The sequence below is a fragment of the Methyloparacoccus murrellii genome (assembly GCF_054657115.1).
The window spans coordinates 1-108104 of the sequence record NZ_BAAHXD010000003.1; the positions used below are offsets into that span (position 1 = coordinate 1).

Sequence of the window (108104 nt, forward strand, 5' to 3'; positions counted from 1 at the left end):
TGCTTATCGGACCGGAAAACTGGTCTTCTCCCAACCGCCAACATACTATTGAGAGCAACCTATGCTGGTCGACTCACATTGCCATCTGGACCGCCTGGATCTCGGCCCCTATGACCAGGACTTCGGTCGCTGTGTCGCAGAGACCGTCGCCGGGGGCGTGCAGCAGATGCTCTGCGTTTCCATCACGCTGGAGAAATATTCGGCCATGCGCGCACTGGTCGAACCCCACCGGGAAATTGCTGTATCGGTCGGGGTGCACCCCAACGAGGAAAACTGTCACGAACCGACCGTCGAGGAACTGGTGGAACTGGCACGCGACTCCCGCGTGGTTGCCATCGGCGAAACCGGTCTCGACTATTTTCGCGGCGAAGCGGACAGGCGAGCCCAGCAATCGCGTTTCAGAACCCATATTCGGGCGGCGATCAAGGCCAACAAACCTCTGATCATCCACACGCGCGAGGCCCGGCTCGATACCCTGACGATCCTGCGGGGGGAGGGTGCCGATGCCGTTGGCGGTGTGCTGCACTGCTTTACCGAGGATTGGGATACCGCACGAGCCGCCCTGGAGTTGAATTTCTACATCTCGCTGTCGGGAATACTTACCTTCCGGAATGCGGAGTCACTACGCGAGATTGCCAGGAAACTGCCGGAAGACCGCGTGCTGATCGAGACGGACTCCCCTTATCTGGCGCCCATTCCCAAGCGGGGAAAGCCAAACTATCCGGCCTATGTGCGTTATGTTGCCGCTTGCCTCGCGGAATTGCGCGGCCTGAGCCTCGAGCGCATGGCCGAGCTTACGACCCGCAACTACCACGATTTATTCGGTTCCGGGCACGCCTGAAGCGGCCCGAACCAGGCTCAGGGTTGCGTCCAGTCGACCAGTCCCCACTGCCAGGTGGCGATGACGACGAGCCCGAAGGCAATGCGATACCAGGCAAACAGCGTGAAATCGTGGCTGGCGATATAGCGCAGCAGCCAGCGCACGCAAACGAAAGCCGAGACGAAGGCCGAGATGAAGCCCATCCCCCACATGCCGAGATCGTCCAGGTTCAGCAGCGCCCGCTCCTTGTACAGCTCATAGAGCGTGGCAACGATCAGCGTGGGGATGGCCAGGAAGAATGAGAATTCGGTCGCGGCCTTGCGGGAAAGTCCGAACAGCAAACCGCCGATGATGGTCGAGCCCGAGCGCGAGGTCCCCGGGATGAGGGCAAATGCCTGGGCCAGGCCCATTTTGAGGGCATCCATGGCCCTCATCTCGTCGACCGACTGGATGCGGATCCGGTGCGTGCGCTTCTCCGCCCAGATGATGACCAGCGCGCCGAGGATGAACGCCAGCGCGACCGGTATCGGCTGGAACAGGTGGGCCTTGATGGCCTTGCCGAAGGCGAGGCCGAGCACTGCCAGCGGCAGGAAGGCAATCACCAGGTTGATGACGAATTGCCGGGCGGATTTTTCTCCCGGCAGGCCCTTGGCCACCCCCCAGAGACGGCTGCGGTATTCCCAGCAGACCGCCAGGATCGCTCCCGACTGGATGACGATCTCGAACAGTTTCCCCCGCTCGTTGTTGAACCCCAACAGGTCGCCCGCCAGGATCAGGTGGCCGGTGCTGGAAATCGGGAGGAATTCGGTAAAGCCTTCGACCAGCCCGAGTATCAGGGCCTTGAGCAGCAGGAGGATGTCCATTCGGAGAATCGGCGGTTGGCTGTGATGGGGGTGAAAAGGCTGACCGTGGCAGGCACGCGGCTCCCTCTCGGTCGCGAGCAAACCGTCCGGCTGCCGACGGCAAAGGCGCGCATTTTGCCAGACTCGGGTATCCACCGGGGAAATCCCGCATCACATCGATGGCAACACTCTGTCGATGGCTGCCCCGATAGTGGATGCCACCGGACAATGATAGGCTCCACCCCTGTCAATATTTCCCCGGCGATGCCATGACCTCCAACGTGCTGGTGCTCAATTCCGGCAGCTCCTCCGTCAAGTACCGCCTGTTCCGGAGCGATCGGATCGAGGATGGTCATCCGCTGGCATCCGATGTGATCCAGCGCATCGGCGAGCCCGATTCTCCGATACAGGATCATCGTCAGGCCATCCGGCAAATAGTGCAGAGGCTGGAGGACGAGGGCTGCCTGGGTGCCGGCGAACTGCGAGCGGTAGGCCATCGTGTCGTGCATGGCGGCGAAGCGTTCGACCGGGCGGTGGTGGTGGATGAGCCCGTGCTTGACGCGATCCGCCGGTCGGTGGTCCTGGCGCCCCTGCACAATCCCGCCAATCTGCTCGGGATCGAGGCTTGCCGCCAGCAGTGGCCGGCTGTGCCGCAGGTGGCCGTCTTCGATACCGCGTTTCACCAGACGCTGCCGGAAGCGGCCTTCCGCTATGCGATTCCCTCCGCGGCGTACCGGGAGCACGGCATCCGCCGATATGGCTTTCATGGGACTTCCTTCGCCTACATTACCCGGTATCTGGCAGAGCACTGGGGCCGGCCGCGTGCCGAACTGAACCTCATCGTCCTGCACCTCGGCAATGGCGCCAGTGCCTGCGCCATCCGCAACGGTCGCAGCATCGACACTTCCATGGGCATGACGCCGCTCGCCGGGCTGATGATGGGAACCCGCTGTGGCGATATCGATCCCGGCGTGCTGCTTTACTGGCAGGAGCAGCTGGGCGCGGGCGCCGCCGAGGTTTCCTGCTGGCTGAACCGCGACAGTGGTCTCAAGGGAATCGCCGGCACCAACGACATGCGTGACGTTCTGGCCGCGTCCGGGGCAGATCCGGCCGCGGATCTCGCCCTGGCGATGTATGCCCATCGGCTGCGGCACTATATCGGCGCCTATCGGGCGCAGCTGCCACAGCTCGACGCCCTGGTCTTCACCGGTGGCATCGGCGAGCATGCGGCACCGGTGCGCGAGCATGCCTGCCGAGGGCTGGAACACCTGGGCTTCTGCCTCGATGCGGACGCCAATCGCCATCCACCGGCGGGCGTGGCCGAAATCCAGGCGATGGAATCGCCCGTCAGGATACTGATCGTGCCCACGGATGAAGAGGCGGAAATCGCCCGCCAGTCGCTGGAGGCGCTGGAATCGCATCGGCGCAAGACCTAGGCGCGGTTGACGCGCCCCGCTTCACAGGAAACCTCCTTTATGACCCGTTCCGTCTACATCAGCACGGCCGAACCCGGTAGCGGCAAGGTTGTCATCGCTCTCGGCCTGGTCGAACTGGCCCTGCGCCAGACCACCCGCGTCTGCTTCTACCGCCCGGTTATCCAGCAGCCCGTCCATGGTCCCCGCGACGAGGACATCGACCTGATTCTGCGTCACTTCAACCTGCCGCAGATCTACGAGGAGTCGTTTGCCTGGTATTTGCCGGCACTTCAGGAGCGGCTCGGCAATCACCGCGAGGATGAGGTACTCGAGCGCATCATCGAGGGCTACAAACGCCTCGAACGGCAATACGAGTTCATCCTGATCGAAGGCACCGACTTTCTCGGCCATATCCCGGCGCTGGAGTTCGACCTCAACGCACTGATCGCCCGCAACCTGGCCGCGCCGGTGCTGGTGGTCGGCAATGCTTCCGGCCGCACCGTGCGCGAATCCATCGATGCCATCCACCTTGCCGTCGACGCCTACGAGGAAAAGAGCTGCCAGGTGGCGGGCGTGGTCCTCAACAAGGCCCAGCCCGAGGCCATCGAGCCGTTGCGGCAGGGTCTGACCGATGAGCTCGGCGTGGCCGGCAAGCTGGTGGCGGTTTTTCCCTTCGATCGCGTCCTGGAGGCGCCGACGGTTCGCGAGGTGGCCGAGCAGCTCGGCGCGCGGGTGCTGTTCGGGCGCGAGCGGCTGGACAACCTGGTCAGCGATTATCTGGTTGCCGCCATGCATCTGCAGAACCTCCTGGCCTGGCTTGAAAGCGACCAGCTGATCCTGACCCCCGGCGATCGTGCCGATGTCCTGCTGGGCATCATCGAGGCCGATCGCTCGGTCAACTATCCGCGTCTGGCGGGCTTGGTGCTGACCTCCGGAATCCAGCCCGATCCGGAGGTTTTCCAGCTGGTCGAGGGGTTGCGGGAGTCGCTGCCCATTCTCAGCGTCGGCGAGGATACCTACACGGTCGCCTCACGGCTGGAGCGCATCCATGCCGGCATCAAGCCGGAGGATCAGGACAAGATTCAGCGTTCGCTGGCCCTGTTCGAGCGACATACCGATCTCGACTGCATCGTGCGGCAGTTCGACGCCTTGCCTGCCGGCGGCATGACGCCGCGCATGTTCACCTACAACCTGGTCCAGCAGGCCCGCAGCCATCCCCAGCGCATTGTCTTGCCGGAAGGCAGCGAGCCACGCATTCTCAAGGCCACCGCCGACCTGCTGGCGCGCGGCATCGCCGACATCATCCTGCTCGGCAGCCGGGAAGCGATCGAGCAGGCCGTCCGGACGCATGGGATCGATCTGGACCTGGCGCACGTCCGCATCATCGAACCGGCGCGCAGTCCCCTGCTGGAAACCTACGCCCAGACCTATTACAGCCTGCGCCGCCACAAGGGCATGACGCTGGATACCGCCCGCGACTGCCTGCAGGATGTCGCCTATTTCGGCACCCTGATGGTCTACCATGGCGATGCCGACGGCATGGTTTCCGGCGCCGTCCACACGACCCAGCACACGATCCGTCCGGCTCTGCAGATCATCAAGACCCGTCCCGGGTTTTCCATCGTTTCCTCGGTATTCTTCATGTGCCTAGAGGATGGCGTCGTCGTCTATGGCGACTGCGCGGTGAATCCGGATCCGACCGCCCGGCAGCTGGCCGAGATTGCCGTCAGTTCGGCCGATACGGCGCAAGTCTTCGGTATCGAGCCCCGTGTCGCCCTGCTGTCCTATTCGACCGGCGAATCCGGTGTGGGCGCCGAGGTGGAGAAGGTGCGCGAGGCGGCGCGCATCGCCCATGCCCTGCGCCCGGAACTGGCGCTGGAGGGACCCATCCAGTACGATGCCGCCGTCGACGAGGGTGTGGCCGCCCTGAAGATGCCCGACTCGGCAGTGGCCGGTCATGCGACCGTATTTGTTTTCCCCGATCTCAATACCGGCAACAATACCTACAAGGCGGTGCAACGCGAGACCGGCGCCATCGCCATCGGCCCCATCCTGCAGGGTCTGCGCAAGCCGGTCAACGATCTGAGCCGGGGGTGTACCGTTGACGACATCATCAATACCGTGGTGATCACCGCCATTCAGGCGCAGCAGAGCCATGCCATGCCTGCCGCCATGTCCGGGGAGACCCAATTTCTGGAACGGCGCCCGGACAACGAACCGGCCTCGTGCCGACCTTCGCAACCAGCTGGATGACTGCCATGAAACAGATAGTCGCCTATGGGTTGGTCCTGGTGGTCGCGGGCTGCTCGCAGCAGCCCGCCGAATCACCGGTGGCCAGGGTTGCTGCCCCGTCCCCCGGGCAGGCCAGGACCGGGAAGGTGACCCGGGAGATGATCCTGCTCGATGGCGGAAGCTGCGATGCAGCCGATGTCTGCCACGATCGCAAGAGCCAGCGGAATTACGACTGCGATGTGCCGTTCTATTGCGTGCCCATGCAGTGACGATCGTCGCCCGCCCGCACCGGGCACAGGCGACAGCTGGGGGCTTCCGCTTGATCCGGAGAATCCACCACCACCCGGCACCCGGGTACTCAGGATTCCGGAATGGTTCAGACGGAGAGATGCCGTCGGCGCTGCCAGTAGCGGCGGCTCCAGGTCAGGACATACAGTAGGCCGCTGAGCGTGGTGGTCAGGGTGACGGCGCCGACCAGCGTCGGAATGCCGGCAGTCGACAGGTGCGGCCAGTGGGGCTGGACCAGAATCACGAAGACCAGCAGCAGCTGGCAGAAGGTGTTGAGCTTGCTTAGCAGGGAAGGCTGGCCGTCGAACGGCTCCAGCAGGAAGTAATAGGCGAGGGCCCCCAGAAAGATGATGCCGTCGCGGGCGATGACCAGCGCCGCGAGCCAGCCGGGAATCAGGCCCAGCCAGGCCAGGCCGAGATAGCTCGAGACCAGCAGCAGCTTGTCGGCGATGGGATCGAGATACGAGCCCAGCCGCGACTGCCAGCCGAAATAGCGGGCCAGGAAGCCGTCCACCCCATCGGACAGGCCGGCCACGGTGAACCACACCAGCGCGCGGTCGAACTGGCGCGTCAGCAATGCCTCGACGACCGGCAGCACCAGGAAAATGCGAGCGATCGAGATCAGGTTGGGGATGTGGCGCGCTGGCAATCTCAGCATTCCGGCTCCGGTAGGCGTCGAAGCGTGCGAGGCATGTAAAATAGCACAATCATTCCGGCGCCCTGCCCGATGAGCTTCCTATGCAACCCCACGGTTCATTCGCCCCGCTGCGGCGGCCGGCGATAACCTCTACTGGTCGGAGACCCTGAGCTTGAATTCCACCGAGACCGACGTATCCCTGGACTACCGCAGCGCCGGTGTCGACATCGAGGCGGGCAACGCCCTGGTTGAACGCATCAAGCCCGTGGCGGCCGGAACCCGCGTGCCCGGTGTGCTGGGCGGCCTCGGCGGATTCGGTTCGTTGTTCGAACTGCCGCTGGACCGGTACCGGCAGCCCGTGCTGGTGGCCGGCACCGACGGGGTCGGCACCAAGCTCAAGCTGGCCATCGAGTCCGGGCGACATGCGGGCGTCGGCATCGACCTGGTCGCCATGTGTGCCAACGACATCGTCGTCCAGGGTGCCGAACCCCTGTTCTTCCTCGACTACTATGCCACCGGCAAGCTGGATGTCGAGGTTGCCGCCGCGGTCATCGGCGGCATCGGCCGCGGCTGCGAACTGGCAGGTTGCGCCCTGGTCGGCGGCGAAACGGCCGAGATGCCGGGCATGTACGCCGCGGGCGATTACGACCTCGCCGGCTTCTGCGTCGGGGTGGTGGAAAAGTCCGCCATTCTCGATGGCTCCCGCGTCCGGGCCGGCGACCGGTTGATCGGACTCGCTTCCTCCGGCCCGCATGCCAATGGCTACTCCCTGATCCGCAGGATCCTGGAACTGTCCGCGGGTCGACCGCTGCCGGATATCGATGGCCGGCCCCTGCTGGATTGCCTGATGGCGCCGACCCGGATCTACGTCAAGAGTCTGCTCCGGCTGATGCAGGCGCTGCCGGTGCATGCGCTGGCGCACATCACCGGCGGCGGCATTACCGAGAATCTGCCCCGCGTGCTGCCGAAAGGCACCGAGGCGCAGGTCGATCTTGCCGCCTGGAGGCGCCCGCCCGTGTTCGACTGGCTGAAGACGCAGGGCCGTGTCGCCGAAGCGGAGATGCTGAAGACCTTCAACTGCGGCATCGGCATGATCGTGATCGTGGCGCCCGGCGATGTGCCCGAGGCGCTCCGCATGTTCGAGGGGGCCGGCGAGACCGCTGCCGTCATCGGCGAAGTCGCGGCTGCCGAGGCGGATGCCGCACCGGTTGTCCGCTACCGCAACGCCTGGTAGGGGGTAGCGGCATGCAGGAAAGACTCAGCATCGTGGTGCCGGTCCACAACGAGGCCGACAATGTCCGCCCCCTGATCGAGGAGATCGATGCCGCCGTGGCAGGGCTCGGCCCTTGTGAAATCCTGTTTGTGGATGACGGCAGCAGCGACGACACCCTGGCGCGCCTGATCGCCCTGAAGCCCGAATTTCCGCATCTGCGCGTCATCCAGCATCGGCAATGCTGCGGCCAGAGCACGGCGCTCAGGACCGGCATCGTTGCCGCGAACGGATCGGTCATCGCGACCCTGGACGGTGATGGCCAGAACGATCCCGCCAACATTCCAGCCCTTTTCGATGCCTGGCAGGCGCTCAGGCAGACGGCCGGCTGGGCGTTGATCGCCGGTTACCGCCGGCACCGCAAGGACACGGGCTGGCGCCGGTTTTCCTCGCGGTTTGCTAATGGCATCCGCGCGGCACTGCTGAAGGACGCGACCCCGGATACCGGCTGTGGCCTGAAGCTGTTCGATCGCGACCTGTTTCTGGCCATGCCTTATTTCGATCACATGCACCGTTTCCTGCCCGCCCTGGCGCAGCGCGCGGGCGCCCGGGTACAGTCGGTCGAAGTCAATCATCGTCCGCGCCTGCGCGGGCAGTCCAAGTACGGCACCTGGCATCGGCTGTGGGTCGGCATCTGGGATTTGCTGGGGGTCATGTGGCTGCAGCGGCGCGCCCACATCCCCGACATCCGGGAGATTTCCGCCGCTTCTCTGGAATCTTCCGCCCGTTCAACGCTGCCAACGTGAGGTGAACGCCATGCGTCATTCATCGATCCTGCTGAGCTCTTGGCTGGCTCTGGGGTTGTCCGGTCCCGTGTGCGCCGAGGAAGTGCCCATGCCGCCCCGGCAAACCCTGCTGGAGCAGTCGGTCGAGTTGCCGAGCAACAAGGTCAGGGCGAGCGTGTTCCGCTTGACCCTGCCCAAGGGCTACAAGACGCCCCAGCATGTCCATGAGGGACCGGGGCCCCGCTATGTGGTCAAGGGCCGCGTCAAGATCGAGGAGGGCGGACTGGCGCGGGAGTACGGTCCCGGCCAGGTTTTCTGGGAGAGCGGCGCCGTCATGACGGCGGAGAACGTCAGCGAGGCCGAGGTCGAGCTGGTCGTCTTCGAAATTGCCCCCCAACCCTGACCATGACGACATTTCCCGACATGACATCCCTACGCATCCCGAACCCGGGGCTGCTGCTGGCAGCCCTTCTCATGCTCGCCGGGCCGTCCGGCGTCCGGGCAGCCTCCGAGCCCGAGCTCCAGCAGGAATGGCAGCCCACCACGCTGAGCGAGGCAACCCTGGCCAAGGTCAACCAGGGCGTCGAGGCCTACCAGAAATGCCTGAACGACGAGACGCGAGCGCACTACCAGGACAAGGATGATTCGCGTCGGGTCACGGACCTTATCCTGCGCAACTGTGAATCCAGGCTGACGGCCATCACGTCCGCCTTCGACGCCGAAAAGGTGCCCGGCGCCATTTCCGACCGCTATGTCCGCAGCAAGCGCTCGCGGGCGGCCCAGCAGGTGGTGCGGGTCGTCATGCAGGCGCAGGCGGCGCGCTATTCGGAAACCCATCCCTGACCGCCCGGGCCGGCGCTGCCCGGCCACGTCTGCCGAAGAGAGAACCACAACCCCGCCTTGCCTGCAGGCAAGGCGGTTTCATGCTGCGAGGTAACGAATGGAAATTGACATCAACCTGATACCGGCGACACTGGACGTCGTCCATGTTGGCCTGGCCGGCCTGGCCGCCGTGTCGCTGTTGCTGAGCCTTTTGCTCGCCATCATCGCGATCGTGGCCCTGAGGCGGAAGCCGGCGCCACTGCCCGTACCCGCCCCTGCGCCCGTCCCGCCGGTCGCCCCGAAGTCCCAGCCCGTCCCGTCTCCCCAGCCGGCCCGCAGCGAGCCCGTCAAGCCGGTGGTGATTCGCGAGTCCACGCCGGATGCCGCGTTGCAGCTGCTTGGCCTGTTGCAGCAGGAGGCGCGCTTCATCGACTTCGTGCAGGAGGACATTGCCCGGCATGCCGATGCTGACATCGGTGCCGCCGTGCGCGTCGTGCACGAGGGGTGCCGCCGGGTGCTGAAGCAGCATTTCGAGCTGGAGCCGGTGCGCACCGAGTCCGAAGGCAGCCGTGTCACCCTGCCCAAGGGCTTCGATGCCTCGTCGGTGCGGGTCTCCGGTCATATCGTCGGCGAGCCGCCGTTTACCGGCGCGCTCATCCATCGCGGCTGGCGTGCCAGCCGGGTCAATCTGCCCAAACTGGCCGACGGCCATGATGCGCACGTCCTGGCGCCGGCGGAGGTGGAACTGTGAGCGAAGACATCCGCTATGCCGTGGGCATCGACCTGGGCACCACCCACAGCGTGGTGTCCTACGCCGCCCTCGACGAGGTCGATGGCGAACAGGTGGCCCTGACGGTCCTGGACCTCCCGCAGCTCACCGCGCCCGGCGTCATCGATGAAAGGAAGCAGCTGCCGTCCTTCCTCTATCTGCCGCACGAGGCCGAACTGGCAGCGTCCGACAGGGTTCTGCCCTGGGACAGTCAGCCCGAGCATGTCATCGGCGAACTGGCGCGCCAGCTCGGCAGCAAGACGCCGATCCGGCTGGTGGCCAGCGCCAAGAGCTGGCTGTCGCACGCCGGGGTCGATTGCCGCTCGGCCCTGCTGCCGTTGCAGTCGCCGGAAGAGGTCCCGCGCGTGTCGCCCCTGGACGCTTCCATCGCCTACCTCCGGCACATGCGCGATGCCTGGGATCAGGCCTTCCCCGACGCGCCGCTGGCGGAACAGGATCTGGTGATCACCGTGCCGGCCTCGTTCGACCCGGCTGCCCGCGAACTGACGGCCGAGGCGGCCCGCACCATCGGTCTCAACCAGGCGGTGTTGCTGGAGGAGCCGCAGTCGGCGCTGTACAGCTGGATTCAGGCCAGCGCCGGCGGCTGGCGCGAGCAGGTCAAGCCCGGCGAGGTCATCTTGGTCGTTGACGTCGGCGGCGGCACCACCGACCTGTCGCTGATCGCCGTGACGGAGGATGACGGCAACCTCAGCCTGAACCGCATCGCCATCGGCGACCATATCCTGCTGGGCGGGGACAACATGGATCTGGCGCTTGCCTATGTGCTCCGCGGCAAGTTGCAGGCCGAAGGCAAGCGCCTGGAGCCCTGGCAGTTGCAGGCGCTGACCCATGCCTGCCGGGACGCCAAGGAGACCCTGCTGTCGGACGAGGCACCGGACGAGGTCGCCATCGTCGTGCCCAGCCGGGGATCCTCGCTCATCGGCGGCGCCCTGCGCACCAGCCTGACCCGCGAGGAAGTCAACCAGGCCCTGGTCGAGGGATTCTTCCCGTCGGTGGAACTGGGCGATCATCCCGTCGCGCAGGCGCGCACTGGCCTTACCGCGCTGGGTTTGCCCTATGCCCAGGACGCCCGTGTCACCGCGCATCTGGCCGCCTTCCTCAGCCGCCAGCTGGGCGCGACCCGGGAGCTGGCCGGCTTCGAGCCGGACGGCAATGCCAGCTTCCTGCATCCCACCGCCGTGCTGCTGAATGGCGGCGTGTTCAAGTCGGCCGTGCTGTCCGGTCGCCTGCTGGAGGTGCTGAACGGCTGGCTGGCCGAGGATGCCGCTCCGGCTGTCCGGCTGCTGCAAGGCGGTGATCTGGATCTTGCCGTGTCGCGCGGCGCCGCCTTCTATGGTTGTGTCCGCCGGGGTCGTGGCGTCCGCATTCGCGGCGGCACGGCGGCGGCCTACTATGTCGGCGTCGAGAGCGCCATGCCGGCCGTGCCCGGCTTCCCGCCGCCGCTGGAGGCGCTGTGCATCGCACCGTTCGGCATGGAGGAGGGCACCGAGGCCGACCTGCCGCCCTACGAGTTCGGCGTCGTCGTCGGCGAGCCGGTGCATTTCCGCTTCTATGCATCCACCGTCCGCCGCGACGATGTCGTCGGCACCCGCCTGGACTGGTGGCCCGAGGGCGAGCTGGAGGAACTGCCGGAAATCGAGGTGGTACTGTCGGCCGAGCAGCACCGTCCTGGCGACATCGTGCCGGTGCAGCTGGCCGCGCGCGTGACGGAAGTCGGCACCCTGCAGCTGGAGGCGGTGGCCAAGACCGGCGGGCAGCGCTGGAAGGTCGAGTTCGACGTCCGCGCCGAGGGCGAATCCGCCACCGAGGCGGTGGCCTGAGTCCCGCCCCCGGAGCGAGCGGCGTCATGGCGCCTCAGGACGACCCCGCCTGGCTGGTCGGCATCGATCTTGGCACGACCCACACCGTGGTCGCCGCCTGTCCGCTGACGGACGGGGAGGCGGATCCGGCGATCGGCGCCTTCGCCATCGAGCAGCTCGTCCGGCCCGGCGAGATCGCGGCCCTGCCCCTGCTGCCTTCCGTCCGCTATCACGCTGCGCCGGATGAGCTGCCGGCCAGCGATCTGGCCTTGCCCTGGCCCACCGGGGCGGCGGCGGATCATCGGCCCGTCGTCGGCGAGCTGGCCCGGCGGCTCGGCGCCCGCACGCCCGGCCGGCTGATCGCCAGCGCCAAGAGCTGGCTGTCGCATCCCGCCGCCGATCGTGCGGCGCCGATTCTGCCCTGGGGAGCGGCGGATGGCGTGCCCCGGATATCGCCGGTCGACGCCAGTGCCAGCTACCTGGCCCATGTCCGCGCGGCCTGGGACGCCAGCCATCCCGACGCGCCGCTCGCGCGGCAGGCACTGGTGATCACGGTGCCGGCGTCCTTCGACGAGTCGGCCCGGACCCTGACGCTGGAAGCCGCGCGTCTGGCCGGCCTGCCGCGCGTGAGGCTGCTGGAGGAACCCCAGGCGGTTTGCTACGACTGGCTCTGGGAGCATCGGCACCGGTTGCAGGCGCAGCTGGCGGTGGCCAGCCTGCTGCTGGTCGTCGATATCGGCGGCGGCACCCTGGACCTGACCCTGATCAGCGTCAGTCCCGGCCCATCCGTCCCGCAGCTGAACCGCATCGCGGTCGGCAACCATCTCATGCTCGGTGGCGACAACATCGATCTGGCACTGGCGCACCAGGTCGAGCGGCAGCTGCTGGGCGAGGAGGGCAGGTTCTCCGCCGGCGAGCTGTCGCAGCTGGTCGAACAGTGCCGCCTGGCCAAGGAGCGCCTGCTGGCCGGCGACGCCCCGGAGGCTGTCACTGTCACCCTGCTGGGCAGTGGCAGCCGCCTGATCGGCTCGGCTCGATCCGCCGAACTCCGCCGCGAGGCGGTACAGGCGCTGGTCCTGGACGGTTTCTTCCCGCTCGTCGGCCTGGGCGAGCAGCCCGAGCGCAAGCGCAGCGGCGTCGTCGAATTCGGCCTGCCCTATGTGGCCGATCCCGCCGTCACCCGGCATCTGGCCGCCTTCCTCGGCGAACACCGTCATGCGGCCCGCGAGGCGCTGGGCAGCGCGGCCGACATACCGGTTCCCGATGCCCTGCTGCTGAATGGCGGCGTCTTCCGCAGCCCGCTGGTGGTCAGGCGGCTCATCGAGCAGCTGCGCACCTGGGGCCGGCGGGAGCCGCTTTGCCTGGCCAACGACCGGCCCGAGCAGGCGGTGGCGTTCGGCGCCGTGGCCTACGGGCTGGCGCGTCGCGGCCATGCCGTGCAGCGCATCGGCGGCGGCGCCGCGCGCAGCTATTTCCTCGCCGTCGATGCGGCTGCCGACGGTCGGCCGCAGGCGGTCTGCATCCTGCCACGCGGCACCGAGGAGGGTCACGAGATCGTGCTGACCGATCGCGGCTTTCTGCTGACGCTAGGGGCGCCGGTCCGCTTCACCCTGCTGGCGGCCCGCGACGACGCGCGCCCCGAGGCCGGCGCCGTGGTGCTGGCCGACGACGAGCACCTGCAGACACTTCCGCCGCTGGCGGTTGCCCTGGCCGCCGACGATCCGGCGGGGCCGCGGGAGCGTGCCGTCCGGGTGGCGGCGTCCCTCAGCGAGCTGGGCACGCTGGATCTCCAGTGCGTCGCGCTCGATGACCCGGCCCAACGCTGGCGCATCGAGTTCCAGCTGCGCGGCCGCTCGCCGGTCGTGTCGGCCGATCTCACCTCGCAGCACCCGCGGCTGGAGCCGGCGGTGGCGGCGATTCGCGAGGTATACGGCAGGAAGAGCAAGGCGACCGACCCCAAGGCCGTCAAGGGCTTGCGGGCGCGGCTGGAGAAGATACTGGGGCCGCGCGACGGCTGGGGGACGCCACTACTGCGCGATCTGTTCGCCGTCCTGCTGGATGGCCTGCCGCACCGTCGCCGCAGTCCCGATCACGAGCGGGTCTGGTTCAGCTTGGCCGGCTATGGCCTGCGGCCGGGGTTTGGCTATCCGCTGGATGACTGGCGCAGCGACCAGCTGTTCGCCACTTACGGGCAGGGCCTGCAATTCGTCAACGAAACCCGCAACTGGTCGGCATGGTGGACACTCTGGCGGCGTGTGGCCGGCGGACTCGACGAGGCCCGGCAGCTGATCCTGCTGGACGACATCGCGCCCTACCTCAACCCGGAAACCGCAAAGCGCGGCAATACCGCCACCCTGGGCAAGAAACGCTCCTATGAGGACATGGTTCGCCTGGTGGCGATCCTGGAACGCCTGCCGGCGGAGACCAAGTCGACGGTGGGCGGCTGGCTTCTGGAGCGTCTCGCTAGGCCGGGCGAACCGGATGCCTGCTGGTGGGCGCTGGGCCGGATCGGCGGGCGGGTGCCGTGGTACGGCAGTCCGCATGCCGTGGTGCCCAGGGCCACCATCGAGGCCTGGCTGGAGCGGGTGCTGCAACGCGATTTCCGCCGGGAGCCGCCGGCCGCCTTCGCCGCCACCTTGCTGGCGCGCAGGAGCGGCGACCGCGAGCGCGACATCGATGCCGCGCTCAGGGCGCGCGTGATCGAGACGTTGCGTGCCGGTCGGGCGCCCGAGTCCTGGGTGTCCCTGGTGGCCGAGGTGCAGGCGCTCAGCGAGGCCGACGAGCAGCGCATGGTGGGCGAGTCGCTGCCGTCCGGTTTGCGGCTGATCGGCTGAGTCGTTCCGCCGGGGATGGCCATCGTCCGACCGCGCGTCCACCGATCGGTGCTTGCCGGCCTGCTGCTGGCCGGCACGCCGGCTGCGCCGGCCTTCGAACCCGCTCAGGGGCAATTCCTGGCCCGGCAGGCCTGTGCCGCCACACGCGGCATCCGCGGTCCGGCGGATGAGGTTGCCATCCGTCCCGGTGAACATTACGCGATGCTCGGCTTCAATCGTCCGGGTGGCGAATTCGTGCAGGTTCGCATCCCCGGCGCCCGGCCGGAAACCCGCTGGGTGGCCATGGGTTGCGGCGACTGGCAGCCGGGCGTTGCCGCCAGCCCGGAGGCGCCACCCGGGCAGACCTCCGAGCAGAGCTGGTTGCTGCTGGCGCTGAGCTGGCAGCCGGCCTTCTGCGAGATTCGGCCCGAGAAAACCGAATGCCGCGCCCAGACGCCCGAACGTCATGACGCCGCGCATTTCAGCCTGCACGGCCTCTGGCCGCAGCCCCTTGGCCGCGAGTACTGCCAGATACCGGCGACGCTCCGGATGCTGGACGAGCACCGCCGCTGGCAGGCCCTGCCCCCGGTGGCGCTGCAACCCGAGACCCGCCAGCGGCTGGAGGAACGGATGCCCGGCGTGGCCTCGGGGCTGGATCGGCACGAGTGGGTCAGGCATGGCAGCTGCTACGGCGGCGATGCCGAAACCTACTTCCGGACCGCATTGGCGCTGGTCGATCAGGTCAATCGTTCCCCCGTGCGGGATCTGGTGGCGGCACGCCGCGGGCAGCGTGTGACCCTTGCGGAATTGCGCGCCGCCTTCGAGCAGGGCTTCGGTGCCGGGACCGGCGCGGCGCTGGGGCTGCACTGCGAAGCCGACGGGGATCGCCGGCTGGTCAGCGAAATCCGCATCGCCTTGCGCCAGCCATCGACGACGGCGCCGCACCTGTGGGAGACCCTGGACCGCGCGGCGCCCCGGCAAGGCAATTGCGAGGCAGGCCTGGTCGATCGCGTCGGGCCCGACTGAGTCCGGACCTCGTTGCCTGTACGCGATGCCATCCTGCATCGCTTACAATCCCGAACTGTCCCGACATTGCCCACCCGATCCATCGACATGCAAATCCTCAAGCGCACCCTGCTGCTCCCGCTGATGGCCTGTTCCGCCTGTGCCGGACTGCCTTCCGATCCCCTGGGCCTCAACACCCCCCCGGCAGCGGCGCCGGCGAACGCCGGCAGCGAAGCCAGCCAGTGCTCGGACAGCCTGCGGGCAATCGGCAGGCTGAAGATGCAGACTCCCGCCAAACCCGGCGGCCCCGCGGTGGACACGCTCTATTGGTGCACCAAGGCCGCGGAGAAGGGCGATGTCAGGTCGCAGTACATCCTGGCCGGTCTCTACGAACGCGGGGTGGGCGTGCCGGTCAGCCTGACCGATGCCTTGCGCTGGTACCGGGCGGCGGCGGACAGCGGCTATGCCGAGGCGCAGTTCAAGGTGGGCCAGTTCTACGGCCGCGGCCAGGGCGTTGCCCAGGACCGGAACGAGGCGACCCGCTGGTACATGAAAGCCGCCGGGCAGGGCCTGCCCGATGCCCAGTACTACATGGGCTACCGCTACGAGCATGGCAAGGGCATCGCCCAGAGCTACACCGAGGCGGCCCGCTGGTACCTGAAGGCTGCCGAGCAAGGTAATGTCTCGGCCATGGACGGACTCGGCGGGCTCAGCCTGGCCGGGCATGGCATGCCGCAGAATCAGCTGGAGGCCTACAAATGGTTCAATCTCGCCGCGGTGTCGGGCGCGCCGGAGTTCGTTGCCAACCGTGACCGGGTCGCGGCCGGACTGACGCCCGCGCAACTGGCTGAAGGCCAGCGGCTGGCCAGCGAGTGGGCCAAGCACCATCCCATCGGCAAGGCGCCCACACCATGATGGGCGGCGCCGGGCGGCCGGAGCGGGACTGGCCCGATCCCGCCGCGGCTTGATTCAAGCCGCCTCCGGCACGTAAAATCGCCACCTCCCAGGGCGGGTGTAGTTCAATGGTAGAACTTCGGCTTCCCAAGCCGATAGCGTGGGTTCGATTCCCATCACCCGCTCCACTTCGACTTTCCAGGGTCTTCCGCCGAACGCCAGGGAACGTCGTAAGTCATTGTCAGGATTGAGGATTTTCACCCAATATCGATCCACTGACATCCAGCGAAATCCACTCACAGCCGGTTCCAACTGGTACGTTGAGTGGTACATTGGCAATGCGGAGGTTCCCAAAACCGTATTGTTGCTGGAGGAGCCGGGGTTCCGTCGGGAACATGGCATCCAACTCGTTTCGCAGGAGTTGGGCTCATGCTTTCAGACCTCCAGGTTCGACAGGCCAAGGTGACCGGCAAGGCGTATTCGCTTGTCGATTTCGACGGTCTCTACTTCCATATCTCAGCCACCGGCTTCAAGGCCTGGCACTTCCGCTTCACTTGGGGCGGCAAGCGCGAGCGCATGTCCTTCGGCGGCTATCCCGCGCTTTCCCTGAAAGATGCCCGTCATCTGCGCGACGAGGCCCGGGCCATGCTGGCCAAGGACATCAACCCGCATTCGGAACGCAAGCGCAAACGCCACGTGATTGTCCTGGCGGGCGAGCACACCTTCCAGGCCATCTACGACAAATGGCTGGCCCACCGCAGCCTCTCTCTGGAAAATGAGGGCCGCCAGAGCACGCCCAAACAGATCGGGCGCGTCTTCGCCAAGGATGTGTTTCCCGTATTGCGCCACCTGACCGTCTACGACGTCACTCGCGCCCACCTGCTGGACATCATCGGCAGAGTGGAAAAACGTGGCTCGCTGTCGGTCGCCGAGAAGCTGCGCACCTGGTTCAGCCAGCTATTCACCTACGCCTCGGTGGTGGTGCCCAACATGGGCGACAACCCGGCCAAGGATTTGGATGTGGTGGCGATGCCGCTGCCGCCGGTGGAGAACAACCCCTTTTTGCGCATGCCCGAACTGCCGGCCATGCTGCAGACGTTGCGCAAGTACAGCGGCCGCCTGAATACGCAACTGGGTCTACGTCTGCTGCTGCTCACGGGCGTGCGCACCGGTGAATTGCGCTACGCCACGCCCGATCAGTTCGATCTGGAGCGCGGTCTGTGGATCATCCCGGTTGTCAGGCTCAAGCAACGCAAGCAGCTCACCAAGAAGAAGCGCCAGCGTTTCGCCGACATCCCGCCGTACATCGTGCCACTGTCGTTGCAGGCACAAGAAGTCGTTCGTCATCTGCTGGGAAATCTGAAGCCAGCGCAGGTCTATCTCATCCCCGGTGATTGGTGCCTGAAAAAACCTCTCAGCGAGAACACGCTCAATGGCGCGCTCAAGCGCATGGGCTATGAAGATCAGCTCACTGGGCACGGCGTTCGCGCCACCGTATCGACCGCGCTCAATGAATTGGGCTATCCGCCCAAGTGGGTAGACGCCCAACTCTCGCATGCCGATCCGGATCGGATCAGCGCGACCTACAACCACGCCGAGTACGTCGAGCAGCGCCGCGTCATGATGCAAGACTGGGCCGACCGCCTGGACTTGTTCGAGCAGAATCAGCTCGAAGTTGCCAGCACGCACCTGACCATCACGCTGCAGGGTCTGCCCACGATTGCCGGACAGGCGGCAGCGCAGCCGCCCGCCCTGAATCCAAACGCCCCTCAGTTGATCGTTGCGCCTGCACCGGATGCGCCAGCGGTTCCAGCTTCCGTCTATCGACTTTCGGCGGTGCATCTGCCCGAGTACGCGCGACCCACGCTGTCAGAGGTGCAGCGCGAGCGCTTGCAATTGCTGGAGATGTTCGAGGCATCCCACAACCTGTCGGTGGCCGACTACGCCAAGCTGGTTGGCAAGTCCCGCCGCTGGATCACTTACGAGATTCAGGCTGGCAATCTCCTGTCGATCCATCTGGGTCACCGTGGACAGCGCGTCCCGGACTGGCAACTCGACCCCATCAAACGCAAGCTGATTCAGGCTGTCCTGAAGCTGGTGCCGCGCGGCATCGACACCTGGCACATCTATCACGCACTGCTGCGGCCATACGATGCCCTGGGCAAGTGTCCAGTCATCGAGGCAGTCGATCCGACCAACCTGCATCTTGCAGCTCGACTGGTCGCCGCACATGCCATAGAAACCGATGAGCTTGCAGAGCAATCGGAAGTATCTCCGGTGCTGGCCAGGCAGACTGTAGAGCGCCTGGTAAAAACGGCAATGTTGGTTGATACGCCCGAAGATCTGGTCGCCCGTTGAGCTGAGGCCGGACGGCAGCCCGTCCGGTCAAGGTCCAAGCAGGGAACCAATAGGTCGATCGTTGCATGACCACCCGCCAACTCGCGATTTCCAAGTATTGGCAGGCAGTGTTTAGCGTCGAATCTGCGCTTGGCAGTCACCATAGGCGACTTCTCTGTGATGCTATCTCGCTATATCAGTATCCTGATCGGATATGACGCCAGCGGATTTCCGCAGCCAATCCCAAGCCCCGATCAATAGATTCCGACCGCTCGCAGCTTTTTCAAACCGCTGCCGTATCAGACCATACCGATACGGTTTTGCGTGAACCGCCACTTCTCACGATCCTGATAGCGCAAGCGTCACTGTCGAGCCGCGACGGACGCTCGCTTTTCTTGTGCTCAATGGATTTTTGTACATCGAGCACACAACGCCTACTCGTTGCGCGAACTGATCAGAAGTAATCAAAAGCGGGCGTCATCACTCGCGTCTTGCGCGGACAACAGGCCGACCATGGGGACGGCTGCAAAAGCAGTCGGCCCTGTAGTTCTTCTCCTGGAAGGAGACGGAGCATGCACGAGAACAAAAATGATGCACCAACATCAAAGGTGTTCTACCGCCCGCTCGAAGCGTCCATCCGCTGGGCCGGACTGCTGCGATACGAGCAGGTGATTCTGGCTTCGGTCTCGTCGCCGATGAATCTGCCGCAGTCGCTGGACTGCCCACGTTTGGGCGAACTGCGGCTGTACACCGACCGCATCTATGACGGCATCCTCAACGGGGAACTGCCCTTCGGGCAGCACGGCATCACGACGCGCGACACCACGTTGATCGAATCGCCTGATCTGACGGTGCGCCATGTCGATCTGAAGTGCTGGATGCGCCAGCACTACCCCGAGCAGCGGCCCGGCTTTCTCTTCTCCCGCAGCGAGCGCATCACCCATCCCTTCATCTCTCTGGAAACAGGGCAAGCCATGCTGGTCGAACGCCAGGCTTTGAAATCCGTCCTGGAACAGACCAAACGTCAGCTTCGCGAGTTGCAGGACAAGCATGACGCGCTGCTCAAGCAGCCCACGGTGATTCCGGCATGCGCGCAGTGTCCGATCAGTGATCGAGCCGAGGCCACCTACCTGAACATCGTTGGCGGCCTGTTGGAGCTGATGCTCGGCCAGTCGCCATCGGGCACGCCGTACTCCAGCTTCAAGACGCAGGAGGCCGTGGTCAGCGCGCTGGTCGCCCATCACAGCGGCGCCATGGGCATCGCGGAGCGGACATTGAACGGTAAGTTTGCCACCGCCAGGCGCCGGCTGCGTAGCGCCTCCCGCTGAGATTTGCCAGCTTGTATGTGCAGTCGCGGAGATTGCATTTGCAATGTCTTTTCGCAGCCGTGTCTATTGAATAGAGGTCACGCCAACAAACGCCGCTGAGCGTTCAGGAGTGACTGCCATGTCGCAAACATCTGTACTGCAGCCAAACGAGCGCCGCATCCTGCGCTTGGAAGAAGTCGAAGCGAAATCAGGTTTCAAGCGCGCCCACATCTACAACCTGATGAAGAAACGCCAGTTCCCGCAGGCCCTGCGTCTGGGCGTGCGCGCCGTGGGCTGGGACTCCATCGAAATCGATCAGTGGATCGACGAGCGCGTCAACAACCGGGCCTGACCCGTTCTCCCGCGGACTTTTCATCTTGACACGGAGAACGCCATGCAGGTCGTATCCATCATTTCAACCAAAGGTGGGGTCGGCAAGACTACCACCGCTGCGAACCTCGGCGGTCTCGCTGCGGACGCCGGACTGCGCGTGCTGCTGCTCGACCTCGATGTGCAGCCCACCTTGTCCTCATACTATGAGCTGGCTCACCGCGCGCCGGGCGGTATCTATGAATTGCTGGCCTTCAACGAGCGCGACCTCGACCAGCTTGTGTCCCGCACGATCATCGCGGGCCTGGACTTGGTGCTCTCCAACGACCACCGAGGCGAACTGAACACTTTGCTGCTGCACGCGCCGGACGGGCGCTTGCGGCTGCGGCATCTGCTTCCGGCGCTCAATCCCCTCTACGACCTGGTGCTGATCGACACCCAGGGCGCGCGCTCGGTGCTGCTGGAGATGGCGGTGCTGGCCTCCGACCTCGCACTGTCACCCGTGACCCCGGAAATTCTCGCCGCCCGCGAGCTGCGGCGCGGCACCATGCAGTTGCTGGAGGACATTGCACCGTACCGGCAGCTGGGCATCGCGCCGCCGCCGCTGCATCTGCTCATCAACCGCGTCCATCCGGTGTCCGCCAACGCCCGCCTGATCCAGCAGGCGCTGCGCGATCTGTTCCAGGACCATGCTGACATCCGTGTGTTGGCTACCGACGTGCCGGCCATTGAGGCTTATCCGCGTGCTGCTACGCGCGGCCTGCCGGTGCATCGGGTCGAGTACCGCCAGCCAGTGGGCAGAGTCGCTCCCGCCGCGCTCGCCACCATGCGCGATCTTGCCGGCGAATTGCTCCCGCAGTGGCAGGATCGATTTGCCGCAGTGTCCGGCCGTCCGCCACAGCCTCTTGATACCAGGAGGCCCCATGGCCAACGCACATGAACTGGCCCGAGGTCACAGCCGGCTGCGCGCCCTGATCGAGTTCGCCGTGGGCGAAGGCTGGCACGTCAAGCGCACGGCGGGCGGTCACCTCAAGTTCACCAAGTCAGGCTGCGCCGCGATCTACACCAGTTCGACGGCCAGCGATCACCGGGCAGCCCTCAACGCCCGTGCGCAGATCCGTCGCGCCGAGCGCGAGACCCGATCCCAAGCGCAGGGGGGCGGCCATGACTGAGATCACTTCCCAGCAGATGGCCGGCAAACTGCTTGCGTCCGGGTTCGAGCGCAGCGGCCCGTCAGCAACGACCTTGAGCGACCCGATCGCCGACACGCCCATGGTCGTGACGCTCGACCAATTGCGCCCCTACGACCACGACCCGCGCAAGAAGCGCAATCCGGTGTACGAGGAAATCAAGGCATCCATCCGCGAGCGTGGTCTGGACGCGGCTCCGGCCATCACCCGGCGGCCCGGCGACGATCACTACATCATCCGTAATGGCGGCAACACGCGACTGGCAATCCTGCGCGAACTCTGGTCGGAGACCAAGGACGAACGATTTTTTCGGGTCTCATGCCTGTTCCGCCCGTGGCCCGAGCGTGGCGAGATCGTCGCGCTCACCGGGCATCTTGCGGAAAACGAACTGCGCGGTGGCCTCACCTTCATCGAGCGGGCTTTGGGCGTCGAGAAAGCGCGCGAATTCTACGAACTGGAAAGCGGCTCCACCCTGAGCCAGTCCGAGCTGGCCCGCCGCCTGGCCGCCGACGGATACCCCGTGCAGCAGTCGCACATCAGCCGGATGGCCGACGCAGTACGCTACCTGCTGCCCGCAATCCCGACCGTGCTCTACGCCGGCCTGGGGCGTCACCAGGTCGAGCGGTTGTCGGTCATGCGCAAGGCCTGCGAGCGCACCTGGGCGCATTACGCCAAAGGCCGCTCACTGGTTCAGGACTTCGACGAGTTCTTTCAGGAAGTGCTGTCGCAATTCGATGTCCAGGCCGACGAGTTCTCTGCGCAGCGCATACAGGACGAGCTGATCGGCCAGATGACCGAATTGCTGGGTGTTGATTACGACGTGCTCGCTCTGGACATGACCGAATCCGAGAGCCGCCAGCGCGCCTTGGTCAGCGAGCCGACGCCGCCCTCGACGCCGCCTGCCCTGCCAGAGCCAGAGGCCATTGCGCGCCCACCTGCCGATACTGCGCCACCTGCTGCGAGGCCGACGGCAACTCCCTCGACGGGCGAGAGCGACGCGGAAGCCAGTCATTCGGACGCGGTCAGCCCGGCGACAGATGGCGACCGGCTTCAGGAGCACATCGTCTCGCCGGCGCCGACAACGGAACGGCTTGAGTCCATCCAGCGCATGGTCGCCGACCAGTTGGGCGATGCACTGCCGCACGACTTCTCGGCGAATGTCTTGCAGTCCATCCCGGTGCAGGCTGGTGGGCTCTATCCGATCTCGGATGTCTGGTACATCGCCCCCGGCCTGGACACACCCGAGCACCTGCGCATCCACGTCGCGCAGTTTGCCCGCGAGATTGCGGGCGAGGCACACCTGGGCGAGTGCATCGATGACCGTCCAGAAGGCATCGGCTTCGCCTGCCGTGCCCATACCTCAAGCCTGGCGCCAAAGGGCCGTGCCGTCCATGCGCTGTTGGCTTGCCTGGCCGGTCAGCAGCCCGCCGACGTCGGTCTGGACAACGGGCAACTCGTCATCGACCTGCCGGCGCTGCTGCACGGCCAGGGCGACGTAACCCGACGATTGAGCGACACCGCGCTGGTCAAGCTGTTCCGCCTGCTGCGACTGGCCCGCCGCCTGCTCGATCTCGAAGCCGGCGCTGCGGACTCTGGAACCTAAGCGAGGGAGGCCAGCATGTCCACAGCACACCCGCTCAACCAGGCTGTCATCGCCCAGGCCCTCTATGACCTGCGCAATGGGCAACTGCGCCGCTGCAAACTGATGGGGTTTGGCGAGGCAGAGCTGGACGCCCTCAAGCATCCTGCGCTGATCAGCGTGCTGGCCAACGCCAACGTCTCCTGGTGCTCAGTGACGGTCAACCGCGAAGTGCTGCGGCGGCTGCTCCAGCAGGCGCAGGACGTGGAGAAGGAAATCGCCACGGTCGATCGCATGCTCAGGCTGGGCGCGAGCACGGAGATGGTCAGCAAGTTCTATGGCTTGACGCATCAGGAAGTAGCGCTTCGCCGTGAAATCCTCGGTCTGCCCAAGCGCAAGGGCCGGCACCCCGTGCTGGACGAGGAGCAGGACACGGAGCTGTGGCGGCAATGGAAGGCCGTGACCAACAGCAGAACCGTCGATCTCGAAGATGACACTTCCATCCTCGATGCCGCCATGGACTTGGCCGAAGGAATGTCGCTGCCTCTGTCGGTGGTCTGGGCCTCGATCAAGAGCTGGGTCGATCAGGGATTGGCGTGAGTCATGGCCGTGGACGACACCGCACCACGAGCCCTACGCCAAGGCCCCATCGCACTGGCAGAACTGTTCGATGCTGCGCTGAAAGACCTTGCGCCCAAGCCCGCCCCCAGCGCACCTGCGTCTACACCTGCACAGTCGCCCACGCCCACCTCCGGCGATGCTTTCCTGTTCAGTGGCAACCGGCACGAGACGGTGCCACGCAAGTTGTTCCTCGACCGCCGCCTGACGCCGCTGGAACGAAACGCCTGGCAAGTGTTCCGACTGATGCTCAACGACGATGGCGTGACCGCATTTCCCACCTACGAGCAGTTGCGCCCCTGGCTAGCGTCCATGCCCTGCGCAGGCCAGGCCTCGCATGAAACCGTGGCACGGGCGCTGACACTGATGCGCCTGACCCGCTGGCTGAGCCTGGTTCGGCGACGGCGCGACCCCAAGACCGGCCGCATCCTCGGCAATCTGTACGTGCTGCACGACGAACCCCTGACACCGTTCGAGGCCATGCAGCTCGACCCGGACTACCTGCAACTCGTCAGCCAGGCGCTCGGCCATTCTGCCAAGGCCGTGCAGATCGTGGGCCTGCACACGCTCAAGGAAATCGGCGAAGACCCATTACTGGCCGGACGCACCCTCCCGTCACGGTTGCAGGTGATGGCCGAACGTCTCGCCAACCAGAACCCCACGGCCTGCGAAAGTTATCCACAGGAAGACGCCATTCACGATTCCGAAGAAGGGGCTCCGAGCCTTCTTCGGAATCGTGAACGACCCGCTACGGATTCCGAAGCAGGGCTGAAACCCGCGCCAGACGTCTCTCTTCGGAATCCGAAGCAGGCCCGTACAGTACGTAGTAGTTGTATTAATGAAATACGTACTACTGCGCAGGCGCGCGCGCTGGGCGATCTGCAATGGCCCAAGCGCTTTGCACAACTGAAGGCGGAACAGCAGGCGGGTGCCAAGGTGGCATTGCAGCAAGTTGATCCCTCGCTGAGGCAGGACGTGCTGGACGAATGGGCCGCGCGTTGTAGCAACCCCGGCATCCGCAATCCCGCAGGGTATCTGTTCGGCATCATCCAGCGGGCCATCCACGGTGAGTTCAATGCCTGGGCAAAGAAAGACCCGCCACCGGCACCCACTCAACCAAACGAACGGCCACCACCCGCACCGCCGACCCAAACGCAGGGTAAGCCGGTGCCACCAGAAGTCGCCAGGCAGCACATCGAGCGGCTGCGAAATCTGCTCGCCAGCAAGTGAGCAGGCCGGCAAGGCGGTGAAGTGGACGCCCATGGATGCCAGTAGAGCTATCCCCTGGGGATAGTTCCACCGTTGGGGCGGATGCCGTGCAGTCGCAGGCCTCGCCTCGAACATCTGCCGCAGCATCGGCCTTGTCCGTCCTGATCCTGACGTGCAGCGTTCGCTGGCGCTCCTTGGAGCTATCCCCTGGGGATAGCTCGCGCCGCAGGCGGCCACCACGCGCTGAACCGGGGTCTGGCAGGTTTCGGTTTGTTGACTGACGGCCTTCCGCTTCCTGCCGAAGCTGACCGCTCCTTTCCCCACAACGAGCGGACACCATGGCAACCAATGAATCTCTGCAACTGAATCTCGGCTCCCTGCGCAGCGCGATGTCGCTGACGCTTCACACCCACCACGCTTCGCGCATCTGGCATGGCCGTGCCGCCGCCGAGGGGCGACCGGGCATCGTCGGCCTGAACGGCTACATCGCCCAAATGAACAAGATGCGGCGCGGTTCGGAGCAGGACGACCCGTACTCGGATTGGTGGATGCTGCGCATCGAGGTCAAGCTCGACCAGACCAAGACCACGCTGCAAGCGCTGCGCGAGCAGGTGGATCAGGCGCTGGCAAGCGTACCGCCGGCACTCAGCCTGGGCGAGAACCTCAACGTGCAACCCGTCAAGTTGCCGCTGTTCGTCAATGCGCAGCTCGGCTTTGCCGCCGTCTATCTGCTGGCCGACTACGACGACATCGCCCGCAAACTGATCCTCGCCCATCACACGGCGCTCATCGACCGCAGCACCTTGGAGCGCTGGCTCAACGAGGGCGCCCATGCACTGCGCAGCCTGTTCTCGCTGGCCCAGCAATACCGCTATTCGGGCTGTACGCGCGACGACTTCGTGTCAAAGAACGCCGCAGCACGGGCGGCGCTGGAGAAATTCGGCGAACTGCCGCAGGACGTGCTGGAAGGCACGCACCGCTCGAAGTTCGCGCCGCCCATCGTGCGCCGTGGCCTGCAACAGCGTGTCGAGAGTCCTGCTGCAGCGCCTGCCCCCAACGACGAGGCCGCCACCGGCGCGGTGCCCGAGGTCGGCGTCGGCGAGATCAAGGGCGAGCAGGCATGAGCGATCCGAACCGCGAACCCCGCTACTTCCAGGGCCTGCAACAGGCTGCCTTCGTGAAGCTGGAACACGCGGCCTCTCTAAAAGGCCTTTTAAAGCCTTTTAAGGGTAAGGGGGATCTTGAGGCCTGGGCCAGCCAGTGCTTCGCCATGCGCGACGAGTTGATTGGCTTGGCTCAGCGGCAGGTGCTGCAACAGGCAGTCGGGCATCCCTTCCACCTGCTGCCCGTGGAGTTGGCCCAACAAACCACTGGCGCAGGAACGGCGTTTTTGCGCTGGCGCAAGCACGACCGCTCAGCCATGGGCGTAGCCCTGTGGCAGGAATTGATGGCGAGCACCGGCACGCCGGTCAACTTACTGGCCGAGCTGCACGCGATCGAGCTTCAGCGCATCACGCTGAACATGCAGATCAGCCTGTTGCACACCCTGGGCAGGCAGGCCCAGGAATGCGCCAGCAAGGCGGCTGTGGCGGAAGACGCCTACCTGCGCCGGCTCAAGTCCATCCCACCTGGAATGCGTGATCGGTGATGGCACCGGACACCCCAGCACACACCCGACGCCGACGCGGCACGGGTATTTCAACCACCATGGAGATTGCAACATGAGCACGCACTTTTGGGGCGAAGGCAACATTGGCTCCCCGCCCGAATACCGGGAGTTCCCCAACGGCAACGACGAGCCGCGGCGCTTGCTGCGGCTGAACGTGTATTTCGACAACCCCGTTCCCACCAAAGGCGGCGACTTCGAGGATCGCGGCGGCTTCTGGGCGCCCGTGGAAATCTGGCACCGCGACGCCGCGCACTGGAAAAGCCTCTACCAGAAAGGCATGCGCATCCTGGTCGTCGGCCGCATGGAGCGCGAGCCCTGGACGGACAACGAAGATCAGCCGCGCGAAACCTGGCAGATCAACGCGCGCAGCGTCGGCATCCTGCCGTTTCGCATCGAGTCCGTGACCCTCAGCCCGAAGCCGCAGGATGCGGAGGCAAAGCCCCAGGCCGCCCAGGAACCGGCTGCGCCAAAAGAGCCGCGGCGTAGGAAGTGACCCGGCATGGGTCGGCCACTGTTCGCCGCTCCATGCACCCGCGAGCTATCCCCAGGGGATAGCTCCATCTACGTCCACCGGATTCCACGTGCTCCCGAAAATCGCGGCTCCCGGCCCGCACACCCCGGCTGCATACCATCTCCGCCCCAGCCATTCCATCCCGTGAAAGTGGTCGCCACCGCTTGCGACTTGTTTGCTGTTGCCCCTGGTGGGGACCGGCATCCTCGATTCCAGCAACTCAATGAACCACGGAAATCGGATGGACGGATATGCGGCTGTTCTTGTGCGAGAAGCCCTCCCAGGGCAAGGATATTGGTCGGATTCTCGGCGCGACACAGCGCGGTGAAGGCTGCCTCAACGGCTCCGGCGTCACGATTACCTGGTGCATCGGCCATCTCGTAGAAGCGGCAGCACCCGAGGTCTATGACGCGGCGCTCAAGCGCTGGTCGCTGGAGCAGTTGCCCATCATTCCCCAGCAGTGGCGGGTCGAGGTCAAACCCAAGACCGCCACGCAATTCAAGGTCGTCAAGGCGCTTCTGGCGAAGGCGACCCATCTCGTCATCGCCACCGATGCCGACCGCGAGGGCGAGCTGATCGCCCGCGAGATCATCGACCTGTGCGGCTACCGTGGCCCCATCGAGCGCTTGTGGCTGTCGGCGCTCAACGATGCGTCGATCCGCACTGCGCTCGGCAAGCTGCGACCATCATCCGATACGCTGCCGATGTACTACTCGGCGCTGGCGCGTTCGCGGGCAGACTGGCTCGTCGGCATGAACCTCAGCCGTCTGTTCACGCTGCTCGGGCGGCAGGCGGGCTACGACGGCGTGCTGTCGGTCGGACGTGTCCAGACCCCGACCCTGAAGCTGGTCGTTGATCGCGACCGCGAAATCGCGGCTTTCAAGTCGGCGCCGTTCTGGGCCATCGACGTGTCTTTGTCCACAGAGGGTCAGGCTTTCTCCGCGCAGTGGGTTGCGCCCGACGGCTGCACCGACGACGCCGGTCGTTGCCTGCAACAGCCGGTCGCCCAGCAGGCGGCGCAGCAGATTCGCGCTGCGGGCAGCGCCCAGGTGGTGTCGGTCGAGACCGAGCGCGTGCGCGAAGGCCCGCCCCTGCTGTTCGACCTGGGGACGCTTCAGGAGGTCTGTTCCAGGCAGCTCGGGCTGGACGTACAGGAGACATTGCAGATAGCCCAGGCCCTGTACGAGACGCACAAGGCCACAACCTACCCGCGCTCGGACTCCGGCTACCTGCCCGAAAGCATGTTCGCCGAGGTGCCCACCGTCCTGGACAGCCTGCTCAAGACCGACCCGTCGCTGCGCCCGATCATGGGTCAGCTCGACCGCACCCAGCGTTCGCGTGCATGGAACGACGGCAAGGTCACAGCGCACCACGGCATCATCCCGACGCTCGAACCGGCGAATCTTTCCGTCATGAGCGAGAAGGAACGGGCCGTGTACCGGCTAATCCGGGCGCATTACCTGGCCCAGTTCCTCCCTCACCACGAGTTCGACCGCACCGTGGCCGAGCTTTCCTGCGGCCAGCAGAAGCTGGTGGCTACGGGCAAGCAGGTCGTCGTCAAGGGCTGGCGCCTGGTGCTGGACGAGCCCGAACGTGAAGGCAGCGCTGATGAGGACGCCGACGCCTCTGCACGCAGCCAGGTGCTACCCGCGTTGCGCGAAGCGATGGCATGTCAGATCGCTGGGGCCGACATCAAGGCACTCAAAACGATGCCACCCAAGCCCTATACGCAGGGCGAACTGGTCAAGGCGATGAAGGGTGTTGCGCGTTTCGTGACCGACCCGCGCCTGAAGCAGAAGCTGAAGGACACGACGGGCATCGGCACCGAGGCGACGCGGGCCAACATCATCAGCGGGTTGATCACTCGCGGCTACATCGTGAAAAAGGGACGCTCCATCCGTGCATCGGATGCGGCGTTCACGCTGATCGATGCCGTGCCTGCGGCGATTGCTGACCCCGGCACCACCGCCGTGTGGGAACAGGCACTCGACATGATCGAGGCTGGTCAGCTCACGCTGGACGTGTTCATTGGCAAGCAGGCCGCCTGGATTTCGCAGTTGATCGCGCAGTACGGCAGCATGTCCCTGTCCATCAAGCTTGCCCATGGACCAGCATGCCCGCAGTGCGGCGCATCGACGCGCCAACGCACCGGCAAGAGCGGTCCATTCTGGTCGTGCAGTCGCTACCCCGACTGCAAAGGCACGCTGCCGGTCGAATCTGGTCCGCCCAAGCGTGGCGCTTCGCGCTCGCGTAGCAGCGGCCGCAAAGGCGCCTAACCGACTCCGTTTCCCGTGGGCCGCACCCTGTTTCAAAGGCGTGGCCCGTGTCCCGCACGCCCCTGCGGGTCGCCCAGCGCGCAACGCCTTCTTGTCCGTGTGCGCGTCCCGTCGAGCCGTCCCCGGCTGCGGGACCTGAAGGTAGTTTTTCCGCGAACCGCCTCCCGCGTGTTCTGCTGGTCTGTGTTTCTCCCGCCCACTGCGAAGTGGTCCCCCGATGGCTTGCCTGGCAGCGCGAGCCACCCGGAGACCCTTTGTGGTCAGCGGTATTCAGTGCCGGTGCCCACCGGCGCAAAAACGGGCTCCCTTTGTGCGCGGATGTGCGCCAGACGATGCCGGCCCCAGCCACGACATGGGCCGGGTGTGATTGCTGATGAGCAGACGGTTCGAGCGACGACCGGGCCTGCAACAGCCCACGGGTGGTTATTTCCTCCCGAGCCGAAGGTCAGCGAGCCTTCGGCTCCTTTGTCTCGTCGATCAACGTTCCGACCCAAGGGCCGGCCACAGCAACAGGAAACCGACGCATGCAACAACCGGAGAAAGTACGAGCCGCGTTCGAGCGCGACCTTGGCAACAAGGTGCTGTTCATCAAGGACGGCAAGCTGCTGTTTATCGATGGCATCAACCTCAAGGCCATCGCCGACCGTAAGGCGTATTTCGCTTCGCTGCGTGCGCGGCAAACGCAACCCATTGTGGTCCTGGCCGAACTGGGACAGGACGAGGCATTCGCCCTGTGGAAGCAGTATGTCCTGGGCGACAAGACCGAGTGAGCCAACGCACCCACGCCCCCCCTGACAGCCCGCACTCGATGCGGGTTTTCTGTCTCCGCGCCATCAATCCGGGCTGGGCCGATTGCCGTTTTCCAACTGACGCAGCGAGGCTCCCGGACGAAGCTGCCCGCATGTTCGCTGATTCGTCAGCACATGCCAGCAGCCATGGGTTCCAGGCTGCCGTGGGTTCTTCCCGCGTAACCCGCCAGTCCGTATCGCATCAAGTCTGCGGACGCGCGTCCCCGTGACGCCGATGCTTTTTATCCACCACGTGCGGGAGCTGCCATCCCGTGAGGGACAAGGCCTCGCTTTTCCAAGGAGCCTACCCATGTCCCACAAAGCCTCTTTCGGCCAGTTGGCCTTGACCTATTGCGGCAAGTTCCTGCCGCTCGAAGTCCTGCAAAGCGCCGCCGGCCACTACATCGGCACGCGCGATACCGAAGGTCCCGTTTCGCGGGAATCGCACGAGTACTTCCGCAGCCATGCGGCGGCTCAACGTGCCCTCGAAAGAGGCGGCTGGTCCCAGCTCGCCATTCCCTGATCCAACTGGAGGAATCACGCCATGAATCAACTGCTGCCGCAGGAAGTCGTCGATCAGATCATGCGGGAAGAGCAGCATTTCGCTGCCGCGCCCCAAGCCTTCTTCGAGGCATGGAAGCGTGGTGCCGAGATCGCTGGCCCCGAATGGTTCGGCGACGGCACCCGTGAAGGTCTGAACCAGGCCAAGAGCAAGTGGGATCTGCGTCCCAACATGCTGCTGCTCAATGATGCCCTCGGCGTCCTGAGCAGCGGCGAACGCATGTTCCTGTCCGCCATGGTCAGCTTCTACAACGCGCGCGAGGGCGGTGCCATGCTCAAGCGCTGCCACTTCGACGGGCTGTCGGACTTCGACGGCCTCGATCTGCAACGCCGCAAGGTCATCGCCGACTTGATGGTGAACTACAGCGGCTGGTGAGCCCGTTTCGGGCACACCCCCGTCTTTTCGTTCCCCACGAGGGACATGCGTCCACACGGCCATGTCCCTCGATTTCCTTTCCGTAGCCCAGCGTAAAGCGGCTGAATCAAAGCCAACGATCAGCGCCGACTGACGCATTTTCCCTTTTCAACCCACTGGGTCCAATTCCCGGTGGCGGGAATTGGCTCCATTATTCAATCTGGAGCGTTCCCATGTCTCAGAATCCCAATCCCTTTGTTCGCGGCTACTGGAACTTGAAAATCGTCCGCACGCTGTCCATCAGCTACGAGGACGGAAGCCCGCATGTCTGGCGAAATATCCACCCGAGCCAGCAACATCTTTCCGACCAGGAACTGATTTCATCTTCCTGCATCGTCACCAGCGATTTCGCGGTGGTCACGAACGGCTCTGAACCTATAAGCGCCGAGGTGCTGGCCGAATGCGATGCCGATGAGGGCGTTAACGGCGAAGGCGTGATCGGTGCCGTGGTCTATGCCATTCATGGCGAGGACTTCGACGATCGCCTGATCCACGTCGGTGACAGCTATTCGGTCGAGGCCGCGCGGGAAATCGTGCAGCGCCTGAGTTTCGAGACCGGCTACTACAGCCGCTGCTGGGAAATCAGCAGCGCGCACATCAGCCAGGAAACCGGCCAGTACCTCGCCAATCTGGCGGACCTCGCCACGCCGGAGGCCTTTTTGTTCATCGCCTTTCGGGTTCCGTACAGCCCGGCGATCGGCGTCAAGCTGATCTCAACGCCCTGGACGGACCAGAACCTGGAGCACGCCGATGGCATCACCGCCGAGCAGCTTCGGCAGGAGCACCGCAGCAAGGGCATGCCAGACGACCTGGCGAACATCCTGGAACTGGCTGGCCAGGCCGATGTGCGCATCCTCATCCTCGACGCCGACGCGCCCGTGTTGCCGGGCTTGCCGCTGGCCGAGTCCTAGCAAACACACCACGAGCCCACCTTCCTCTTTGCCCTCCATGCCAGCCCGTCTCCTTTCTAGGAGCCGGGCTGGTCCAATTTCATAGGAGCACTTTATGTTCCCCGACCTCATCTCGCCCGCACGCGACTTCGAGCATCAGCTTGGAGCCTGCGTCAACGCCATGGGCCAGGACGACGCCATCGGCCAGATCCTGGTATTCGAGCGCTTGAGTGGCACGCTGCACATGCGCCATATCGCCAGCGCCGATCTGGCCGACACCGACATTGACGACTACGAAATGGTCGTTTTCGACGGTGGCAACACCGGCGGCGACACGTGGAAGCACGTGTTCTTTCCACGTCAGCGCGAACACTACTTCGTGTACCAAGCCTGACCACCCAGCCCCTTTCGAGGGGCCTTTTCTTGTCCCGGCGCAGGAAAGCGGGTGCGGCGCGGTGCGGTTTGCTGAGCGCAGGCCGCTCACTCAAGGGCCATCCTTACCCCATGTTCGTCGGCGTTGCCGACACATGCCCAGGCAGCCAAGACCTTCAAGGCTGCAAGCGCGGGAAACCGTGCTGGTTGTTTCTTCCTACGGACGCATCGCGCCCATTCACCCACAAGGGACCTCTCCCTTGCGGGCGGGAATCCCTTGTTCTTCCTCAAGGAGATTCACATGGATCGCTCTCTCATCAAGACCCTGATGCCTTCGCTGGTCGCAGGCCATGTGCCGCGCAACGTGCGATCGTTCAAGTACCGCGTGTTCGATGATCAACCACAGTCCTCGACACTGGGCTTCGTCATTGATCCCCAGCCCTTCGACGGCAAGGTGGTAGCAGCCAGCAAAGACGCCATCGTCGTCAAGCTCAAGCCCAGCGAGTTCGCGGTACTCGATCCCAACCTGGTGACCACCGTTCCCAGCGAGGGCACCAAGGTGCATGTCCAACCCTATGCCCGTCGCCGTTTCGACGGCCTGCGTGCGGACACGCCAGAAGAGCGCACCGAGATGATGTCCGACGGCACTCCCTACACCGTCAAGACACACATCCTCGGCTCCGCGCCGGCCAAGCTGCCCATTCCCGAGCCGCAGTGCATGGAACTGGGTCAGCTCATCGAGCAGTTGGAGGAAATGCCGGCGCCCGACAGGTTCCGGCGCATCACCCACATGCTGGTCGATGCGGGCGCCCACGACTTCACCTGGGTCGATCCGAAGCCGTCCAGGATCATCGAAACGCCCCCGGCGATCAGTTTCACGGTTTCGACCGCGAAGTTCGCCGGCCAGGTGACGATCCTCTACCAGCGCGGCAGCGATACCTATGCGGTGGAGCTGCGCCGCGACGGCGAGTTGGTCGATCGGCACGACGAGGTGTACTTCGACATGCTCGGCGAAGTGCTGGAGCGGCTCATCGACGACGGACGCTGGCGTCTGATCGATGTGAGCGTGATCGGCGCGGAGACGTCCCGACGGCGCCGCGCTGTACCTGCGTGACACCACGAAAAAAACCAGGCGACATGCCCCCACAGGCTCTCCCTCCATTCGGAAGGAGGGCCTTTTTTCTGCCTGGGAGATTCATCAAAGGGAATCGCCCGGATGCCGATTGATGGCTGCCTCGCGCGCGAGGCGAGGCCATGCTGAGCCCATGCCTGCTGACGTTGTCAGCGACATGCCAGGCAACCATCGGTCTTCGAGGTTGCGGCGCAGCTCCCACTGCGTGACCGAGCCAGCTCGCACCGCATCCATCCGCGAGCGGCCACCAGTCTCTGGTGGTGGATGCTTTCGCCTTATCAACCCATCGCGGGGTTACGCACCTTTCCCCGCAGCGTGGGACTGGCGTGTCTCCGCTTCATCCCTATGGAGATTCACCATGAGCACCACGTCCAACGAGAAATCGTATTTCGACCTCCACACCTCGGGCATCGGTTACATCCAGCGTGTCCGTGAAGTGCCTGTTCGGGGCGGCCGCCGTGCGCAGCCTTTTCTGGCATGCACCATCGCCGCGCTGGTCGGTTCCGCAAAGGACCCCAGCTATCGCTATTTCGATGTCAAGGTCTCGGGTGCCGAGGCCAAGAAGCTGGTCGAGCGCTGCATCGGCGTTGACGATCCCAAGCAGCGCCCGCTGGTGCGCTTTCGCCTCGGCGACCTGTGGGGCGATGCGTACATCCGCGACAAGGGCGAGCAGAAAGGCCAAGCCGCCGCGTCCCTCAAGGCGCGACTGCTCAAGGCCGAGCCACTTGACCGAGCCGAACTGGCTTCGATCAGGCATCACGAGCTGATCACCCGCGGCATCGGCTACCTCAGCCGTCCGAAGGACGTCACGCCCAAAGATGGCGACCCGTTCCTCTCTTGCACCGTCGCCGCGCTGGCCGGGCCTGTCGATGAACCGGAGTATCGGTACTTCGACACCATCGTTACCACCCCTGAAGCCGAGCATCTGGTTCGCCGGTGCGTGCAGGCCATCGAAGGGGACTGCAAGGTGCTGATCGCCTTCCGTCTCAACGACATGAAGATCGATCCGTACATCCGCACCAAGGGTGAACGCGCTGGGGAACCGGCCGCAAGCCTGGAATCGACGCTGATCCACATCGGCCTGATCAAGATCGACGGCACCAAGGTCTATCCGACGAGCCCCGCGCAAGCCGAGACGCCGCCAGCCCAGGACGCATCCGCGTCCGAAGCCGAGGACGCCGGCCCCGCTGCCGATCAGCCTGCCGAGCCCGCCGAGCGCGAGCCCGAAGGTGAAGTCGAGAAGCAGGAGCCGGCATTGGCTGATTCGTTCTGATCGGCAAGGCCCTCGCGGGCCTTGTCGTTTTCCCAATCGCTAAGGAGAACCATCATGGCAGCCACATCGGCATCCGATAAATCGGTTTCGCCCATTGTCGTCCCCGGCCAACTCACGCTGCGCACCATTCGCGGCAAGAACGGCCCCTTCACCGTCGGTCGCCTCGCCACGCACCTCGGTACGTTCGAGGTCAAGGACCCGGAGCTGGAGCAATACCCCGAAGGCAAGTACGACGGGGAGTTCATCATCAGGTACATCTTCCCGAAGTCCTACCCGGTCGGTGGTGGCATGCGTTTCGAAATCCGCGCCAGTCTGGACGGAATGACGCTCTACGACATCGACAAACTGAGCCGTGACGAGGCACGCAGCTTCGCCACTCAGGACCTCGATCCACTTGATGAAGAGCTGGGCGAACAGCCTGCGGTAACGCCGGCCAAACCAGCCAAACCAGCCAAAACGTCCAGGCCCGCCAAGCCCGCACCTGTGCAGGCATCCGCAGACCCGCTGGTCGATACCACCCCCTTTGGTGTGGATGCGCCGACGCCCGCTACGGCGACTGCCTCCGGCAGTACCGAAGAGGGCGATGCCGCGCTGTTCGGCCTGCTGTGGCCGCTGGATGAGTCCGTGAAACTGGATTCGACCATCGACCGCCGCACCCTGCGCGCGCAGATCGCTCGCTTGAGCGAACTGGGTTATGCGCTGGACTTCAAGACGCAAGAGTGGAGCCGCCAGGCCGAACTGCAACCCGCGTAGTACGGAACGCTGCATCTGCGGTGTTCCTCACCCACCCGCCGGGGGCCTTCCCCTCGGGGGAAGCCTCCGGCTTCATTTCTCCCGGAGGCCTCTCATGGGCTGGTATTTCTCCCCCCAATCGCGGTCTGAACTGATCGCGGAACTGATCACACCGCAAGAGACCGAGCGCACCAGCGTGAAGGTCATCGCCCACGCACTGCGTGGCAACGTCCTCTGGTCTGTTACGCAAGTGACGGCCAAAGCCGACGGCGTACATCGTGATCTCGCGCCAGGTCAGTCCCTGCGCTATATCCGCTGCGATCTGCTGCAACGCAGCGGCGGCCAGTGGGGCTACAAGCCGCTGGACGAATCCATGCACCCGTACTACTACTCGTGCCCGCTGTCCTATCTGGATCTCGCACCGGAGCAATCCGCCGACTGGCGTGCAGGCGTTCGCGCCTACCACGCGCAGAGGCGCATACCCAAAGCAGCCCCGGCTACGACGCTGACGGCCTGAGCCAGGGCGTTTGCCCTACCACCCCAAGGGGCAGCACTTGCCCCAGCGGCGCTGCTGTTCCCGCTTATCCGAGGACACCACTATGCCCGCAAACCCTTCTTCCACCACGCTGTATCGCATCGACGAATGCCCGGACGTGATGGCCGACGCTTGCGTCGGCGATGACCAGGGCAATCTGATCTTCCTGTCGATCTGGGCGCGGGACACCGCCGTCCAGCAGTTCCTTGCTCGCCTGACCCTCGGGCGTGACGAGCAAGGCCTGGAGCAGTTCCACGTCATCACCGACCAGGGCGGCAGCGTCCCGGTGTTCGTCGGCAACGTCGATCGCCTGGAAAAGCGCATGACCCGCGCCTACCGGCGAACGCTGTTCGGTTCGCTGTCCAACGTGTGGCTGTTCGATCGGCGCTGCGTCAAGCCCGACAAGGCCAACGCCAGCGCACTGGCATTGCTGCCCCGCGATAGCGACCACCGGCTTGACCGCCTGTGGACGTTGGTGCAGGACACCTGCCCACTGCCATTGCTCGACCACTGGCGCGAAACCGTGCTGGAACTGCTGCAAAGCCGCGAGATGCTGACCCGCCTGCCGTTCGCCCTCGGGCCTTTGGTGGGCCATCGGCTCGCCATCGACGTGCCGGCGCTGACCCAGGCGCTCGGCTCGCTGATCCGCAGTGACGTGCTCACCGCCTATCCCTATCCGGCCAAGATTTGGACGCCGGAAACGGTAGCGGCTTGACCCACCTGCGCAGGCACGCCAAGGCGTGCCTGCGCCAATCATCCCCGCCAACCAGGAGACTTCCATGGCTCTCATGTTCCCGCGGCTCGCCCGCAATTTCGTGAAAAACGGGTACTTCCCGACCGACGAACCCACGCTCGAAAGAGCGCTCAACGCATTGATGCCCAGTAACTCTGAATCCAATGGGCCGATGTGCATCCTCGATCCCTGCGCCGGCGAAGGCGTGGCAATCGCTGAAGCGGCTCATGCCCTGGGGCGCGAGCATGCCAAGGCGTTCGCCGTCGAGTTCGACGCAGAGCGGGCGCGCCATGCCCGTGGTCTGGTCGATCACTGTCTGCACGCGGACCTGATGGACACGATGATCTCCAAGCAGTCCTTCGGTCTGCTCTGGCTCAATCCGCCGTATGGCGACCTGTCCAAGGACGTCAACGGCAACATTGGCTATCAAGGTCAGGGCCGAGCCCGCCTCGAAAAGCTGTTCTACCAGCGCACGCTGCCCCTGTTGCAGTACGGCGGCGTGCTGGTCTTCATCGTCCCCGGCTACGTGCTCGATGCCGAGCTGGTCGGCTGGCTGACACGCCACTACACCGACCTGCGGATCTATCGAGCGGTGGAAACGCAGTTTAAGCAGGTGGTGATCTTCGGGCGACGGGTGCGTCAGCGTGAGCAGACACCCGATGCCGTCAAGGCCGTGCGCAGTCTGTTGCTGCAGATTGGGCTTGGCGAAATCGAAGCCGAGGAGCTGCCGAGCGAATGGCCGTTCCTGCCGTACATCGTCCCCGCCAGCCCGGCGGAGCCGGGGCATTTCTTCCGCGTGACGATGGAGCCGGAGCAGTTCGCCGATGAGGTTGGCAGACTGCAAGGCCTCTGGCCGTCGCGGGATACGCAGTTGGGGGCCGCGCAGCAGACGCTACGTCCACCGGCGCGGGCCTTGTCCCACTGGCATCTCGCCCTGGCTCTGGCCGCAGGCGCGATCTCGGGAGTCGTGCAATCCAAGACGGGGCGCGTGCTCGTCGTCAAAGGTGACACCCACAAGGACAAGACGCTCCAGCGGGAATTCACCGAGCGCGAAGACGGCTCGATCGCCGAGACGCGCATCCTCACCGACAAGTTTGTTCCCGTCATCCGCGCGTGGGACATGACGCCTGATTCCCCGACACGGGGCGAGGTGTTGACCATTCGCTGATTGTTTTTCACCGCCGACGGTTCGCCGTCGATTTTTCCACCTACCGGGGTCCAGTCGCCCCGATGGGGTGCCGTGGCCCCTCCATATCCAGGAGCCTTCCATGGCAGCCCAAGCACTTTCCATCAGCCAAACACCGAGCCTGCGCTTCTCGCCAGGCCAGGTGGTCATGACCTGCGGCGTCGATGACCTGGTCCGACAGGGCCGGCTCAACCCGACTCCCTACCTGCGTCGCCACCTCGGCGGCGATTGGGGCGACCTCGACGACAGCGACAGGCGGCAGAACGATGCCGCGCTGAAGTCCGGCGAGGATCGTCTGTTTTCTTCTTACGAGGTCACACCCGGCCTGAAGATTTGGATCATCACCGAATGGGATCGCAGCGTCACCACGCTGTTGCTGCCCAACGAGTACTGACCGCGAGTTGTCACCGCAGGCCAAGGAGTGCCTGTACTGTCCAACCACCGACGGTTCGCCGTCTCTCTTCCCACCACGGGGCATGTCATCGCCCCGCTGGGGTGGTGCATGCCCCATTCTTTTTATGGAGCATCACCATGCCCGTTGATCTCGACACCACCGCCAGCAATGCAGCGCCCGTACCGGGCGAACTGCTCGAAGCGGAATCATCCCCTCTGACCCTGAGCCTTCAGGATTTTGTCGGCGAGTTCGGCGACGAACTGCTTGATTCTCTCAACCGCGCCAACCCGCCGGTCTATACCGGCCAAGCGCAAGCACAGCGGCAACTCGTCGTTGCCAGCCTCAAGCGCAAGCTGTTCCAGGCCCAGGCCGACGTTGTCCATGCTGCCGCCGAGCTGCTGGTCGATCAAGGCGAACGCGCTGCGATCGTCAATGGCGAAATGGGCTGCGGCAAAACGACCGTCGGCATCGCCACGGCCGCGGTGCTCAACGCCGAAGGCTACCGCCGCACGCTGGTACTTTCGCCTCCCCACCTGGTCTACAAGTGGCGGCGCGAGATCCAGGAGACGGTGGCCGGCGCCAAGGTCTGGGTGCTCAATGGCCCGGATACGCTGGTCAAGCTCATCAAGCTGCGCGAGCAGTTGGGTGTGCAGCCCACGGGCCAGGAGTTTTTCGTCCTGGGGCGCGTGCGGATGCGGATGGGGTTCCACTGGAAGCCGGTCTTCACCCAGCGGCGCACCCGCCACGGCGACGTGGCAGCATGCCCGAACTGCGGCACGGTCATTACGGACCTCGACGGCGAACCGGTCAACCCGATCTCGCTCGAAGCCGAGGAGTCCCGCAGGAAGTGCAGCCACTGCGCCGCGCCCCTGTGGACGCTGATCCGCCCGCGTAGTCTGTCCGGCAGTGACCAGTCCTCTGTCGTCCTCAAAGCCTTGAAGCGCATCCCGACCATCGGGGAAGTCACCGCGCAGAAGTTGATGCAGAAGTTTGGTGACGGCTTCCTGGCCTCGATGCTGGGTGACAACATCCACGAGTTCATCAACCTGATGGACGGCAATGGCGAGCTGGTGTTTTCCGACCGTCAGGCCACGCGCATGGAACGTGCGATGGCCAACATGGAGTTTGGCTTTGGCGAGGGCGGCTACCAACCGTCCGAGTTCATCAAACGCTACCTGCCGCAAGGCACGTTCGACCTGCTCATCGCCGACGAGGCGCACGAGTACAAGAACGGTGGCAGTGCCCAGGGCCAGGCCATGGGCGTGCTGGCGGCGAAGGCTCGCAAGACCTTGCTGCTGACCGGCACGCTGATGGGCGGCTACGGCGATGATCTGTTCTACCTGCTGTTCCGGGCACTGCCAGGGCGGATGATCGAAGACGGCTACCGCCCGACCACGAGCGGCAGCATGACCTCGGCTGCGATGGCGTTCATGCGCGATCACGGCGTCCTCAAGGACATCTACTCCGAGAGCGCCGGCACGGCGCACAAGACGGCCAAGGGCACCAAGGTATCGGTGCGCACGGTCAAGGCTCCCGGCTTCGGCCCGAAAGGGGTCTTGCGTTGCATCCTGCCGTTCACCATATTTCTCAAGCTCAAGGACATCGGTGGCAACGTCCTGCCACCGTATGACGAGGAGTTTCGTGAAGTCCAGATGGACGTGGCGCAAGCTGCGGCCTACCGCGATTTGGCGGGTCGGCTGACCGCAGAGCTGAAACAGGCTCTGGCGCGACGCGATACGACCTTGCTGGGGGTGGTGCTCAACGTGCTGCTGGCCTGGCCGGATTGCTGCTTCCGGTCGGAGACCGTGGTGCATCCACGCACGCGCAACACCTTGGCGTTTGTCCCGGCTCAGTTCAATGAGTTCGAGATCAGCCCCAAGGAGCGTGAGCTGATCGAGATCTGCAGGCAGGAGAAGACACAGGGCCGCAAGGTTCTGGCCTACACGGTCTATACCGGCACGCGCGATACCACGTCGCGCCTGAAGGGGCTGCTGGAGCAGGAAGGCTTCAAGGTGGCGGTGCTGCGCGCAAGCGTGGATGCCAGCCGCAGAGAAGACTGGATCGCCGAGCAACTGGACCGTGGCATCGACGTGCTCGTCACCAATCCCGAGCTGGTCAAGACGGGGCTGGACCTGCTGGAGTTCCCGACGATTGTGTTCATGCAAAGTGGCTACAACGTGTACTCGCTCCAACAGGCAGCACGCCGCTCCTGGCGCATCGGGCAGAAGCAACCCGTGCGCGTGATCTACCTCGGCTATGCCGGTTCCTCGCAGATGACCTGCCTGGAACTGATGGCCAAGAAGATCATGGTCTCGCAGTCCACCTCGGGCGATGTGCCCGAATCGGGGCTGGATGTCCTGAACCAGGACGGTGATTCCGTCGAAGTGGCGCTGGCCCGGCAATTGGTCACCGCCTGATTTCCACGCCACAAGCCGGCCTAGCGCCGCCGGCTTTCTGTTCTTCCCACCTTGCAGCCCCGTCCGCGTTCTTCGTGGGCGGGGCTGCGTTTTTCTCTCATTCCAAAGTGTTCCCGTGAAGGCCGAGCGCTTGCCCAAGGCAGCAAACCGGGCACCACCCAGTTCGCATTCCTGGCTGACCGCACGGCATCGCGCCGCCAATGTATCGGCATCGCAACAGAAGAGCCGATGCCATGCCCGCCATCCATGTATCCCGGCGTCTGGTCGGCGCTGGTCTCCTGGCCGCTGCCCTGGCCAGCGGCTGCGCCACCACGACCGCGCCACTGGCACCAGACGCCATAGAGGAAATCGCCTCCGTTCCCCAACCCGAGGCACCCGAGTTCATTCCCGTCGTGCGCTATGGCCGCTACACGCTGGTTGAGCTGGCACCCTCGGCAGCGCAGCGTGACTTGCTGTTGCAGACCATCGATGTGTCCATGCCGGAGGATGCCCGTGCCACGGTGGGCGATGGCCTGCGGCATGTGCTCAAACGCAGTGGTTACCAGCTTTGCGAGATGGCCCACGCCGTGACCGAGTTGTATGCGCTGCCGCTGCCGGCGGCGCACCTGCATCTTGGCCCCATGACCTTGCGCGATGCGCTGCTTACCCTGGCTGGCCCGGCCTGGGAACTGCACGCGAATGACCGGGCACGGCAGATTTGCTTTGAGCAGGCTGGAGGCAGTGCGACCGCCGAGCACGAACACGAACCGCCTGCTGCCGAGGCGGTGCAGACGTTTCCGCTGATGCCTTCGGTTTCGGGAGGCCAGCCATGAATGCCGCGCAGTCTCCCCGTCGCCCGATCACCGCCATGATGTTGCAGAGCCTGATGTGGCTCTGGCTGATCGGCCTCAGCGTTTTCGTCGCTCTCGGCTACCAGGCGGTGAACGAGCAGGTCGACCAGGAGCTGCTTAATTCCCGCCTGCAACGTCTCGAAGCGCAGGCGGTAGGTCTGGCCGAGGCCATTGAGGCCATCCAGCAGCGTCCAACCGTCGCAACGGCGGCAGACCTTAAAGACACCCGCGAACTCCTGGAAGCACGCGCTGCCCAGGTCGAGACAACGCTGAGCGGCTATGCCGCTGCTGACGACCTTCAGGCGCTGCGCACGGAGGTCGAGCAAATCAAGACGCGCCAGACCGTTGCGCGCACCGCAGCACCCGCTCAGCCGCGCACACCGCGCAGGCCTAACGCCAAGCCGGAACCGCTGCCACTGCCGTTCCGCATCGTCGGCGCCGAACTTCGCGCCGGCCAGCGCAGCCTGTCCGTCGCGCCGAGCAGCGGGGACTTCACGCCCGACCAGCTTGAGGTACTGCTGCCCGGCGATTCGCTCGGCCCATGGCGCTTTCAGGCGGTCGAGGGCAACTCCGCCGTGTTTCAGGCCGGCGACCAGACCCGTCGCGTGGCGATCCCTTGAGCTGAGGACATGACATGAAGCCTGCCATTATCCTTTCCGCGCTTCTGCTGGTGTCTGCCCAGTTGTCCGCTTGGGCGCAGCAACCGACCACGGCCCCCGCCGGCAATGCCCAGAGCCAGGAGCGTCCGCTGGTCACTCGCGCCTTGGACGACCGGGTGGCAAGCGACTGGGGCTTGCAACCGCAGGAGTGGGCGCGCTATCGCGAACTGATGGATGGGCCGCTGGGTATCTACTCACCCAACCTGGACCCGCTGTCCGCCCTGGGCATCGAGGCGCGCACCGACGAGGAACGGCTCCGCTACGCAGAGCTGCAGGTACAGATCGAGGCACGCCGTGTCGAGAAGCTGCTCGCCTACCAGCGTGCCTACGACGAGGCCTGGCAGCGCCTGAATCCCGGCATGCAGCGGGTGAACCTGCCTGACGACAAGCCCGACACCGGCACAAGCGCCAATCCCTTGCGCGGTTCAGGCCGCACGGCAGTGTTCATCAAGGACGGCTGCGCGGCCTGCGGGCAGCTCGTGCAGCGCCTGCAATCCTCTGGTACCGAGTTCGACCTGTACATGGTCGGCAGCCGCCAGGACGACACACGTATCCGCGACTGGGCCAAGCGGGCGAACGTCGATCCGGCGCGCGTGCGCAGCGGTGGCATCACGCTCAACCATGATGGCGGGCGGTGGCTGTCGCTGAGCTTGCCCGGAGACCTTCCTGCGGTCGTGCGCGAGGTGAACGGTCAATGGCAGCGCCAGCCATAGTGGCCACCTCCGTTTCGCAGTGCTTGCGCGCACTGGTGATCGCGGCGGGCCTGTGCGCCTGCGCCGCCCATGCCCAGGAGCTTCCGCCACCGGCTTACCAGCTTGCCGCACAGCGCGCAGGCATCCCCTCGACGGTGCTCTACGCCGTAGCCTTGCAAGAGAGCGGCATCCGACGCAATGGACGCATCGTCCCGTGGCCGTGGTCGCTCAACGTCGCTGGCCAGTCGCGTCGTTACGCAACACGCGCCGACGCCTGCGCCGGTTTGCAGCAGGCGATGCGCGCCACGCCGCACACGCGCATCGACGCGGGCCTTGGCCAGATCAACCTCGGCTACCACCAACAGCGCTACGCCAGCGCGTGCGACCTGCTCGACCCGTACCGCAATCTTTCCATCGCCGCTGAAATCCTGAAAGAGCAGCACACCACTGGCGAGGACTGGTTGCTGGCAATCGGTCGCTACCACCGTCCTGCGGGCGGAGAACCTGCCGCCCGTTACAGGCGGAGCGTGTCGCGCCACCTTGCCCGTGTGCAGGGCACGCACCCAACCACCGCGGCCCTCGCTGCGCGCCAGGAGACATCCCCATGACGAACCTCCCTCTGAGCAACTTCACGCTGAAGGGTCTGCTCGTGCTGCTGGCGGCTCTGCCGCTGGCCTCGCGTGCCGGCGAGCCGCTGATCGTGGTCGAAGACCGTGGCGGCGCGTCGGCGCTGCCGTACTACGAGGCTCTGAACCTTCAGCCGCGCGCCGATGCGCCGGCCCGACCGCCCATCCCAATGCTCCCGGTGCCCGCCACGCCCATGGACGAGGCCGCGATGTTGCCGGTGCGCAGTGCCAAGCTCACACCTGGCACCGTCGCGCGGCGGGTGATAGAGGCGCCGGGCCTGCGGCCCTTTGTGGTCATCGGCGACGACGAGGCGTCCCGCGCCTGGCTTCGTCGTCAGGCGGCCTCGCTGCGCCAGCGCGGCGCGGTGGGCCTGGTGGTTAACGTCGAGACCGTGCAGGGCCTGGCACGGCTGCGCGCCCTGGTGCCGGGCGTAGCCCTCGCGCCTGTGGCCGGTGACGACCTGGCCGAGCGCCTGGCTCTGCGACATTACCCGGTGCTGATCACAGCCACCGGCATCGAGCAATGAAGCCATGTCGGGGAAACAGCCGGTCGAGGTTTTGCTGCGCCCAGCGGTGGAGTTCTATACCGTCGCGGCGTGTGCAGGCGCCGCGTTTCTGTCCCTGGTGGCCCCGTGGTCGCTCGCGCTGAGTCCGGCCATGGGCGTCGGCAGTGCGCTGGCGTTCTGCGCCTACGGTGCCATCCGCTACCGCGATGCCCGCGTCATCCTGCGCTACCGGCGCAACATTCGCCGCTTGCCGCGCTACGTGATGACCAGCAAGGACGTACCGGTCAGCCAGCAGCGTCTGTTCGTGGGGCGCGGGTTTCTGTGGGAGCAGAAACACACCCATCGGCTCATGCAGACGTACCGACCGGAATTTCGCCGCTACGTCGAGTTGACGCCGGCCTACCGGCTGGCGCGCAGGCTGGAGGAACGGCTGGAGTTCGCGCCGTTCCCGCTGTCTCGGCTGCCCGCGCTCACGGGCTGGGATGTGTCTTTCAACCCGGTGCGCCCGCTGCCGCCTGTGGGCGGCCTGCCGCGCCTGCACGGCATCGAACCCGATGAGGTGGACGTCAGCCTGCCGCTGGGTGAGCGCGTCGGGCATTCGCTGGTGCTGGGCACCACGCGCGTGGGCAAGACGCGGTTGGCCGAGTTGTTTGTGACCCAGGACATTCGGCGCAAGAACGCCGACGGCGAGCACGAGGTCGTCATCGTCATAGACCCCAAGGGCGATGCCGATCTTTTGAAGCGGGTGTACGTCGAGGCCAAACGCGCGGGTCGTGAGGGTGAGTTCTATGTCTTCCATTTGGGCTGGCCCGACATTTCCGCGCGCTACAACGCTGTGGGCCGCTTTGGGCGCATCAGCGAGGTGGCCACCCGTGTTGCAGGGCAGCTCTCCGGGGAAGGCAACAGCGCGGCATTTCGCGAGTTTGCGTGGCGCTTCGTCAATATCATCGCCCGCGCCCTGGTGGAACTGGGCCAGCGCCCGGACTACATGCTGATCCAGCGCCACGTCATCAACATCGACGCGCTGTTCATCGAGTACGCCCAGCACTACTTCGCCAAGACCGAGCCCAAGGCCTGGGAGGTGATCGTCCAGATCGAGGCCAAGCTCAACGAGAAGAACATCCCGCGCAACATGATTGGGCGCGAGAAGCGCGTGGTGGCGCTGGAGCAGTACCTCTCCCAGGCCCGTAACTATGACCCGGTGCTCGACGGCCTGCGCTCGGCGGTTCGCTACGACAAGACGTATTTCGACAAGATCGTCGCATCGCTGCTGCCGCTGCTGGAGAAACTCACCAGCGGGAAGATTTCCCAGCTTCTGGCGCCGAACTATTCCGACCTGGCCGACCCCCGCCCGATCTTCGATTGGATGCAGGTCATCCGAAAGCGCGCCGTCGTCTATGTGGGCCTGGACGCGCTATCCGATGCCGAGGTCGCCGCAGCGGTCGGCAACTCGATGTTCAGCGATCTCGTTTCGGTGGCAGGCCATATCTACAAGCACGGGATCGATGACGGCCTGCCGGGCGCATCGGCTGGCACGCGCGTGCCGATCAACGTCCACGCGGATGAATTCAATGAACTCATGGGTGACGAGTTCGTGCCGCTGATCAACAAAGGCAGCGGCGCCGGTCTGCAAGTCACCGCGTACACCCAGACCCTTTCGGACATCGAGGCTCGCATCGGCAACCGCGCGAAGGCCGGTCAGGTGATCGGCAACTTCAACAACCTGTTCATGCTGCGCGTGCGCGAGACGGCCACCGCTGAACTGCTGACCCGGCAATTGCCGAAGGTCGAGGTCTATACGACCACCATCGTCTCCGGCGCGACCGACAGCTCCGACATCCGCGGGGCGACGGATTTCACCAGCAACACGCAGGACCGCATCAGCATGTCCAGCGTGCCGATGATCGAGCCGTCGCACGTCGTCGCCTTACCCAAGGGTCAGTGTTTCGCGTTGTTGCAGGGCGGCCAGCTTTGGAAGGTTCGCATGCCGCTGCCGGCACCGGACCCCGATGAGGTCATGCCGCAGGATCTGCAACAACTCGCGGGCTACATGCGCCAGAGCTACAGTGAGGCCACGCAGTGGTGGGAGTTCACCAGTTCCCCGGTCTTGCAGGACACGGCCTTGCCCGATGACCTGCTCGATGAGGTGGCCACCGCCGACGCTCCTGCCTCCGGCACGGGCGATATGGCCAGAGACGAGGCCGCACCATGAGCGATGCCGCCGGCACCACACGAAGGGAGCAAGGCCGCCGCCAGGGTCTGGTCATCGGCACGATCACGCTGCCTTTTCGGCTGCTTGGGGTACTGATCGGCTCGCTGCTGTTCTCCATCGTCATGGAGTGCGTGGGCATGCACTTGTTCTGGAAGGATCAAAGCTGGCGGCACTCCCAGCAGATGCTGCAGTACGAGCTGGGGCACCTGTCTAGCCATTTCACGCGCAGCGTGATCGTGCAGGAGCCGGGGCGCACAGCGCACGAGTTGGTAGATACCGGCTACGAATGGGTGTTCGTGCGTTCGGGGCTGCTGGAGCGCATGAGCCAGACCGCCGAGCGCGCCCGTGCGTCGAGCCAGGGCCAGACGCGCAACTTCCGCTATTTCATCAGCCAAGTCTATGTTTGGACCGAGAGCTACCTGATTGCGGCAGCGTTCACGACGCTGACCTTTCTCGTGCGTCTGTTGGTCCTGGTGCTCACCCTGCCACTGATCTTCACGGCGGCATTCGTAGGTCTGATCGATGGCCTGGTGCGCCGTGACGTGCGGCGCTTCGGCGCGGGCCGGGAATCCGGCTTCATCTACCACCGCGCAAAGGCGAGCCTGATGCCGCTGGCCGTGCTGCCTTGGGTGACGTACCTGGCGCTGCCGGTATCGGTGCATCCGCTGCTGATCCTGCTGCCGAGCACCGCCTTGCTTGGACTGGGTATATCCCTGACTGCGGGGAGCTTCAAAAAGTACCTCTAGCTATATTGTGCTGAACGCCCCGTCATCATCTGGACCACCATAACGCTGTAGTCGCACTGCGCACTCAATCAATACGATCCGTGCGAGGTAGGCTGCATACTGCCGCTCTGCCGCGAATGATTCCAGTCTGTCGTAGTGCGTGCCATGCAGTATCTGCGATCGACCATGGTCATAGATGTCCTTGACCAATTGCTTCAGCGTGCGAGGACGGTTGCCTCGTATTACCTGCGTGTCGTCACTCGTTCCGGTCAGATGCACGACCATTTTACAGATACCGCCGTTCCTGCCGCCGCAGCTCAGTACATCCAGGCAGGTTCCGAGCTTCGCCAACGCTATAGCATCGCTTAACTCACGGTTTCCTTCGCCGAACCAATCCAGCGCAGTAGCCCATCGATTGGCAAGCTTGGGATGCGGGTGACTCGATGGATCAAGCAGCCCATCAAGGATCGCCGCGAATGCCGGAAGAATAGATGTCATGTCATCCAACGCTTGCCTTACTCGTTCAGGAGGTTGCGAAGGAATCCGCTTCCCGAGCGAGCTTCCAGGCAACCACAGAAACCCTTTGGTTTCGACCAGGCGATCGCTACCCGCAGGCGGTAGGCGCTCGTCTTGAAGCGCCTGTTGCAGGAAGCACTCGGGGGCTCCAAAGCCCAGAGAGATAGCGTCAAGCGCTGTCTTGCCAACCAATCTCGCCAGCTTGCGTGAGAATTCACGCTCATAGCCACGGACTGTTACCTTGACCAAGGCTGGACATCCGACTATCGCACTGTAGACGGCGTTGGCCAGCCCTTCGATGGAGGAGCCATCATTGGCCTTCTGCAAGGCATCCTTGAGAATTTCCTTCCAGCGGTGGTTCGCCTCTGGTTGGTTCAGATAGTGATCCTTTCCCTGCTGAGGGAAATCTACAGAATCTATCCAGTCCGACCTATTCAAGAATGTCACCGGGCCGAGGGAGAACGGAGACTTCCTCTCCATGCCCAGGGTCCAGGCAGGGAAATAGTGCGTGTGTTCGTTGGTGATGCTTGCGAGTCGTTCCTCGATAAGCAATTTCAGTTTGGGAAGCAGCCCGCCCTGATCGCATTCATCAAACCCCGAAAGCTCACCCGAGGCGTGCATATCGGCAACGGCTTGGCGGGCAATTTTCTGAAAGGCCTCGGGTTCGATCTTCACTGAGTTCAGAGTCCGATTCTGATGGAGGGTGCTGGAGAACTGCCCAAGCGCCTCTCTTGCCTTCTTGGTGAAGTACCGCTGCATACCGTTCTCAGCGGTGATGAAATCAGGAATGCCGGCCTCTTCGGACCATGGAGTGGCCCCCTTGTGCACGCGATCTAACTCATCCACCAGAGCTTTCAGCTCGGTCTTTAGCCCCATAAATTCCTCCTCGATCTACTTCTGACCGCAGGATAGCCCAGGCTGACACCAACAGCCTCGGCATCCATCAATCCGGTCATCCGCGGGTTCCTATTGTTTGCGGCCTAAAGCAGCCCTGATCTCCACGATCGAGCCATTGCTGATCACACAGGAATGGCGCGATGGTGGCTTCAACCTGGCTGCGTGCCGCGCATCGCGGCGTGCCCACTTTTCTCGTGACGGCCCTCCTGCTGGGCCAGTCCCCGATGGCGTTGGCCGAGCCCCCCGCGCAGCGTCAGGAATTGGTCGCGGCGCTGCGCCAGCTCGACGCGCTGGAGCGCACCGTCGCCGACAGCGCCGCGCATGCTCCCGTCCAGCCGGGCGAGCGCTACCACTTCGATTACCCGCGGCTGCTGGCTGACCTAGCGCGCGTGCGCGCCGGCATCCAGGCGCACCTCTCTCCTTCGCGTGCTCAGCCGCGCGACCCCGCCGAGCTGGCCGGCGACTACCGCACCGAGCGGGCCGTCGAGCCATCGCCGACGACCGCGGAGGCCAAGCCATGAACGGCGCCCAAGTCTCGGCATTTCAAGCCAACAGCGGCATCGCGCCTTCCGCGATGGCGACCGTCCTGGTCGGCGTCGTGTTCGCGGTCCTGCTCGTCTGGGGCGTCTGGGCCATCCGAACGGCTTACGTAGGGTGGTCCGAGAGCCGCCTCAACCAGCGCCAGTTCCTCGGCGTCTGCATCCGCTTCGTCGCGATGTACCTCGTCCTGAGTTTCTTCCTCCTCTCCTGACCTGAAAGGCCTGACCATGCAAAACCGCATCCTCACTTCCCGTTTTGTCCAGCGCACCACCGTGGCTCTGGGCGCCGCCGCGCTGCCGGCGCTGTCGTTCGCGCAAGGCCTGCCGCAGTTGGAGAACCCGACCCGGGGCGCCGGCAGCGGCATCATGGAGACGATCAGGAACTACGGCTACGACATCATCATGCTCGTGGCCCTGCTGGTTGTGGCGTCGATGTTCATTGGCGTGTGCTACCACGCCTACGGCACCTACGCGGAAATCCACACTGGTCGCAAAACCTGGGGCCAATTCGGCCTCACGGTCGCCATCGGCGCGGTGCTGCTCGTGATCGGCATTTGGCTGCTCACCGAAGCCACCGGCATCCTGTAAGGCGAGGCCGGTATGTCCGAGCAGCAGCACGTCCGTGCTGACGGGACGGTCACGTTCCTTCCGCACCGGCTCAACCGCCATCCCGTTGTCGTGCGCGGCCTCACCGCCGACGAGCTGTGGATCTGCTGCGGCCTGTCCGGTGCCGCCGGCCTGCTGGTCGGTGCGCCGCTGTCCTGGGTGTTCCGCACGATCGCGCTCGCGCCCACGTTCGTCGTGCTGGGCGTGGCCTTCGGCGTGTTCATCGGGGGCGGCATCCTGCGTCGCCTCAAGCGTGGGCGTCCCGACACCTGGCTGTATCGGCAACTCCAGTGGCGCATCGCCACGCGCTATCCGCTGGTGGCGGGCTGGGTGGGCGGCCATGTGCTGATCTCACGCTCCGGCTTCTGGACCACCCGAAGGTCTGCTGCAAGGGGGGCACGATGAGCCGCTTCAAGAACGAGATCACCCATCTGCAGGCGCACATCAAGACGCTTCGCCTGGGTGCTGGCGCGCTGGTCATCGTCGCCCTGGTGATGGGCGGCGGCTGGTGGAGCGCTCCGCGCGACCTGACCATCCACGTCCCGCCTGATCTGCGCTCCGGCAGTACCCGCAAGTGGTGGGAAGTGCCGCCCGAATCGGTCTATGCGTTCACGTTCTACGTGTTTCAGACCCTCCACCGTTGGCCCACGAATGGCGAAGAGGACTACGCACGCAACCTTCACACACTCTCGCCGTATCTCACGCCGTCCTGCCAGGCTTTCCTGCGAGCCGACTACGACTACCGCCGCAGCACGGGTGAGTTGCGCCAGCGCGTGCGCGGCATCTACGAAATCCCGGGCCGTGGCTACGGCGACGACCCTACGACGCGCGTGCGCGTGGTCTCCGACCGCGACTGGGTGGTGACACTGGACATCAGCGCCGACGAGTACTACGGCGCGGAACAGGTCAAGCGCGCCCTGGTGCGCTACCCCATCAAGGTCACGCGCGTGGACATCGATCCCGCCCGCAACCCGTTCGGCCTGGTACTCGACTGCTACGAAGGGGCGCCGCAGCGCATCGGCGCCCCGGAGCCGACGCGCCCGGCGCCCGGTGGTTTGGCTCCGCAAGCGCCCCAAGGAGAAACCCCATGAAGCATCCTGTACTCGCACTGCTGGGGCTGCTGGTCGTAGTCGCAGCACCTGTCGCCCATGCGGTGGAGATCCTGCGCTGGGAACGTCTGCCGCTGGCCGTGCCGTTGCGTGTCGGCCAGGAGCGCATCGTGTTCATCGACAGGAACGTCCGCGTGGGCGTGCCTGCCGGCGTGGGCGAACGTCTGCGCGTGCAGAGCGCGGGCGGTGCGGTGTACCTGCGCGCCAGTGCGCCGATCGAACCAACACGGCTGCAACTGCAGGACGCCGACACGGGCGCATTGATCCTGCTGGACATCGCCGCCGAGCCGGCCAAGGACGGCGAAGCCGAGCTGGAGCCGGTGCGCATCGTCGAGGGCAACAGCACCCCGGCGCGCTATGGCGATCAGCCGGAGGGTGCCGACGCGCCCCCGGCGCACACCCAGAATCAGGCAGGCGCGCGGACGGCGCGGCGCGAAACCCCGGTCTCGGTCGCGCTGACGCGCTTCGCCGCGCAGAACCTCTATGCGCCGCTGCGTACGGTCGAGGCGCTGCCGGGTGTCATGCGGGTCAATCTGCGCCGCGACATGGACCTGACCACGCTGATGCCGACGCTGCCGGTGCGCGCGGTCGCGCTCGCGTCGTGGCGGCTGGAAGACCAGTGGGTCACCGCCGTGCGTCTCACCAACGGCAGCAGCGGCTGGATCACCCTCGACCCGCGTGTGCTGCAAGGCGATTTCCTCACGGCCAGCTTCCAGCACGAGGCGCTGGGTCCACGCGGAACGCCCGAGGACACCACCGTTCTGTACCTGGTGACGCGCGGGCGTGGCCTCGCGCAGTCGCTGCTGCCCGCTATCCACCGCTTCGACCCGGCTGCGCATCTGCCGCAGCCGCAAATCGAGACACGGGACAACGAGGCCGCGGATGGCAAGGAGACTCGCCATGCGCAGTAACGGACTCCTGAAGTGGCTGATGATCCCCGTGGCCCTGTTGGTGCTGTTCGTCGCCATCCGGCTGTTCTCCGGTGGGAGCACGTCGACACAGCCCGCAGCCGATGCCGGCGCCCAGCTCACGCCCGAGGAGATGAAGGCGCTGGGCATCGAGGGCGATACCCCCCGCGATACCGTGGCGACCCTGGTGGCGCAGGTGAAGCAATTGCGCACCGAGCTTCAGACCACGCTCTTGGACAACAAGTCTCAGCGCGAAGAGAACCAGCGCCTGCGCCAGCGCGAGAACGCCATCGACCAGCGCATCAATTCGGCGCTGGAGACCGAGCGCTCCAACCTGCGCCGCGACCAGCAGCAGGCAGCCAGCGAGCGCCAGCAGACCGAGGGACTGCTCGCCGACCTGCAGCGGCGCCTGGAAGGCATCGGCGGGCGCGGCGGCGGCCACGCCGATCTACCCGTGGGCCTGGGGCTGCGTAACGGCGACGAGGCAGGCATGGAAGGCGGCGTGCGCTGGGTCGAGCCGGACGACGCGAAGCCCACTGATGGGCGTAACGGCAGTCGTGGCACGGGTGGCGGCATGAGCTTTCCGACGAGCTTCGGCCCCGCGCAGAGCACGCTGGAAACCACGGCACAAACCGTGGCGAACGCGGGCGCCCGCGCCGCAGGCGTCAAGAGCGCCAAGCCGGTCTATACGGTGCCGACCAACTCGACGCTGATGGGATCGGTGGCAATGACGGCGCTGATCGGCCGCGTGCCGATCGACGGTACGGTCAACGATCCGTATCCGTTCAAAGTCCTGGTCGGTCCCGACAACCTCACGGCAAACGGAATTGACATTCCCGACGTGGCGGGCGCCGTGTTTTCCGGCACGGCCTCGGGTGACTGGACGCTCTCTTGCGTGCGCGGCCAGGTGCGCAGCATCACCTTTGTGTTCCATGACGGGACCATTCGGACGATTCCCGAAGACCGCGAGGGCAACCAGCAGAACAACCAGCAGCGCGACGGCCTGGGCTGGATCAGCGACCCCTATGGCATTCCCTGCGTCAGCGGAGAGCGGCGCAGCAACGCCCAGCAGTACCTCGGCTCACAGGCGCTGATCACCGCGGCGGGTGCCGGCGTCGCCTCGCTCATCGACAGCGACAGCGGTCAGATGTCCTACGTGGGCGCCGATGGCTCCATCGGAAGCGTCGGCATCTCGGGCAACGAAGCCGTGGGCCGCATCCTGGCCGGCGGCGTTCGGGACATGGCCGATTGGGTGAACAAGTTGTACGGCCAGGCCTTCGCCGCCGTCTATGTCCAACCCGGCGCAAAGGTCGCCGTCCACCTCGAAAAGCCGCTCGCCATCGATTTCGATCCCGAAGGTCGCAAGGTCGATCACCGTGCAGGAGAAAGCCATGCTCTCGAACTTGAATAAGGGCCTGGCGCTGGCCCTTGCCGTCGCGGTGCTCGGCGGCTGCGCCACCAGCAAGGAAAAGCTGCTGCCCCACGGCGACAGCACGATGATGGACATCTGGCAGCAGAACGCCGGTGACGGCGGCGGTGGCGCCGGCCAGGTGGCACGCAGGCAATTGCTCGACGCGCGCCAGAGCCTGCGCCGGCCGCTGACCGAGATGGATGTACAGGCCGCGCCCGCCGAGCAGATGCGCTACACGCGCACAGCGCGCAACGAGGTCTATCGCCAGTTCCAGCGCCTGCCGAATCCCGACCTGGTGATGTACGTGTACCCGCACCTGGCAGGCACGGACCCGGTGCCCGTGCCGGGCTATACGACGGTTTTTCCCTTGTACCAGCGCGTGCAGTACGCCATGCCCGGCGAGCGCGTGGAGGACTACTGATGCGCTGGAAACTCCCCTGGCCGAAGCTGACTGCATCCGACGCAGACGATGACGAGCAGCCGGACGGCTGGCAGCGCCACGTCGAGGCCCTGCGTCAGGCCGGCATCCCCGAACCCGGCACGGCGGTCCATGGCCACAGGCCGGCGACCGTGGCCGACGAGCAGGCGCTGTACGACGTTGCGCCGTCGTTCGCGGAATTCCTGCCCTGGGTGGAGTTCCTGCCCCAGTCGAAGTCGATGCTGCTGGAAGACGGGCAATCGGTCGCGGCGTTCTACGAGCTGGTGCCGCTGGGCACCGAGGGCCGGGAACCCGGCTGGCTCGCGCATGCCCGCGACGCCTTGGAGAACGCGCTCCAGGACTCGTTCGATGAACTGGACGAGAACCCCTGGGTACTCCAGCTCTACGCCCAGGACGAACCCAGCTTCGACCAGTACATGCAGACCCTGCGCGACTACGTGCAGCCGCGCGCCCGCAATACGGCTTTCACCGAGTTCTACCTTCGCTTCTTCGGACACCACCTGCGCGCGGTAGCGAAGCCCGGCGGGCTGTTCGAGGACACGGTGGTCACACGGCTGCGCTGGCGCGGCCAGACGCGGCGCGTGCGCATGGTCGTCTATCGCCGGGCCACCGGGCAGGCGAACCGCCGCGGCCAGACGCCCGAGCAGATGCTGAACATCGTCTGCGATCGCTTGTGTGGCGGGCTGGCGAACGCCGGCATCCAGGCCCGGCGCATGGCCGCGGCCGACGTCCATGACTGGCTGCTGCGGTGGTTCAACCCGCGTCCCACGCTGCTCGGCCCTGGGATCGAGGACCGCGAACGCTTCTATGCGCTGGCACGCTACCCCGACGAGACAGAAGACGGCGAGATCGAGCTGGCGAGCGGGCGGGATTTCAGCCAGCGGCTTTTCTTCAGCCAGCCACGCTCGGACGCGGATCACGGCACCTGGCACTTCGACGGCATGCCGCATCGTGTGCTGGTCACTGACCGGCTGCGCATGCCGCCCGGCACGGGGCATTTGACTGGCGAAACCCGCAAAGGCGATGCGATCAATACGCTGTTCGATCAGATGCCCGAGGACACGACGATGTGTCTGACCATGGTGGCGACACCCCAGGACATCCTCGAATCGCACCTGAACCACCTGGCGAAGAAGGCAGTCGGCGAAACACTGGCATCGGAGCAGACGCTCAAGGATGTGCAGGAGGCCCGCTCGCTGATCGGCAGCGCGCACAAGCTGTACCGGGGAACACTGGCGTTCTATTTGCGCGGCCGGGATGAAGCCGAACTGGACCGGCGCGGCCTTGATCTGGCGAACGTGATGCTTAACGCCGGTTTGCAGCCCGTGCGCGAGGACGATGAAGTCGCGCCTTTGAACAGTTATCTGCGCTGGCTGCCGTGCTGCTACAACCCGAGCCAGGATCGACGGAACTGGTTCACCCAACTGATGTTCGCCCAGCACGTGGCGAACCTCTCACCGGCCTGGGGCCGCAGCCAGGGCACGGGCCATCCGGGCAATACGTTCTTCAATCGAGGCGGCGGGCCGATCACCTTTGACCCGCTCAACCGCCTGGATCGGCAGATGAACGCGCACCTGTTCCTGTTCGGCCCCACCGGCTCCGGCAAAAGCGCAACGCTCAACAACCTCTTGAACCAGGTCACGGCCATCTACCGGCCGCGCCTCTTCATCGTGGAAGCCGGCAACAGCTTCGGCTTGTTCAGCGATTTCGCCAAGCGCCTGGGCCTGACTGTGAACCGGGTCAAGCTGGCCCCCGGCTCGGGCATCAGCCTGGCGCCGTTCGCCGACGCGCGTCGGCTGATCGAAACGCCGAGCGACGTGCAGACGCTGGATGCCGATGTGCTGGACGAGGACATGCCACCCGATGCATCGGCCATGGAAGCGGACGAGCAGCGCGACGTACTCGGCGAGTTGGAAATCACCGCACGGCTGATGATCACCGGCGGCGAGGATAAAGAAGAGGCCCGGATGACGCGGGCCGATCGCTCGCTCATCCGCCAGTGCATCCTCGACGCCGCCGAGCATTGCGTGGCCGAGAAGCGCACGGTGCTCACGCGCGACGTGCGCAACGCGCTGCGCGAGCGCGGCCAGGACCCAACGCTGCCAGAGATGCGGCGCGTGCGGCTGCTGGAGATGGCAGATGCCATGGACATGTTCTGTCAAGGCACGGACGGCGAAATGTTCGACCGCGACGGTTCGCCGTGGCCCGAAGCCGACATCACCCTGGTCGATCTGGCGACCTATGCCCGCGAGGGCTACAACGCGCAGCTCTCCATTGCCTACATCAGCCTGATCAGCACGGTGAACAACATTGCCGAGCGCGATCAGTACCTGGGCCGCCCGATCATCAACGTCACCGACGAAGGACACATCATCACCAAGAACCCGCTGCTCGCCCCCTACGTGGTGAAGATCACCAAGATGTGGCGCAAGCTGGGGGCCTGGTTCTGGCTCGCCACACAAAACATCGACGACTTGCCGCGCGCTGCAGAGCCCATGCTCAACATGATCGAGTGGTGGATCTGCCTGTCGATGCCGCCCGATGAGGTGGAGAAGATCGCGCGGTTCCGCGAACTCTCGCCTGCGCAGAAGGCGCTGATGCTTTCCGCGCGCAAGGAAGCAGGGAAGTTCACCGAGGGCGTCATCCTCTCCAAGAGCCTTGAAGTGCTGTTTCGGGCCGTGCCACCGAGCCTCTATCTCGCGCTCGCGCAGACCGAACCCGAGGAAAAAGCCGAGCGTTACCAGCTCATGCAGCAACACGGCATCAGTGAACTCGACGCGGCCTTCAAGGTGGCCGAGAAGATCGACCAGGCGCGTGGCATCGAGTCGCCAGCCTTGGGCCTGCCGCAATAGCAGCCGGAGAATGCCGTGAAACCGAAACGTCCTTCCATTCCTATGCCGGTACAGGCGCTCCGCCATCGGCGCTGGCCCTGGTTCGTGGCGATTGGACTGATCACACTGCTGTTGATCTGGCTCGTGTCCCGCGCACCCAGTGAACCCGCGTTGCAGGCTCCCGCGCAGGTCAGCACCGCGCAGGTGGCCGGGCCTCCCTGGCAGATGGGCAACGCGCAGGGCCGTTTCACGCTGACGCTCTATGCCGACCTCGAATGTCCGTTCTGCCGAGCGTACTTCCCGCAGCTCAAGCGCTGGGTGGGTGCCAACGCGGACGTAGCTCTGCAATGGCACCACCAGCCGCTGGCCGCGCACGAACCGGCCGCCTCCGCCGAGGCACGCCTGGCCGAGTGCGCCGCCGAAAGTGGCGGGCATGCTGCGTTCTGGCAGGCCATTGAATGGATCTATGCGCACACACGTAGCGACGGCTTGGGCTTGCCCGAGGGTCTGCGCTATCCCGGCCTCAACCCAGCCGTCGAGCAGTGTTTGGCCAGCGAGCGACCGGATAGGGTGATTCGCGCTCAGGCCGAGGAAGCCACCAAGGGCGGCGTGACCGCGACGCCTTCGATTCGTCTGCAGGATCGCCAAACCGATCAGGCAGTCGTGTTGCAGGGGCCGATCGAAGGCGATGCACTGCTGTCGGCCATGGACATGCTGGTGGCTGAGGATGCCGCCGCTCCACCGACCACCGAAATGCCTGCCGACGTTGTCGGCGACATGCCCAGGTAGCCTGCGGTCTTTGAGGCTACGGCGCAGCACGCTGCGCTGACCGTCACCCGTTCGCCTCGCATCCTGGGCGCGAACGATCACCGCAGCAGCGGTGATGGATGCACCTTGTTCCGTTGTTCCATTCCCTGGAGGGCCTGCCCTCCAGGGGCATGTGCGCTCTCCGATTTCCCTGCCTGGAGGTTCGCCATGTCTGTCGTCATCAATGACTCCTGCCTGGAGTCGCTTTCCGATATTTCTATTCAGAACGAGGACTGGATCGTTCAGCAAGCCATCGTGTTGCTGGAGCGGCGGGTTTTCAAAGCAGGGCCACGTCTTGAGCGGCCCGCAGCGGTCAGGGACTACCTTCGTTTGAAGCTGGTCGCCGAGCCCAACGAAATATTCGTCGTCGTGTTCATGAACAGCATGCACGCCGTGCTGGCCGTGGAGCCGATGTTCCATGGAACGATCAATGCGACCTCGGTTTATCCACGTGTCGTGCTGCAGCGAGCGTTGCAACTGAACGCCGCTGCGGTCATCTTCGCGCATCAGCACCCCTCGGGCACCACCGAGCCATCCAATGCGGATCGGTTGCTGACCGAGCAGTTGAAGACGGCCTTGGCGCTTATCGACGTGCGGGTACTCGACCATTTCGTGATTGGTCAAGGCGCACCGTACTCGTTCGCCGAGTCTGGTCTTTTGTAATCACAGCGGAGGCTTCGGCCTCCGCTTTTTCCATGCGACAGCACCGAAAAGGTATGCGGGGTGCCCGCGATGCGCATTGTTTGTTGGGGCGGCAGCGGGTTCGCGTTCGACTATGGCTCTGATCAACTTCCAGGGCACGCGACATGCCAGCATCTTTATTCCGCTTCGCATCCGGCTGGCGAACCCTTGGCCTGGCCGTTGCACTGCCGGCATCCTTGGCCGTTTTCAGCCCAGCCACCTTCGCCGCCGATGTGGTGGTCGTCACCGACAGCCGCCACCCGGTCAAGACTATGGGTGGAGAGCGGCTGATCGAGCTGGATGAAGGCCAGCGCATCGAAGCCGAGCTTTCCGCACAGCTGCCCGCCGATCCCGAGCAGGCCACGGCCATCGTCAAGCGCCGCCTGAACAACGGCGGTGCCGGCCTCCAGCGCCGCATCGCTTCCGCATACCAGGGCGTCGCCGACGCCTGGAGCCTGGGCGTCACCAGCATTCCGGCAGTCGTGGTGGATCAGCGTTACGTGGTCTATGGCGAGCCGGACGTGGCCCGTGCCGTCGCGCGCGTTGCGCAACACCGGAGGCCGCAGCCATGACCCGCCCCTTCGAGCGGATGCGCCTCCTGCGTGCTGGCGTGGCCTCAGTGCTGCTGCTCAGCGCCACGGGCAGCTACGCCCTCAACACCGCAACCATCGTTGGCTCAGTGGCATCGCCAGACTGCCTCGAATACCGCGTCGTCGGCATCTGCTACTGGCTCTACTGCACCTGGACGGGCTGCACGGTGCGCACGTCCATCAAAGTTCGCCACTACATCCCGGATGCGGTCGTCTCCAGCTACAGCAACACCGGCGAGAACCCCTGGGTCGAAGTTCGTCCGATGAGCACGCCCAACCCTTCGGCCCAGGCCGGCGGAGACGGCACCACCAACGAAGACCACGAGAACAATCTCGCCAAGTTCAAGAACGCGGACGTCATCGGCCACCCCGGCGTCGAGGTGTTCAACCAGTTCGTCTCATCGTCGGGCTACTTCTGCGAGGGTGCGGGTACGGCGTTCATGCCATACCTGCTCAGCACCCTGGACACGCTGGCCTGGCGCTACAACGTGCCCGAGATGGCCTACCCGGAGGCGCTGATTCCGGGCAGGCGCGAGGTCGGCGCGCGCACCACGCTGAACCTGTGGGGCAACGTGTATCCGCGCGGCGGCTTCCTGCACCAGGCCGACGACCACAAGGCTGGCGCCGTGGTGGCCCAGCGCGCCGGCGATGTCGTCACGCGCCGCGGGCAGATCCACGTCTACCAGCCGCTGCTCGCGAACTCGCGGCCCGGCTACTGGCCTGCCGGCGCGCTGATGGAAGGCGATGCCTCGACCGGCAAGTGGCAGGAACTCACGCCCGTCCTGTCCTCGTCCTGCACGGTCTTCCCGCGCAGCGGCTTCCTGACCCAGGCCCAGCAAGGCGACTACGCCTGGGCGCTGTGGCGGCCTTATTCGTGCTGCGAACGCCGGGGCCAGGTGTTCCTCGGCAGCGTCGATTTCCAATGAGGGTACGGCGATGAAGCGTCCTGAACTGATGAACCTCTCCACCAAGGCATGCCGCCTGCTGCGCCCCACAGTGCTGGCCGGCGCGCTCGCCCTGGGCTGCGGCCTCGCGTGGGCGCAGGCTGGCTTCCAGACCAGCGGCCCCGTCATCGGCGATGAAGTCATGTACTCGATCGGCGGCGGCAGCGCGGTATCCATGGGCCGCGCCGCCGGCATGCGCTCGATCGGGGTCGGCGTGGGCTGGAACAGCAATCTCATCTGCGGCGACATGAGCATCCAGACCACGCTGCGCAACCAGCTCAACGGCATCACGAACGGCTTCCAGCAGATCATGAGCAACGTGATCCAGAGCGCCACGAGCGCCGTGGCATCCCTGCCTGCGCTGATCATCCAGCGCGCCGATCCCGGTCTGTACAACCTGCTGACCAACGGCGTGCTGCAGGCGCGGCTGGATTTCGACCGCTCGAAGCTGACGTGCCGCGCCATGGCCGAGAGGATGGCCGACACGGCGGGCGGCCAGTTGGGCTGGAGTCAGATGGCCGAAGGCATGGCGTTGCGCGATGCGGTGTCGAGCACGGATGCCGTGTCGGCGATCGAGCAGGCCGAAACGCGCCGTGGCAACGATGGCGTGCCCTGGGTCGGCGGCAGCAATGCCGGTGGCGCGGGCCAGCCCGCCGTCCGGGTGGTCGGCGACGTGACCCGCGCGGGTTACAACCTCGTCAACGGCCGCGGCGTGACTGACACGTCCTCCATCGCGCCCACCAGTTGCGCAAGCCTGTCCTGCCAGACCTGGACGTCGCCGCAGCAGGCCACCGAATGGGCGACACGGGTGCTTGGGGAACAGGTGCAGCGCACCTGCGATGCCTGCACCAAGACCGAGACGGTGCCCGGCGTCGGACTGACGCCGCTGATCCAGGAGGAGTACGAGGAGAAACTGGAAGCCCTGCAGGAACTGGTCTCGGGGACGCGCAACACGACGTTCGAGCACTTGCGTGCGGCCGGCAGCACCTCGCTGCCCATTACGCGGGGCGTGATCGAGGCGCTGCGTGACGAGCCGGACAAGGAGCTGCTGGCGCGGCGCCTGGCATCGGAGGTCGCGCTGTCGTCGGTGTTGGAGAAAGCGTTGCTGCTCCAGCGCACGCTGCTGACCGGCAAGAAGGAACCCAACGTGGCGGCGAACCAGCTGGCGGTCGCGGCGGTGAACCACGAAAGCGACACGCTCGACCAGGAGATCCGCAACCTTAAGACCGAACTGGAACTGCGCCGCGAGCTGGCCAACAACTCGCCGATGGCCATCATCCAGCGCCACGGCACGCGCGCGGCCGGCTCGCGCGGCATCTACGAAGGCGACCCGGTGCCCGACCGCCTCGACCAGTTGCAGAAGGGCAACCCAGGGAGCCGGCCATGAGCACGACCTCGTGGCGCCCGCGCTGGCTGTTCAGCCGGCGCGTGGGGCAGGCACTGCTGTGGGCGGTGATGCTCGTCGCCGCGGCCGTGGGCGCCAACATCGTCGGTATCTACCTCGTCGGCAGCGTTGCTGGATGGGAGCAGTGGCTGGTGGCTGCCGCGGGCTACTTCCTGGTGTGGCGGTTGTGCCTGTATGGGGCGACGGCCTATGGCTGGGTCTGGATGCGCCGCCGGCTGCTGGCACGCGAGGAACAAAACGGGACAGATGGGCAGGCACGGCGCCGCCTGGTGCGCAGCGAGATCGCCGGCGTCTTCGCCATCGTGGTGCTGGAAGCCAGCCTGCTGATGCAGGGCTGAAGGGAGATTCGGGCCATGACGCTTTTCACGACCGACTACCTGGAGTACTACCTGACCCTCGTGTCCTGGATCGTCCATAACGGCATCTGGGCGGTGCTGGTCTCCAGCGGTGTCTTCGCGCTGCCGTTCGTTGCGATCATCGTGCAGGAATGGTTGAAGGCCCGCTCGGAGGGAGCCGACGAAGGCAACAAGGGTGTGCTCTCGGCTGCGCGCATCGAGAACCGGGTGTTCGTCGCCATCGTGGTGGTGATGTTTGCGGGCATCCCGTTCATCGACGTGGATCTCAACACCATCCAGTACGACAGCTCGCGCTCGGCCCAGTGCCAGGTCAGCGTGCCGCAGCCCACGGATACCGGCTGGTCGCAGTCCTTCAGCACCATCAACAACCAGAGTGCCAAGGTGCCGGTCTGGTGGGGTTTCATGCACGCGCTCTCGCGCGCCGTCACGGGGGCCTCGGTGGCCGCAATCCCGTGCGGCACCGATCTGCGGCAGATGCGCATGGAGATCGACGCCACGCGCATCGACGATCCGGTGCTGGCTCAGGAGGTGGCGGATTTCTCGCGCGACTGCTACGGGCCGGCGCGCGCCAAGCTGTTCATGCAGCGCCCGAACCTCGATGAGACGCAGATGCACGACGTGACCTGGATCGGTTCGCACTTCTTCACGGACACGAGCGGCTACTACGACACCTACCGCTCCAGCACGCCGCGCGACGACTGGCCCTACGACAGCACCCGCGATGCGGGGCTTGCGCAAGTGGCCAGCGGTGGCGGCTACCCGAACTGCAGGCAGTGGTGGGCCGACGGCAGCAACGGCCTGCGTGCGCGGCTGCTGGGGCAGGTGGACCCGAGCCTGTTGAATCGCCTGGCGGGCTGGGCCGGATTCCTGAGCCGTGCCGAGGTGGACGATTCCGTGATCCGCGCGATTGCCTCGCCACGGCAGCAGAAGCTCAACCAGGGTTCGGTCTATACCGACTACGGCGGCCAGATCGACAAGACCTTGCCGAACATCGTGACGCGCGCGGCTGGCGACGTCGGGATGGCCGTGGGGGCGGTCGCCGCGTTCCCGGCGATGGACGTGGTGCGCCAGGCGCTGCCCATGGTGCTCGCGCTGCTCAAGATGGCGCTCGTGATCTGCATCCCGCTGGTGCTGGTCGTGGGCACCTATGACCTGAAGACGGTCGTCACCGTGAGCGTCGTGCAGTTCGCGCTGTTCTTCGTGGATTTCTGGTTCCAGCTCGCACGCTGGGTCGATTCAACGATCTTGGATGCGCTCTATGGCTGGGGGTTCGGCTGGAACCGGCCGCACACCAACTTCGACCCGTTGGTGGGGCTGAACAATGCCTTCGGCGACATGCTTCTGATGTTCGTCATGGGCACGATGTTCATCGTGCTGCCCACGTTCTGGATCATGGCCTTGGCTTGGGCGGGTGTTCGCGCCGGGAATGTCCTGCAAGGCCTCGCCGGGGCAACGGGGGACGCCAAGGCTGCCGGAGGCAAGGGCGGAGGCATTGCGATCAATGCCATCTCAAAAAAGTGAGCAGCGCTACTCGTCGTCCTCGATGTGCGGATCGATTCGGAAACCATCGTAGGTGTACAGACCGAATCCAGCAGGCCCGTTGCGCCATTCCGGCTCGGTCGGGTCGTCGTCCAGGCCCGCATTGCGCGCCACCCATGCAGCCACCACCGCGGCCACCAGCAGCAGCGCCAGCCAAGACGCGGTGTACAGCAGCACACCAAGTGCGACCAGCTTGACCACCCACAATCCCATAGCGGCACCAACGACCGGCACCCCCTTGGAGGCGAGCCAGTTCGACAACCGTCGCTCGCCACGCACATAAGTGCGCCATCCACGACCGACGGTGCGGCCGAGGCGCTCCGAGGTGCTGATTCGGGTCGTCGTGTTCATGGTCGTCTCCTGCTACGTGAGGAATGCCTACTCCAGTTTGCTCCAATCCTGCCTGCTTACCTGTACCAATGCGTTCCAGTCGTCTGGCGGATTTCCCCGCCCGAGCATCTTCTCGAACACTGCGTATGGATCTGACTTGCTGCCCGATGACCGCAAGGTCTGCTCGTCGTTGACCCAGGCATATACGATGACCTTCGCCTTCGAGTCGTACCGGAAGAACAGCCGGTACCGTCTTCCAAGTTTGGCCCGCCGCCAATGGCGATAAGCCGGCCCCATGGTGTTGCCCTGACGATATTCGTCGCGGGCTGGATCGCCCGGCACCACATCTTGCATCAACTGGACCAAGGCCCGGAAGAACTTGACGTTGGCGTTGGACCCGAAGCGCTCCGGGTCGCTCTCTTGCGCACGCAGCACAGCTGCGCGCAGTTTCATCATCTGCTCGATCAAGTTGTCGTGGAACAGCAGCGTCCAGCCATGCTGTTGCATCAAATTTCCACGTCCTCATCGAAATCGTCGGCCAGGCTCACCTTGTGGCCCGCATGCTCTAGCATCGTGCGAGCCAGATCCTTCGGCAACCCGCGAATGTTCCGGCCAGCCTCAATATCGCGGGCCAGAAGGGTCAGGAACGCGGCAATGGCGGGGTCTTCGTGCTCGGCATCAGCACGGGTCACGACGACTTCACTGCCACGCAGCTCGAACGCGAGCTTGCTGCCGGTATCGGCGCCAAGCGCCTGCCGGATTGACTTGGGTAGCGTGATCTGGCCTTTGGAGGTCAGCGTGGCAACTTCATGAATGGCAGGCATGGCGGTTCTCCTGGAGGCAATGCCTGCATTGTAAGGAAACTTCCTTACATCGTCAATGCGGTGGGGCCTCATGGCGTCCTCCCGAGTCCAAGAATCGGCCCATCGTAGGCTGGGAACAGCCCGCCTTCCCGCATCAATCCGGCCCCGCTGCAACCCGCATTGGTGGTGGACGATCAACGCCTGGCGCCCTATACCCAAAGGCTGTTAAGGGCCAAAAGGCCGAAAGGGGAAGGGAATGGAGTGCAAGGGGAAAGGCCCTACCTCGAAAAAGCAAAAAGGCCTCCCGGTCGGCCCGCCATCAGGACACCCTCATGCTCTCCCTGTTCCAGCGAAAACGGGCCTCGGTCGCTGCCGCTCCGTCGCCAACGCCAGCCACTGATCTTCCGAAAGGGCTGCTGCGGCCCGAGTCGGCCGCATCCCTACTGGCGATACCGCGCCGGCAAAAGCTGCTGGAACACATCTGGCAGCGCACATCGCTGTCGCGCAAGCAGTTCGCCATCCTCTATCGCGCTCCGCTGGAGTGCTACGCCGAGTTGGTCCAGCAGTTCCCTGCATCGGAGGCCCATCACCATGCGTACCCCGGCGGCATGCTCGACCATGGCCTGGAGATCGTCGCCTACAGCCTGAAGCTACGGCAGTCCCATCTGCTACCTATCGGCGCCAACCCCGAAGACCAAGCGGCGCAGTCCGAGGCCTGGACCGCCGCCGTCGCCTACGCTGCGCTGCTGCATGACATCGGCAAGATCGCCGTCGATCTGCATGTCGAACTGGCCGACGGCAGCACTTGGCACCCTTGGCACGGCCCGTTGCAGCAGCCGTACCGCTTCCGCTACCGCGATGATCGCGAGTACCGCCTGCACAGCGCCGCGACGGGATTGCTCCACCACCAACTGCTCGATCGCCAAATCCTGGACTGGCTCAGCGGCTACCCCGCGCTCTGGGGACCGCTGCTTTATGTTCTTGCCGGCCAATACGAACACGCTGGGGTGCTTGGCGAACTCGTCGTGCAGGCCGATCGCGCTTCGGTCGCCCTGGAACTGGGCGGCGATCCTGCCCGCGCCATGGTCGCGCCCAAGCACGCACTGCAACGCAAGCTGCTGGACGGGTTGCGTTACCTGCTCAAGGAGGAGCTGAAGCTGAACCAACCCGAGGCCTCCGATGGCTGGCTCACCGAAGACGGCTTGTGGCTGGTGAGCAAGACGGTCTCGGACAAGCTGCGCGCACACCTGCTGTCCCAGGGCATCGACGGCATCCCTGCGAACAACACCGCCGTGTTCAACGTGCTGCAGGATCACGGCATGTTGAAGCCCACGCCGGACGGGAAGGCAGTCTGGCGCGCGACCGTGATCAGCACGACGGGCTGGTCCCATTCATTCACCTTGTTGCGACTGGCGCCGGCGCTGATCTGGGAATCCGGCGAGCGGCCAGCACCTTTTGCCGGTACGGTGGCGATCGACGCGACGCTCGCAGAAAACGACGCCAGTGCGCCAGCTACCCCGCCTGCGGTCGTGATGAAGCCCGCCCAGGAAGACCAGGGGCCCCGACCTTGGGAAGGCGGCAGCGCCGCTGCCTTGGCTCCGCCGCCCACGGCCCACCAGGCCTTGCCCGACGCGCTGGAGGACATGCTCACGATGGTTGGCATGGGTGATTCGAGCGGCACCCAGCAAGATGCGGAAGTCGTTTCGAGCATGACGCCTGCCACGCGCCCCGAGGCGTCCATGCCAGCGATGGTCACGGTTTCACCGACGTCTATGCCCACGGCTGCGACATCGCCCTCAACGGCGCGGCCCTCCGGCGAGCACTTCATGACATGGCTGCAACAGGGCATCGCATCACGCCGGCTTATCATCAACGATGCGAAGGCGCTCGTGCATACGGTGAGCGATACCGCTTACCTGGTCAGCCCAGGCGTCTTCCAGCGCTATGCGCAGGAGCACCCACAGGTAGGCGCATTCGCCAAGCAGGAGAACCAGCAAGATTGGCGGTGGGTGCAAAAACGCTTCGAGCGGCTGCAACTGCATCGCAAACAAGCTAGCGGACTGAATATTTGGACTTGCGAAGTCACCGGGCCGCGAAAATCGCGCAAGCTACACGGCTACCTGCTTCTTCAGCCGCAATCGGTATTCGGTGACGTGCCACCAAACAATCCCTACTTGGCCGTGCTTCCGACGTGAATGACCAGACTCATTCAGCATCAGAAGATCCGCCGTCCTTGAGTTCGGCGAACTTCGCAGCCATTGTTGGGTTACCCCGAGTCAACTTCTTGATCGTCACGTCCTGCGCCTTGTCGTTCGCAAGTCGAAGATTCCTGTCGGTGCCAAGCAGGGCCTCCTTCGTCTTCTGTAGGTGGTCGATCGACTTGTCAATTTCATCGATTGCTGTCTGAAATCGCCTGGAGGCGAGGTCGTAGTTTTTCGCGAATGCGGTCTTGAACGTATCCAGCTGGGTCTCGAAGTTCGTGATATCGATGTTTTGCGCCTTCACGAGCGCCAGTTCCAATTTGTACTTGAGCGAATTCATCGCCGCATTTCGCAGCAGCGTGATGATGGGAATGAAAAATTGCGGCCGAACAATGTACATCTTCGGGTGGCGGTGGGACATATCAATGATCCCAGTGTTATATAACTCACTGTCCGGTTCGAGTAGAGAAACTAGCACCGCATACTCACAGCCCTTCTCGGTGCGATCCTTGTCGAGCTCCTTCAGGAAGTCTTCGTTCTTCTTCTTGGTGGCAGTTTCGTCATTCTCGTTCTTCATCTCGAACATGATCGAGACGATCTCGGTGCCAGCTTCATCGGAGTCGCGAAAGATGTAGTCTCCCTTGCTGCCGCTGCGCGCATCGTTGTCCTTCTCGAAATACGCCCTCGGAAATGCGGTGGCGCGAATTCGATTGAACTCGGTCTCGCAATGTTGCTCAAGGGGTCGCCTCAGAAAACGGAAAATAAAGCACGCTAAGCCGGTTGCAGCGGTCGTAGCGGCCTGAACTTGCCCGCGCCGATCTTGGCGCTGCTGCGCCAGAGGTAATCGCCGGTGAGGTTGATGTGCTCCCAACCGAGCGGCGACAGGTACTGCAACAGCGCGTCATCAACGGCATGGCCGTTGCCACGCAGCGCGTGCGCAGCCCGTTCCAGATAGACCGTGTTCCACAACACGACGGCAGCCGTTACCAGATTGAGGCCGCTAGCCCGGTAGGGGTCTCCTCGTTTTCAGTGCAATAAGTGACGGTACGAAAAGCTAGCACTGGCGCGGAGGTGGTGTTGGTAGATCGTTGATTTCATTGACTTTCCTGTTCACTTTCAAATCTGCGATTCGTGGCGTCAAACCGTGGTCGGTTTCATCCATTGGTGCCAGTTATCGATGCATTTGGCCGCGAAGGCAGGATTTGGTCAGCATAGCGGTCAACCGGGAAGCGAAACACACCCCGCAAGTTGATGCTCTCCAGCCTGGTGGGCGCAATCTTCCCGATCAGTTCCGGTGGAATGACCTGGCGGCGGTTCGACCAGCGATCCAGGACCGCCTGCATCTGTGAGGTATTCCACGCCATCACGATGTTGGCCATCAGGCTCAACGCATCGGCCACAGCCTGCATTTCATCGACACGTTTGGCCTGCGCCGGGCTGATCCGGCCGGTATAAATGGCGCGCTTGAGGGCGTTAACAGCCTCGCCCCGATTGAGCACCCGGCGCAACTCGTTCCTGAAAGCGTCCTTGACAAAGTAGTCAGCCAAAAACGCCGTACGCAGCAACCGCCCCAATTGCACGCCAGCCTCATAGATTGGATCGCCCTGGGCGGCAGAACCGAACCGCGCAAGAGCTGCCACCGCACTGGCATGTCCGCTCATGACCGAGGCTGCCAGGTGCACCAGACTATCCCAATGCTTTTCGATCAAAGCGACGTCGACATTGGCTTCGCACACCGCAGCGATTTCTGCGGGCACTTTGGTGCCGCGTGGCACAAAGAGGTGGCGCTGTTTGAGTTCCTTCAACCGCGGGCAAAGATCAAAACCAAGCAAACGGGCATGTGACATGGCAAAGTCGGTGTAGCCATGGGTATCCACAGCAAGCTGGCTGGTCTCCAGCTTTTCTTGGCGGATGACACCTTCAATGGCCACGCCCGCCTGGCGCTCATTGAGCACAAAGGGCTGCGCATGGAAGATGCCCCACCGGTCTTTTACATGGGAGTAGATTCCAATGGAAGGTGTGTTGCGCCGAGGATCAAGCCGGGCTTGCCACACCCGTTTGGTGGTCTCCATGGTCATCATGTCAGAAGATGCCAAATCGGACCGCCCCCAGGTGGCGGCAATCGGGTGTCGCTGCATGAATTCCAGCACAGCCTGGCAGGCCTGGCTCAGACGCCGTTCGTCCCGCGCCCAGCGCATGGCCTGGCGAATGCTGGTGGCAGACAATTGCGGAATCATGCGCGCGCATTCGACCGCAGTCAGACTGGTGCCGTGGGCCATGATGCCGGCATAGACCATCAGCAGCTCGTCGGTAGAGCGCGGCTCACGTCCGAGCATGATCCAGCTAAAGCGCACCTGGGCGTCAACGGCCAGAATCACTTCCGGCAATTGAACCTCACCGATGCGGTGATCCAAAGCCGCGCGCAGCTTGGTCACTTCTGGGTCTTCGTCCTCTGCGGGCAATGGCGACAAATGGAGTTCATCATCCACGCGCAGTACGCCACTGCGGGCTGCAGCGGCCACCGCATCGACACCGGCAGTTACTCTGGCCAGCAAAGGCTTCAAGAAAGTGGCAGCCTTGCTGGGTAACGATAGACGGGCATAGTGTTTCTTGGACTCTGCCTGCCAACGCTCGTCCGTGAAGAACAAGCGCGCACGACCCCGAAAGCTCAGGCTGTGCTCAATCCAGACCGAGCCATTGCGCACCGCGCGGCGCAGGGCAAACAGGGTGGCCACCTCCAACGCCTGAAACGCCCGTTCCCGGTCTGGGCTGGAGATCGAAACCTGCCAGATCATTCCCAGACTTGGTGCCACCACTTCAACTGGCAGCTTTCTGGATCCTTTGAGATATAAAGCTTGCAGCTTGGCAAGGTACTCGATGGCAGGATGCTCGCCGGTGGCCTGCCAGGGCAGCTTTGCAATGGCGACGAGCAACGACCGCACGGGGCGAATTCCATCAATCAATCCCTCGCGGACCAGGGAGGCCCTGCTCGGTGGTTTGCGTTTCTGGGTTTCGGTGATCAAGGCTTCAAGACGGGCACGCAACTCAGCATCTGGCACCGCACCTTGCGCGCTCAAGGCAACAAGTTCGCCGAGCAGCGTTTTGTACATTGCGGCCCAATTGACGGTAGCGGGGACATCGGCGGCAGCCTGACGCCACAGATCGGCGATCCGGCGCTGCACCATAAGGATCAACTGGTCTGTGGTGGTGAACAGGCAATACCGAAGAAAGCATGCGACCTCCACGGTGCGCGCTGGCTCTTTGATCTTGGCTCCGGCTGAGGGCGGCCTGGAGACAAGTCGGCGCGCGTAGCGGCGCAAGATGAGATCGGGGATGTCTGCCAGGTGCTTATGAACGTCCAGCGTGTAAAGCAGGTCGATGCGCTCCAGTACCTCGCTGATTTGGCGGGTTGAGTGTTTCGCCGGTGCAGCCCATAGCCAACTCTGCTGGGTTTGTCCATCTGGGCGCAGCTCTGAAACTGAGGCTCGCCAGCGATCAAGTGTTGCTGGATCAACGCTGGCGGCGATGGCGGTGCCTGTTTCAACTTCAAGCTGGGCAAGTGCCGCCGCAATCAGTGTCCGAATTGCCCGCTCGTGCACGATCACCAGCTTGTTCTTGTACAGCCATTGACGCGCCCGCACGAGTAGCTGATCGCGGTCGGCGCAGCGCGCCACTTCGTCGCGCAGTTCACGTACCAGTGAGCGGCGCTGGTGCTCGCTCATCCACTGGAATCCAAGGACCGTGCAGGCTACTTGTTGGTGATCGAATAGCGTGCGCCCGCGTTCATACATGGCTCTCAGCGAGGCGACTTCTGGTGCTGCAATGCCAAGCTCGTTGCCAAGGTGGCGCCACAAGGCTACTGGAATTACCCGAAAGGCACCGAGCAAACGCCCACTCATGCGCAGGAAACCAATATGGAGCGCCAGACCAAGCTTGTGGGAATCACCTCGGCGTGCATTGATTGCGTCGCGCTCGGCACCATCGAAGGTGAAAAATGCCTTCATCTCGAAGTCGCTGATATCGCGGGGGAGCCCACGCATCCCCAAAAACGTTGTGTGCCAACCCTGCATCGTGAACCTCAAAAGTGGGAGGCCACCATACCCGTTTACAAAGCGAACAGGAAAGTCAATGAAATCAACGGTCTACCCAGACCACCCCCGCGCCAGTGCTAGCTTTGCGTACCGTCACTTATTGCACTGAAAACGAGGAGACCCCCCGGTAGCGCTGCTGCTCGAAACTGCGGTCGCGGATTTCACCCAGGCGGTTGAAAAACACTGCCCTGGCCAGCGCATTGCGCGCCTCGCCCTTGTTCAGGCCGGCATGCACGCGGCGGCGCAGTTCCACGCTTTGCAGCCAGTCCAGGATGAACAGCGTGCGCTCGATGCGGCCCAGCTCGCGGAGCGCCACGGCCAGGCCGTTCTGGCGTGGGTAGCTGCCGAGCTTTCGGAGCATCAGGGAGGCCGTCACCGTGCCCTGCTTGATCGAGGTGGCCAGCCGCAGGATTTCGTCCCAATGGGCGCGGACGTGCTTGATGTTGAGCGTGCCGCCGATCATGGGTTTCAGCGCGTCATAGGCGGCGTCGCCCTTCGGGATGTAGAGCTTGGTGTCGCCCAGGTCGCGGATGCGCGGCGCGAAGCGGAAGCCCAGGAGGTGCATCAGGGCGAAGACGTGATCGGTGAAGCCCGCCGTGTCGGTGTAATGCTCCTCGATCCGCAAGTCGGACTCGTGGTACAGCAGGCCGTCGAGCACGTAGGTCGAATCGCGCACGCCGACGTTCACGACCTTGGTGTGAAATGGCGCGTACTGGTCAGAAATGTGGGTGTAGAACGTCCGCCCTGGGCTGCTCCCGTATTTCGGGTTGATGTGGCCGGTGCTCTCGGCCTTGCTGCCGGTGCGGAAGTTCTGGCCGTCCGACGATGAGGTGGTGCCGTCGCCCCAGTGCTCGGCGAAGGGATGGCGGAACTGTGCGTTGACCAGATCGGCCAGCGCCGCCCCGTAGGTTTCGTCGCGGATGTGCCAGGCTTGCAGCCAAGCCAGCTTGGCGTAGGTCGTGCCGGGGCAAGACTCCGCCATCTTGGTCAGGCCCAGGTTGATCGCGTCGGCGAGGATCGTGGTCAGCAACAGGTTCTTGTCTTTGGCCGGGTCGCCCGATTTCAGATGCGCGAAATGCCGAGTGAAGCCCGTCCATTCGTCCACCTCCAGCAGCAGTTCGGTGATCTTGACGTGCGGCAGGATCATTGCCGTCTGGTCGATCAGCGCTTGGGCGGTGTCGGGTACCGCCGCGTCGAGCGGCGTGATCTTCAAGCCTGACTCGGTGATGATGGCGTCCGGCAGCTCGTTGGCCGTCGCCATACGGTTGACGGTGGCAAGCTGTGTTTCCAGCAGCGTCAGCCGGTCGTTCAGGTACCGGTTGCAGTCGGTGGCCACGGCCAGCGGCAATTCGCTGGCCTGCTTGAGGCTGGCGAATTTCGCGGGCGGCACCAGGTAGTCCTCGAAGTCCTTGAACTGGCGCGACCCCTGCACCCAGATGTCGCCGGAACGCAACGCGTTCTTCATCTCCGACAGCGCGCACAGTTCGTAGTAGCGCCGGTCGATGCCGGTGTCGGTCATGACCAGCTTCTGCCAGCGCGGCTTGATGAACTCGGTCGGCGCGTCGGCGGGCACCTTGCGGGCGTTGTCGCTGTTCATGCCGCGCAGCACCTCGATGGCGTCGAGCACGTCCTTCGCGGCGGGAGCGGCCCGCAGCTTGAGCACGGCAAGGAATTCCGGCGCGTAGCGGCGCAGCGTGGCGTAGCTTTCGCCGATGCGGTGCAGGAAATCGAAGTCCTCGGGCTGCGCAAGCTTCTGCGCTTCGGTGACGCTCTCGGCGAAGGCATCCCAGGACATGACGGCCTCGATGGCGGCGAACGGATCGCGGCCCGCCTGCTTGGCCTCGATCAGCGCCTGGCCGATGCGGCCGAACAACCGCACCTTGGCGTTGATCGCCTTGCCGGACGCCTGGAATTGCTGCTGATGCTTGTTCTTGGCGGCGTTGAACAGCTTGCCCAGGATGCGGTCGTGCAGGTCGATGATTTCGTCGGTGACGGTGGCCATGCCCTCGATGGCAAGCGCCACCAGGGTGGCATAGCGTCGCTGCGCCTCGAACTTGGCCAGGTCGGCGGGCGTCATCTGGCCACCCTCACGGGCGATCTTGAGCAGGCGGTTCTGGTGCACCGACCGCTCGATGCCAGAAGGCAGGTCGAGCGCCTGCCACGCTTTGAGGCGTTCGATGTGTTCCAGCATGTGCCGCGAATTCGGTTTGACGGGCGATTGGCGCAGCCAGGCCAGCCAGGTCGTTTTGCCGTTGTCCCGACGCTTGAGCAGATCGTCGAGGCGGCGGCGATGCGCGTCCGACAGCGGTTCGGCCAAGGCATCGTAGATGCGCCGGTTGGCGCGGGTGATTGCTTCGGCGCTCGCCCGCTCGACGGCGTTGAGGGCAGGCAGAATGACCGACTGCTGCCGCAGGTGCTCGATCAAGGTGCTGGCCAGCACGATGCCCTTGTCGGTCTGCAAGGCCATCTCGGTCAGCAACTGGACGGCCTGCCGGTAGTGGCCCATGGTAAAGGGCTGGAAGCCGAACACCGTTTGCAGTTCGACCAGGTGCTCGCGCCGGGTCTGCTCCCGCTGCCCGTATTCGTCCCAGCTTTCGACGCTGACCTTGAGCTGGTCGGCGACCAGTTTCAACAAGGGCGGAAACGGCGGCTCATCGACGCCCAGGATGACACCAGGAAAGCGCAGGTAACAGAGCTGCACGGCGAAGCCCAGCCGGTTGGCCGGGCCGCGCCGCTGCCGGATGATGGAGAGGTCGGTTTCGCTGAACGTGTAGTGACGGATCAACTCATCCTTGGTGTCCGGCAACGCCAGCAGGCTTTCGCGCTCGGCGGCGGACAGGATTGAACGACGTGGCATATTTACTGATCCGTTCTCAAGTATTGATACAGGGTTTCGCGACTGATTCCGAATTCACGAGCCAGCTTGGTCTTTTGCTCGCCAGCCTCGACACGTTGGCGCAGTTCGGCAATACGCTCAGACGACAGGGATTTCTTCCTGCCACGGTAGGCCCCGCGCTGCTTGGCGAGCGCGATGCCCTCGCGCTGCCGCTCGCGGATCAAGGCGCGTTCGAACTCGGCGAACGCGCCCATTACCGACAGCATCAGGTTCGCCATCGGCGAGTCCTCGCCGGTGAAGGTCAAATGCTCCTTAAGGAACTCGATGCGTACGCCGCGCTGGGTGAGGCCCTGCACCAGGCGGCGCAGGTCGTCGAGGTTGCGCGCCAGACGATCCATGCTGTGCACCACGACCGTGTCGCCTTCGCGCACGAAGGCGAGCAGCCGTTCCAGTTCGGGCCGCCGTGTGTCCTTGCCCGACGCCTTGTCGGTGAACACTTTATCCACCTGGATCTGTTCGAGCTGCCGTTCTGGGTTCTGGTCGAAGCTGCTGACGCGGACGTAACCGATGCGCTGACCGTGCAAGGTATCCTCCTGAGGGAAATGTGTCAGGAAGAAATCTATGACCCTTGACGGCGCATGTCAATCAATTCGGAAGGCAACTCTATTCTGACGATTTAGCGCCGGATGGTCTGACGCCAAGTTAGGGTATGCCTCAATCTGACGGTAGCGAGTCGCAGGCGTTCGGATCGGCATCGGTTTCGTTCCCTGTCTTGGCACGCGCTTCGAAGCGTTGATAACACTCCAACCCGCAGAAGTGCTCGACGTATTCCGCGCCTTCCGGGGTGAAGGCGGCATCGAGCGGGATTTCCTTGCAGCACACGCAGCAACTGGTGGTGGTCGAGTCTGTCGTTTTCAGAAGACGGCTGCACTGAACGTCAGAAGCCGACTGCACTATAGCAGCGGAGGGGTTGGATCCATCAGGCAACGACGGGCTGCTGCCGGCCATCAGCGGACGCAGGGAGGACTTTCCGCAACCGGCCGTTCGATGCGGCACCGATGGCCTTCGCGCAGGGGTAGTGAATCCGCCAGGATTGACTTGCGCTGCCCTACCTCTCACTAGTGAGGGGCGGCAGCGCATCAAGCGGTGAGCGCACTCCGGCACCGCCAACTTTCAGCACATGCGTGTAAATCATCGTCGTAGAGACGTCGGAATGGCCGAGCAGATCCTGCACGGTTCGAATGTCGTAACCGCTGCGGAGCAAGGCCGTCGCGAACGAGTGGCGGAGGGTGTGCGGTGTGGCGGGCTTCGTGATGCCTGCTTGTTCTACGGCACGTTTGAAGGCGCGCTGAAAGGTCTGGTCATACATGTGATGGCGACGCACGACACCGCTCCGTGGATCGGTCGAATGCGTGTGCTGCGCAAAAACCCAGAACCACGGCCAGGAATGCCCGGCGCGCGGATACTTCCGCTCAAGGGCGTCGGGAAGCGCAACGCCGCTGCGGCCCTCGGCCTGGTCCTTCAGCCACCATGCCCGTGCACGCGACAGCTGCTCGCGCAGGCTGGGTGCCAAGCTCTCGGGTAACATCAAGGCCCGATCCTTGGAGCCCTTGCCCTCCCGCACGATGATCGTGCCGTGATCGAAATCCAGATCCTTGACCCGCAGTTGCAAACCCTCACTGATCCGCATGCCCGTTCCATACAGAAGCTGGGCGAACAAACGATGCTCGCCTTCCAGAAAACCGAGGATGCGAACCACTTCATCCGGGGTCAGCACCACCGGCAAGCGCCGCGACGGCCGAGGTCTTCCGATCTCCTGAAGCCAGGGCAGATCCGTGCACAGCACCTTGCCGTAGAAGAACAGCAAGGCCGCCAATGCCTGACGATGCGTGGAGACCGAAACCTTGCGCTCGTTCGCCAGCCAGGACAGAAATGCCTCGACTTCGCTGCTGCCCAAGGTTGCCGGGTGACGCACACCGTGGAAACGGATGAAGGCACGAACCCAGTGGACATAAGCCTGTTCGGTTCGTAAACTGTAATGCAAGTAGCGTATGCGCTCACGCAACTGGTCCAGAACCTTGACCGAACGCAGCGGTGGTAACGGCGCAGTGGCGGTTTTCATGGCTTGTTATGACTGTTTTTTTGTACAGTCTATGCCTCGGGCATCCAAGCAGCAAGCGCGTTACGCCGTGGGTCGATGTTTGATGTTATGGAGCAGCAACGATGTTACGCAGCAGGGCAGTCGCCCTAAAACAAAGTTAGATGCACTAAGCACATAATTGCTCACAGCCAAACTATCAGGTCAAGTCTGCTTTTATTATTTTTAAGCGTGCATAATAAGCCCTACACAAATTGGGAGATATATCATGAAAGGCTGGCTTTTTCTTGTTATCGCAATAGTTGGCGAAGTAATCGCAACATCCGCATTAAAATCTAGCGAGGGCTTTACTAAGCTTGCCCCTTCCGCCGTTGTCATAATCGGTTATGGCATCGCATTTTATTTTCTTTCTCTGGTTCTGAAATCCATCCCTGTCGGTGTTGCTTATGCAGTCTGGTCGGGACTCGGCGTCGTCATAATTACAGCCATTGCCTGGTTGCTTCATGGGCAAAAGCTTGATGCGTGGGGCTTTGTAGGTATGGGGCTCATAATTGCTGCCTTTTTGCTCGCCCGATCCCCATCGTGGAAGTCGCTGCGGAGGCCGACGCCATGGTGACGGTGTTCGGCATTCTGAATCTCACCGAGGACTCCTTCTTCGATGAGAGCCGGCGGCTAGACCCCGCCGGCGCTGTCACCGCGGCGATCGAAATGCTGCGAGTCGGATCAGACGTCGTGGATGTCGGACCGGCCGCCAGCCATCCGGACGCGAGGCCTGTATCGCCGGCCGATGAGATCAGACGTATTGCGCCGCTCTTAGACGCCCTGTCCGATCAGATGCACCGTGTTTCAATCGACAGCTTCCAACCGGAAACCCAGCGCTATGCGCTCAAGCGCGGCGTGGGCTACCTGAACGATATCCAAGGATTTCCTGACCCTGCGCTCTATCCCGATATTGCTGAGGCGGACTGCAGGCTGGTGGTTATGCACTCAGCGCAGCGGGATGGCATCGCCACCCGCACCGGTCACCTTCGACCCGAAGACGCGCTCGACGAGATTGTGCGGTTCTTCGAGGCGCGGGTTTCCGCCTTGCGACGGAGCGGGGTCGCTGCCGACCGGCTCATCCTCGATCCGGGGATGGGATTTTTCTTGAGCCCCGCACCGGAAACATCGCTGCACGTGCTGTCGAACCTTCAAAAGCTGAAGTCGGCGTTGGGGCTTCCGCTATTGGTCTCGGTGTCGCGGAAATCCTTCTTGGGCGCCACCGTTGGCCTTCCTGTAAAGGATCTGGGTCCAGCGAGCCTTGCGGCGGAACTTCACGCGATCGGCAATGGCGCTGACTACGTCCGCACCCACGCGCCTGGAGATCTGCGAAGCGCAATCACCTTCTCGGAAACCCTCGCGAAATTTCGCAGTCGCGACGCCAGAGACCGAGGGTTAGATCATGCCTAGCATTCACCTTCCGGCCGCCCGCTAGCGGACCCTGGTCAGGTTCCGCGAAGGTGGGCGCAGACATGCTGGGCTCGTCAGGATCAAACTGCACTATGAGGCGGCGGTTCATACCGCGCCAGGGGAGCGAATGGACAGCGAGGAGCCTCCGAACGTTCGGGTCGCCTGCTCGGGTGATATCGACGAGGTTGTGCGGCTGATGCACGACGCTGCGGCGTGGATGTCCGCCAAGGGAACGCCCGCCTGGGACGTCGCGCGGATCGACCGGACATTCGCGGAGACCTTCGTCCTGAGATCCGAGCTCCTAGTCGCGAGGGCTCTGTTGCAAAAATCGTGAAGCTTGAGCATGCTTGGCGGAGATTGGACGGACGGAACGATGACGGATTTCAAGTGGCGCCATTTCCAGGGTGATGTGATCCTGTGGGCGGTGCGCTGGTATTGTCGCTATCCGATCAGCTATCGCGACCTTGAGGAAATGCTGGCGGAACGCGGCATTTCGGTCGACCATACGACGATCTATCGCTGGGTCCAGCGCTACGCCCCGGAGATGGAGAAGCGGCTGCGCTGGTTCTGGCGGCGTGGCTTTGATCCGAGCTGGCGCCTGGATGAAACCTACGTCAAGGTGCGGGGCAAGTGGACCTACCTGTACCGGGCAGTCGACAAGCGGGGCGACACGATCGATTTCTACCTGTCGCCGACCCGCAGCGCCAAGGCAGCGAAGCGGTTCCTGGGCAAGGCCCTGCGAGGCCTGAAGCACTGGGAAAAGCCTGCCACGCTCAATACCGACAAAGCGCCGAGCTATGGTGCAGCGATCACCGAATTGAAGCGCGAAGGAAAGCTGGACCGGGAGACGGCCCACCGGCAGGTGAAGTATCTCAATAACGTGATCGAGGCCGATCACGGAAAGCTCAAGATACTGATCAAGCCGGTGCGCGGTTTCAAATCGATCCCCACGGCCTATGCCACGATCAAGGGATTCGAAGTCATGCGAGCCCTGCGCAAAGGACAGGCTCGCCCCTGGTGCCTGCAGCCCGGCATCAGGGGCGAGGTGCGCCTTGTGGAGAGAGCTTTTGGCATTGGGCCCTCGGCGCTGACGGAGGCCATGGGCATGCTCAACCACCATTTCGCAGCAGCCGCCTGATCGGCGCAGAGCGACAGCCTACCTCTGACTGCCGCCAATCTTTGCAACAGAGCCTCCGTCGCCATGCTCACCTCGCTTTGGTGCACACGAGTATTGAGCATAGTCGAGATTGGTGCAGATCACTTCTGATATTGAACTGTCAGGAGCTGGCTGCACAACAGCCATTACGCCCAATCAACTGGTGCAGTCGTCTTCTGAAAATGACAGAGTCACTTGCATTCATGGTGGCACCCCTCCATTGACTGACGAAGACGGCGAATGCCGCCGCCGGCATTGGCTTCGCGAACAGGAAGCCTTGTCCTGTGTCGCAGTCCGCTTGTCGCAATAGATCAAGACTCGCCGATGTTTCCACGCCTTCAGCCACCACATCCATGCCCAGCCCGTGCGCAAGCTGAATCACGGTGTGCACGATGGTTTGGTCGCGGCGGTCGTTGGCGAGCCCGGCGACAAACGATTGGTCGATCTTGAGCGTGCTGATTGGGCAGCACTTCAGATGTTGCAGACAGGAATACCCCGTCCCGAAGTCATCGGCGGCGAAGCGCACACCGATCTGCCGCAAGGCGTCCAGGGCGGGGAAGATCGCCGGATCACCAAACGCGACCGATTCGGTCAGCTCGATTTCGAGATACTCGGCGGGCAACTCGGCATCAGCCAGCACGCCCTTTACCCACCCGTCGAAGTCCGGTCCCACTTGGCTCGCCGAAACATTGACGGCCAGCCGGAACGGTCGCCATGCCAGCATTCGCCAGTCACGCATCTGGCGGCAGGCTTCGCCCAGCACCCAAGCGCCGATTTCAGGCATCAGGCCGGACGATTCGACCACGGGCAGGAACTGGCCCGGTGGCAATAGTCCAAGCGTCGGATGACGCCAGCGCAACAGGGCTTCCGCGCCGACAATCCCACCACTGCGCAGATCGACGACGGGCTGGTAGTGCAGTTCAAGCTGCCCGCGCTCGACCGCTTGGGCCAGTTCCGGCGTCGTCCATCCATCCGGCCGGAAAGCGCTCATTCTCTTTCCCTGAATGCCCGCAACGCCCGCGACAGGGACAGAAGGAACAGGCCGGTCAAACCGAGCGCCGCGATGACCCAATGCTCGCCGAGGAAAGCACCGGCGGTTGTGCCGGCCAGCACGACAGCGAGGATGGGCAGGTGGCAGGGGCAAGTCAGCACAGCCAGTCCGCCCCACAGGTAGCCGGTGATCGGTTTGTGCGTCTCGGACGGCAAGCGCTCGGGGTTGTTCATGGCAGACTCTCCGCGTGCTGTGCCGGCTCGGTCGGCAGGGTGGCCAACTGCACTTCCAGATCGGCCAACGCTTCGCGCCGACGCTCGACGAACTGACGCAGCAGGGCAAGCTGCGCGGCCGCTTCGTCGCCGTCCGCCGCATCCAGCGCCCGGCACAGCCGCGCCAGCGCGTCGAGGCCGATGCCCGCCTCGAAGGCCGCCCGCACGAAGCACAGCCGTTGCAAGGCGGCGTCATCGAACAAGCCGTAGCCGCCTGGTGTGCACGCCACCGGGCGCAGCAATCCGCGCAGCAGGTAGTCGCGCACGATATGCACGCTCACCCCGGCATCAAGAGCCAGCCGGGACACCGTGTAGGCGTTCATTGAACACCTCCTTTTTCTCACCCGGCGCAGCAGGAAAGCTGCTTCACATCCTTGTTGAAGGTCTGCGCCGCGAGCTTCAACCCCTCGACCATCGTCAGGTAGGGGAACAACTGGTCGGCCAGTTCCTGCACCGTCATGCGGTTGCGAATGGCCAGAGCCGCCGTCTGGATCAGTTCACCCGCTTCCGGCGCGACCGCCTGTACGCCGATCAGCCGATGGCTGCCTTCCTCGATAACCAACTTGATGAAGCCGCGTGTGTCGAAGTTGGCGAGCGCACGCGGCACGTTGTCCAAGGTCAAGGTGCGGCTGTCGGTCTCGATCCCGTCGTGGTGGGCTTCCGCCTCGCTGTAGCCCACGGTCGCCACTTGCGGATCGGTGAACACCACGGCCGGCATTGCGGTCAGGTCGAGCGCCGCATCGCCGCCGGTCATGTTGATCGCGGCACGGGTGCCGGCCGCTGCCGCCACATAGACGAACTGCGGCTGGTCGGTGCAGTCGCCGGCCGCGTAGATGTTCGGGTTGCTCGTGCGCATGCCTTGGTCGATGGCGATGGCACCTTGCGCATTGACAGTGACCCCCGCTGCGTCCAGCGCGAGGCTGCGCGTGTTCGGTGTCCGACCGGTGGCAACCAGCAGTTTGTCGGCGCGCAATTCACCGTGCGTGGTGGTCAGCACGAATTCACCGTCCATATGGGCGACCTGGCTGGCTTGCGTGTGCTCCAGCACCTCGATGCCCTCGGCACGGAAAGCGGCTGTCACCGCCTCGCCGATGGCCGGGTCTTCACGGAAGAACAAGGTATTGCGCGCCAGGACCGTGACCTTGCTGCCCAGCCGGGCAAAGGCTTGCGCCAGCTCCAGCGCCACCACCGACGAGCCGATTACGGCAAGGCGTTCGGGAATGGTGTCGCTCGCCAGGGCCTCGGTGGAAGTCCAGTAGGGTGACTCTTTCAAGCCCGGAATCGGCGGGACCGCCGGGCTGGCACCCGTGGCGACCAGGCAGCGGTCGAACATCACGACGCGCTCGCCACCCTCGTTCAAACGGACGGTAAGGCTCTGGTCGTCCTTGAAGCGCGCCTCACCGTGCACAACGGTGATGGCCGGATTACCGCCCAGGATGCCTTCGTACTTGGCGTGCCGCAGTTCGTCGACGCGGGCCTGCTGCTGGGCCAGCAGCTTACTGCGGTCAATCGTAGGCACAGTTGCCGCAATACCGCCATCGAACGGGCTTTCCCGGCGCAGATGGGCGATGTGGGCGGCGCGGATCATGATCTTGGACGGCACACAGCCGACATTGACGCAGGTGCCGCCGATGGTGCCGCGCTCGATCAGCGTGACCTGCGCGCCTTGCTCGACGGCTTTCAGCGCCGCCGCCATCGCGGCTCCACCGCTGCCAATGACCGCTACCTGCACCGGGGGCTCGTTGCCACTGTGCTTTTCGGCGGCGGCCATCCATCCCCGCACCTTGTCGAGCAGTCCGACGCGGTTGTCCGCCAGTGGCGCATCGGCTAGCGTTGCCTTGTAGCCCAGTCCGGCCACGGCGGCAGTCAGCGCGTCCGGCGATGTGCCCGGCACGATGGCGAGTTGCGCTGTGCCCTTCGGATAGGACACCAGCGCCGACTGCACGCCTGGCACTTTTTCCAGCGCTTCCTTGACGTGCGCCGCGCACGAGTCGCAAGTCATGCCGGTGATTTTTAGATGGGTCATGCAACAGATCCTTTATCGTTTGTGGCGCCAGACAATGACGTCCGTTGTGCTGCGGTGCCGTTTTCAGTGACTCACTGCTTGACGCTGGACGGATAGCCCGCGTCTGCGGTTGCCTTGGTCAGCTTCTGCACGCTGGTCTTGGCATCGTCGAAGGTGACGACCGCTTGGCGTGTCTCGAAAGTCACGTCAACTTTGCTGACGCCTTCGACCTTGGAAATCGCCTTCTTGACAGTGATCGGGCAGGCGGAGCAGGTCATGCCCGGTACGGACAGCGTGACGGTCTGGGTGGCGGCCCAGACGGGGGCAACAACGGCGGCGAGGGCGAGGGAGGCAAACAGTTTCTTCATGGTGAACTCCGATCAGTAGAAAAATGGCATGACGTAGGGAAATCCGAGCGCGACCAGAACCAGCGCGGCCACGATCCAGAAAATGAGCTTGTAAGTAGCTCGCACTTGGGGAATCGCGCAGACCTCACCCGGTTTGCAGGCCGCTGCCTGCCGGTAGATGCGCCGCCAGGCGAAGAACAACGCCACCAGCGCCACGCCGATAAAGATGGGGCGATAGGGTTCCAACACCGCCAAGTTGCCGATCCAAGCGCCGCTGAACCCCAAGGCGATCAGAACCAACGGCCCGAGGCAGCAAGCCGAGGCGAGGATGGCGGCAAGCCCTCCAGTGAAGAGCGCGCCGCGCCCGGTTTTTGGTTCAGACATGCGCTTGTCCTTTCGAATTGAAATTGGATAGCGTAACCTTACTTCCGTACTCATGTACGGAGTCAAGCGATATGGAAAACAATTTGGAGAACCTGACCATTGGCGTTTTCGCCAAGGCGGCCGGGGTCAATGTGGAGACCATCCGTTTCTATCAGCGCAAGGGCTTGTTGCTGGAGCCTGACAAGCCCTATGGCAGCATCCGCCGCTATGGCGAGGCGGATGTAACGCGGGTGCGCTTCGTGAAATCAGCCCAGCGGCTGGGCTTCAGCCTGGATGAGATCGCCGAGCTGCTGCGGCTGGAGGATGGCACCCATTGCGAGGAAGCCAGCAGTCTGGCCGAGCACAAGCTCAAGGACGTGCGCGAGAAAATGGCTGACCTGGCGCGCATGGAGGCCGTGCTGTCTGAGTTGGTGTGCGCCTGCCATGCGCGAAGGGGGAACGTTTCCTGCCCGCTGATCGCGTCACTACAGGGTGGAGCAAGCTTGGCAGGTTCGGCTATGCCTTAGCGTGCTTTATTTTCCGTTTTCTGAGACGACCCCCTCAAGAGTTTCGCCCACCATCTTGGTCGATAGTCGCGCCTTCATGTCCCGTAGGCGCTCGATTGCGTCATCACGATCCTTGATCTGCGTCTCGTACTTTTCTTTCAAAGATTTCTCGGCGAGATGCTTTTCAAGTTCTACCCGCTGCAAGCCGCTCTTCAATTCGTCACATTCTTTCTCGACCGCGCCGACTGCTTCGGTAATCGCGAGCTTCTTCTCGATGACAACAGCGTCAAGCTTCGCCTTGAGTTCCTGTATCTCCGACTCCTTCGCTGCAGCGGCTTTTTGCACTTCGCTCATGAGCGTGACCTCTGCCAACTTGGATACGGCTTGCTTGTCACGCTTCGCTTGTTCCAATTCATTTGCAAGCGTGTCACGCTCTTTTTCCACCGCGCTCAAAGCCTCGGCCACGGCAAGTTGCCGCGCAACTTCGCCAGCATCAAGCCTGGCCTTCAGCTCCTGGATCTCGGCGTCCTTGGCAGACGAGGTCTTCTGCAATTCGTTGGCAATCTTGGCTTCAGCTAGTTCGACCGCATTGCGCTTTCCCTGCTCGGCCAACTCTAGCCGCTCATGCAACTGCTTCTCGAAATCGCTATCTCGAACCTGCTTCAGAATGTCCGCGTACCCAACTTCATCGATCTTGAATGCCTTCCCGCAGTGAGGGCAGATGATTTCATGCATGATTACTTACCCTCCACCTTGACAAGAATCTGCTTAAGCATTTCTGGCACCACTCCTCCCGACCGGAGTGTTGCAGTCCGGTATGCGAGTTGGTTTTTCGATAGATTTATTCCGGTATCAGCCTCAACACTATTGCAGGCAGTTATCCACTCACCCCAGTTCGCAGACAGAAACGCTTCAAGATGATCATCAAAAATGGCCGCGACGTCGGAAATGGTGGCGGATGGAAAATCTTCTTCAGGCAAGCCGAAGTACCGCATTAATCTGCAGTTCTCTACCGCATGATTGTTGCGCTCCCGATCTATGTCATCTTGCTTTTTGTTTTTGGCTTTGGCTCGCGCTTCAAATCCACCGTCTGCATCAAACAGTGCGTAGACTGGCACACCAATAGATTTCAAAATCGCATGCGCGAGGGGTATCGATGTCTTGCTGCCCACAGAAACGATAGAAATTCCTGCTGCCTCAAGGGCGCCGGGGGAAGTTCTATCTCCAATACCGTAGAACACAGCAGATTCGGTTGTCCCCTCCACAAGAAATGCGCGATTCGCGAAGAGTGCTATGGCAAGCTGGTCGGCCACGTTATGGTCGAGCCTGCGATCGACCACATCGCCATCCACTGTTCCATTCAGCCTGGCCTTCACATCCTCAACCGTGGCAAAGTGGACCGTCACCACCGGGACTTCGTCAGCGGATCTCGTCAGCCGTCTGACTTGATGGAAATGTCGAGCCTCCAGGAAGTAGGGGCTATGCGTCGCATAGGTCACCTGGATGCGCTTGCCAGCATCTTCGGCGAGCGACCTGAGCACCTTCGCAAAGGTCTGCGCCTGGATCGGGTGCTGGAAAAGTTCCGGCTCCTCGATCGCCAGGCAGATGACTCCCTCGGCCGAGGCTGCGCCCGACTGCGCCAAGAGTTGCAGAGCCGAGATCAGCAGCGTGCGCTGAAAGCCGTGTCCCTGCCGCTCCACCGCAGTCTCGGTGGTGCCGTCGAGCACGGCCACGTCGAACGTCGTGCGAGGTGCCTTGAGTTCCACCTCAGCCGGAGAAACCGTGATTGCCCGGCCTGGCGCATAGGTTGTGACGACCTCGTTGAGCTGCGTTGTGATGGCCCCAAGTTGCTCCTTGAACTTCTCTTCGTAGACTTGTTGCTGCTTTGCCCGTGACTCCGCAACGATTTCCGCGATTGCCTCATCAGCGGCAGTTCGGTCAATCGAGCGCTCAAGGATTCGCCCAATGATGCTTGCCTTGCCGTCGATGGACTCTTCACTTGCCCGAAGGTCTGCCGTAACCAGGACGAAGTCGAAGAGCCCGCTCATCTTGCCGCCGCTGTTGAAACCGAAGAAATTGGTTTGCAAAGCCTCGGGCGCATCGAGCAGTTGATCAGTGTGAGCCGCCTCCCAAGTTGTCATCGCCTGCTCGACGGCTGGACCAGTATTCGCCGCAGGAAGGTCAAGCTCCGGGCGCTCGCGCCGGAGAGTGGCATACAGCTCTTTCTTCGCAGTCGCACCGCCTGCTGCCTTGATGGCATTTAAAGCCGGAAATCCCTTTGCATTGGCGGAGAGCACATCGGTGCCATCGGGAGATCGGCGCTTCCATGCGGTGAACGTGGCAACTCCTTCCGGCGCGTACTTGCCAAGTGCCTCGCGATCCTTTTCGGTGAGGTCTGCGAAGGTGACCTGAACCTCGATGTCTTCGTCAGTCGCCCCAAAAGAGCAATCCTTCTCCGTCAGCGAGCCGGGTTTGCCGTTGAAGAACCAGTCGAGCGCACGAAGCACCGTTGACTTGCCGGCACCGTTCGGCCCGATGAAGGTCGTGACGGAATCGAACGGAATCGTCACGTCTTTCAACGTGCGAAAGTTTCGGATGCGAACGGATTGGATCTTCATTTCGGGTCTCTGCTCCTTGTGTTTTGTGTCGTCTCTCGCCGTGACAGCGACAGAACCTATCCTTTTGCCGCCTCGGTCAAAAGATCGTCAACGGAGCGCGCAACCACATACCGGGCGGGGTTCTCACCAACCGCCAGCGCAGTGAAATGCGCCTTGCCGCATTCGATCTTGGCGCTTTCCTTGTCGCGCAGGTCGTCGGTGAACAGGCTGCTCTTGGTTTCCACCACGAAGTACAGGCGCTGAGCACCGTCTTCTTCCACCAGCACGGCCCAGTCGGGGTTGTAGCTGCCCAGTGGGGTGGGCACCTTGAACCAGCCCGGCAGCTTGGCGTAGAGCTTGATGGCCTCGTTCTTCTCCAGCCCGTTGGCAAAATCCCGCTCTGGGGTCGAGTCGTACACCACGTGCTCGTAGATCGACTTCTGGGTATCCAACAGCATGTTCTTCAGATAACCGGTCAGTTCCTCCTTCTCGAACAGCTCCTGCGCATAGACATGCTGGTCGCCGAGCTTCTGGTACTTGATGCCATCGACCAGGGCCAAGCGCTTGCAACGGTTGATGGTTTCGGCGGTCAATTCGATGAACTGCTGCGGATTGCGCTTGAAGTCGTCCAGGCGGCCGCTTCCCGTCAGGATGCTGACGATGGTGCGTCGGGTGAGCTGGGTGCGATCCTGCAGGTCGGTCAGCAAATCCGGCAGCTCAATATCCGCCTCGTCCAGCACCACGGTCGCCGCGCCCGCTTTCTCCGTCGCGGCGACACCCGCCTTGCCGATAGAGATGTCGGCCTTGCGCCATTGCAGCCGTGCTTTGGCAATCACCGGGGCCTTCTGCAACGCTGCGATGCAATCCGTCACCAGCTTGGCGTTATCGAACTGCACGCGGTACGTTGTCTGGTGCTTGATGCGGTCCCACAGTGCCTTGAACTCGTCGCTCAGATAAACGACCTTGCCATCCTTACCCTTGCGCAGCGGCACTTGCCTGCGCTCATCGGCATTCTTGATGTCCAGCCGGCCCGACACCTTGCGCAGCACTTCAGCAATCTGGGCTTTCTGCGCATCAAACTCGGCCGGCAGTTCCAAGGTGCCGTTCTTCAGCGCCGTTTTCAGTGAATCCTGCACCTTGCCTTTGGCATCTATATGGCCGGCGGCTTTCAGGTGCTCCCACAGTGCCTTTGATTGCTCGATGCCCAGCGGTGCGGCGTGCCCATCAGCGCCAGTCACGGCAATGGCGGCAAATTGATGCTGCTCCACAATGCCAAAGCGGATGCCTGTGTCTTTCTCGATTTCCTTCTGCAGGTTTTCGGCAAACTGTTCGTAGTTTTCCGTGGCCACCACGGTCAGGGTGTTGACCTCGAAGCCCCGTACCCGCTCGCCATCCTGGTTGACGCACAGGCGCAGGCCGCGACCAATGGTCTGGCGGCGCTCGCGCTCGGTCTGAATGTCACGCAAGGTGCAAATCTGGAACACGTTGGGGTTGTCCCAGCCTTCCTTGAGCGCGGAGTGGGAGAAGATGAACTTCAGCGGCGTGCCGAAGGACAGCAGCTTTTCCTTCTCCTTCATGATCAGGTTGTAGGCGCGCTCGGCATTCTCCCGGTTGCCCGCATTGTTCTCCGCGGTGTCGGTCCAACCGCCTTTCTTGTCGATGGAGAAGTAGCCGTTGTGCACGTCCTCGGCGGCAAACGCCAGGTCGATCTCGGCGAACAAGCTCTGATAGGCCGGCAGCTTGGCGGCGCGACGATACTCTTCCTCGAATATCTGCGCATACACGCCCTTGACCGGCTGCCCGTCTGCGTCGTATTGGCGGTATTTGTCCACCGCGTCGATGAAGAACAGGCTGAGCACCTTGATCCCCAGCGGGCGCAGGTGCTTCTCCTTGTCCAGGTGTTCCTTGATCGTGCGGCGGATCATCTCGCGCTGCACGGCCAGCGCATCCACATCACCGTGGGCTTGGCCCGGCTGCAAAAACACTTCGCCGCCGGGGTAGCGCAGCTCCATGAACTCTTCACCTTTGGCCGTGTTGATCTCGCCCACCCGAAAATCGGCGTAGATCGCGCGGCCATCGGCGCTCTGCTGGAGGTCGTCGCCATCGCTGACCGTCACCTCCACCCGCTGCACGCCGGTGGCGGTCTGTTTATCCAGCTCAACCTTGGCGCTGATGCGACCGCGCTTGTTTTCCACCTTCACCAGGCGCACGAAAGGCTTGTTGTGCGCGTCCTCTACCGTGGCCGACGCCACTTCGATCTGCTTGACCAGCTTGCGCTCGTAGGCATCCACCGCATCCAGGCGGTACACCATGTGGTGCTTGTCCACGTGGGTGGCGGAATAGCGCAGTGTGCACAGCGGGTTCATCGCATCCAGCGCTTCCTTGCCACGGCCTTCCAGGCCGCCGTCCACGCTTTGCGGTTCATCCACGATGATGATCGGCCGGGTCGCCTTGATCAGGTCAATGGGCTTCTCGCCACCGGTCTTCTCGCTCTCCTTGTAGAGGTTGTTCACATCCTTCTTGTTGATGGCGCCCACCGTCACCACCATGATCTGGATGTTGGAACTGGTGGCAAAGTTGCGCACCGGCCCCGGCTTGGCCGAGTCGTACAGGAAGAAATCGAAGGGCACGCCCGCGTAGAGCCCCTTGAAGTGCTCCTCGGTGATTTGCAGGGTTTTGTAGACGCCTTCCTTGATCGCCACTGACGGCACCACGATCACGAACTTGCTGAAGCCGTAGCGCTTGTTCAGCTCGAAAATCGTGCGCAGGTACACATAGGTCTTGCCGGTGCCGGTTTCCATCTCCACCGTGAAATCGCCCGAGGTCAGCGAGCTGGAGGGCGGCAGGCCACCGCGCAACTGGATGTCTGACAGGTTCTTGAGCAGTTCATCGTCCAGCAGGGTCAAGCGGTTGCCCATGCCAAGGTCAGACTGCGCCACATCCAGCGACATCTGCGCCTCGTCGGGCAGCCTCATGGTCACCGTGAATTCGGTGCGGCACTGCTCCTGGCCGCGGAACAGGTCGCAGACCGCCTCGATGGCCTGAAGCTGGTAGTCGAGATCGGGTTCAAAATGCAGCTTCATGGGCCATCCTGGTCGTTGTGGAGTCCGCAAACGACACAAACACGTTTGCGGAGCGCAAAAATACAATCAGACTCCACAAGCATCTTTGTGGAGTCCAGCCGCTACACAAGCCCGTCATAGAACCTCCCGGCCTTCGGCAAGGTTGATCAAGCGGGGAAAGCACAGGGTGGCGGCACGGCGACCACTGCCGGGCTGCAGCTCGCGCAAAATGCCGGCATCGCGCAACTGCCGCAGCAACGCGGGGGCGGTCTTGTCGTGAATGCCATAGTCCGCCGCCAGCTGCTGCGCCAGATCCGAGGTGCGGAAAATGGGCTTGCTGAAAATGGCGTCCAGCAAGTGCACCGAGTATTGGGAACGGGTGGTTTCCTGAATGGCCGTCTTCATCTCGTCGTAGAGCGTCTTGATGGCTTCCACCCGGCGAATGTTCTGGCTGGCCTGTTCAATGATGGCGCGCAGGAAAAAGACAATCCAGCCATCCCAATCGCACTCGGCGGAGATCGCCTTGAGCCGTTGGTAATACTCGTCCCGATGATTTTCCAGATACTCGGACAGGTAGAACATCGGCTGCGACAGCGCGCGCTTCTGGTAGAGAAACAGGGGGATCAGAATGCGGCCAATACGGCCATTACCGTCCTTGAACGGGTGCAGCAACTCGAACTGCGCATGAACCACCGCCACCTGCAGCAAAAAGTCCACGTCATCGCTATCCAGGTACAGCTCCCATGCCTGCAGATAGTCAGGCAGCTGTAACGGGTTGGGCGGCACGAATGTTGCCTGCTCCATGCTGCAGCCCTGGCGACCGATCCAGTTCTGATCGAGGCGAAATTCGCCGGGCGTCTTGTCCTGGCCGCGCACGCTGTTCATCAGAATGCGATGCAACTCGCGCACAAAACCAAGGCGGATCGGGTACACCTCCAGATACTCCCGCGCCTTGAACAAGGCGTGGCGGTAATTGGAAATTTCCTGGATGTCCTTGTATTTCTCGCCCTCCTTGAGCAAGCCCGCTTCCTGCTCCAGCACCTCGTCCACGGTGGCCTGGGTGCCCTCGATTTTCGACGACAGCACCGCTTCCTGGGTGGTCAGCGGCGAGAGCATCACCGCCGGATTGGGGATGCCCGCCAGCAAGCCGTCATAACGGGCCAGCGCGGCATTGGCCTGGCCCACCAAGGGCAGCAGCAGGCGGTAATCCAGCTCGCTCAGGGGTAATGCGTCGGGCACATAGGGCTGCATGGCGGGCCTCACAGACTGCGCACGGTGGCGATGCCGTGCTGTTGCAGAATCGCCGCCATATTGGTCTTGGCGACATCGTTTTCAAAGGCGCTGTCGCGGAACACGCAGGTGCTTTCTTTTCCAGCCGGGCCAGCGGGGGCCAGCTCTTTGTGCCAGGCGATGATGCCTTGGGCGAGTGGCTCCACCTGCTCACGGGTGATTTTTTCGGCCAGGCATGCCAGCAGCACGCCGCCGCCGATGGCATGCACATCCAGCCCTTCGATGCTGCGCTGTTCGATGGGCACGCACAGGTCGAGGCCTAGCTTGAGCAGCAGTTCGTAGAGCACGTCCGCCTCAGAGCGACCTTCGAGCAAATGATCCTGGTGGTCGAACAACGAGGCTTCCAGATCAGCCGGATTGGGGTTCCAGGCGCGGATATTGGAGTGGTCAAGCTTGAAGACGCGGAAGCCGGTATCGCCGGCAAACAGCGGGTTGTCGGCTTTGACCTTGGCGGCGGCGCGGCGGATGCGCTCTTTGGTTATTTCAGCAATCGTGCGAGGCCTTTGCAGATCATCGCAGAACTCGGCTGCAACCTTCTGCTCCTTGTTCTCTGTGCTAAGAGCCTCTGGCAACTGAACCATGATGAATCGCCGCTTCGCGCCATCAGTTGCGTTCTGTGCCAGAACTGAGTGCCCAGTGGTTCCTGAGCCTGCAAAAAAATCCATGACAATGTCGCTCGATCCGGATGCGATCGACACGATTCTCTGAATTAAGAATGGGGACTTTGGAAAATCCATCACTGGCGCGCCAAGCAAGTCCTTGACTGACTTGCGCCCATAATCATTATTGAACTCTTTATCGAGCCAGATTGATTTGACCAACGTAGTTGCCGTTTCACCATCTTCGCCGTTCAGATAGTCCTTCCGAAAAACTCGCCAAGTGCCATCGCTCATCTGGCTTGCGATGAGCAGATCGTTATCTGCTTCGACTTTTTCACGCCCCCAGGTCCAGCAGGTTTCTACGCCGTCAGCAGTTACTGGAAGGACCTTTTCTGTAAACACATCATCTTGGGTTATGGACACTCTACCGGTTGAAGACTCCACATAGATCGGGTAGAACAAATTCGGGCGCGTGACCGGATTGAACGCCTGGTTTCGATTACGAAGTCCCAGCTCACGATACCTGCCATGCTCATCCTCTTTGTCATATTCCTCCAGCATGGCTCCTTCTTTCGCCATGCCGACGATGCTCCCGGCCACATCAGGGTCTTTTACAAAGACCGCGATGTTGTCATGTGTTTGTGCGATGTACTTATCGAGATGACGGCCTCGCGGATTGACCAAAACCGATAGGATTCCAACGAAAGTCTCCTCGCCAAATATTTCGCAGCATGCCTTCTTTAGGTTGTCGATCTCGCCGTCGTCAATGCTGATAAACAGTGCGCCATCATCACGCAAAAGATTCCGAGCTAACTTCAATCGCGGATACATCATATTCAGCCAGTCGGTATGGAAACGCCCGCTGGCTTCAGTATTGCTGCTGATCTTCTGTCCGCCCTCCACCTGCCCGGTCAATTCCAGATAGTTCTTAATGTTGTCCTGGAAGTTGTCCGGGTACACAAAATCCTTTCCGGTGTTGTATGGCGGGTCGATGTAGATCAGCTTGACCTTGCCGGCATAGCTCTTTTGCAGCAGTTTGAGCACTTCAAGGTTGTCGCCCTCGATCATCAGATTCTGGGTGCTGTCCCAATCTACACTCTCTTCCGGGCAAGGGCGTAGCGTGCCCGTGCTGGGTGTGAGCGCCAGTTGCCGGGCACGGCGCTTGCCGTGCCAGTTGAGGCCGTACTTCTCATCGGCGTCGGTCACGCTGGCATCACCCACCAACGCCTTGAGCACGTCCACATTCACCGCCACGCCGTCCGCGCCTTCGGTAATCAATTCCGGGAACAGGGCCTTGAGCTGTTCGATATTTGCCGCCACCAAGTCGGCGGACTGGGCTTCGGGGCTGGCTGCCGTGAGTTTTTCCATGGTCTTCTCCGTCATTCGTTCAATCTTCAAAGTTGTCGGCGCGCAGCGGCCAGTTCGGCCTGGATGCGCTTGAGCGTCAGGTTCAGTTCTACCTGGCGCGCCAGTTGTTTTTCCTTGGTGGCTTGCGCTCGCAGGCGGCCGATCTCGTTCTCCAGCCGCTCACAATCAGCCAGCGCCTGCCAGCGGGCAGCCGCTTGTTCCGGGGTTGTGTCAGCCTGGTAGGTTCCCGTCAGCCGTGCCGCCTGCAAGGCCCACACGCGCTCCATCCAACCCTGATAAAGGGCATGCAGCGTGGTCTGGGGTTGGCGTGCAATCGACAGGGACTGCACGAAGGCGCGCTCGATTTCGGGGGCTATTGCGTCTTCCACTGCGGCGGTATCTTCGGTTGCGTGGGGCAGCGAGGCCAACACGGGGTCGCCGTCGAGCACGACCTTACCTGCCTCGTTCTGCGCCCAGCGTTTGTGCGCCAGCGAGAGGGTCAGTGCCTGGCCTTGCACAAGCAGCAACACGGGATACGGCACGGCCCGATGCATCAATTCGGCAAGGCGAGCGAGACTGGCGGGCTTGACGGTGCCACGCAGGGTCAAGCCAAGCACGGTGACTTCCAGGTATTCACGCTGCGCGTCCCGGTAGCTGGGTACGCCAATGGTGTTGGGCTTGAGTGCGGCAAGCCACTGGATTTCTTCAATGGCGTCCGTGATCAGGCGCTTGTCGGATGCCGTGGGCGCACCGTTCTCCAGCAACAGCTTCTTGGGGACGCGCTGATCCACCCGTGCGCTGTCGGGAAGACACAGTGCTGCAACGACATCCGTCCGGTTCATGACGACAGTTCCGCGCCAAAGGCCTTGATGGTTTCTTCGCTGTCGCGTCCGGCAATGGCTTTGCCCATGGCCTGTTCGATGAGCTTCAACAGCGCAGCAGCGCGTTGGCGGATGAAAGTATCAAAGTCGTCCGAGCGAAGTGCCTGTACCGGAATCACATGCGAAGTCAGGAACTCATCGAGACTGTCGGGGGCAACCTGCTTGGCCTTCTGGATACGGGCGAGGTAGACGCTGGGGGCATCGCCACTGATGAAGCGGTTGGTGCCTGCCGCCAGCGGCGCCTTGTTGACCACGCTGTTCCACTTTTCCTTGGGCAGCTTCTGCTTTTCGCACCAGGCGCGGGGAAAGACGTGGTGGATGTCGATGGCGTTGTTGAAGTAGGTATTGAGATCAATGGGCGTGCCGCTGGCGAAATCACGGCCACCGTGCTTCATGAGCAAGGCGGCCAGCCCTTTGTAGGCCGCAGCGAGGCGGCTTTGCAGGGAGAGCAGCCTTGTCGGTGCGAAGTTGGCATCGCGGACCGTGCGCGGTTCGCTGCCGCCTTCGACCCAGGCGACCACATCCTGGATGTCCATGCTAAAACGGGTTTCGTTGGCGCCACCGTACAGTTCGCCAAGCACACCACTCCAGTACCAGCGCAGCAGCTTCTGTTTGACGCCGTGTTGCGTCGTGCGGTCTGCCAGGTGAGCGCAGATGGCCGACAACGGTATGAGCTGTGTGGCATAGGGAAGGCTTCGGTCGTCGAAGATTTTTTCTTCTGCAAGCAACTCTGCTGCGCGCTTGAACCCTTGCTCCAGCGCGGGTTCGAACGCCTTGAAATCCGCCAACGGCAGCCGCAGCACGTCGGCGCGCTTGCAACTGACGGGCGTGCCCTGTGCCTTGTGCCTTTGATAACTGGCTAGCAGAGTCACTGCGGTGAGAAAGCTGGTGCCATCCACCGCCGTGAGCACGTCATGCTTGGCGGTCAACCGCTCCCGCCGGGCCTCCCAGTCGTCACGCAGATTGAATTCATCGGCTGCGAAGGTGGCCGTCATCAGCTCGAAAACGGTGAGCGTCACGCCGCCGGTATTGACCTTCTCGAACACTTGGCACACAGCTTCGCGTGGCGTGTCCTGGGTCAGTTCGATGGCGGGAACCTTGAACTGCTGGAAGCGTAGCCAGATGTCGTTGCGGAATCGTTGCATGAACTGCATCGCTTCCGCTGCGAACTGGTGATGGGCGCTGAAGCCGCTTTCCCAAGCCATGAAACCCTGAATATCGAAAAGCAATGCCACAGGGAAGAGGCGTTGGCTGTATTGCAAGTCTGGCGTGCTGACGTCCAGCTCAACCTTGCGACCGAAATCGGAAGTGACTTGCAGCGTCTCCGGCACCGAGAGAACGGCTTCTTCGCGGTCTGCCGATTCGTCTAGGCATTGGGCCATGTCAAGGAAATACAGGCGGCGAATGTTCGCGCCTTTCTCCGTGCGCGTCGGCACGGACTGGCCGCTGCGCAGCGCCAGGTACATCGAGGTCAGGCGTTGCTGACCATCAAGTACGAGGGTCTTTGGAGTTGGCGCGGGCTGCAGGTTGACGCCGGCAAACAGTCGGGGCTTGAACGGTACCCCGCCTGCTTCCAGAAACATGACCGCGCCGATCGGGTAGGACAGCGAGAGGCTCGCGATCAACGACCGAATATGGTTGTCATCCCACACCCAGCCGCGTTGGAAGTCAGGAAGCTGGATCTGCCCCGATGCGATTCCATCGAGGACATCTTTCAATGCGGGTTCGGCGGTGCGAAAGCTCATGCGGGTCCTTGTAATCAAATACTTTGCTCATCGGGCAGCACGACGAGAAATGCCACCACCTCGAAGTCGTCACCACCAGCGAACTCGCCCTTCATGGCGTGCGTGCCGCCAGGTGTGAAGAGGCTGGCAACGGCCCGTTCCTCATGCTTGCCGGCGACGGAGGCCACGGCCGCCGCGAGCAGCTTCTGGGCGTGGCGCATGTCCTCACCGCTTTTTGTCGCCTTGTCGAAGCGCGCGCAGGCACTGTCATCCGGCCGTTCGCGCCCCAGTGCCAGGCGCTTGAGGCGATCCAGGATGCGCTTGGCCTGCGGGTAGGGCAGCAATACGTGGCCGTCATCGCCAACATGCACCAGGTAGTGCGGCGCGAGCGGGTAGTCGGACGACGCAGCGGATTTTGCCGTCGGACCACAGGCTTGCAGGCAAAAGATCACGCCAGGGGGAATGTCGGCATCCAGCGTGGTGGTGACCGCATAAGCACCCAGCGGCTGGGTGTCCAGCTTGCCGGGGTGTGCCTTCAGATACTGCGCCAGATCGATGCGGAAATCGGTCAGGGTCAGGTCGGTAATCGATACCCCGGTGGACAGATCCTCCATATCGATGACCGTGTCTTGCAATTTGAGCAGTTGTTTGCGCCGGTACTCCAGGTCGTTCATGGCGTTGCCGGACTGCTGTTCGATCAGGTTTTCCTCACCGGTGGCGGAGATGTCGAGCAGCACCATGCGGCCGCTGACGCGCTGTTCCAGGTTGATGTATTCCTCCAGCTCCATGTTAGGCCAGAAGTTCACCAGCTGGATGCGTTGGTTGGGCGAGCCTATGCGGTCGATACGCCCGAAGCGCTGGATGATGCGCACCGGGTTCCAGTGGATGTCGTAGTTGATCAGCCAGTCGCAGTCTTGCAGGTTCTGACCTTCGGAAATGCAGTCGGTGGCAATGAGTAAATCGATCTCGCCTTCAGCAGCGAGCTCTTCGGGACGCTCCTTGGCACGCGGGGCGAACGCCGACAACACGCCGCTCATGCTCTTACGCAAGCCGGGCACGGTGGTCTGAATGCCGGCGCTGCCAGTTACTAGCGCGGCGTCAATGCCCAGCGTGCTTTTGGCCCAGGGAGCGAGCTGCTCGTAGAGATAGTGCGCAGTGTCCGAGAAGGCAGTGAAGACGATGATTTTCTGGTTGCTCTTGCCATCCAGTGTGTTGATGGGGTGGCGGCACTTGTCTTCGATCATCTGGCGCAGTGCGGCCAGTTTTGCGTCACGGGTGACATCCACTTGGTTGGCCGCCGCCAGCAGTGTGGCCAGCCGGTTGCGATCCTCGATCAAATCCTGCTTCCAGCGAATCAGGTCAACGTCACCGAGCAACACCTTGACCTTGCGCCCGACGAGCAGCGCCTCAAAAGCCGGATCGTCTATGTCTACATCGGCAATGTCGATTTCTTCGAGCTCGTGTGTGTGCGATTCAATATGGGCCAGCGTGGCTTCCACATCCCTGAGCTGCCTTTGGACCGTCAGCGCGAAGGAGGACACTGCGCTTTCCATGCGCTTGAGCACATTGACGCGAAGCAGGTGGATCAGGCTTTCCTCACGATCGGCTTGCCGGAAAAAACTTTCGCCACCACGCACCTGGGTGCTGTATTTGGCGTCGTAGGCGGCCTGCTTGTGGGGCAGCACATAGCGCAGCGGCGCGTAGCTGGCGAGCGTGAGCCGGCGGATTTCCAGATTGATGTCGCGGATGGCGCGGAACTCGCCAGCGAGGTCAACATCCGCTTTGATGTTGATTGGCGGAAGCCGATTCGGGAAACGGCCAGTCTCACTGGTGCCGTAGTATTTCTCGATGTGCCGCCGCGAGCGGGCAATGGTGAGGTGATCCAGCAGCGTGAAATAGTCGAAACCCAACATTTCAACCAGCTTCGAAGGCGTTTTTTCGGACTCGTCCATCGCCAACCAGCGGTTGAACTGGGCCTGGGCTTTGCGGGTAGTCGCCTCGATACTGGCGATGCCGTGCTCCAGCAAGGCGGTGTCATCGCCTTCGGTCACAAAGGCGATCTGGTTGCGCAAGTCTGCAAGCCGGTTGTTGACCGGCGTGGCCGACAGCATGAGGACGCGGGTCTTGACCCCTTCCTTGATGATCCGACGCATCAGGCGGTCGTAGCGCGACTCCTTGCCCTTGTGTGTCGCCTTGTTGCGGAAGTTGTGCGACTCGTCGATCACCACCAGGTCGTAGTTGCCCCAGTTCACGTGCGCCAGATCAATGTCGCCAGAGGTGCCGCCGTCGCGTGACAGGTCGGTGTGGTTCAGGACGTCGTAGTTGAAGCGGTCCGCCGCGAGAATGTTGCGCTTGTCGTTGGCCTTGTAGAGCGTCCAGTTGTCACGCAGGCGTTTGGGTGCCAGCACCAGCACGCGGTCGTTGCGCAGCTCGTGATACTTGATGATGGCCAGAGCTTCAAAGGTTTTACCCAGCCCTACACTGTCGGCGATGATGCAGCCGCCAAAGCGGTTCAGCTTGTCGATGGCACCCACCACACCATCGCGTTGAAACTTAAAGAGCTTTTTCCACACCACGGTATTACGGATGCCAGTGGCAGACTTGACGATGCGCTCCTCGTCCATCTCGTCACCGCTGTCCTGAAACAGGCGGTGCAGCATCAAGGTGTAGATAGTGAACGGGTCACGGTGTTCGCCAAGGGCTCGCAACGCCTCAAGAACGGATTCGTGCTCTTCTTCCTGACCCTCGGGGTCGGTTGAAGCAGCAGTTTGCAAGGCTGCCCACTGGTGATCGAACCATTGGGCGAGCTGCGCGGCTTCCTCGGCCGTTTCTGACGCCTGAATCAGGTTCAATGGATTGCCTGGCGTCAGGCCAAGGCCAGATGTGTTGAAGGCAAAGGAGCCCAGAACCACTTGTGCAGGTGTCCCATCCGGGCTGCGCAAGACAGCAGCCCCCTGTGGCACCGACCTCGATGCCCGCCGGAGCGCTACTTTTTCACTGATCCATTTCGCGCACTGATTGGCCAGCCAACGTGCCTGCAGACGATTGCGCGCAGCGCGGTCGCCCTCCGTGCCCAGGAGTTCGAGCGCCTCATTATCGGGAGGCACGATCAATTGGACTCGATCCAGAGCGGACAACGCCTCCCGGATTTCTGCGAAGGCGTAGAGAGAAAACGAAGGCGTTACACAGTCGAGTCGGTTGCCGTGTTTGAGGTTGGGCCTCATCAAGTCGATGACGCGCTGTGTTCCGGTGTTTTGGATCAGCTTCATGGTCGCTTCCGTTCAGTCATCAATCGACGTTTCTGCGCTTGGCGGCGCATACCCCGGCGCCAGCACCGCATTGCGCACGCCGTAGATCGCCAGATGGTCTTTCAACCAAAGCCGGTACTCCGGGCCGCGCAGGCGATGGTCGGGGGAACAGTCCACACTCCATTTGCGCAGGATGTAGCCCGCCGTGGCGGCGCGCAGCTTCATGTGCAGCGCACCACCCTGCATGCCGTAGTCCATTTCGGTGATTTCTGGCCGAGGCTGGTCGGGATGAGGGACCAGCTCCAGCTCGACAATCCGGGTCCACTGGATGTCTTGATCGCTCATCTCGTGGGACTCTACGGGCTGCCCCTTGCGCACCACAGGGCGCTTGATCCGGGTGAGGACGAAATCGCGGAACTCCTGCGATTTGCGGTCGAAGGCGCGCACGTGCCAGCGCAGGCCGTTGTCGATCAGCGCGAACGGGACGATCTCCCGCGCGGTGCGACCGCTGGAGATGGAGTGGTACTCGATGCCGAGCGGGCACTCGTAATGAATGGCCCGAGTGACGCTCGCCAAGATTGCCAGGTCAGGGTGAGTGAGCCGGGACGGGCTCTCGCTGGCCACCCACGCCTTGATGTGCATCGGTTCACCGTCGCCAAACCCCTGGGTCAGCCACGACAACACCCGCTCGGGTGGGAAATCGAAGATCGGCTGGAAGCTCGAACCCAGGACGTAGAACTTGCCTTTGCCGTCGTAGTCGATATTGCCCGGAGCCAAGTCCTTGTACAGCGCCAGGTCCCTGGACGCGGCAGCGGACTGGATACCAAAACGCGCGACCAAGTCCTGGCGGCGCATCTCCCCAATGAAGCGCAGACGCAATTCCACGAACGCGAGGCGGTCACGCTGTGGCTGGGTGAGATCGGCAAGCTGTTGGTGGGGCATCCTGACTGGCTCGTTCGGGTTAGCGAATGCTCGTGTAAATTTCTGCAGAAAGTATATGGTCTGCGTGGAAAGACGTCTATAAATCTAAGTTGATTCACTAGTTAGCTGCATTATGATAACCATTTTTGAGATGCAAATGAGTGATCCTGCGTGGACTGGCAGGCGCTTCAGTCCAGCGCAGCACGCCAGGAGTGACGTGGACTGGACGTGCATCCAGCAGGTCACTGCGGACGAGAGCTGGTGCGAATAGATCGCTGATACGGAACAGGAGCACGGCCCATGGAACTGCGACACCTTCGCTGCTTTGTGGCTCTCGCAGAAGAGCTGCACTTCACACGGGCCGCAGAGCGCCTGCATATCGAACAGCCACCCTTGTCCCGCGCCATCAAAGAGCTTGAGGATGACCTGGGCGTGGTGCTCTTCGAGCGCAACCGCCGAGGCACGGTACTGACCGAAGCGGGTGCAACGTTCCTGCAAGATGTGCGCAGGGTGTTCGCCGTCCTCAAACAGGCTCAGGAGAACGTCCGGGCGGTCGCTGCGGGCTTGAGCGGAAGCCTTCGCATCGCCGTGTCCGACGGCGCAATCGATCCCAGGCTGTCGGCCCTCCTGGCCCGCTGCCGCGAGGAAGAGCCGGAGATCGAGATTCGCCTGTCCGAAGTGCCGTTGGCCGATCAGTTGCGTGGTTTGCGCTCAGGTGACTTCTCGATCGGGTTTGCGCACACGGCGGAGGTCGGTGACGGCATCGTGACCGAGCCACTTTGGCACGATCCGCTGATGGTTGCCGTGCCTGCCCGACACCCTTTGCTTTCACACAAGGCTGTTCCTCTGCATCAGCTTGCGATATACCCATTGGTCTTGTGCGATCCGCAGGTATGCGAAGGCTGCCATCGTGAATTGGCGCGGCTGCTGCGGCCTTTGGAGCGTCCACCCGACGTCGCCGAGCATGTGTCGTCATTGGACATGATGCTCACCCTGGTCGGTGCCGGCTACGGGGTAGGCTTCATCACCGAAACCAGGGTCGCGGCGAGCCTGCGCCCCGATGTGGTGATCCGCCCTCTGGCCATGGATTCCGCAGTCATCACGACCTACTTGCTACGGCCCGCCGGCGAGGACTCGCCGGTGTCGGTGGAGCGGTTCATCGCGCGCCTGCGCGCGCATTCGGACGATTGATCCGCAGCGGCCAGGACTGGCTGCCTGAAGCCTGCCAGCGCGGTATCCGGGGGAGAAGTCTCGTCAATGATGTTCACTGGTGGTAAAATTTCAGGGTACTTACGCTCGTCGCAACCCGTGAGAAAGCAAGCGCCATGAATGTTGGACAAGCCATTCGACTGTGCCGAACGCAACGGGGCGTCTCTCAAAGCACCATTGCGAACCGAGCCAATTGCTCCGTGTCGTACTTGTCGATGCTTGAGAACAATAAGCGCGACCCGACACTTTCGACGGTTACAAGAATTGCCGAGGCATTGCATGTGCCTGTCGGCCTGCTGTTCGTTCTGGCTGCCGACCAAAGCGAACTGGGTGCGATAGACGAGCACGTCGCCGATCAGTTAATGCAGTCTGCGCTGGCATCACTGGGAGCATCGGCCAACATGACAGCGCAGGTGGGAGGCCACTATGGCTAATGCCGAACAACTCAAGGCGTTGGTGAAATCCCATATCGAGCGGGATGACCAGCATTTCTATTCTGTTGCCATGCAGGTCGCGGCCCGTGAAGCGAAGATAGGTCACGGCAAGCTTGCCGAAGAACTCCGCGACATGATCGACGCGGCAAAAGCCCGTGTCGCGCCGGGTGGCCCCGAGGGCAAACTGGTGCCGTTGGCCCGTCCTCGCGGTGAGCTGGCAAACTTGCTGACGGTTTCCTATCCGAAGAATCGTCTGTCGGACATGGTGCTCGATGCGGAGATGGCCGAACAACTTGGTCGCATCATGAAAGAGCAGAGGCATCATTTGCGCATCCGCGAGCATGGCCTGTCGCCGAGACGCAAACTGCTGCTGGTCGGGCCTCCGGGCACCGGCAAGACGATGACCGCCTCTGTGTTGGCCGGTGAACTTGGCATTCCGCTGTTCTCCGTTCGACTGGATGCACTGATCACCAAGTTCATGGGGGAGACCGCCGCCAAGCTGCGTCAAATATTCGATGCCATCAATGATGTGCGAGGCGTCTACTTCTTTGACGAATTCGACGCCATCGGCTCACAAAGAGGGCTGGCCAATGACGTGGGTGAGATTCGGCGGGTACTGAACAGTTTTCTGCAAATGATCGAGAGCGACCAATCTCATAGCTTGATCGTTGCAGCAACGAACCATGTTGAGATCCTTGACTACGCGCTTTTTCGCCGATTTGATGACGTGATCGAGTATCGGCTCCCGAGCGCGCCGCAGGCCACCAAGCTGATCCAGTCGCGGCTTGGGAAGTTCGCGCCCAAGCCCTTTCCGCTCAAGGCCATCACAGCCAAGGCAGAAGGCTTGAGCTACGCGGAGATCAGACGTGCCGTAGATGAATCCATCAAGGAAGCCGTGATGCACGACGAGGAGCGCGTAAAAGCAGATGTGCTGACACGTGCTTTCGATGAGCGCCGCAAATTGAACCTCAGAATGAACAACAAGAAGGTCGCACCGAACAATGCCGGATCAACTACAAGCTAAGCGCCCACATTTCATTCTTCGAGACACATCTCAAGCCGTCGAGTTCAAAGCGCACTCTGCTGGCGGTGGATCGACACGCAGCGTGCCGACGTTGCCCCGGCAGCAGCACGGTGCATCCCTTCGCGACCAGGTTGAAAACTTGAAGCCCGCTGCAGCAGAGGCGGTGCAAGGTCAGCGAGACCTGCAACTGGAAAGCGGGTTGGGCTTGCAAATCCAGTTTTCCAGCCAACCTGATGTCGAGTTGGCATTCGAGAGCTTGGCGAACGAAACCAGGAACATTGAACTTCTCAGTGTTCGCCGCGAAGGCAACCAGACCTTCGCCAATGTCTTCGTTCCTGATGGAAAGCTGGCGCACTTCGAGAAATACATATCCGACTATCTGGAGGAGAAGAAGGACAGTCGCGGTCAAGCACGCGATCACCGGAAGTTGTTGGATGCCATCGAATCCATCCGAACTGCAGAAATCAGGGCTCTGTGGACTGACGCTCCCGAACTGCTGCCTGACGATCTTGCGACCGCCTTCTGGTGGGAGGTATGGCTTCCGGTTCGAGGGGCGGGGCAGCGGCAAGTCGTTGTAGAAGACTTCAAGAAGCTTGCTCGATTGGCGGAATGTGTCGTCAGTGACAAGCAGGTCAATTTTCCCGAACGCACGGTGTTGTTGATGTATGGGTCGCAGCAGCAGTTCTCGCGGTCGGTGATGACGCTGAACTGTGTCGCTGAACTTCGCTACGCCAAGGAGACGGCCGAGTTCTTCGACGGCATGGGCATCAGTGAACAACGGGAGTGGGCGGACGACTTGCTGCGTCGCGCCCAGTTGAGGCCATCAGGCGACACCGCTCCGCGAGTCTGCTTATTGGATTCCGGCGTGACGCGCGCGCATCCGCTCTTGGAGCCGTTGATGGATGCGAGCGATTTGCATACCGTGGAGCCAGCCTGGGGCGTGGATGATGAGGCCAATCATGGCACTGGCTTGGCGGGCTTGGCTGCCTATGGCGATCTCACAGACGCCCTGGCGTCTGCGGATTCGATCAACGTCCCTCATCGGCTGGAGTCGGTCAAGCTGATACCGGCGGAAGGTGCGAATGAAGGCGATGCGCGCCACCATGCTTACCTTTTCATGGAAGGCGTTGCGCGGCCTGAAATCTCCGCTCCGAATCGGTCGCGCGTGTTCGCTTCGGCGGTGACAGCCTCGGACTACCGTGATCGTGGTCGTCCTTCCTCGTGGTCTGCTGCCGTCGATAGCCTTGCTGCGGATACCGATGGGGTCGGTGAAAGCCCGCGTCTGTTCGTGCTGTCCGCCGGCAACACGCGCGACCCCAATGCATGGGCGGGGTATCCAGATAGCCTTTCCACCAATCTCGTGCATGACCCTGGCCAGGCATGGAACGCGATCACGGTGGGCGCTTTTACCGACAAGATCGACACGGAAGGTCATCCTTCCTTGAAGCCCGTTGCCGAAGCCGGCGGCCTCAGCCCTTTCACGACAACAACCAGGACGTGGGATCGCGCATGGCCCTTGAAACCCGAAGTGGTGCTGGAAGGAGGCAATGCAGCCAAGGATGAGCTGGGGGCGGTAGGCATGGCCAGCCTGAACTTGTTGACGACCCATAACCAGCCGTTGGATCGCTTGTTCACTACCAGCAATGCCACCAGTGCCGCATCGGCATTGTGCGCGGGAATGGCGGCGCAGATCATGGCGGCCTATCCGCACCTCCGACCTGAAACCGTGCGTGCGTTGCTGGTACATTCGGCGCAATGGAGCGAGGCCATGCGGGGGATGTTCTTGCCCGCAGCGCCCAACAAGGACGACTACGTTCACCTGATTCGCCATTGCGGCTGGGGAACCCCGGACTTGAACCGCGCGCTCTGGAGTGCGGGAGACTCGCTGACCCTACTGGTTGAAGACGTGGTGCATCCTTATGCGAAGGTTCAGGGCAAGGGCATCGTGACGCGCGACATGAATCTGCACTCCTTGCCTTGGCCGAAGGATGAGTTGGAGGCGTTGCAGGACACGCCCGTCGAGATGCGCATCACGCTCTCCTACTTCATCGAACCCAATCCATCAGCGCGTGGTGTTGCATCAAAGTATCACTACCCTTCGCATCGCCTGCGATTTGATGTGCAGCGTCCGCTTGATGCATCCACCGAGAATTTTGTCGCACGGGTGAATGCGGCAGCGCAGCGCGAGGATGAGGGTGACCCTGTGAACCCCTCAGATCCCAATTGGCTGTTGGGCGAACGGCAGCGGCATCGTGGTTCGCTGCATCAGGATGTCTGGAAAGGTACGGCGGCTGACTTGGCCAGCCGTGGCTTCATTGCTGTGTATCCTTCGGCTGGGTGGTGGCGGACACGGCCTGCGCTGGAACGTTATGGCCTGCCGGCGCGATATAGCTTGGTGGTATCCATTCAGACCCAGCAGACGGACGTTGATCTTTACGCTGCTATTTCCCAGAAAATCCCTGTGGCTAATGTTGTGGTTGTCGATACGTAAGAGGCATTCCAGTGTTCCGCTGTCGGGCTAAGCACCCGCCCGGCGCCGTTGGCTGCGACAGCTTGCGCTGCCAATATCCGAAAAGACACTTACGACCGCTATGCCGAATCTTGCGGCTCACTGCCCGCGCTGAGGTTCTTTTCAGTCGCGGCCATCAATTCGCTGGCGCTTATCCCGAGTGCGGCAGCGATTTTCAGTATCAAAGGCAGCGTCGGCACATGCTCCCCGCGTTCGATCTTGCCCATGTGCGAACGCGATATTCCCGCCTGATACGCAAAATCGTCTTGAGCGACCCCCTGCGCGACGCGAGCGGCACGCACGGCCCGCCCGAAAGCTAATGCTGGTTCGGATTCATATGTGGGTGTGCCAGGTGGACGACCTGGCTGAATAGTAAGCTTCTGCATCAACAGAAGCGTCAAACAATCCTCTTAAATTAACCACGTTAAACATATAGACGTTAAACTTCTCTCTTTACTATGATGCTGGTTTGCCCTTGACCTGCTTCGTCGCTTCTGTAGGTTCTCCGTGGACAACATCACCAGCCAACCCGCCCACCTCAGGCTTGCGATTGCGCCAGGCGTATCGTCATCTCAGCTCTCGGCGCTGCTCGCGCTGCAACGAGCGGAAGAACCCGAGGTCAGCATCACGTTCTTTGAAGTGGCAGGTGACGAGCTGCTTGATGGGCTTCGTGAAGGCCGCTACGACGTGGGAATGTCGCTTCAAGGAGCGAGCGATCCGGCCCTGGAAACCCAGCCCTTGTGGATTGAGCACATGGCCGTTGCGATACCGCTGAGGCTTCCCTTGCTTGAGCAGGCATCGCTCACCATCGCCGACCTCCAGAACTATCCGATCTTTCGCTGGGAGGCTGAGACCTGTTCTTCGCTGGATCGTCGGCTGCTCGCGCGTCTGCCTGCTGACCCGCAGAACCTTCAGTACGTGACTTCCTTCGAGATGATGGCGCTATGGGTTTCTGCCGGCTACGGTGTCGGGGTATCCGCACAATCGCGTATCAAGCACGCCCCTGGATGGGGAGTCAGCATGCGACCACTGGACGACGGCCCCTACGAAATCGTGGCGCACCTGCATAGGCCCCAGGGGCAAGCGAACCCTGTTTCCGAACGGTTCGAGCGCAGGGCACTGCAGATCGCAAAAGCGCTCCCTTCCTGATCGCAGTGGCTGTCGGTAGCTGCCAGCAGAAGGCGGTGGATTTATGCCTTTCGTCAAGAGGGGTGATGTGGTACATTCAGAGGCCACTTCTGGTTTTAATAACCAGAAAAAATCTTTATTAATCAATGGGTTGGCTGCTTTGGGTGATTCCCTTCACCCGCTCCAGCATTTTCAATCGCTTACCCCATGATCTGGGGTGCTCCAAACAGATCAAAATGCGGACCGTTCCGCATCACTTGGTTGGACTGACGATTTTCCCCCGCCTCAGAAATGCTTGCCGATGTCGTACCGCAGCGCGGCGTAGGCAGTCCCAGCGGCTCAGGCCTCGGGCGTGGCACCGGCCGGAAGCAGGTGGGACTGCCTCAGCTTGAGCGCGTAGGCCACGATCTCCAGGCCATGGTCCCGCATGCCACCCGGCCAGGCGTGGTGATGTGCCTCCGAGGCCGGGAACGCCTTGACCAGCTCGGCGTAGCGCTCCAGCGGCGCCAGGTACAGCGAGCGGAACTGTCGACGCGACAGCGAGGTGCGCGGCCAGATGTGTTCCAGCAGTCGCTGCCGGCGCGGTGCCGCCAGCAATGACGCGGCCGTGTCAGTCCTTTGATAAGTTCGACGGGAGGCGGTGGCCAGCGGCTCCCCTTTGCGCTGGAACAGCGAGAGCATTGTGACCTGGCTAGACTATCCCGGACACACAACCGCAAGTGAGATCATAAGAGAAGTCGAGGTCGTGTGTTGAAATGAACGAGAGAAAGCAGGGCGGTTTCAAGGACCAAGTGCAAACACGGGGGAGTTCGTGCGCTCTCGCGGTCACTGGCGCCGCAAGTTGGAGCTCGGCGGGAGTACGGTTCCCTTCGTTCTAGCTGGCGGCCGGTCGGAGCCCGATGCGCAGGCGCCGCAGTTGGCGCGCACTGTGTCCTCGCACTTCCCAGCCTGGCGTCCAACGATCGCCGAAGTGCTCTTCGAGCACTATCAGCCATACGCCGAGGCGGTAGCTTCCGGCGAAGCACCTGAGCCAAGCACACCACTTCCACGTATCGGAGCACCTTCGGACGTTTGGCCGCACGCAGTCTTGGTCTTCGTCGCGGTCACTCCCATCGACCGTGCCCTCGCTATTGAGTTCGGCTTCACTACGGCGTGGGACGAAGAGCACACGCTAGGTGCGCGCTTTCAAGGCGGCAAGCTGCTTGAGCTCAACGGCAGTGTGCTTCCACCATGAGCGCGCCGTCTAATGAAGAATCAACGGCTTGAAGGAATACCTTGCAGATATCGAAGAAGCGCAAGCGGGTGGTCAGGCGACGATTATCGCGTTTCTGGATTTCCCGATCTACCAGCAGTCCCAGGCGTTTCAGGAAGCTGAGTTGATCGATGTTGGGCATCTGCTCCTGTTCCTGCAGGGCCTTGAGCATGCCGGTGAGTTTGAGATTCCGAAGTTGTTCGAAGGTGGGATGAGTCAGCATGGGGGGTATCTCTCAATGAAAGTACTCAGGCCCGCGCAGGTTGTCGTGGGGCGGGCGGGGAGTGACGGGTTCGGGGAGGACGGGCTGGGCATCCAAGCTATGGGTCAGGATGGATTCGACGCTGCGGTAGCTCAGGACTTTGATCGAGAGCGCCCGTTGGCAGGCGGCTTCCAGACGGGAATTCCCGTAGCGCTCGCCGAGCCGCAGGATGCCGAGGCAGGAACGGTAGCCTTGCTCGACATGACGACGACTGTAGAGGATGGCGGAGACCAGCTGCGCGGTGGCAGCCCCGGTCTTTTCCGCCCAGCCGATCAACCGTTGCGGCGACCATTTCGCGTGGCGGTGATGGGGCGGCATGTGGCTCTCGACCGTGGTGTGCCGGCCGCGCAGATCCACCCGCGGATGACTGGCTACCCGCTGGCCCTGGTGAAAGGCTTCGACGGTCGTGACCGTGTAACGCAGGTCGACCTTGCGTCCGACCAGGGTATGGGGCACCGAGTAGTAGTGACCTTCCACGTCGACGTGATAGTCCACGTGGACCTTGGCCCGTTTCCACTGGGCAAATTCGTAGGGCGCCGCCGGCCCGGCAAGGGCCTGCTGGTGCATTCGGATCGTGGCAGCCAGTACGCCTCAGGCCGCTTCCAGGCGCTGCTGAAGGACCAGGGCTACGTCTGCAGCATGAGCCGCAAGGGCAACTGCTGGGACAACGCACCGGCCGAGAGCTTCTTCCATACCCTCAAAACGGAGCTGCTCCATCACCGCCGTTTCGAGACCCGAGAGCAGGCCAACTCCGGGATCGGAGAGGAAAAAGTGACGTGCTTCACCGGATCAGGCCGTTTCAACCGGCGCTGAAAGCGCAGCAAGCCGTGAAAATCCTGGCCCCAAGGCATGCTTGTCGGGAATGAAGTAAGGAAGTAAGATTTCCCTTGGAAACTTCCAGGAGGCTCCCATGCTCGCCAAGCTCACGTCAAAGAACCAGATCACCTTGCCCAAGGCGGCTGTATCCGGCGTGGATGCCGCGGAGTATTTCGACGTGACCGTCGAGAGCGGCCGGATCGTCCTGACGCCAGTGCGAGTCCAGAAGGCCCAGGCCGTGCGTGAGAAGCTGGAGCAGCTCGGGATCACCGAGCAGGATGTCGAGGATGCGGTGGCCTGGGCGCGGCGCTGATGCGCAGGGTTGTCCTCGACACCAACATCGTGCTGCCGGCGCTGCTCTTCAGTGCCGGACGCCTGGCCTGGATACGCCATGCCTGGCAGCGCCAGCAGTTGCAGCCGCTGGTCTGCCGGGAGACGGCCGGTGAACTTCTGCGCATCCTGGCCTATCCCAAGTTCAAGCTCTCGGCATTGGAGCAGCAGGAGCTGCTGGCGGACTTCCTGCCCTACGCCGACGTGGTGGAGTTGCCAACGCCATGGCCAGACCTGCCTGCCTGCCTGCCGTGACGAGAAGGACCAGGTGTTCCTGGTGCTCGCGCACGTCGGCAAGGCGGATGCGTTGATCACGGGTGACGCGGATATTCTCGCCATGCGAGAGGACTTTCCTGGTTTGATCACGACCGCCGAAGCGTTCGCGGCCCGGCAGGCATGATGGAGATCGGTACGGCTGTGTCCGGGGACCGCGGAACGACCATGAAGCACACCGCACGCATGACCACCGCAGCGCGACTCGGCCGCTGGCTGGGCGGTGTATGGGGCGTTTGCCTGCGCGCGGAGCGTCAGGCGCTGCTGCTGGCTGCTGTCGTCGTTGTGACCAGAATGACGAGGTATGCACCAGAGGACGACAAAGCACAGTTAATCGAGGTGCCCTAACAGGGCTTTACGGGAAGTGGATGGCGTGCGGGCAGCTCACGCCTGAAAAGGGTGGCGAGCTCATTGGAGCAGAAACACCGCGTTTTCAAGGAGGGCTCCGCTTGGCCATACCCGATCTGCTCGATCTTGATCAGCGGCTGCGTCCCGGTCATGTTGCTCATGCAGCGCAAGATACTCGCCCGCAAGAAGCGCGAACACCCACCGACATCCTGCCTGCATCGTCCCGACTGGCAAACTCAAGGATTTGATCGAGTCCGCGGTGACTCGCCACGCAGGATAGAGAATTCCCGGAATAACGGGTTCGGCAGATGTACTGCCAGATGCCAGTGGATGCTCATGGGTTTTCTGCCCTTGGTGCACTCCACTGTAACCGGGCCACATGCACGATAGGGCTTTCCTTTCGCTGCGCGAACGAGAAGCTGGAAGCTCCAGCCGTTGCCGGGACTCTCCAGATAGCGACGCCCTACCGGGGTATCTGGCCCCGCCGAATTCTGCGATCGCCAATGGAAGCGCCCGGGACTGATGGCGTAGTCACGGTATGCGAGGTGTTCGTGATACCCCTCGCGTTTATCGGGGGTTACCAACAGCAACTCGATTTTGCGCTCGTGGAGTTGACTTGATCCCCTTGCTGGCACGGCCCCTCGTCGTTTCGTGTGGAAAGAGACATTCACAATGACAGCTGGTCGTCGAGCCCGGTTGGCATGTGGGCAGGCTGCATTTGAGCCTGTCCACATGTCCACCGGGCGGTATTGAACCGCCCCGGGTTTT

107 protein-coding genes, 1 tRNA gene and 4 pseudogenes are annotated in these 108104 nt (G+C 63.1%); 79 read left to right on the forward strand and 33 right to left on the reverse strand.

Annotated elements, in window-relative coordinates; translation table 11 throughout:
• The first annotated feature begins 61 nt into the window (after positions 1-61).
• The gene (locus ACYQ1H_RS01090; protein WP_460026280.1) at positions 62-841 is read left to right on the forward strand and encodes a TatD family hydrolase; all 780 of its coding nucleotides are present in this window, start codon (positions 62-64) and stop codon (positions 839-841) included.
• A gap of 17 nt (positions 842-858) precedes the next feature.
• On the opposite strand, the gene ACYQ1H_RS01095 is transcribed toward ACYQ1H_RS01090, so the two are convergent.
• Entirely contained in the window at positions 859-1683 is an 825-nt protein-coding gene (locus ACYQ1H_RS01095; protein WP_460026281.1) for an undecaprenyl-diphosphate phosphatase, read from the reverse strand.
• Between the two features lie 248 nt (positions 1684-1931).
• Between ACYQ1H_RS01095 and ACYQ1H_RS01100 the strand changes: the two genes are divergently transcribed.
• From ACYQ1H_RS01100 to ACYQ1H_RS01110, 3 genes are read left to right on the forward strand one after another with little or no spacing between them, the layout of a single operon-like run.
• Positions 1932-3098: an acetate/propionate family kinase gene (locus tag ACYQ1H_RS01100; RefSeq protein ID WP_460026282.1), complete on the forward strand. Its 1167-nt coding sequence runs from the start codon at positions 1932-1934 to the stop codon at positions 3096-3098.
• A gap of 39 nt (positions 3099-3137) precedes the next feature.
• Positions 3138-5330 (forward strand): phosphate acetyltransferase, encoded by a 2193-nt coding sequence (gene pta / locus ACYQ1H_RS01105; RefSeq protein ID WP_460026283.1) that lies wholly within the window; start codon positions 3138-3140, stop codon positions 5328-5330.
• 5 nt (positions 5331-5335) lie between these two features.
• The gene (locus tag ACYQ1H_RS01110) at positions 5336-5578 is read left to right on the forward strand and encodes a hypothetical protein (RefSeq protein ID WP_460026284.1); all 243 of its coding nucleotides are present in this window, start codon (positions 5336-5338) and stop codon (positions 5576-5578) included.
• 107 nt (positions 5579-5685) lie between these two features.
• On the opposite strand, the gene ACYQ1H_RS01115 is transcribed toward ACYQ1H_RS01110, so the two are convergent.
• Positions 5686-6255, reverse strand: coding sequence for a CDP-alcohol phosphatidyltransferase family protein (locus tag ACYQ1H_RS01115; RefSeq protein ID WP_460026285.1), 570 nt, complete (start codon positions 6253-6255; stop codon positions 5686-5688).
• Between the two features lie 151 nt (positions 6256-6406).
• Between ACYQ1H_RS01115 and purM the strand changes: the two genes are divergently transcribed.
• The 42 genes from purM to ACYQ1H_RS01325 all read left to right on the forward strand — a co-directional run bounded on the left by purM (position 6407) and on the right by ACYQ1H_RS01325 (position 47077).
• The gene (gene purM, locus ACYQ1H_RS01120; RefSeq protein WP_460026286.1) at positions 6407-7468 is read left to right on the forward strand and encodes a phosphoribosylformylglycinamidine cyclo-ligase; all 1062 of its coding nucleotides are present in this window, start codon (positions 6407-6409) and stop codon (positions 7466-7468) included.
• Between the two features lie 11 nt (positions 7469-7479).
• On the forward strand, positions 7480-8250 hold the full coding sequence (locus ACYQ1H_RS01125) for a glycosyltransferase family 2 protein (protein WP_460026287.1): 771 nt from the start codon (positions 7480-7482) through the stop codon (positions 8248-8250).
• Positions 8251-8260: 10 nt separating this feature from the next.
• Complete coding sequence (locus ACYQ1H_RS01130) at positions 8261-8632, forward strand: cupin domain-containing protein (RefSeq protein WP_460026288.1); 372 nt, start codon at positions 8261-8263, stop codon at positions 8630-8632.
• Positions 8633-8652: 20 nt separating this feature from the next.
• On the forward strand, positions 8653-9072 hold the full coding sequence (locus ACYQ1H_RS01135) for a hypothetical protein (protein ID WP_460026289.1): 420 nt from the start codon (positions 8653-8655) through the stop codon (positions 9070-9072).
• A 97-nt stretch (positions 9073-9169) separates the two neighbouring features.
• On the forward strand, positions 9170-9802 hold the full coding sequence (locus ACYQ1H_RS01140) for a DUF2760 domain-containing protein (protein ID WP_460026290.1): 633 nt from the start codon (positions 9170-9172) through the stop codon (positions 9800-9802).
• Positions 9799-11661, forward strand: a complete 1863-nt coding sequence (locus ACYQ1H_RS01145; RefSeq protein ID WP_460026291.1) for an Hsp70 family protein — start codon at positions 9799-9801, stop codon at positions 11659-11661. Before ACYQ1H_RS01140 ends, ACYQ1H_RS01145 begins: the two co-directional genes overlap by 4 nt.
• Before the next feature lie 26 nt (positions 11662-11687).
• The gene (locus ACYQ1H_RS01150; RefSeq protein ID WP_460026292.1) at positions 11688-14474 is read left to right on the forward strand and encodes an Hsp70 family protein; all 2787 of its coding nucleotides are present in this window, start codon (positions 11688-11690) and stop codon (positions 14472-14474) included.
• 15 nt (positions 14475-14489) lie between these two features.
• Positions 14490-15479, forward strand: a complete 990-nt coding sequence (locus tag ACYQ1H_RS01155) for a ribonuclease T2 family protein (RefSeq protein ID WP_460026293.1) — start codon at positions 14490-14492, stop codon at positions 15477-15479.
• Between the two features lie 66 nt (positions 15480-15545).
• Positions 15546-16373 (forward strand): tetratricopeptide repeat protein, encoded by an 828-nt coding sequence (locus tag ACYQ1H_RS01160; RefSeq protein WP_460026294.1) that lies wholly within the window; start codon positions 15546-15548, stop codon positions 16371-16373.
• A 93-nt stretch (positions 16374-16466) separates the two neighbouring features.
• Positions 16467-16540 (forward strand) — tRNA-Gly (locus ACYQ1H_RS01165).
• 241 nt (positions 16541-16781) lie between these two features.
• A complete protein-coding gene (locus ACYQ1H_RS01170) occupies positions 16782-18710 on the forward strand; it encodes a tyrosine-type recombinase/integrase (RefSeq protein ID WP_003158602.1) in 1929 nt (642 codons plus the stop codon).
• A 551-nt stretch (positions 18711-19261) separates the two neighbouring features.
• Complete coding sequence (locus tag ACYQ1H_RS01175; protein WP_003158603.1) at positions 19262-20017, forward strand: hypothetical protein; 756 nt, start codon at positions 19262-19264, stop codon at positions 20015-20017.
• 118 nt (positions 20018-20135) lie between these two features.
• Complete coding sequence (locus tag ACYQ1H_RS01180) at positions 20136-20348, forward strand: AlpA family transcriptional regulator (RefSeq protein ID WP_003158604.1); 213 nt, start codon at positions 20136-20138, stop codon at positions 20346-20348.
• 42 nt (positions 20349-20390) lie between these two features.
• Entirely contained in the window at positions 20391-21266 is an 876-nt protein-coding gene (locus tag ACYQ1H_RS01185; protein WP_003158605.1) for a ParA family protein, read from the forward strand.
• Positions 21250-21498 (forward strand): hypothetical protein, encoded by a 249-nt coding sequence (locus ACYQ1H_RS01190; protein WP_003158606.1) that lies wholly within the window; start codon positions 21250-21252, stop codon positions 21496-21498. Before ACYQ1H_RS01185 ends, ACYQ1H_RS01190 begins: the two co-directional genes overlap by 17 nt.
• Positions 21491-23119: a ParB family protein gene (locus ACYQ1H_RS01195; protein WP_003158607.1), complete on the forward strand. Its 1629-nt coding sequence runs from the start codon at positions 21491-21493 to the stop codon at positions 23117-23119. Before ACYQ1H_RS01190 ends, ACYQ1H_RS01195 begins: the two co-directional genes overlap by 8 nt.
• 15 nt (positions 23120-23134) lie before the next feature.
• A complete protein-coding gene (locus ACYQ1H_RS01200) occupies positions 23135-23695 on the forward strand; it encodes a DUF2857 domain-containing protein (RefSeq protein WP_003158608.1) in 561 nt (186 codons plus the stop codon).
• Positions 23696-23698: 3 nt separating this feature from the next.
• Positions 23699-24943, forward strand: coding sequence for an STY4528 family pathogenicity island replication protein (locus ACYQ1H_RS01205; RefSeq protein ID WP_003158609.1), 1245 nt, complete (start codon positions 23699-23701; stop codon positions 24941-24943).
• A 317-nt stretch (positions 24944-25260) separates the two neighbouring features.
• Entirely contained in the window at positions 25261-26046 is a 786-nt protein-coding gene (locus ACYQ1H_RS01210; protein ID WP_003158610.1) for a PFL_4669 family integrating conjugative element protein, read from the forward strand.
• On the forward strand, positions 26043-26570 hold the full coding sequence (locus ACYQ1H_RS01215) for a DUF3158 family protein (protein WP_003158611.1): 528 nt from the start codon (positions 26043-26045) through the stop codon (positions 26568-26570). Before ACYQ1H_RS01210 ends, ACYQ1H_RS01215 begins: the two co-directional genes overlap by 4 nt.
• 73 nt (positions 26571-26643) lie before the next feature.
• A complete protein-coding gene (locus ACYQ1H_RS01220; RefSeq protein WP_003158612.1) occupies positions 26644-27084 on the forward strand; it encodes a single-stranded DNA-binding protein in 441 nt (146 codons plus the stop codon).
• 269 nt (positions 27085-27353) lie between these two features.
• A complete protein-coding gene (locus ACYQ1H_RS01225) occupies positions 27354-29378 on the forward strand; it encodes a DNA topoisomerase III (RefSeq protein ID WP_003158613.1) in 2025 nt (674 codons plus the stop codon).
• 524 nt (positions 29379-29902) lie between these two features.
• Positions 29903-30148: a hypothetical protein gene (locus ACYQ1H_RS01230; RefSeq protein ID WP_003158614.1), complete on the forward strand. Its 246-nt coding sequence runs from the start codon at positions 29903-29905 to the stop codon at positions 30146-30148.
• 328 nt (positions 30149-30476) lie between these two features.
• A complete protein-coding gene (locus tag ACYQ1H_RS01235; RefSeq protein WP_003158617.1) occupies positions 30477-30689 on the forward strand; it encodes a hypothetical protein in 213 nt (70 codons plus the stop codon).
• Between the two features lie 21 nt (positions 30690-30710).
• Positions 30711-31103, forward strand: coding sequence for a hypothetical protein (locus ACYQ1H_RS01240; protein WP_003158618.1), 393 nt, complete (start codon positions 30711-30713; stop codon positions 31101-31103).
• A 212-nt stretch (positions 31104-31315) separates the two neighbouring features.
• A complete protein-coding gene (locus ACYQ1H_RS01245; RefSeq protein WP_003158619.1) occupies positions 31316-32053 on the forward strand; it encodes a DUF5983 family protein in 738 nt (245 codons plus the stop codon).
• Positions 32054-32147: 94 nt separating this feature from the next.
• Entirely contained in the window at positions 32148-32426 is a 279-nt protein-coding gene (locus tag ACYQ1H_RS01250; protein ID WP_003158620.1) for a hypothetical protein, read from the forward strand.
• 279 nt (positions 32427-32705) lie between these two features.
• Positions 32706-33518 carry a hypothetical protein gene (locus tag ACYQ1H_RS01255; RefSeq protein ID WP_003158621.1) on the forward strand — a complete coding sequence of 271 codons (813 nt, stop codon included), beginning with the start codon at positions 32706-32708 and terminating at the stop codon, positions 33516-33518.
• 376 nt (positions 33519-33894) lie between these two features.
• Positions 33895-34809, forward strand: coding sequence for a DUF3577 domain-containing protein (locus ACYQ1H_RS01260; RefSeq protein WP_003158622.1), 915 nt, complete (start codon positions 33895-33897; stop codon positions 34807-34809).
• Positions 34810-34863: 54 nt separating this feature from the next.
• Complete coding sequence (locus ACYQ1H_RS01265) at positions 34864-35562, forward strand: DUF3275 family protein (protein WP_003158623.1); 699 nt, start codon at positions 34864-34866, stop codon at positions 35560-35562.
• Between the two features lie 94 nt (positions 35563-35656).
• On the forward strand, positions 35657-36058 hold the full coding sequence (locus ACYQ1H_RS01270) for a hypothetical protein (RefSeq protein WP_003158624.1): 402 nt from the start codon (positions 35657-35659) through the stop codon (positions 36056-36058).
• An 82-nt stretch (positions 36059-36140) separates the two neighbouring features.
• On the forward strand, positions 36141-36791 hold the full coding sequence (locus tag ACYQ1H_RS01275) for a hypothetical protein (RefSeq protein ID WP_003158625.1): 651 nt from the start codon (positions 36141-36143) through the stop codon (positions 36789-36791).
• A 25-nt stretch (positions 36792-36816) separates the two neighbouring features.
• Complete coding sequence (locus ACYQ1H_RS01280) at positions 36817-37977, forward strand: DUF6094 domain-containing protein (RefSeq protein WP_223931054.1); 1161 nt, start codon at positions 36817-36819, stop codon at positions 37975-37977.
• Between the two features lie 100 nt (positions 37978-38077).
• Positions 38078-38389, forward strand: a complete 312-nt coding sequence (locus ACYQ1H_RS01285) for a hypothetical protein (RefSeq protein WP_003158627.1) — start codon at positions 38078-38080, stop codon at positions 38387-38389.
• A 137-nt stretch (positions 38390-38526) separates the two neighbouring features.
• Positions 38527-40806, forward strand: a complete 2280-nt coding sequence (locus tag ACYQ1H_RS01290; protein WP_003158628.1) for a helicase-related protein — start codon at positions 38527-38529, stop codon at positions 40804-40806.
• Positions 40807-41039: 233 nt separating this feature from the next.
• A complete protein-coding gene (pilL2, locus tag ACYQ1H_RS01295; protein ID WP_003158629.1) occupies positions 41040-41618 on the forward strand; it encodes a PFGI-1 class ICE element type IV pilus protein PilL2 in 579 nt (192 codons plus the stop codon).
• Positions 41615-42256, forward strand: coding sequence for a hypothetical protein (locus ACYQ1H_RS01300; RefSeq protein ID WP_003158630.1), 642 nt, complete (start codon positions 41615-41617; stop codon positions 42254-42256). The genes pilL2 and ACYQ1H_RS01300 overlap by 4 nt, the downstream gene beginning before the upstream one ends.
• 14 nt (positions 42257-42270) lie before the next feature.
• Complete coding sequence (locus ACYQ1H_RS01305; protein WP_003158631.1) at positions 42271-43008, forward strand: TIGR03759 family integrating conjugative element protein; 738 nt, start codon at positions 42271-42273, stop codon at positions 43006-43008.
• Between the two features lie 23 nt (positions 43009-43031).
• A complete protein-coding gene (locus ACYQ1H_RS01310) occupies positions 43032-43595 on the forward strand; it encodes a transglycosylase SLT domain-containing protein (RefSeq protein WP_444546991.1) in 564 nt (187 codons plus the stop codon).
• Complete coding sequence (locus ACYQ1H_RS01315; protein ID WP_003158633.1) at positions 43592-44140, forward strand: integrating conjugative element protein; 549 nt, start codon at positions 43592-43594, stop codon at positions 44138-44140. Before ACYQ1H_RS01310 ends, ACYQ1H_RS01315 begins: the two co-directional genes overlap by 4 nt.
• A gap of 4 nt (positions 44141-44144) precedes the next feature.
• A complete protein-coding gene (gene traD, locus ACYQ1H_RS01320; protein WP_460026295.1) occupies positions 44145-46331 on the forward strand; it encodes a type IV conjugative transfer system coupling protein TraD in 2187 nt (728 codons plus the stop codon).
• Complete coding sequence (locus tag ACYQ1H_RS01325; protein WP_003158635.1) at positions 46328-47077, forward strand: TIGR03747 family integrating conjugative element membrane protein; 750 nt, start codon at positions 46328-46330, stop codon at positions 47075-47077. The genes traD and ACYQ1H_RS01325 overlap by 4 nt, the downstream gene beginning before the upstream one ends.
• Here the strand turns inward: ACYQ1H_RS01325 and ACYQ1H_RS01330 are convergent, their stop codons facing one another.
• Entirely contained in the window at positions 47078-48448 is a 1371-nt protein-coding gene (locus ACYQ1H_RS01330; protein ID WP_003158636.1) for a hypothetical protein, read from the reverse strand. It lies immediately after the preceding gene.
• Between the two features lie 161 nt (positions 48449-48609).
• Between ACYQ1H_RS01330 and ACYQ1H_RS01335 the strand changes: the two genes are divergently transcribed.
• From ACYQ1H_RS01335 to ACYQ1H_RS01410, 16 genes are all read left to right on the forward strand, one after another.
• Positions 48610-48990, forward strand: a complete 381-nt coding sequence (locus ACYQ1H_RS01335) for an integrative conjugative element protein, RAQPRD family (protein ID WP_003158637.1) — start codon at positions 48610-48612, stop codon at positions 48988-48990.
• Positions 48987-49220, forward strand: coding sequence for a TIGR03758 family integrating conjugative element protein (locus ACYQ1H_RS01340; protein WP_003050225.1), 234 nt, complete (start codon positions 48987-48989; stop codon positions 49218-49220). The genes ACYQ1H_RS01335 and ACYQ1H_RS01340 overlap by 4 nt, the downstream gene beginning before the upstream one ends.
• Positions 49221-49236: 16 nt before the next feature.
• Positions 49237-49596 carry a TIGR03745 family integrating conjugative element membrane protein gene (locus ACYQ1H_RS01345; protein WP_003158638.1) on the forward strand — a complete coding sequence of 120 codons (360 nt, stop codon included), beginning with the start codon at positions 49237-49239 and terminating at the stop codon, positions 49594-49596.
• A gap of 12 nt (positions 49597-49608) precedes the next feature.
• Positions 49609-50019 (forward strand): TIGR03750 family conjugal transfer protein, encoded by a 411-nt coding sequence (locus ACYQ1H_RS01350; protein WP_003158639.1) that lies wholly within the window; start codon positions 49609-49611, stop codon positions 50017-50019.
• Positions 50016-50705, forward strand: a complete 690-nt coding sequence (locus ACYQ1H_RS01355) for a PFL_4703 family integrating conjugative element protein (RefSeq protein WP_003158640.1) — start codon at positions 50016-50018, stop codon at positions 50703-50705. The genes ACYQ1H_RS01350 and ACYQ1H_RS01355 overlap by 4 nt, the downstream gene beginning before the upstream one ends.
• Complete coding sequence (locus tag ACYQ1H_RS01360) at positions 50702-51634, forward strand: TIGR03749 family integrating conjugative element protein (RefSeq protein ID WP_003158641.1); 933 nt, start codon at positions 50702-50704, stop codon at positions 51632-51634. Before ACYQ1H_RS01355 ends, ACYQ1H_RS01360 begins: the two co-directional genes overlap by 4 nt.
• Positions 51624-53042, forward strand: coding sequence for a TIGR03752 family integrating conjugative element protein (locus tag ACYQ1H_RS01365; RefSeq protein ID WP_003158643.1), 1419 nt, complete (start codon positions 51624-51626; stop codon positions 53040-53042). The genes ACYQ1H_RS01360 and ACYQ1H_RS01365 overlap by 11 nt, the downstream gene beginning before the upstream one ends.
• Positions 53023-53463: a TIGR03751 family conjugal transfer lipoprotein gene (locus ACYQ1H_RS01370; RefSeq protein ID WP_003158644.1), complete on the forward strand. Its 441-nt coding sequence runs from the start codon at positions 53023-53025 to the stop codon at positions 53461-53463. Before ACYQ1H_RS01365 ends, ACYQ1H_RS01370 begins: the two co-directional genes overlap by 20 nt.
• Entirely contained in the window at positions 53463-56333 is a 2871-nt protein-coding gene (locus ACYQ1H_RS01375) for a conjugative transfer ATPase (RefSeq protein WP_003158645.1), read from the forward strand. Before ACYQ1H_RS01370 ends, ACYQ1H_RS01375 begins: the two co-directional genes overlap by 1 nt.
• A gap of 15 nt (positions 56334-56348) precedes the next feature.
• The gene (locus ACYQ1H_RS01380; RefSeq protein WP_031299380.1) at positions 56349-57101 is read left to right on the forward strand and encodes a DsbA family protein; all 753 of its coding nucleotides are present in this window, start codon (positions 56349-56351) and stop codon (positions 57099-57101) included.
• Between the two features lie 186 nt (positions 57102-57287).
• On the forward strand, positions 57288-57782 hold the full coding sequence (gene radC, locus ACYQ1H_RS01385; protein WP_003158647.1) for a RadC family protein: 495 nt from the start codon (positions 57288-57290) through the stop codon (positions 57780-57782).
• A 143-nt stretch (positions 57783-57925) separates the two neighbouring features.
• Complete coding sequence (locus ACYQ1H_RS01390; RefSeq protein ID WP_003158648.1) at positions 57926-58372, forward strand: TIGR03757 family integrating conjugative element protein; 447 nt, start codon at positions 57926-57928, stop codon at positions 58370-58372.
• Positions 58369-59316 carry a TIGR03756 family integrating conjugative element protein gene (locus ACYQ1H_RS01395; RefSeq protein ID WP_003158649.1) on the forward strand — a complete coding sequence of 316 codons (948 nt, stop codon included), beginning with the start codon at positions 58369-58371 and terminating at the stop codon, positions 59314-59316. The genes ACYQ1H_RS01390 and ACYQ1H_RS01395 overlap by 4 nt, the downstream gene beginning before the upstream one ends.
• 10 nt (positions 59317-59326) lie before the next feature.
• Positions 59327-60721 carry an integrating conjugative element protein gene (locus ACYQ1H_RS01400; RefSeq protein ID WP_003158650.1) on the forward strand — a complete coding sequence of 465 codons (1395 nt, stop codon included), beginning with the start codon at positions 59327-59329 and terminating at the stop codon, positions 60719-60721.
• Complete coding sequence (locus ACYQ1H_RS01405; protein ID WP_003158651.1) at positions 60718-61077, forward strand: hypothetical protein; 360 nt, start codon at positions 60718-60720, stop codon at positions 61075-61077. The genes ACYQ1H_RS01400 and ACYQ1H_RS01405 overlap by 4 nt, the downstream gene beginning before the upstream one ends.
• A 15-nt stretch (positions 61078-61092) precedes the next feature.
• The gene (locus ACYQ1H_RS01410; protein ID WP_003158652.1) at positions 61093-62616 is read left to right on the forward strand and encodes a conjugal transfer protein TraG N-terminal domain-containing protein; all 1524 of its coding nucleotides are present in this window, start codon (positions 61093-61095) and stop codon (positions 62614-62616) included.
• Between the two features lie 6 nt (positions 62617-62622).
• Here ACYQ1H_RS01410 and ACYQ1H_RS01415 read toward each other — a convergent pair whose 3' ends face one another.
• Genes ACYQ1H_RS01415 through ACYQ1H_RS01425 form a run of 3 tightly spaced genes read right to left on the reverse strand, consistent with a single transcriptional unit; the run spans position 62623 to position 63788 of the window.
• Positions 62623-62985: a DUF3742 family protein gene (locus ACYQ1H_RS01415; protein WP_003158653.1), complete on the reverse strand. Its 363-nt coding sequence runs from the start codon at positions 62983-62985 to the stop codon at positions 62623-62625.
• A gap of 27 nt (positions 62986-63012) precedes the next feature.
• Positions 63013-63471, reverse strand: a complete 459-nt coding sequence (locus ACYQ1H_RS01420) for a type II toxin-antitoxin system YhaV family toxin (RefSeq protein ID WP_003158654.1) — start codon at positions 63469-63471, stop codon at positions 63013-63015.
• Entirely contained in the window at positions 63471-63788 is a 318-nt protein-coding gene (locus ACYQ1H_RS01425) for a type II toxin-antitoxin system PrlF family antitoxin (protein WP_003158655.1), read from the reverse strand. Before ACYQ1H_RS01425 ends, ACYQ1H_RS01420 begins: the two co-directional genes overlap by 1 nt.
• A gap of 311 nt (positions 63789-64099) precedes the next feature.
• Between ACYQ1H_RS01425 and mobH the strand changes: the two genes are divergently transcribed.
• Positions 64100-65962, forward strand: a complete 1863-nt coding sequence (gene mobH / locus ACYQ1H_RS01430; protein ID WP_003158656.1) for a MobH family relaxase — start codon at positions 64100-64102, stop codon at positions 65960-65962.
• 10 nt (positions 65963-65972) lie between these two features.
• On the opposite strand, the gene ACYQ1H_RS01435 is transcribed toward mobH, so the two are convergent.
• The 7 genes and pseudogenes from ACYQ1H_RS01435 to intI1 all read right to left on the reverse strand — a co-directional run bounded on the left by ACYQ1H_RS01435 (position 65973) and on the right by intI1 (position 75017).
• Complete coding sequence (locus tag ACYQ1H_RS01435; RefSeq protein ID WP_023465076.1) at positions 65973-66839, reverse strand: DUF2130 domain-containing protein; 867 nt, start codon at positions 66837-66839, stop codon at positions 65973-65975.
• Positions 66740-66979, reverse strand: a pseudogene (locus ACYQ1H_RS01440) (Tn3 family transposase); the annotation flags it as partial. The gene ACYQ1H_RS01435 and the pseudogene ACYQ1H_RS01440, both read right to left, overlap by 100 nt.
• Positions 66980-67122: 143 nt before the next feature.
• Entirely contained in the window at positions 67123-70038 is a 2916-nt protein-coding gene (locus tag ACYQ1H_RS01445) for a Tn3-like element IS1071 family transposase (RefSeq protein ID WP_003158660.1), read from the reverse strand.
• A 145-nt stretch (positions 70039-70183) separates the two neighbouring features.
• A pseudogene (locus ACYQ1H_RS01450) lies at positions 70184-72916 on the reverse strand (Tn3 family transposase); the annotation flags it as partial.
• 2 nt (positions 72917-72918) lie between these two features.
• Positions 72919-73479 (reverse strand): recombinase family protein, encoded by a 561-nt coding sequence (locus tag ACYQ1H_RS01455; RefSeq protein ID WP_003124096.1) that lies wholly within the window; start codon positions 73477-73479, stop codon positions 72919-72921.
• A 130-nt stretch (positions 73480-73609) separates the two neighbouring features.
• Entirely contained in the window at positions 73610-73903 is a 294-nt protein-coding gene (locus ACYQ1H_RS01460) for a DUF3330 domain-containing protein (RefSeq protein WP_072266023.1), read from the reverse strand.
• A gap of 100 nt (positions 73904-74003) precedes the next feature.
• Complete coding sequence (gene intI1, locus ACYQ1H_RS01465; protein ID WP_000845048.1) at positions 74004-75017, reverse strand: class 1 integron integrase IntI1; 1014 nt, start codon at positions 75015-75017, stop codon at positions 74004-74006.
• A gap of 244 nt (positions 75018-75261) precedes the next feature.
• On the opposite strand from intI1, the gene ACYQ1H_RS01470 reads away from it, so the two are divergent.
• The 4 genes from ACYQ1H_RS01470 to ACYQ1H_RS01485 all read left to right on the forward strand — a co-directional run bounded on the left by ACYQ1H_RS01470 (position 75262) and on the right by ACYQ1H_RS01485 (position 77580).
• Complete coding sequence (locus ACYQ1H_RS01470) at positions 75262-75609, forward strand: quaternary ammonium compound efflux SMR transporter QacE delta 1 (RefSeq protein ID WP_000679427.1); 348 nt, start codon at positions 75262-75264, stop codon at positions 75607-75609.
• Entirely contained in the window at positions 75603-76442 is an 840-nt protein-coding gene (gene sul1 / locus ACYQ1H_RS01475; protein ID WP_000259031.1) for a sulfonamide-resistant dihydropteroate synthase Sul1, read from the forward strand. Before ACYQ1H_RS01470 ends, sul1 begins: the two co-directional genes overlap by 7 nt.
• A 127-nt stretch (positions 76443-76569) precedes the next feature.
• Complete coding sequence (locus ACYQ1H_RS01480; protein WP_033896018.1) at positions 76570-76776, forward strand: hypothetical protein; 207 nt, start codon at positions 76570-76572, stop codon at positions 76774-76776.
• A gap of 39 nt (positions 76777-76815) precedes the next feature.
• Positions 76816-77580, forward strand: coding sequence for an IS6-like element IS6100 family transposase (locus ACYQ1H_RS01485; protein WP_023464298.1), 765 nt, complete (start codon positions 76816-76818; stop codon positions 77578-77580).
• 139 nt (positions 77581-77719) lie between these two features.
• On the opposite strand, the gene ACYQ1H_RS01490 is transcribed toward ACYQ1H_RS01485, so the two are convergent.
• From ACYQ1H_RS01490 to merT, 6 genes are all read right to left on the reverse strand, one after another.
• Positions 77720-78589, reverse strand: a complete 870-nt coding sequence (locus tag ACYQ1H_RS01490) for a putative bifunctional diguanylate cyclase/phosphodiesterase (protein WP_003160808.1) — start codon at positions 78587-78589, stop codon at positions 77720-77722.
• Positions 78586-78822, reverse strand: coding sequence for a broad-spectrum mercury transporter MerE (gene merE / locus ACYQ1H_RS01495; protein WP_003132004.1), 237 nt, complete (start codon positions 78820-78822; stop codon positions 78586-78588). The genes ACYQ1H_RS01490 and merE overlap by 4 nt, the downstream gene beginning before the upstream one ends.
• Positions 78819-79184 (reverse strand): mercury resistance co-regulator MerD, encoded by a 366-nt coding sequence (merD, locus tag ACYQ1H_RS01500; RefSeq protein WP_000995360.1) that lies wholly within the window; start codon positions 79182-79184, stop codon positions 78819-78821. Before merD ends, merE begins: the two co-directional genes overlap by 4 nt.
• A gap of 17 nt (positions 79185-79201) precedes the next feature.
• Positions 79202-80887 (reverse strand): mercury(II) reductase, encoded by a 1686-nt coding sequence (merA, locus tag ACYQ1H_RS01505; protein WP_003158917.1) that lies wholly within the window; start codon positions 80885-80887, stop codon positions 79202-79204.
• 71 nt (positions 80888-80958) lie between these two features.
• Positions 80959-81234, reverse strand: coding sequence for a mercury resistance system periplasmic binding protein MerP (gene merP / locus ACYQ1H_RS01510; RefSeq protein ID WP_003131987.1), 276 nt, complete (start codon positions 81232-81234; stop codon positions 80959-80961).
• A 12-nt stretch (positions 81235-81246) separates the two neighbouring features.
• Positions 81247-81597 carry a mercuric ion transporter MerT gene (gene merT / locus ACYQ1H_RS01515; RefSeq protein WP_003131974.1) on the reverse strand — a complete coding sequence of 117 codons (351 nt, stop codon included), beginning with the start codon at positions 81595-81597 and terminating at the stop codon, positions 81247-81249.
• Positions 81598-81668: 71 nt separating this feature from the next.
• Between merT and merR the strand changes: the two genes are divergently transcribed.
• On the forward strand, positions 81669-82103 hold the full coding sequence (gene merR, locus ACYQ1H_RS01520) for a mercury resistance transcriptional regulator MerR (RefSeq protein WP_003131969.1): 435 nt from the start codon (positions 81669-81671) through the stop codon (positions 82101-82103).
• A gap of 6 nt (positions 82104-82109) precedes the next feature.
• Here the strand turns inward: merR and ACYQ1H_RS01525 are convergent, their stop codons facing one another.
• From ACYQ1H_RS01525 to ACYQ1H_RS01565, 9 genes are all read right to left on the reverse strand, one after another.
• A complete protein-coding gene (locus tag ACYQ1H_RS01525; protein WP_460026296.1) occupies positions 82110-82817 on the reverse strand; it encodes a DUF2130 domain-containing protein in 708 nt (235 codons plus the stop codon).
• Between the two features lie 2 nt (positions 82818-82819).
• Positions 82820-84700 (reverse strand): ATP-dependent endonuclease, encoded by a 1881-nt coding sequence (locus tag ACYQ1H_RS01530; RefSeq protein WP_003158915.1) that lies wholly within the window; start codon positions 84698-84700, stop codon positions 82820-82822.
• Positions 84701-84756: 56 nt separating this feature from the next.
• Positions 84757-87762, reverse strand: a complete 3006-nt coding sequence (locus ACYQ1H_RS01535) for a type III restriction-modification system endonuclease (RefSeq protein ID WP_460026297.1) — start codon at positions 87760-87762, stop codon at positions 84757-84759.
• Between the two features lie 114 nt (positions 87763-87876).
• On the reverse strand, positions 87877-88992 hold the full coding sequence (locus ACYQ1H_RS01540; protein WP_341692446.1) for a Fic family protein: 1116 nt from the start codon (positions 88990-88992) through the stop codon (positions 87877-87879).
• 8 nt (positions 88993-89000) lie between these two features.
• Positions 89001-90998: a site-specific DNA-methyltransferase gene (locus ACYQ1H_RS01545; protein WP_460026298.1), complete on the reverse strand. Its 1998-nt coding sequence runs from the start codon at positions 90996-90998 to the stop codon at positions 89001-89003.
• Positions 90999-91024: 26 nt separating this feature from the next.
• Positions 91025-91819, reverse strand: a complete 795-nt coding sequence (locus ACYQ1H_RS01550) for a DUF4391 domain-containing protein (protein ID WP_014603588.1) — start codon at positions 91817-91819, stop codon at positions 91025-91027.
• Positions 91816-93603 (reverse strand): GmrSD restriction endonuclease domain-containing protein, encoded by a 1788-nt coding sequence (locus tag ACYQ1H_RS01555; RefSeq protein WP_460026299.1) that lies wholly within the window; start codon positions 93601-93603, stop codon positions 91816-91818. Before ACYQ1H_RS01555 ends, ACYQ1H_RS01550 begins: the two co-directional genes overlap by 4 nt.
• A 14-nt stretch (positions 93604-93617) precedes the next feature.
• The gene (locus tag ACYQ1H_RS01560; RefSeq protein ID WP_460026300.1) at positions 93618-96851 is read right to left on the reverse strand and encodes a helicase-related protein; all 3234 of its coding nucleotides are present in this window, start codon (positions 96849-96851) and stop codon (positions 93618-93620) included.
• 12 nt (positions 96852-96863) lie between these two features.
• Entirely contained in the window at positions 96864-97772 is a 909-nt protein-coding gene (locus ACYQ1H_RS01565) for a WYL domain-containing transcriptional regulator (protein WP_102886022.1), read from the reverse strand.
• Positions 97773-98051: 279 nt separating this feature from the next.
• Here ACYQ1H_RS01565 and ACYQ1H_RS01570 point away from each other — a divergent pair, with 279 nt between their 5' ends.
• From ACYQ1H_RS01570 to ACYQ1H_RS01585, 4 genes are all read left to right on the forward strand, one after another.
• Positions 98052-98942 carry a LysR family transcriptional regulator gene (locus ACYQ1H_RS01570; protein ID WP_460026301.1) on the forward strand — a complete coding sequence of 297 codons (891 nt, stop codon included), beginning with the start codon at positions 98052-98054 and terminating at the stop codon, positions 98940-98942.
• 134 nt (positions 98943-99076) lie between these two features.
• Entirely contained in the window at positions 99077-99394 is a 318-nt protein-coding gene (locus ACYQ1H_RS01575; RefSeq protein WP_023464296.1) for a helix-turn-helix domain-containing protein, read from the forward strand.
• Positions 99387-100418 carry an AAA family ATPase gene (locus ACYQ1H_RS01580; protein WP_460026302.1) on the forward strand — a complete coding sequence of 344 codons (1032 nt, stop codon included), beginning with the start codon at positions 99387-99389 and terminating at the stop codon, positions 100416-100418. The genes ACYQ1H_RS01575 and ACYQ1H_RS01580 overlap by 8 nt, the downstream gene beginning before the upstream one ends.
• Positions 100396-102909 carry a S8 family peptidase gene (locus ACYQ1H_RS01585; RefSeq protein WP_034004688.1) on the forward strand — a complete coding sequence of 838 codons (2514 nt, stop codon included), beginning with the start codon at positions 100396-100398 and terminating at the stop codon, positions 102907-102909. The genes ACYQ1H_RS01580 and ACYQ1H_RS01585 overlap by 23 nt, the downstream gene beginning before the upstream one ends.
• Positions 102910-103007: 98 nt before the next feature.
• On the opposite strand, the gene ACYQ1H_RS01590 is transcribed toward ACYQ1H_RS01585, so the two are convergent.
• Positions 103008-103328, reverse strand: a complete 321-nt coding sequence (locus ACYQ1H_RS01590) for a helix-turn-helix domain-containing protein (protein ID WP_023464294.1) — start codon at positions 103326-103328, stop codon at positions 103008-103010.
• A 106-nt stretch (positions 103329-103434) separates the two neighbouring features.
• Here ACYQ1H_RS01590 and ACYQ1H_RS01595 point away from each other — a divergent pair, with 106 nt between their 5' ends.
• Entirely contained in the window at positions 103435-104076 is a 642-nt protein-coding gene (locus ACYQ1H_RS01595) for a substrate-binding domain-containing protein (protein WP_003158902.1), read from the forward strand.
• A 318-nt stretch (positions 104077-104394) separates the two neighbouring features.
• Here ACYQ1H_RS01595 and ACYQ1H_RS01600 read toward each other — a convergent pair whose 3' ends face one another.
• Positions 104395-104736, reverse strand: a complete 342-nt coding sequence (locus ACYQ1H_RS01600; RefSeq protein ID WP_460026303.1) for a TraI domain-containing protein — start codon at positions 104734-104736, stop codon at positions 104395-104397.
• Positions 104737-104866: 130 nt separating this feature from the next.
• On the opposite strand from ACYQ1H_RS01600, the gene ACYQ1H_RS01605 reads away from it, so the two are divergent.
• A complete protein-coding gene (locus ACYQ1H_RS01605) occupies positions 104867-105289 on the forward strand; it encodes a DUF6985 domain-containing protein (RefSeq protein WP_460026304.1) in 423 nt (140 codons plus the stop codon).
• A gap of 58 nt (positions 105290-105347) precedes the next feature.
• On the opposite strand, the pseudogene ACYQ1H_RS01610 reads toward ACYQ1H_RS01605, so the two are convergent.
• Positions 105348-105530 (reverse strand): annotated as a pseudogene (locus ACYQ1H_RS01610) (ATP-binding protein); the annotation flags it as partial.
• Between the two features lie 12 nt (positions 105531-105542).
• Positions 105543-106136 carry a Mu transposase domain-containing protein gene (locus tag ACYQ1H_RS01615; protein ID WP_460026305.1) on the reverse strand — a complete coding sequence of 198 codons (594 nt, stop codon included), beginning with the start codon at positions 106134-106136 and terminating at the stop codon, positions 105543-105545.
• Between ACYQ1H_RS01615 and ACYQ1H_RS01620 the strand changes: the two are divergent.
• From ACYQ1H_RS01620 to ACYQ1H_RS01640, 5 genes and pseudogenes are all read left to right on the forward strand, one after another.
• A pseudogene (locus tag ACYQ1H_RS01620) lies at positions 106104-106328 on the forward strand (transposase); the annotation flags it as partial. The gene ACYQ1H_RS01615 and the pseudogene ACYQ1H_RS01620 sit on opposite strands and share 33 nt — an antisense overlap.
• A gap of 151 nt (positions 106329-106479) precedes the next feature.
• Positions 106480-106698: an AbrB/MazE/SpoVT family DNA-binding domain-containing protein gene (locus ACYQ1H_RS01625; RefSeq protein WP_320377466.1), complete on the forward strand. Its 219-nt coding sequence runs from the start codon at positions 106480-106482 to the stop codon at positions 106696-106698.
• Entirely contained in the window at positions 106698-106970 is a 273-nt protein-coding gene (locus ACYQ1H_RS01630; RefSeq protein ID WP_460026306.1) for a PIN domain-containing protein, read from the forward strand. The genes ACYQ1H_RS01625 and ACYQ1H_RS01630 overlap by 1 nt, the downstream gene beginning before the upstream one ends.
• 13 nt (positions 106971-106983) lie before the next feature.
• A complete protein-coding gene (locus tag ACYQ1H_RS01635) occupies positions 106984-107115 on the forward strand; it encodes a hypothetical protein (RefSeq protein ID WP_460026307.1) in 132 nt (43 codons plus the stop codon).
• A gap of 41 nt (positions 107116-107156) precedes the next feature.
• Complete coding sequence (locus tag ACYQ1H_RS01640; protein ID WP_460026308.1) at positions 107157-107336, forward strand: DUF3742 family protein; 180 nt, start codon at positions 107157-107159, stop codon at positions 107334-107336.
• Positions 107337-107572: 236 nt separating this feature from the next.
• On the opposite strand, the gene ACYQ1H_RS01645 is transcribed toward ACYQ1H_RS01640, so the two are convergent.
• Positions 107573-108070, reverse strand: coding sequence for a DUF3427 domain-containing protein (locus ACYQ1H_RS01645; RefSeq protein ID WP_460026309.1), 498 nt, complete (start codon positions 108068-108070; stop codon positions 107573-107575).
• Positions 108071-108104 lie beyond the last annotated feature (34 nt).

What these genes read in the sequence shown, in the direction of transcription:
- ACYQ1H_RS01260 (WP_003158622.1), top strand. Translation starts at nt 33,895, where the DNA reads ATGAGCACCACGTCCAACGAGAAATCGTATTTCGACCTCCACACCTCG.
- ACYQ1H_RS01545 (WP_460026298.1), bottom strand. Translation starts at nt 90,998, where the DNA reads ATGGAAAAACTCACGGCAGCCAGCCCCGAAGCCCAGTCCGCCGACTTG.
- ACYQ1H_RS01600 (WP_460026303.1), bottom strand. Translation starts at nt 104,736, where the DNA reads ATGCTCTCGCTGTTCCAGCGCAAAGGGGAGCCGCTGGCCACCGCCTCC.
- ACYQ1H_RS01155 (WP_460026293.1), top strand. Translation starts at nt 14,490, where the DNA reads ATGGCCATCGTCCGACCGCGCGTCCACCGATCGGTGCTTGCCGGCCTG.
- ACYQ1H_RS01190 (WP_003158606.1), top strand. Translation starts at nt 21,250, where the DNA reads ATGGCCAACGCACATGAACTGGCCCGAGGTCACAGCCGGCTGCGCGCC.
- mobH (WP_003158656.1), top strand. Translation starts at nt 64,100, where the DNA reads ATGCTCTCCCTGTTCCAGCGAAAACGGGCCTCGGTCGCTGCCGCTCCG.
- ACYQ1H_RS01530 (WP_003158915.1), bottom strand. Translation starts at nt 84,700, where the DNA reads ATGAAGATCCAATCCGTTCGCATCCGAAACTTTCGCACGTTGAAAGAC.
- ACYQ1H_RS01630 (WP_460026306.1), top strand. Translation starts at nt 106,698, where the DNA reads ATGCGCAGGGTTGTCCTCGACACCAACATCGTGCTGCCGGCGCTGCTC.
- ACYQ1H_RS01255 (WP_003158621.1), top strand. Translation starts at nt 32,706, where the DNA reads ATGGATCGCTCTCTCATCAAGACCCTGATGCCTTCGCTGGTCGCAGGC.
- ACYQ1H_RS01540 (WP_341692446.1), bottom strand. Translation starts at nt 88,992, where the DNA reads ATGCAGCCCTATGTGCCCGACGCATTACCCCTGAGCGAGCTGGATTAC.
- ACYQ1H_RS01390 (WP_003158648.1), top strand. Translation starts at nt 57,926, where the DNA reads ATGCCAGCATCTTTATTCCGCTTCGCATCCGGCTGGCGAACCCTTGGC.
- ACYQ1H_RS01485 (WP_023464298.1), top strand. Translation starts at nt 76,816, where the DNA reads ATGACGGATTTCAAGTGGCGCCATTTCCAGGGTGATGTGATCCTGTGG.
- merA (WP_003158917.1), bottom strand. Translation starts at nt 80,887, where the DNA reads ATGACCCATCTAAAAATCACCGGCATGACTTGCGACTCGTGCGCGGCG.
- radC (WP_003158647.1), top strand. Translation starts at nt 57,288, where the DNA reads ATGTCTGTCGTCATCAATGACTCCTGCCTGGAGTCGCTTTCCGATATT.
- ACYQ1H_RS01240 (WP_003158618.1), top strand. Translation starts at nt 30,711, where the DNA reads ATGAATCAACTGCTGCCGCAGGAAGTCGTCGATCAGATCATGCGGGAA.
- ACYQ1H_RS01170 (WP_003158602.1), top strand. Translation starts at nt 16,782, where the DNA reads ATGCTTTCAGACCTCCAGGTTCGACAGGCCAAGGTGACCGGCAAGGCG.
- ACYQ1H_RS01130 (WP_460026288.1), top strand. Translation starts at nt 8,261, where the DNA reads ATGCGTCATTCATCGATCCTGCTGAGCTCTTGGCTGGCTCTGGGGTTG.
- merT (WP_003131974.1), bottom strand. Translation starts at nt 81,597, where the DNA reads ATGTCTGAACCAAAAACCGGGCGCGGCGCGCTCTTCACTGGAGGGCTT.
- ACYQ1H_RS01125 (WP_460026287.1), top strand. Translation starts at nt 7,480, where the DNA reads ATGCAGGAAAGACTCAGCATCGTGGTGCCGGTCCACAACGAGGCCGAC.
- ACYQ1H_RS01345 (WP_003158638.1), top strand. Translation starts at nt 49,237, where the DNA reads ATGCAAAACCGCATCCTCACTTCCCGTTTTGTCCAGCGCACCACCGTG.
- ACYQ1H_RS01340 (WP_003050225.1), top strand. Translation starts at nt 48,987, where the DNA reads ATGAACGGCGCCCAAGTCTCGGCATTTCAAGCCAACAGCGGCATCGCG.
- ACYQ1H_RS01285 (WP_003158627.1), top strand. Translation starts at nt 38,078, where the DNA reads ATGGCAGCCCAAGCACTTTCCATCAGCCAAACACCGAGCCTGCGCTTC.
- ACYQ1H_RS01300 (WP_003158630.1), top strand. Translation starts at nt 41,615, where the DNA reads ATGAATGCCGCGCAGTCTCCCCGTCGCCCGATCACCGCCATGATGTTG.
- ACYQ1H_RS01375 (WP_003158645.1), top strand. Translation starts at nt 53,463, where the DNA reads ATGCGCTGGAAACTCCCCTGGCCGAAGCTGACTGCATCCGACGCAGAC.
- ACYQ1H_RS01150 (WP_460026292.1), top strand. Translation starts at nt 11,688, where the DNA reads ATGGCGCCTCAGGACGACCCCGCCTGGCTGGTCGGCATCGATCTTGGC.
- ACYQ1H_RS01560 (WP_460026300.1), bottom strand. Translation starts at nt 96,851, where the DNA reads ATGAAGCTGATCCAAAACACCGGAACACAGCGCGTCATCGACTTGATG.
- ACYQ1H_RS01270 (WP_003158624.1), top strand. Translation starts at nt 35,657, where the DNA reads ATGGGCTGGTATTTCTCCCCCCAATCGCGGTCTGAACTGATCGCGGAA.
- ACYQ1H_RS01275 (WP_003158625.1), top strand. Translation starts at nt 36,141, where the DNA reads ATGCCCGCAAACCCTTCTTCCACCACGCTGTATCGCATCGACGAATGC.
- sul1 (WP_000259031.1), top strand. Translation starts at nt 75,603, where the DNA reads ATGGTGACGGTGTTCGGCATTCTGAATCTCACCGAGGACTCCTTCTTC.
- ACYQ1H_RS01415 (WP_003158653.1), bottom strand. Translation starts at nt 62,985, where the DNA reads ATGAACACGACGACCCGAATCAGCACCTCGGAGCGCCTCGGCCGCACC.
- ACYQ1H_RS01290 (WP_003158628.1), top strand. Translation starts at nt 38,527, where the DNA reads ATGCCCGTTGATCTCGACACCACCGCCAGCAATGCAGCGCCCGTACCG.
- ACYQ1H_RS01370 (WP_003158644.1), top strand. Translation starts at nt 53,023, where the DNA reads ATGCTCTCGAACTTGAATAAGGGCCTGGCGCTGGCCCTTGCCGTCGCG.
- ACYQ1H_RS01555 (WP_460026299.1), bottom strand. Translation starts at nt 93,603, where the DNA reads ATGAGCTTTCGCACCGCCGAACCCGCATTGAAAGATGTCCTCGATGGA.
- ACYQ1H_RS01335 (WP_003158637.1), top strand. Translation starts at nt 48,610, where the DNA reads ATGGTGGCTTCAACCTGGCTGCGTGCCGCGCATCGCGGCGTGCCCACT.
- ACYQ1H_RS01585 (WP_034004688.1), top strand. Translation starts at nt 100,396, where the DNA reads ATGCCGGATCAACTACAAGCTAAGCGCCCACATTTCATTCTTCGAGAC.
- ACYQ1H_RS01215 (WP_003158611.1), top strand. Translation starts at nt 26,043, where the DNA reads ATGAGCGATCCGAACCGCGAACCCCGCTACTTCCAGGGCCTGCAACAG.
- ACYQ1H_RS01110 (WP_460026284.1), top strand. Translation starts at nt 5,336, where the DNA reads ATGAAACAGATAGTCGCCTATGGGTTGGTCCTGGTGGTCGCGGGCTGC.
- intI1 (WP_000845048.1), bottom strand. Translation starts at nt 75,017, where the DNA reads ATGAAAACCGCCACTGCGCCGTTACCACCGCTGCGTTCGGTCAAGGTT.
- ACYQ1H_RS01095 (WP_460026281.1), bottom strand. Translation starts at nt 1,683, where the DNA reads ATGGACATCCTCCTGCTGCTCAAGGCCCTGATACTCGGGCTGGTCGAA.
- ACYQ1H_RS01210 (WP_003158610.1), top strand. Translation starts at nt 25,261, where the DNA reads ATGGCAACCAATGAATCTCTGCAACTGAATCTCGGCTCCCTGCGCAGC.
- ACYQ1H_RS01185 (WP_003158605.1), top strand. Translation starts at nt 20,391, where the DNA reads ATGCAGGTCGTATCCATCATTTCAACCAAAGGTGGGGTCGGCAAGACT.
- ACYQ1H_RS01250 (WP_003158620.1), top strand. Translation starts at nt 32,148, where the DNA reads ATGTTCCCCGACCTCATCTCGCCCGCACGCGACTTCGAGCATCAGCTT.
- ACYQ1H_RS01640 (WP_460026308.1), top strand. Translation starts at nt 107,157, where the DNA reads ATGAAGCACACCGCACGCATGACCACCGCAGCGCGACTCGGCCGCTGG.
- ACYQ1H_RS01490 (WP_003160808.1), bottom strand. Translation starts at nt 78,589, where the DNA reads ATGAGCGCTTTCCGGCCGGATGGATGGACGACGCCGGAACTGGCCCAA.
- ACYQ1H_RS01525 (WP_460026296.1), bottom strand. Translation starts at nt 82,817, where the DNA reads ATGCATGAAATCATCTGCCCTCACTGCGGGAAGGCATTCAAGATCGAT.
- ACYQ1H_RS01200 (WP_003158608.1), top strand. Translation starts at nt 23,135, where the DNA reads ATGTCCACAGCACACCCGCTCAACCAGGCTGTCATCGCCCAGGCCCTC.
- ACYQ1H_RS01220 (WP_003158612.1), top strand. Translation starts at nt 26,644, where the DNA reads ATGAGCACGCACTTTTGGGGCGAAGGCAACATTGGCTCCCCGCCCGAA.
- ACYQ1H_RS01570 (WP_460026301.1), top strand. Translation starts at nt 98,052, where the DNA reads ATGGAACTGCGACACCTTCGCTGCTTTGTGGCTCTCGCAGAAGAGCTG.
- ACYQ1H_RS01115 (WP_460026285.1), bottom strand. Translation starts at nt 6,255, where the DNA reads ATGCTGAGATTGCCAGCGCGCCACATCCCCAACCTGATCTCGATCGCT.
- ACYQ1H_RS01195 (WP_003158607.1), top strand. Translation starts at nt 21,491, where the DNA reads ATGACTGAGATCACTTCCCAGCAGATGGCCGGCAAACTGCTTGCGTCC.
- traD (WP_460026295.1), top strand. Translation starts at nt 44,145, where the DNA reads ATGTCGGGGAAACAGCCGGTCGAGGTTTTGCTGCGCCCAGCGGTGGAG.
- ACYQ1H_RS01645 (WP_460026309.1), bottom strand. Translation starts at nt 108,070, where the DNA reads ATGTGGACAGGCTCAAATGCAGCCTGCCCACATGCCAACCGGGCTCGA.
- ACYQ1H_RS01090 (WP_460026280.1), top strand. Translation starts at nt 62, where the DNA reads ATGCTGGTCGACTCACATTGCCATCTGGACCGCCTGGATCTCGGCCCC.
- ACYQ1H_RS01480 (WP_033896018.1), top strand. Translation starts at nt 76,570, where the DNA reads ATGGACAGCGAGGAGCCTCCGAACGTTCGGGTCGCCTGCTCGGGTGAT.
- ACYQ1H_RS01445 (WP_003158660.1), bottom strand. Translation starts at nt 70,038, where the DNA reads ATGCAGGGTTGGCACACAACGTTTTTGGGGATGCGTGGGCTCCCCCGC.
- ACYQ1H_RS01245 (WP_003158619.1), top strand. Translation starts at nt 31,316, where the DNA reads ATGTCTCAGAATCCCAATCCCTTTGTTCGCGGCTACTGGAACTTGAAA.
- ACYQ1H_RS01230 (WP_003158614.1), top strand. Translation starts at nt 29,903, where the DNA reads ATGCAACAACCGGAGAAAGTACGAGCCGCGTTCGAGCGCGACCTTGGC.
- ACYQ1H_RS01305 (WP_003158631.1), top strand. Translation starts at nt 42,271, where the DNA reads ATGAAGCCTGCCATTATCCTTTCCGCGCTTCTGCTGGTGTCTGCCCAG.
- ACYQ1H_RS01425 (WP_003158655.1), bottom strand. Translation starts at nt 63,788, where the DNA reads ATGCCTGCCATTCATGAAGTTGCCACGCTGACCTCCAAAGGCCAGATC.
- ACYQ1H_RS01470 (WP_000679427.1), top strand. Translation starts at nt 75,262, where the DNA reads ATGAAAGGCTGGCTTTTTCTTGTTATCGCAATAGTTGGCGAAGTAATC.
- ACYQ1H_RS01360 (WP_003158641.1), top strand. Translation starts at nt 50,702, where the DNA reads ATGAAGCATCCTGTACTCGCACTGCTGGGGCTGCTGGTCGTAGTCGCA.
- ACYQ1H_RS01180 (WP_003158604.1), top strand. Translation starts at nt 20,136, where the DNA reads ATGTCGCAAACATCTGTACTGCAGCCAAACGAGCGCCGCATCCTGCGC.
- ACYQ1H_RS01400 (WP_003158650.1), top strand. Translation starts at nt 59,327, where the DNA reads ATGAAGCGTCCTGAACTGATGAACCTCTCCACCAAGGCATGCCGCCTG.
- ACYQ1H_RS01355 (WP_003158640.1), top strand. Translation starts at nt 50,016, where the DNA reads ATGAGCCGCTTCAAGAACGAGATCACCCATCTGCAGGCGCACATCAAG.
- ACYQ1H_RS01615 (WP_460026305.1), bottom strand. Translation starts at nt 106,136, where the DNA reads ATGCACCAGCAGGCCCTTGCCGGGCCGGCGGCGCCCTACGAATTTGCC.
- ACYQ1H_RS01580 (WP_460026302.1), top strand. Translation starts at nt 99,387, where the DNA reads ATGGCTAATGCCGAACAACTCAAGGCGTTGGTGAAATCCCATATCGAG.
- ACYQ1H_RS01205 (WP_003158609.1), top strand. Translation starts at nt 23,699, where the DNA reads ATGGCCGTGGACGACACCGCACCACGAGCCCTACGCCAAGGCCCCATC.
- ACYQ1H_RS01565 (WP_102886022.1), bottom strand. Translation starts at nt 97,772, where the DNA reads ATGCCCCACCAACAGCTTGCCGATCTCACCCAGCCACAGCGTGACCGC.
- merD (WP_000995360.1), bottom strand. Translation starts at nt 79,184, where the DNA reads ATGAACGCCTACACGGTGTCCCGGCTGGCTCTTGATGCCGGGGTGAGC.
- ACYQ1H_RS01235 (WP_003158617.1), top strand. Translation starts at nt 30,477, where the DNA reads ATGTCCCACAAAGCCTCTTTCGGCCAGTTGGCCTTGACCTATTGCGGC.
- ACYQ1H_RS01460 (WP_072266023.1), bottom strand. Translation starts at nt 73,903, where the DNA reads ATGGCCGGCAGCAGCCCGTCGTTGCCTGATGGATCCAACCCCTCCGCT.
- pilL2 (WP_003158629.1), top strand. Translation starts at nt 41,040, where the DNA reads ATGCCCGCCATCCATGTATCCCGGCGTCTGGTCGGCGCTGGTCTCCTG.
- pta (WP_460026283.1), top strand. Translation starts at nt 3,138, where the DNA reads ATGACCCGTTCCGTCTACATCAGCACGGCCGAACCCGGTAGCGGCAAG.
- ACYQ1H_RS01265 (WP_003158623.1), top strand. Translation starts at nt 34,864, where the DNA reads ATGGCAGCCACATCGGCATCCGATAAATCGGTTTCGCCCATTGTCGTC.
- ACYQ1H_RS01575 (WP_023464296.1), top strand. Translation starts at nt 99,077, where the DNA reads ATGAATGTTGGACAAGCCATTCGACTGTGCCGAACGCAACGGGGCGTC.
- merR (WP_003131969.1), top strand. Translation starts at nt 81,669, where the DNA reads ATGGAAAACAATTTGGAGAACCTGACCATTGGCGTTTTCGCCAAGGCG.
- merP (WP_003131987.1), bottom strand. Translation starts at nt 81,234, where the DNA reads ATGAAGAAACTGTTTGCCTCCCTCGCCCTCGCCGCCGTTGTTGCCCCC.
- ACYQ1H_RS01175 (WP_003158603.1), top strand. Translation starts at nt 19,262, where the DNA reads ATGCACGAGAACAAAAATGATGCACCAACATCAAAGGTGTTCTACCGC.
- ACYQ1H_RS01365 (WP_003158643.1), top strand. Translation starts at nt 51,624, where the DNA reads ATGCGCAGTAACGGACTCCTGAAGTGGCTGATGATCCCCGTGGCCCTG.
- ACYQ1H_RS01100 (WP_460026282.1), top strand. Translation starts at nt 1,932, where the DNA reads ATGACCTCCAACGTGCTGGTGCTCAATTCCGGCAGCTCCTCCGTCAAG.
- ACYQ1H_RS01225 (WP_003158613.1), top strand. Translation starts at nt 27,354, where the DNA reads ATGCGGCTGTTCTTGTGCGAGAAGCCCTCCCAGGGCAAGGATATTGGT.
- merE (WP_003132004.1), bottom strand. Translation starts at nt 78,822, where the DNA reads ATGAACAACCCCGAGCGCTTGCCGTCCGAGACGCACAAACCGATCACC.
- ACYQ1H_RS01410 (WP_003158652.1), top strand. Translation starts at nt 61,093, where the DNA reads ATGACGCTTTTCACGACCGACTACCTGGAGTACTACCTGACCCTCGTG.
- ACYQ1H_RS01330 (WP_003158636.1), bottom strand. Translation starts at nt 48,448, where the DNA reads ATGGGGCTAAAGACCGAGCTGAAAGCTCTGGTGGATGAGTTAGATCGC.
- ACYQ1H_RS01550 (WP_014603588.1), bottom strand. Translation starts at nt 91,819, where the DNA reads ATGAACCGGACGGATGTCGTTGCAGCACTGTGTCTTCCCGACAGCGCA.
- ACYQ1H_RS01535 (WP_460026297.1), bottom strand. Translation starts at nt 87,762, where the DNA reads ATGAAGCTGCATTTTGAACCCGATCTCGACTACCAGCTTCAGGCCATC.
- ACYQ1H_RS01625 (WP_320377466.1), top strand. Translation starts at nt 106,480, where the DNA reads ATGCTCGCCAAGCTCACGTCAAAGAACCAGATCACCTTGCCCAAGGCG.
- ACYQ1H_RS01395 (WP_003158649.1), top strand. Translation starts at nt 58,369, where the DNA reads ATGACCCGCCCCTTCGAGCGGATGCGCCTCCTGCGTGCTGGCGTGGCC.
- ACYQ1H_RS01405 (WP_003158651.1), top strand. Translation starts at nt 60,718, where the DNA reads ATGAGCACGACCTCGTGGCGCCCGCGCTGGCTGTTCAGCCGGCGCGTG.
- ACYQ1H_RS01325 (WP_003158635.1), top strand. Translation starts at nt 46,328, where the DNA reads ATGAGCGATGCCGCCGGCACCACACGAAGGGAGCAAGGCCGCCGCCAG.
- ACYQ1H_RS01135 (WP_460026289.1), top strand. Translation starts at nt 8,653, where the DNA reads ATGACATCCCTACGCATCCCGAACCCGGGGCTGCTGCTGGCAGCCCTT.
- ACYQ1H_RS01350 (WP_003158639.1), top strand. Translation starts at nt 49,609, where the DNA reads ATGTCCGAGCAGCAGCACGTCCGTGCTGACGGGACGGTCACGTTCCTT.
- ACYQ1H_RS01140 (WP_460026290.1), top strand. Translation starts at nt 9,170, where the DNA reads ATGGAAATTGACATCAACCTGATACCGGCGACACTGGACGTCGTCCAT.
- ACYQ1H_RS01315 (WP_003158633.1), top strand. Translation starts at nt 43,592, where the DNA reads ATGACGAACCTCCCTCTGAGCAACTTCACGCTGAAGGGTCTGCTCGTG.
- ACYQ1H_RS01420 (WP_003158654.1), bottom strand. Translation starts at nt 63,471, where the DNA reads ATGCAACAGCATGGCTGGACGCTGCTGTTCCACGACAACTTGATCGAG.